The sequence below is a fragment of the Lactococcus petauri genome, from assembly GCF_002154895.1.
Taxonomy (GTDB): domain Bacteria; phylum Bacillota; class Bacilli; order Lactobacillales; family Streptococcaceae; genus Lactococcus; species Lactococcus petauri.
This window is the reverse complement of the sequence record NZ_MUIZ01000006.1, coordinates 57672-173014: the sequence shown is the minus strand read 5'-3', so window position 1 is coordinate 173014 and position 115343 is coordinate 57672. Positions and strand designations below refer to the sequence as shown.

114 protein-coding genes and 1 other annotated feature (2 of these 115 cut by a window edge) are annotated in these 115343 nt (G+C 36.3%); of the genes, 15 read left to right on the top strand and 99 right to left on the bottom strand.

What is annotated here, in order from left to right; genetic code table 11:
* Nucleotides 1-1183: the 5' portion of a fructose-1,6-bisphosphatase gene (locus BZZ03_RS09735; RefSeq protein WP_086583159.1), read on the bottom strand. The gene continues 740 nt to the left of window position 1, outside the view; only the first 1183 of its 1923 coding nucleotides appear in the window; it begins with the start codon at nt 1181-1183; its stop codon lies beyond the left edge, outside the window.
* A 155-nt stretch (nt 1184-1338) separates the two neighbouring features.
* Nucleotides 1339-4158 (bottom strand): excinuclease ABC subunit UvrA, encoded by a 2820-nt coding sequence (gene uvrA / locus BZZ03_RS09730; RefSeq protein WP_019291602.1) that lies wholly within the window; start codon nt 4156-4158, stop codon nt 1339-1341.
* 104 nt (nt 4159-4262) lie between these two features.
* On the opposite strand from uvrA, the gene BZZ03_RS09725 reads away from it, so the two are divergent.
* Nucleotides 4263-4562, top strand: coding sequence for a GIY-YIG nuclease family protein (locus tag BZZ03_RS09725; RefSeq protein WP_019294312.1), 300 nt, complete (start codon nt 4263-4265; stop codon nt 4560-4562).
* Between the two features lie 50 nt (nt 4563-4612).
* Here BZZ03_RS09725 and BZZ03_RS09720 read toward each other — a convergent pair whose 3' ends face one another.
* From BZZ03_RS09720 to BZZ03_RS09680, 9 genes are all read right to left on the bottom strand, one after another.
* Nucleotides 4613-4939, bottom strand: a complete 327-nt coding sequence (locus BZZ03_RS09720) for a heavy metal-binding domain-containing protein (protein ID WP_019294313.1) — start codon at nt 4937-4939, stop codon at nt 4613-4615.
* Between the two features lie 19 nt (nt 4940-4958).
* Nucleotides 4959-5879, bottom strand: a complete 921-nt coding sequence (locus tag BZZ03_RS09715; protein ID WP_086583158.1) for a Gfo/Idh/MocA family protein — start codon at nt 5877-5879, stop codon at nt 4959-4961.
* Between the two features lie 9 nt (nt 5880-5888).
* On the bottom strand, nt 5889-6506 hold the full coding sequence (locus tag BZZ03_RS09710) for a thiamine diphosphokinase (protein ID WP_086583157.1): 618 nt from the start codon (nt 6504-6506) through the stop codon (nt 5889-5891).
* A complete protein-coding gene (locus BZZ03_RS09705; RefSeq protein WP_086583156.1) occupies nt 6503-6850 on the bottom strand; it encodes a nucleoside triphosphate pyrophosphohydrolase family protein in 348 nt (115 codons plus the stop codon). The genes BZZ03_RS09710 and BZZ03_RS09705 overlap by 4 nt, the downstream gene beginning before the upstream one ends.
* 123 nt (nt 6851-6973) lie before the next feature.
* Nucleotides 6974-8311 (bottom strand): asparagine--tRNA ligase, encoded by a 1338-nt coding sequence (gene asnS / locus BZZ03_RS09700; protein ID WP_019294316.1) that lies wholly within the window; start codon nt 8309-8311, stop codon nt 6974-6976.
* Between the two features lie 20 nt (nt 8312-8331).
* The gene (locus BZZ03_RS09695; RefSeq protein ID WP_003133012.1) at nt 8332-8661 is read right to left on the bottom strand and encodes a GIY-YIG nuclease family protein; all 330 of its coding nucleotides are present in this window, start codon (nt 8659-8661) and stop codon (nt 8332-8334) included.
* Entirely contained in the window at nt 8651-9844 is a 1194-nt protein-coding gene (locus tag BZZ03_RS09690; protein WP_019294317.1) for a pyridoxal phosphate-dependent aminotransferase, read from the bottom strand. The genes BZZ03_RS09695 and BZZ03_RS09690 overlap by 11 nt, the downstream gene beginning before the upstream one ends.
* Nucleotides 9845-9847: 3 nt before the next feature.
* Complete coding sequence (locus BZZ03_RS09685; protein WP_086583155.1) at nt 9848-10291, bottom strand: cell wall elongation regulator TseB-like domain-containing protein; 444 nt, start codon at nt 10289-10291, stop codon at nt 9848-9850.
* A 182-nt stretch (nt 10292-10473) separates the two neighbouring features.
* Nucleotides 10474-12828, bottom strand: coding sequence for a helicase C-terminal domain-containing protein (locus BZZ03_RS09680; protein WP_086583154.1), 2355 nt, complete (start codon nt 12826-12828; stop codon nt 10474-10476).
* Between the two features lie 353 nt (nt 12829-13181).
* Here BZZ03_RS09680 and BZZ03_RS09675 point away from each other — a divergent pair, with 353 nt between their 5' ends.
* On the top strand, nt 13182-13619 hold the full coding sequence (locus tag BZZ03_RS09675) for a universal stress protein (RefSeq protein WP_003133021.1): 438 nt from the start codon (nt 13182-13184) through the stop codon (nt 13617-13619).
* Between the two features lie 69 nt (nt 13620-13688).
* On the opposite strand, the gene BZZ03_RS09670 is transcribed toward BZZ03_RS09675, so the two are convergent.
* Both BZZ03_RS09670 and BZZ03_RS09665 read right to left on the bottom strand, forming a co-directional pair.
* Nucleotides 13689-15380 (bottom strand): bifunctional lysylphosphatidylglycerol flippase/synthetase MprF, encoded by a 1692-nt coding sequence (locus BZZ03_RS09670; protein ID WP_086583153.1) that lies wholly within the window; start codon nt 15378-15380, stop codon nt 13689-13691.
* 41 nt (nt 15381-15421) lie between these two features.
* Nucleotides 15422-16339: a magnesium transporter CorA family protein gene (locus BZZ03_RS09665; RefSeq protein WP_003133025.1), complete on the bottom strand. Its 918-nt coding sequence runs from the start codon at nt 16337-16339 to the stop codon at nt 15422-15424.
* 185 nt (nt 16340-16524) lie between these two features.
* Between BZZ03_RS09665 and BZZ03_RS09660 the strand changes: the two genes are divergently transcribed.
* Nucleotides 16525-16923, top strand: a complete 399-nt coding sequence (locus tag BZZ03_RS09660) for a VOC family protein (RefSeq protein ID WP_086583152.1) — start codon at nt 16525-16527, stop codon at nt 16921-16923.
* A 220-nt stretch (nt 16924-17143) separates the two neighbouring features.
* On the opposite strand, the gene BZZ03_RS09655 is transcribed toward BZZ03_RS09660, so the two are convergent.
* The 5 genes from BZZ03_RS09655 to BZZ03_RS09635 all read right to left on the bottom strand — a co-directional run bounded on the left by BZZ03_RS09655 (nt 17144) and on the right by BZZ03_RS09635 (nt 26575).
* Entirely contained in the window at nt 17144-18826 is a 1683-nt protein-coding gene (locus BZZ03_RS09655) for an LTA synthase family protein (protein WP_086583151.1), read from the bottom strand.
* 148 nt (nt 18827-18974) lie between these two features.
* Complete coding sequence (gene wecB / locus BZZ03_RS09650; RefSeq protein ID WP_086583150.1) at nt 18975-20093, bottom strand: non-hydrolyzing UDP-N-acetylglucosamine 2-epimerase; 1119 nt, start codon at nt 20091-20093, stop codon at nt 18975-18977.
* Nucleotides 20094-20301: 208 nt separating this feature from the next.
* Nucleotides 20302-21489, bottom strand: a complete 1188-nt coding sequence (locus BZZ03_RS09645) for a glycosyltransferase family 2 protein (protein WP_225210286.1) — start codon at nt 21487-21489, stop codon at nt 20302-20304.
* Nucleotides 21490-21668: 179 nt separating this feature from the next.
* The gene (locus BZZ03_RS09640) at nt 21669-25412 is read right to left on the bottom strand and encodes a hypothetical protein (RefSeq protein WP_086583148.1); all 3744 of its coding nucleotides are present in this window, start codon (nt 25410-25412) and stop codon (nt 21669-21671) included.
* Between the two features lie 632 nt (nt 25413-26044).
* Nucleotides 26045-26575 carry a hypothetical protein gene (locus tag BZZ03_RS09635; protein WP_086583147.1) on the bottom strand — a complete coding sequence of 177 codons (531 nt, stop codon included), beginning with the start codon at nt 26573-26575 and terminating at the stop codon, nt 26045-26047.
* A gap of 224 nt (nt 26576-26799) precedes the next feature.
* On the opposite strand from BZZ03_RS09635, the gene BZZ03_RS09630 reads away from it, so the two are divergent.
* Complete coding sequence (locus BZZ03_RS09630) at nt 26800-27780, top strand: aromatic acid exporter family protein (RefSeq protein WP_086583146.1); 981 nt, start codon at nt 26800-26802, stop codon at nt 27778-27780.
* Between the two features lie 49 nt (nt 27781-27829).
* Here the strand turns inward: BZZ03_RS09630 and BZZ03_RS09625 are convergent, their stop codons facing one another.
* From BZZ03_RS09625 to BZZ03_RS09405, 46 genes are all read right to left on the bottom strand, one after another.
* Entirely contained in the window at nt 27830-28666 is an 837-nt protein-coding gene (locus tag BZZ03_RS09625; protein WP_086583145.1) for a VOC family protein, read from the bottom strand.
* Between the two features lie 122 nt (nt 28667-28788).
* Entirely contained in the window at nt 28789-29520 is a 732-nt protein-coding gene (locus tag BZZ03_RS09620) for a demethylmenaquinone methyltransferase (RefSeq protein WP_086583144.1), read from the bottom strand.
* A 139-nt stretch (nt 29521-29659) separates the two neighbouring features.
* Nucleotides 29660-30961, bottom strand: a complete 1302-nt coding sequence (gene eno, locus BZZ03_RS09615) for a surface-displayed alpha-enolase (RefSeq protein ID WP_003133057.1) — start codon at nt 30959-30961, stop codon at nt 29660-29662.
* 128 nt (nt 30962-31089) lie between these two features.
* Nucleotides 31090-31575, bottom strand: a complete 486-nt coding sequence (locus BZZ03_RS09610) for a GNAT family N-acetyltransferase (RefSeq protein WP_086583184.1) — start codon at nt 31573-31575, stop codon at nt 31090-31092.
* A 61-nt stretch (nt 31576-31636) separates the two neighbouring features.
* On the bottom strand, nt 31637-31996 hold the full coding sequence (gene rplT / locus BZZ03_RS09605; protein ID WP_003133061.1) for a 50S ribosomal protein L20: 360 nt from the start codon (nt 31994-31996) through the stop codon (nt 31637-31639).
* Between the two features lie 177 nt (nt 31997-32173).
* The gene (gene rpmI / locus BZZ03_RS09600) at nt 32174-32374 is read right to left on the bottom strand and encodes a 50S ribosomal protein L35 (protein ID WP_003133063.1); all 201 of its coding nucleotides are present in this window, start codon (nt 32372-32374) and stop codon (nt 32174-32176) included.
* Nucleotides 32375-32403: 29 nt separating this feature from the next.
* Nucleotides 32404-32901 carry a translation initiation factor IF-3 gene (gene infC, locus BZZ03_RS09595; RefSeq protein WP_003133065.1) on the bottom strand — a complete coding sequence of 166 codons (498 nt, stop codon included), beginning with the start codon at nt 32899-32901 and terminating at the stop codon, nt 32404-32406.
* A gap of 52 nt (nt 32902-32953) precedes the next feature.
* Nucleotides 32954-33080 (bottom strand) — a sequence feature (ribosomal protein L20 leader region).
* A 365-nt stretch (nt 33081-33445) separates the two neighbouring features.
* Nucleotides 33446-34759 carry an ISLre2 family transposase gene (locus tag BZZ03_RS09590; protein WP_086583143.1) on the bottom strand — a complete coding sequence of 438 codons (1314 nt, stop codon included), beginning with the start codon at nt 34757-34759 and terminating at the stop codon, nt 33446-33448.
* A 386-nt stretch (nt 34760-35145) separates the two neighbouring features.
* Complete coding sequence (locus BZZ03_RS09585) at nt 35146-35454, bottom strand: hypothetical protein (RefSeq protein WP_086583142.1); 309 nt, start codon at nt 35452-35454, stop codon at nt 35146-35148.
* Complete coding sequence (locus BZZ03_RS09580) at nt 35445-36290, bottom strand: ParA family protein (protein WP_086583141.1); 846 nt, start codon at nt 36288-36290, stop codon at nt 35445-35447. The genes BZZ03_RS09585 and BZZ03_RS09580 overlap by 10 nt, the downstream gene beginning before the upstream one ends.
* A gap of 224 nt (nt 36291-36514) precedes the next feature.
* Complete coding sequence (locus tag BZZ03_RS09575) at nt 36515-40063, bottom strand: mucin-binding protein (RefSeq protein ID WP_086583140.1); 3549 nt, start codon at nt 40061-40063, stop codon at nt 36515-36517.
* Entirely contained in the window at nt 40063-40683 is a 621-nt protein-coding gene (locus BZZ03_RS09570; protein ID WP_143466338.1) for a hypothetical protein, read from the bottom strand. The genes BZZ03_RS09575 and BZZ03_RS09570 overlap by 1 nt, the downstream gene beginning before the upstream one ends.
* Nucleotides 40684-40701: 18 nt before the next feature.
* Nucleotides 40702-41565, bottom strand: a complete 864-nt coding sequence (locus BZZ03_RS09565; RefSeq protein WP_086583138.1) for a hypothetical protein — start codon at nt 41563-41565, stop codon at nt 40702-40704.
* A gap of 10 nt (nt 41566-41575) precedes the next feature.
* Nucleotides 41576-42799, bottom strand: a complete 1224-nt coding sequence (locus BZZ03_RS09560) for a phage tail tip lysozyme (protein WP_158092878.1) — start codon at nt 42797-42799, stop codon at nt 41576-41578.
* Nucleotides 42799-44730 (bottom strand): hypothetical protein, encoded by a 1932-nt coding sequence (locus BZZ03_RS09555; RefSeq protein ID WP_086583136.1) that lies wholly within the window; start codon nt 44728-44730, stop codon nt 42799-42801. Before BZZ03_RS09555 ends, BZZ03_RS09560 begins: the two co-directional genes overlap by 1 nt.
* A gap of 66 nt (nt 44731-44796) precedes the next feature.
* Complete coding sequence (locus BZZ03_RS09550; RefSeq protein WP_086583135.1) at nt 44797-45408, bottom strand: hypothetical protein; 612 nt, start codon at nt 45406-45408, stop codon at nt 44797-44799.
* Complete coding sequence (locus BZZ03_RS09545) at nt 45395-45754, bottom strand: hypothetical protein (protein WP_086583134.1); 360 nt, start codon at nt 45752-45754, stop codon at nt 45395-45397. The genes BZZ03_RS09550 and BZZ03_RS09545 overlap by 14 nt, the downstream gene beginning before the upstream one ends.
* Nucleotides 45755-45859: 105 nt before the next feature.
* Nucleotides 45860-46492 (bottom strand): hypothetical protein, encoded by a 633-nt coding sequence (locus BZZ03_RS09540; RefSeq protein WP_086583133.1) that lies wholly within the window; start codon nt 46490-46492, stop codon nt 45860-45862.
* Nucleotides 46493-46674: 182 nt separating this feature from the next.
* Nucleotides 46675-47310 (bottom strand): HNH endonuclease, encoded by a 636-nt coding sequence (locus BZZ03_RS09535; RefSeq protein WP_086583132.1) that lies wholly within the window; start codon nt 47308-47310, stop codon nt 46675-46677.
* A gap of 2 nt (nt 47311-47312) precedes the next feature.
* Nucleotides 47313-47924: a hypothetical protein gene (locus tag BZZ03_RS09530; RefSeq protein ID WP_086583131.1), complete on the bottom strand. Its 612-nt coding sequence runs from the start codon at nt 47922-47924 to the stop codon at nt 47313-47315.
* 16 nt (nt 47925-47940) lie between these two features.
* Nucleotides 47941-50163 (bottom strand): sensor histidine kinase, encoded by a 2223-nt coding sequence (locus tag BZZ03_RS09525; protein ID WP_086583130.1) that lies wholly within the window; start codon nt 50161-50163, stop codon nt 47941-47943.
* Between the two features lie 31 nt (nt 50164-50194).
* The gene (locus BZZ03_RS09520; RefSeq protein WP_086583129.1) at nt 50195-51667 is read right to left on the bottom strand and encodes an Eco57I restriction-modification methylase domain-containing protein; all 1473 of its coding nucleotides are present in this window, start codon (nt 51665-51667) and stop codon (nt 50195-50197) included.
* Nucleotides 51668-52094: 427 nt separating this feature from the next.
* Nucleotides 52095-54338: a pLS20_p028 family conjugation system transmembrane protein gene (locus BZZ03_RS09515; protein WP_086583128.1), complete on the bottom strand. Its 2244-nt coding sequence runs from the start codon at nt 54336-54338 to the stop codon at nt 52095-52097.
* Nucleotides 54335-57106, bottom strand: a complete 2772-nt coding sequence (locus BZZ03_RS09510; protein ID WP_158092877.1) for a VirD4-like conjugal transfer protein, CD1115 family — start codon at nt 57104-57106, stop codon at nt 54335-54337. Before BZZ03_RS09510 ends, BZZ03_RS09515 begins: the two co-directional genes overlap by 4 nt.
* A complete protein-coding gene (locus tag BZZ03_RS09505; protein WP_086583126.1) occupies nt 57099-57509 on the bottom strand; it encodes a single-stranded DNA-binding protein in 411 nt (136 codons plus the stop codon). Before BZZ03_RS09505 ends, BZZ03_RS09510 begins: the two co-directional genes overlap by 8 nt.
* A gap of 34 nt (nt 57510-57543) precedes the next feature.
* Nucleotides 57544-59337 carry an MICOS complex subunit MIC60 gene (locus tag BZZ03_RS09500; protein WP_086583125.1) on the bottom strand — a complete coding sequence of 598 codons (1794 nt, stop codon included), beginning with the start codon at nt 59335-59337 and terminating at the stop codon, nt 57544-57546.
* A 118-nt stretch (nt 59338-59455) separates the two neighbouring features.
* Nucleotides 59456-59797: a TrbC/VirB2 family protein gene (locus BZZ03_RS09495; RefSeq protein WP_086583124.1), complete on the bottom strand. Its 342-nt coding sequence runs from the start codon at nt 59795-59797 to the stop codon at nt 59456-59458.
* Nucleotides 59798-59853: 56 nt separating this feature from the next.
* Complete coding sequence (locus BZZ03_RS09490) at nt 59854-60114, bottom strand: hypothetical protein (protein WP_086583123.1); 261 nt, start codon at nt 60112-60114, stop codon at nt 59854-59856.
* A gap of 10 nt (nt 60115-60124) precedes the next feature.
* Entirely contained in the window at nt 60125-60739 is a 615-nt protein-coding gene (locus BZZ03_RS09485; RefSeq protein WP_086583122.1) for a hypothetical protein, read from the bottom strand.
* A 49-nt stretch (nt 60740-60788) separates the two neighbouring features.
* Entirely contained in the window at nt 60789-64646 is a 3858-nt protein-coding gene (locus BZZ03_RS09480; RefSeq protein WP_086583121.1) for an MSCRAMM family protein, read from the bottom strand.
* A 194-nt stretch (nt 64647-64840) separates the two neighbouring features.
* Entirely contained in the window at nt 64841-65716 is an 876-nt protein-coding gene (locus BZZ03_RS09475) for a serine protease (RefSeq protein ID WP_233128975.1), read from the bottom strand.
* 28 nt (nt 65717-65744) lie between these two features.
* A complete protein-coding gene (locus BZZ03_RS09470; RefSeq protein ID WP_086583120.1) occupies nt 65745-66098 on the bottom strand; it encodes a hypothetical protein in 354 nt (117 codons plus the stop codon).
* A gap of 128 nt (nt 66099-66226) precedes the next feature.
* Nucleotides 66227-68032 carry an AAA family ATPase gene (locus tag BZZ03_RS09465; RefSeq protein WP_086583119.1) on the bottom strand — a complete coding sequence of 602 codons (1806 nt, stop codon included), beginning with the start codon at nt 68030-68032 and terminating at the stop codon, nt 66227-66229.
* A complete protein-coding gene (locus BZZ03_RS09460) occupies nt 68025-68714 on the bottom strand; it encodes a hypothetical protein (protein ID WP_086583118.1) in 690 nt (229 codons plus the stop codon). The genes BZZ03_RS09465 and BZZ03_RS09460 overlap by 8 nt, the downstream gene beginning before the upstream one ends.
* Nucleotides 68714-70510 carry a type IA DNA topoisomerase gene (locus BZZ03_RS09455; protein WP_086583117.1) on the bottom strand — a complete coding sequence of 599 codons (1797 nt, stop codon included), beginning with the start codon at nt 70508-70510 and terminating at the stop codon, nt 68714-68716. Before BZZ03_RS09455 ends, BZZ03_RS09460 begins: the two co-directional genes overlap by 1 nt.
* Nucleotides 70503-70697 (bottom strand): hypothetical protein, encoded by a 195-nt coding sequence (locus tag BZZ03_RS09450; protein WP_158092876.1) that lies wholly within the window; start codon nt 70695-70697, stop codon nt 70503-70505. Before BZZ03_RS09450 ends, BZZ03_RS09455 begins: the two co-directional genes overlap by 8 nt.
* A 107-nt stretch (nt 70698-70804) precedes the next feature.
* Nucleotides 70805-72544 (bottom strand): toprim domain-containing protein, encoded by a 1740-nt coding sequence (locus BZZ03_RS09445; RefSeq protein ID WP_086583115.1) that lies wholly within the window; start codon nt 72542-72544, stop codon nt 70805-70807.
* 210 nt (nt 72545-72754) lie between these two features.
* Entirely contained in the window at nt 72755-74728 is a 1974-nt protein-coding gene (locus BZZ03_RS09440; protein ID WP_086583114.1) for a hypothetical protein, read from the bottom strand.
* A gap of 3 nt (nt 74729-74731) precedes the next feature.
* Nucleotides 74732-77116, bottom strand: a complete 2385-nt coding sequence (locus BZZ03_RS09435) for a zincin-like metallopeptidase domain-containing protein (RefSeq protein WP_086583113.1) — start codon at nt 77114-77116, stop codon at nt 74732-74734.
* A 145-nt stretch (nt 77117-77261) separates the two neighbouring features.
* Complete coding sequence (locus tag BZZ03_RS09430; protein WP_086583112.1) at nt 77262-77606, bottom strand: hypothetical protein; 345 nt, start codon at nt 77604-77606, stop codon at nt 77262-77264.
* Nucleotides 77607-77647: 41 nt separating this feature from the next.
* Nucleotides 77648-77977, bottom strand: coding sequence for a hypothetical protein (locus BZZ03_RS09425; RefSeq protein ID WP_086583111.1), 330 nt, complete (start codon nt 77975-77977; stop codon nt 77648-77650).
* A gap of 2 nt (nt 77978-77979) precedes the next feature.
* Nucleotides 77980-78150, bottom strand: a complete 171-nt coding sequence (locus BZZ03_RS12010; protein ID WP_158092875.1) for a hypothetical protein — start codon at nt 78148-78150, stop codon at nt 77980-77982.
* Nucleotides 78151-78290: 140 nt separating this feature from the next.
* Nucleotides 78291-80402, bottom strand: a complete 2112-nt coding sequence (mobL, locus tag BZZ03_RS09420; RefSeq protein WP_086583110.1) for a relaxase MobL — start codon at nt 80400-80402, stop codon at nt 78291-78293.
* Complete coding sequence (locus tag BZZ03_RS09415) at nt 80392-80805, bottom strand: hypothetical protein (protein ID WP_021722611.1); 414 nt, start codon at nt 80803-80805, stop codon at nt 80392-80394. The genes mobL and BZZ03_RS09415 overlap by 11 nt, the downstream gene beginning before the upstream one ends.
* Nucleotides 80806-80826: 21 nt before the next feature.
* Nucleotides 80827-81069: a hypothetical protein gene (locus tag BZZ03_RS09410; RefSeq protein WP_086583109.1), complete on the bottom strand. Its 243-nt coding sequence runs from the start codon at nt 81067-81069 to the stop codon at nt 80827-80829.
* A 58-nt stretch (nt 81070-81127) separates the two neighbouring features.
* On the bottom strand, nt 81128-81694 hold the full coding sequence (locus BZZ03_RS09405; protein ID WP_086583108.1) for a hypothetical protein: 567 nt from the start codon (nt 81692-81694) through the stop codon (nt 81128-81130).
* Between the two features lie 299 nt (nt 81695-81993).
* Here BZZ03_RS09405 and BZZ03_RS09400 point away from each other — a divergent pair, with 299 nt between their 5' ends.
* Complete coding sequence (locus BZZ03_RS09400) at nt 81994-82662, top strand: hypothetical protein (protein ID WP_086583107.1); 669 nt, start codon at nt 81994-81996, stop codon at nt 82660-82662.
* Here BZZ03_RS09400 and BZZ03_RS09395 read toward each other — a convergent pair.
* From BZZ03_RS09395 to BZZ03_RS09335, 13 genes are all read right to left on the bottom strand, one after another.
* Entirely contained in the window at nt 82637-82954 is a 318-nt protein-coding gene (locus BZZ03_RS09395; RefSeq protein ID WP_086583106.1) for a hypothetical protein, read from the bottom strand. The two genes, BZZ03_RS09400 and BZZ03_RS09395, sit on opposite strands and share 26 nt — an antisense overlap.
* 18 nt (nt 82955-82972) lie before the next feature.
* Nucleotides 82973-83689, bottom strand: coding sequence for a DUF2786 domain-containing protein (locus tag BZZ03_RS09390; RefSeq protein WP_158092874.1), 717 nt, complete (start codon nt 83687-83689; stop codon nt 82973-82975).
* Between the two features lie 108 nt (nt 83690-83797).
* The gene (locus BZZ03_RS09385) at nt 83798-84733 is read right to left on the bottom strand and encodes a hypothetical protein (RefSeq protein WP_143466337.1); all 936 of its coding nucleotides are present in this window, start codon (nt 84731-84733) and stop codon (nt 83798-83800) included.
* A 24-nt stretch (nt 84734-84757) separates the two neighbouring features.
* Nucleotides 84758-85354: a hypothetical protein gene (locus tag BZZ03_RS09380; RefSeq protein WP_086583103.1), complete on the bottom strand. Its 597-nt coding sequence runs from the start codon at nt 85352-85354 to the stop codon at nt 84758-84760.
* Nucleotides 85355-85416: 62 nt separating this feature from the next.
* Complete coding sequence (locus BZZ03_RS09375; protein WP_086583102.1) at nt 85417-85911, bottom strand: glutaredoxin family protein; 495 nt, start codon at nt 85909-85911, stop codon at nt 85417-85419.
* Nucleotides 85912-85915: 4 nt separating this feature from the next.
* Nucleotides 85916-86239: a hypothetical protein gene (locus BZZ03_RS09370; RefSeq protein WP_086583101.1), complete on the bottom strand. Its 324-nt coding sequence runs from the start codon at nt 86237-86239 to the stop codon at nt 85916-85918.
* Nucleotides 86236-86457 (bottom strand): hypothetical protein, encoded by a 222-nt coding sequence (locus BZZ03_RS09365; RefSeq protein WP_086583100.1) that lies wholly within the window; start codon nt 86455-86457, stop codon nt 86236-86238. Before BZZ03_RS09365 ends, BZZ03_RS09370 begins: the two co-directional genes overlap by 4 nt.
* Nucleotides 86458-86475: 18 nt before the next feature.
* Nucleotides 86476-87411 (bottom strand): hypothetical protein, encoded by a 936-nt coding sequence (locus BZZ03_RS09360; protein WP_086583099.1) that lies wholly within the window; start codon nt 87409-87411, stop codon nt 86476-86478.
* 323 nt (nt 87412-87734) lie between these two features.
* Entirely contained in the window at nt 87735-88895 is a 1161-nt protein-coding gene (locus BZZ03_RS09355) for a family 20 glycosylhydrolase (protein WP_086583098.1), read from the bottom strand.
* Between the two features lie 94 nt (nt 88896-88989).
* Complete coding sequence (locus tag BZZ03_RS09350; protein ID WP_017368540.1) at nt 88990-89883, bottom strand: SPFH domain-containing protein; 894 nt, start codon at nt 89881-89883, stop codon at nt 88990-88992.
* Nucleotides 89884-89931: 48 nt separating this feature from the next.
* Nucleotides 89932-90600, bottom strand: a complete 669-nt coding sequence (locus BZZ03_RS09345) for a hypothetical protein (RefSeq protein ID WP_086583097.1) — start codon at nt 90598-90600, stop codon at nt 89932-89934.
* A complete protein-coding gene (miaA, locus tag BZZ03_RS09340) occupies nt 90590-91483 on the bottom strand; it encodes a tRNA (adenosine(37)-N6)-dimethylallyltransferase MiaA (protein WP_086583096.1) in 894 nt (297 codons plus the stop codon). Before miaA ends, BZZ03_RS09345 begins: the two co-directional genes overlap by 11 nt.
* Before the next feature lie 123 nt (nt 91484-91606).
* Nucleotides 91607-93028, bottom strand: a complete 1422-nt coding sequence (locus BZZ03_RS09335) for a polysaccharide deacetylase family protein (RefSeq protein ID WP_086583095.1) — start codon at nt 93026-93028, stop codon at nt 91607-91609.
* 187 nt (nt 93029-93215) lie between these two features.
* Between BZZ03_RS09335 and BZZ03_RS09330 the strand changes: the two genes are divergently transcribed.
* The gene (locus BZZ03_RS09330; protein WP_029345891.1) at nt 93216-93395 is read left to right on the top strand and encodes a DUF3042 family protein; all 180 of its coding nucleotides are present in this window, start codon (nt 93216-93218) and stop codon (nt 93393-93395) included.
* 32 nt (nt 93396-93427) lie between these two features.
* Nucleotides 93428-93598, top strand: coding sequence for a DUF3042 family protein (locus BZZ03_RS09325; RefSeq protein WP_014025228.1), 171 nt, complete (start codon nt 93428-93430; stop codon nt 93596-93598).
* 40 nt (nt 93599-93638) lie between these two features.
* Here the strand turns inward: BZZ03_RS09325 and BZZ03_RS09320 are convergent, their stop codons facing one another.
* From BZZ03_RS09320 to BZZ03_RS09310, 3 genes are read right to left on the bottom strand one after another with little or no spacing between them, the layout of a single operon-like run.
* Complete coding sequence (locus tag BZZ03_RS09320; RefSeq protein ID WP_019294245.1) at nt 93639-93911, bottom strand: DUF1048 domain-containing protein; 273 nt, start codon at nt 93909-93911, stop codon at nt 93639-93641.
* Nucleotide 93912: 1 nt separating this feature from the next.
* Complete coding sequence (locus tag BZZ03_RS09315; protein ID WP_086583094.1) at nt 93913-94272, bottom strand: DUF1048 domain-containing protein; 360 nt, start codon at nt 94270-94272, stop codon at nt 93913-93915.
* Nucleotides 94272-94598 (bottom strand): PadR family transcriptional regulator, encoded by a 327-nt coding sequence (locus BZZ03_RS09310; RefSeq protein ID WP_086583093.1) that lies wholly within the window; start codon nt 94596-94598, stop codon nt 94272-94274. The genes BZZ03_RS09315 and BZZ03_RS09310 overlap by 1 nt, the downstream gene beginning before the upstream one ends.
* Before the next feature lie 159 nt (nt 94599-94757).
* On the opposite strand from BZZ03_RS09310, the gene BZZ03_RS09305 reads away from it, so the two are divergent.
* The 4 genes from BZZ03_RS09305 (at nt 94758) to BZZ03_RS09290 (ending at nt 98568) form a co-directional block, all read left to right on the top strand.
* Nucleotides 94758-95690 carry a dihydroorotate oxidase gene (locus BZZ03_RS09305; RefSeq protein ID WP_086583092.1) on the top strand — a complete coding sequence of 311 codons (933 nt, stop codon included), beginning with the start codon at nt 94758-94760 and terminating at the stop codon, nt 95688-95690.
* Nucleotides 95691-96046: 356 nt separating this feature from the next.
* Nucleotides 96047-96781, top strand: coding sequence for a metal ABC transporter ATP-binding protein (locus tag BZZ03_RS09300; RefSeq protein ID WP_086583091.1), 735 nt, complete (start codon nt 96047-96049; stop codon nt 96779-96781).
* Between the two features lie 6 nt (nt 96782-96787).
* Nucleotides 96788-97642, top strand: a complete 855-nt coding sequence (locus BZZ03_RS09295) for a metal ABC transporter permease (RefSeq protein ID WP_061414644.1) — start codon at nt 96788-96790, stop codon at nt 97640-97642.
* Nucleotides 97639-98568 (top strand): metal ABC transporter substrate-binding protein, encoded by a 930-nt coding sequence (locus tag BZZ03_RS09290; RefSeq protein ID WP_086583090.1) that lies wholly within the window; start codon nt 97639-97641, stop codon nt 98566-98568. Before BZZ03_RS09295 ends, BZZ03_RS09290 begins: the two co-directional genes overlap by 4 nt.
* A 100-nt stretch (nt 98569-98668) precedes the next feature.
* Here the strand turns inward: BZZ03_RS09290 and gndA are convergent, their stop codons facing one another.
* From gndA to BZZ03_RS09255, 7 genes are all read right to left on the bottom strand, one after another.
* A complete protein-coding gene (gndA, locus tag BZZ03_RS09285; RefSeq protein WP_061414650.1) occupies nt 98669-100090 on the bottom strand; it encodes an NADP-dependent phosphogluconate dehydrogenase in 1422 nt (473 codons plus the stop codon).
* Nucleotides 100091-100211: 121 nt separating this feature from the next.
* On the bottom strand, nt 100212-100811 hold the full coding sequence (locus BZZ03_RS09280; RefSeq protein WP_086583089.1) for a YtxH domain-containing protein: 600 nt from the start codon (nt 100809-100811) through the stop codon (nt 100212-100214).
* 1 nt (nt 100812) lies between these two features.
* A complete protein-coding gene (locus tag BZZ03_RS09275) occupies nt 100813-101238 on the bottom strand; it encodes a DUF948 domain-containing protein (protein ID WP_003134326.1) in 426 nt (141 codons plus the stop codon).
* 184 nt (nt 101239-101422) lie between these two features.
* Nucleotides 101423-101776, bottom strand: a complete 354-nt coding sequence (locus BZZ03_RS09270) for a hypothetical protein (protein WP_086583088.1) — start codon at nt 101774-101776, stop codon at nt 101423-101425.
* A gap of 132 nt (nt 101777-101908) precedes the next feature.
* The gene (gene lgt, locus BZZ03_RS09265) at nt 101909-102670 is read right to left on the bottom strand and encodes a prolipoprotein diacylglyceryl transferase (RefSeq protein ID WP_207781790.1); all 762 of its coding nucleotides are present in this window, start codon (nt 102668-102670) and stop codon (nt 101909-101911) included.
* 33 nt (nt 102671-102703) lie between these two features.
* Nucleotides 102704-103627: an HPr(Ser) kinase/phosphatase gene (gene hprK / locus BZZ03_RS09260; RefSeq protein WP_019293392.1), complete on the bottom strand. Its 924-nt coding sequence runs from the start codon at nt 103625-103627 to the stop codon at nt 102704-102706.
* Nucleotides 103628-103802: 175 nt separating this feature from the next.
* Nucleotides 103803-103982, bottom strand: coding sequence for a hypothetical protein (locus BZZ03_RS09255; RefSeq protein ID WP_014025241.1), 180 nt, complete (start codon nt 103980-103982; stop codon nt 103803-103805).
* Between the two features lie 190 nt (nt 103983-104172).
* Between BZZ03_RS09255 and arr the strand changes: the two genes are divergently transcribed.
* A complete protein-coding gene (gene arr / locus BZZ03_RS09250) occupies nt 104173-104586 on the top strand; it encodes an NAD(+)--rifampin ADP-ribosyltransferase (RefSeq protein ID WP_086583087.1) in 414 nt (137 codons plus the stop codon).
* Between the two features lie 293 nt (nt 104587-104879).
* On the top strand, nt 104880-105335 hold the full coding sequence (locus BZZ03_RS09245; RefSeq protein ID WP_003134318.1) for a GtrA family protein: 456 nt from the start codon (nt 104880-104882) through the stop codon (nt 105333-105335).
* Nucleotides 105336-105376: 41 nt separating this feature from the next.
* Here BZZ03_RS09245 and BZZ03_RS09240 read toward each other — a convergent pair whose 3' ends face one another.
* Nucleotides 105377-106279, bottom strand: a complete 903-nt coding sequence (locus BZZ03_RS09240) for a YihY/virulence factor BrkB family protein (protein ID WP_086583086.1) — start codon at nt 106277-106279, stop codon at nt 105377-105379.
* A gap of 51 nt (nt 106280-106330) precedes the next feature.
* Entirely contained in the window at nt 106331-107188 is an 858-nt protein-coding gene (locus BZZ03_RS09235; RefSeq protein ID WP_019293395.1) for a methionyl aminopeptidase, read from the bottom strand.
* Nucleotides 107189-107346: 158 nt separating this feature from the next.
* Here BZZ03_RS09235 and BZZ03_RS09230 point away from each other — a divergent pair, with 158 nt between their 5' ends.
* Nucleotides 107347-107790, top strand: coding sequence for a flavodoxin (locus BZZ03_RS09230; protein ID WP_019293396.1), 444 nt, complete (start codon nt 107347-107349; stop codon nt 107788-107790).
* Nucleotides 107791-107818: 28 nt separating this feature from the next.
* On the opposite strand, the gene BZZ03_RS09225 is transcribed toward BZZ03_RS09230, so the two are convergent.
* Nucleotides 107819-108547: a TrmH family RNA methyltransferase gene (locus tag BZZ03_RS09225; RefSeq protein WP_061414663.1), complete on the bottom strand. Its 729-nt coding sequence runs from the start codon at nt 108545-108547 to the stop codon at nt 107819-107821.
* Nucleotides 108548-108608: 61 nt separating this feature from the next.
* Here BZZ03_RS09225 and BZZ03_RS09220 point away from each other — a divergent pair, with 61 nt between their 5' ends.
* Complete coding sequence (locus BZZ03_RS09220; protein ID WP_061414666.1) at nt 108609-108884, top strand: acylphosphatase; 276 nt, start codon at nt 108609-108611, stop codon at nt 108882-108884.
* 44 nt (nt 108885-108928) lie between these two features.
* Here BZZ03_RS09220 and BZZ03_RS09215 read toward each other — a convergent pair whose 3' ends face one another.
* The 9 genes from BZZ03_RS09215 to BZZ03_RS09175 all read right to left on the bottom strand — a co-directional run.
* A complete protein-coding gene (locus tag BZZ03_RS09215; protein ID WP_061414669.1) occupies nt 108929-109540 on the bottom strand; it encodes a lysozyme family protein in 612 nt (203 codons plus the stop codon).
* Between the two features lie 165 nt (nt 109541-109705).
* On the bottom strand, nt 109706-110947 hold the full coding sequence (gene glyA, locus BZZ03_RS09210; protein ID WP_019293400.1) for a serine hydroxymethyltransferase: 1242 nt from the start codon (nt 110945-110947) through the stop codon (nt 109706-109708).
* A 112-nt stretch (nt 110948-111059) separates the two neighbouring features.
* The gene (locus BZZ03_RS09205) at nt 111060-111662 is read right to left on the bottom strand and encodes an L-threonylcarbamoyladenylate synthase (RefSeq protein ID WP_019293401.1); all 603 of its coding nucleotides are present in this window, start codon (nt 111660-111662) and stop codon (nt 111060-111062) included.
* Between the two features lies 1 nt (nt 111663).
* A complete protein-coding gene (locus tag BZZ03_RS09200; RefSeq protein WP_086583085.1) occupies nt 111664-112092 on the bottom strand; it encodes a GNAT family N-acetyltransferase in 429 nt (142 codons plus the stop codon).
* On the bottom strand, nt 112093-112905 hold the full coding sequence (gene prmC / locus BZZ03_RS09195; protein WP_086583084.1) for a peptide chain release factor N(5)-glutamine methyltransferase: 813 nt from the start codon (nt 112903-112905) through the stop codon (nt 112093-112095).
* 27 nt (nt 112906-112932) lie between these two features.
* Nucleotides 112933-113469 (bottom strand): hypothetical protein, encoded by a 537-nt coding sequence (locus BZZ03_RS09190; RefSeq protein ID WP_086583083.1) that lies wholly within the window; start codon nt 113467-113469, stop codon nt 112933-112935.
* Nucleotides 113469-114548 carry a peptide chain release factor 1 gene (gene prfA / locus BZZ03_RS09185; protein WP_198943951.1) on the bottom strand — a complete coding sequence of 360 codons (1080 nt, stop codon included), beginning with the start codon at nt 114546-114548 and terminating at the stop codon, nt 113469-113471. Before prfA ends, BZZ03_RS09190 begins: the two co-directional genes overlap by 1 nt.
* A gap of 17 nt (nt 114549-114565) precedes the next feature.
* Complete coding sequence (locus BZZ03_RS09180; RefSeq protein ID WP_019335300.1) at nt 114566-115168, bottom strand: thymidine kinase; 603 nt, start codon at nt 115166-115168, stop codon at nt 114566-114568.
* A 146-nt stretch (nt 115169-115314) separates the two neighbouring features.
* A protein-coding gene (locus BZZ03_RS09175; protein WP_086583082.1) for a tyrosine-type recombinase/integrase crosses the window boundary here: on the bottom strand, nt 115315-115343 show its final stretch. It continues 1171 nt past the right edge of the window; the window shows 29 of its 1200 coding nt (coding positions 1172-1200); the start codon falls outside the window, past its right edge — the gene reads right to left on this strand; its stop codon occupies nt 115315-115317.

The following is a 115343-nucleotide window of genomic DNA, read 5'->3' as shown; positions in this document are numbered from 1 at the left end:
AAAGAAAATCAATATGTTTTTTGAGTTTTTGGGAAGCCTGAAAATTTTTCAGCAGTTTTTTCAGTAAGATTTCTTCCTCGTCTGTTAACTGCTCTGGTTGAACTGGATCAACCGTGGGTGCCTGAAATTCCTGTAAATCGTACTGTTTGCCTTTGAGCGTGATACATTCTTCATCATAATTAATAAAACGCAAGATATCCCGCTCTTCCAGATGAAAATCTGGGCGTCGTGCAATTAATTGACTTTCTAACTTGAACTGTAAGATTGCCGTAGCTTGTTGGAGTTTATTGAGCAAGTCACACTCCTCCTGTGACAGATATTCTCCTTCCGTCAAACGAGGGGCAAAGGCTGGACTGGGCTCATAATACCGCTCCGCGTATTCAATCAGCGGACGTAAGTTAATCCCATATGAATCTTCAAGAATATCCAAGTTCCCATAACGCGAGCTAATCCGAATAACATTCATCATCGCAAGCGGTGAACCTGCGATGGCTGCCATCCAGATAATATCATGGTTGCCCCATTGAACATCAACCGAAGGCATACTGATCAGGCGATCGATAATTTTATCCGGAAAAGGGCCACGATCATAAATATCGCCCACCACATGTAAATGGTCAACGGTCAAACGTCTCACACTATCCGCAAGTGCAATAATTAAGTTCGGAAGTTCACCCAGATGTTGAAGTTTTTCAATAATGGAGTCAAAATAAGCACGTTTTTCTGAACTCGACTCAACCTCATGTTTTAATTCCTCCAGAATATAGCGGAATTTTTCTGGAAAAGCTTTACGTACTTTCGACCGTGTATATTTTTTCCCTGCAAATCGAGCGAGTTTCAATAAGGAAATCAGGTTCTCACGGCAATAATATGCAAATGCATCTTGCGAAAGCTGACTTTCTTTGGAAACCAGCTTTTCTTCTGGGTAATAAATTAAAGTTGCAAGCTCTGAAATCTCGGTAGGATCTAAGTCAGGAAAGCATTCGCGGAGCTTTTCTTTAATCGAACCTGAGCCATTACGCAAGACATGATTAAAAGCATCGTATTCCCCATGTATGTCACTCACAAAATGTTCTGTACCTTTAGGAAGTTCACAAATTGCGCTGAGGTTTATGATTTCGGTTAAGACTGCTTCTTTGGATACAAACTGTTCTTTTAGCAGCTTATAGTACTTTTCATCCATGATCTGTTTTCTCCTCTAATTCTTGCTTCTTGATAAAAGCAACATGCCTACATTATAGTATTTTTAACATTTATAGTAAAGCGCTTTCTTCTAAATGTGTTTTTTCCATACAAAAAAGAGCAAAGATCAGACTTTACTCTTTTTTAATCAGACAATTATAATTTTTGTTTTAAATATTGTCCGGTGTAAGATTGCTCAACCTCAGCAACTTCTTCTGGTGTGCCTGTAGCTAGGATTGTTCCGCCGCCAGCACCGCCTTCTGGTCCGAGATCAATAATATAGTCAGCGGTCTTGATCACATCAAGATTATGTTCAATAACCACGATGGTATTGCCTTGATCCACAAGGCGATCCAAAACTTTAATTAATGTGGCGATATCTTCGCTGTGCAAGCCTGTTGTGGGCTCATCCAAGATATAAAAGCTCTTGCCTGTACTGCGTTTTTGCAATTCGGAAGCAAGCTTCATCCTTTGGGCTTCACCACCAGATAAGGTTGTAGCTGGTTGTCCCAAAGTAACATAGCCTAAGCCGACATCAACGATAGTTTGCAATTTTCTCTCGATTTTGGGAATATGACGGAAGAATTCTAAAGCATCCGACACGCGCATATCAAGAATTTCCGAAATATTTTTTCCTTTGTAATGTACTTCCAAAGTCTCTGAGTTATAGCGTTTGCCATGACAGATTTCACATGGGACATACACATCTGGAAGAAAATGCATTTCAATCTTGATAATCCCGTCACCCGAACAAGCTTCACAACGTCCGCCTTTCACGTTAAATGAAAAACGTCCTTTTTTGTAGCCACGTATTTTGGCTTCATTGGTTTCAGCAAAGAGTCCACGGATATCATCAAATACAGAGGTATAGGTTGCTGGATTTGACCGTGGTGTACGTCCAATCGGCGATTGGTCAATATCAATCAAACGTTCAATTTCTTCATAACCGGTAACTTTTTTATGTTTACCTGGTTTTTCTGAATTATGATTGAGTTTTTGCGCCAAGGTTTTCTTCAGAATCGAATTAACCAAGGTTGATTTACCCGACCCTGAAACACCAGTTACAGCTGTCATAATCCCTAAAGGAAATTGGGCGTCGATATTTTGTAAATTGTTTTCTGAAGCCCCAGTGACCTTCACCATACGTTTTTTATCGATTTTACGGCGTTTGGCAGGTACAGGGATGGAACGTTTTCCTGATAAATATTGTCCTGTCAAAGATTTTTTATTTTTCGCTACTTGTTTCGGCGTACCAGCAGCAATGATTTCACCACCTAAATCTCCAGCGCCTGGTCCGACATCAATCAGCCAATCTGCTGCTTTCATCGTATCTTCATCGTGCTCAACCACGATAAGTGTATTTCCTAAATCACGCATTTTTTGGAGGGATTCAATCAAGCGGTCATTGTCTCTTTGATGTAGACCAATTGATGGCTCATCAAGGATATAAAGGACACCTGAAAGGTTAGAACCAATCTGGGTTGCTAAACGAATACGTTGCGATTCTCCGCCTGATAAAGTACCTGAAGCCCGTGAAAGTGTCAGATAATCTAGACCCACATTTTTTAAGAAAGATAAGCGATCTTTGATTTCCTTTACAATAGGTTGCGCAATCATTTCATCGTTTGTAGATAAAGTAAGAGTAGCTAAAAACTCTAACTCGTCACCGATAGCTAAGTTAGAAAGTTCTCCGATATGTTTCCCATCAACCTTAACCGAAAGGGCTTGATCGTTCAAACGATAGCCATGACAAGTCGTACATGTTAACTCCGTCATGTAACCACGAAGGTATTCACGTGTGTAATCACTTGAGGTTTCGCGGAATCGACGGTTGATATTATTGATTATACCAGGGAAAACCATGTCTTTATCAGACACATTTCCAAAATCACCGACATAGTAAAAATGAAATTTACGCTCACCAGAACCATTAAGAATAATATCTTTGTGTTCTTCCGGCAAGTCAGCCCACGGTGTATCCATATCAATTCCAAAATCACGGCTAGCACATTCCAACATGGTTGGATAGTAATTTGAAGAGATAGGATTCCAGGCAGCAACAGCACCTTCACGTAAGGTCTTACTGTCGTCAGGAATAACCAAGTCAGGATCGACTTCATTTTTCATCCCTAGACCATCACAGTCTGGACAAGAGCCAAAAGGCGCATTAAATGAAAAGAGACGTGGTTCTAACTCGGGAACTGTAAAACCACAGACAGGACAGGCATAAAACTCACTGAAAAGGAGTTCCTCCCCATCCATCTTGTCCACAATAACATAGCCTTCAGCAATACGAAGTGCTGCTTCAACAGAGTCAAACAAACGTGAACGAATACCTTCTTTTACAACGATACGGTCAATAACGACTTCGATATTGTGCTTTTTATTTTTATCAAGCTCTGGTGCTTCTGTCACATCGTAAACTTCACCATCAGCGCGGACACGCACATAGCCCTCTTTTTGCACACGCTCAAAAACTTTAACGTGCTGTCCTTTTTTACCACGCACAATTGGTGCCAAAATCTGTAGGCGTGTTTTTTCAGGCAATTCGAGGATTTGGTCCACAATTTCTTCAACCGATTGTGCTGAAATTTCTCCGTGTCCATTGATACAGAAAGGTTTTCCGACACGCGCAAAAAGTAAACGGAGGTAATCGTTAATCTCCGTTACTGTTCCAACAGTAGAGCGTGGATTTTTGCTAGTTGTTTTCTGGTCAATAGAGATAGCTGGCGACAATCCGTCAATACTGTCCACATCTGGTTTATCCATATTACCTAAAAACTGACGGGCATAAGCAGATAATGATTCGACATAACGTCGTTGTCCTTCAGCATATAAAGTCTCAAAAGCCAGAGAAGATTTCCCTGAACCCGAAACACCTGTAACAACGACCAACTTATCACGTGGAATGGTAACATCTATATTTTTTAAATTGTGCTCTCGAGCACCATGTATAACAATTTTATCTTGGGGCATACTCTTCCCTTCTCACTTCTATCCCATATTTACTGAGACTGAATTTCTTATTTTCGATAAAGATACTTCAATTATACTACATTTTAAGGTACAATAGCCTTATCATGAAATCTTATTTTGTCTATGTTTTGCGTTGTGCTGACGATACGCTTTATTGTGGCTATACAGACGATGTTACGAAACGACTGGAAACCCATAACTCTGGTAAAGGTGCTAAATATACTAAAGCACGTCGTCCCCTTCAACTTCTGACTTCCGTTGAATTTTCAGATAAGAAACACGCCTTAAAATGCGAATGGTGGTTTAAGCATAAACTCAACCGTTCACAAAAATTAAAATTAATTAAAGAAAGAGCAATCAAAGAAACTTTTGAAAAAGAACTTCTAGCTAAAGAAAAGGGATAAAACATCCCTTTTTTCAGTTTAATTATAAAAAGCAAACTCAAGTTTGCTTTTTATAGTTTTTCCAGTTTAACAGCTGTACCGTAAGCAGCAACTGAGTCCACATTACCAAATGTCGAAGAGTCAAAACGCATAGCGAGAATTGCATTAGCACCTTTATCTCGTGCTTCTTCTGCAAGACGTTCAATAGCACTCTCACGCGTTTCATGCTGGAGTTTCGTATAGCCGGCAATTTCTCCTCCGACAATCGTTTTTAATTGTTGTCCAGTACTTGAGAAGACGTTACGTGAACGAGTTGTTAAACCAAAAACCTCACCGTAGACCTCAACAACACGATAGCCAGGTGCATCATTTGTAGTTAAAATTAGCATATCTTTCATTTACTTACTCCTTTATAAGTTACATTTTGTCCAAAATTTCATGGATGATCTCATGCGAATCTAGAACATTTGTTTGTTTCATCTGTTTCATAAGTTTATCTCTATTATGACCATCAAAATGAGTTACTGCTTCAACCATGTCAAAAACCAAACTTTCAAAACCACGATTATATGTGGCACTTTGCCAACCATTAATTCCGATTGTTTGCTTGTCTAATCCAGTAAGGATTTCTAACTCCGTAAGTTCTGATAGACGATAGGTTCCACTGCTTGCTTCGACCGTAAATTCCTCAGAAAAAGCGCCTGAAGTCAAGTTCATGCTGGCGATGCCCATACAAGATTGCGTTCTCAGTGTGACTATCACACGTGAAAGTTTTTTGTCCGGCGTCATCGCTAATTGATAACTGTAACGTTCAATCTCGTCATCAAGCAAGTAAATCAACGTATCCAAAGGATGGATAAAAATATCATACAAACTAAATTGTACTTCGTCGGCATTATTTGCTAAATTTTTACTTATCTTGATAAAGTTTTTTTGATTGACCTCTTTAAGTTTGTCTGTCATTGGGGCAAAACGGCGGTTAAAACCGATAACAAAGAGGACATTATTCTCCTCAGCCAAGCGATGAAGTTCTTGGACCTCATCAAAGTTTTCGGAAATTGGCTTATCCATCATGACATGTGTGCCTGCACTCAAATAGCGTTTTGCAAGCTCAAAATGTTGAGCCGTGGCTGCATGGATGACGACCATATCACAAGTTTCCAACGCTCCTAAATCCGTTGTCGCATATTCAAACTTGTATTTTTTTCGAATCTCTTCAGCTTTTTCCCAAGTTCGCGAATGCAAAATAAAACGATGCTCGGCTTGCATTTTTGCATAAACGGGCAGATAGGCCTTACCTGCGATATTTGATGTTGCACCAATTATTCCAATAATCATATAGTCTCTCTAACTGTCTTTTGAATAAATGACGATAAGCTTGCCTTGAGCAATTTTTAACTCCATCGTCTCACTGATAAAAGCATTACTTGCGTAGATGTCCGCAAAGTTATCCTCAGCTTTAAGTGGATATTTTGCGTTTTTAATCTCTAAACTTCTTTTTGTGCCGACCTGAACAATGCCCAAATATGGATAGCCTTCAATCTTGCGAATGGTATGCTGCCCTTGAGTCAGATATTTTACAAAATTTTGCTTATCCTTCAAAGAAATCCTTTCAGGATAGTCAAAATTCAGAGGCAGGTACACATTGGTCAAATGATGGTCAAGCCTTCCACCAAGGGCACCAATAATCATGATTTCTGCATCTGGAAAACGCGAAAGCACCTGATCTAAACCAGCTTCTAAATCCGTCTGGTCCTTCTCTGCTGGAAGTTTAACAAGTTCATGAGCAGCTTCTGATATTTTGTCGAATTCTTCCATACTTACAGAGTCAAAATCACCAACCGCTAAGTCTATATTTTGATGGTCTTCAAGTAAAAATACAGCTCCACGATCAATACCGACATAATAATCATAGCTTTCTTCAGGTAAGCTTGCTGGCCGTCCTGCGTGAATAAGTACTCTCATCGCTCATCCCCGCTGCCCGCTATTTTGCCTCTCAGCTGACGACTTTCCAGTTTATTTAAGTTGGCTTGAGCGACTTGTTCCAAATCAAGCCCCAGATAGCGCGCACAGGTTGCTACATGCCATAAGACATCACCTAATTCTTTTCCCAAAGCATTTTTATCATCATCTTTAATAATGCCATCCTGATCACGGATGATTTTTTTTATCTTATCCGCAACTTCTCCTGATTCCCCTGCTAAACCGAGTACCTTATCTAAAAAAGCAAAATTTACCCGCTCAATATCCGCTAGAGGACCATTGACATCAAATTTTATTATTTCCTTTTGATAATCCTTAAGTTCCATAGATAAGGTTCCTCCTTTAATTCTCCCTCTTATTATATCAAAAACTCCACTGAAAAAGGATGTTTCACCCCTTGGTTTTATACAAAAAAGCCCTCAAGTAACTTGAGAACTTTTATTTAAGCTTTAAGGGCGAATACGTCCAAGCATACGTGGGAATGGAATAGCTTCACGGATATGTTGGTTACCTGTAATAAAGGTTACCGCACGTTCCAAGCCAAGTCCAAAACCAGAATGTGGCACAGAACCGAATTTACGTAAGTCAAGGTACCAGCTGTACTCTTCTTCTGAAAGCCCGAATTCTTTTACTTTTTCAACCAAGTAATCATAATCTGTCGCACGTTCTGAACCACCAATGATTTCACCATATCCTTCTGGCGCGATAAGATCGGCACAAATCACAACATCTTCACGTGTTGGATGTGGTTTCATGTAGAAAGCTTTAATCGCTTTAGGGTAGTTGATGATAAATGTTGGCACACCATAGTAGTTAGAAACAAATGTTTCATGTGGTGAACCAAAGTCATCACCCCACTCGATATGATCATAATCATTATTTGCTTCTTCTTTTTGAAGAAGTTCAATCGCATCATCGTAAGTGACACGTTTGAATGGTTCATTGACATATTTTTCCAATAAATCAATGTCACGTTCCAAACTTTCTAAAGCATAACGTTGATTTTCCAAGACTGATTTGATCAAATGTTTGACATAAGCTTCTTGAATATCCAAAGATTCTTCATGAGTTGTGAAGGCCATTTCTGGCTCAATCATCCAGAATTCTGTCAAATGACGACGCGTTTTTGATTTTTCAGCACGGAAAGTTGGACCAAAGGTAAAGACTTTGCCAAATGCCATCGCACCCGCTTCTGCATAGAGCTGACCAGTTTGTGACAAGTAAGCAGGCTGTCCAAAGTAATCTGTCTCAAAGAGTTCTGTTGTTCCTTCAGGAGCTGAACCTGTCAAGATTGGACTATCAATTTTAACAAAGCCATTGGCATTGTAAAACTCATATGTTGCACGAATAATTTCGTTACGTACAAGCATGATAGCATGTTGCTTGCGGCTACGTAGCCACAAGTGACGGTTATCCATCAAGAAATCTGTACCATGCTCTTTTGGTGTGATAGGATAATCCACAGATCCACCAACGACTTCAAGGTCTGTGACATCAAGCTCGTAGCCAAATTTTGAACGTGAATCTTCTTTTACAATCCCTGTTACGATTACTGATGTTTCTTGAGCCAAGTGTTTGATTTCAGTGAATTTTTCTAGTCCTGCTTCTTCACCAAATTTTTCAATCATGTTTGGTTTGAAAACGACAGCTTGGAAATAAGCTGTACCATCACGGAGTTGGAGAAATTGCAATTTTCCTTTTCCTGATTTGTCTGCAACCCAAGCGCCAATTTTGATTTCTTCTCCGACGTGGTCTTTCACATCGATGATTGATACTAAGTCTTTCATAAATAATTCCTTCTCTTTTATTAATATAAATCTTTGTCTATAAATTTCTCTAACCAGATTTCTTTCAAAGTTTTCAAATCTTCTTTAAAAGCTTTTGGTGTCTGTAATTCATCTTTTTTAAGCTCTTCCAACACCAGGAGCTCAAAGTCATCAGACTTCCAATCTTTGTCAATGGCTAGGGGAACACCAATACCTGTTTTTCGTGAAAATTCAAAGCGATTTTTCAAACCAGGTAAATCTGGTGCTATATCAAGATAAAACTTGTTTTTTGAAATATTTTTATAAGCTACAACAGCACCAAGCTTTTCTTGGAGCTTATAAGCTGATTTTGCTTCTTTTTTATCTATCATGCGACTCTTCCATCCAAATCCGAAGACGTTTTACTGCTTCTGTCAAACTCTCAAGGTCAGTGGCATAACTCAACCTCACATGTACGGGTGACCCAAATCCTTCCCCCGTCACCAGAGCCACTCCAGTTTCTTCAAGAATTGCTGTCGCAAAATCCGTAACATTGTCATACCCTTTCAGTGCCATTGCTTTCTCAACTTTAGGAAAGAGATAGAATGCACCATTAGGCTTAATAGCCTCAAAGCCAGGAATTTGATTGATCATAGGATGTATCAAGTTTAGCCTTGATTCAAATGCTGTACGCATTTTTTCGACTGCCGCTTCATCAGAATTAAAGGCTTCGATGGCTGCATATTGAGCAACTGTACTTGGGTTTGAGGTCGTTTGACCTGCAATCTTCGTCATTGCTGCAATAATTTCGCTATCACCAACTGCAAGTCCAATACGCCAACCGGTCATCGCAAAGGTTTTCGATACACCATTAATGACAATCGTGCGTTGACGAATCTTCTCTGATAAGGATGAAATAGCTGTAAACTCGCTTTTATTATAAACCAGTCGGTGATAAATATCGTCTGCTAAAATTAACAAATCATTAGCCACAGCCCAATTTCCCAAGGCCAGTAATTCTTCTTTTGAATAAATCATTCCTGTTGGATTGGATGGACTATTTAATAAAAGCACCTTCGTCTTTTCGGTTTTTACTGCCTCAAGTTGTTCAACTGTGATTTTAAAGTCATTTTCTTGCAAAGTCGAAACGACAACAGGTTGACCTCCTGACATTTTGACTTGATCCACATAGCTCACCCAATACGGGGCTGGGATGATGACTTCATCTCCTTTATCTAAAACACTTTGGAAGAAGGCATAAAGCGCAAATTTAGCACCCGTGGTAACTAAAATTTCCTTATCTTCAATGGCGTAACCATAATATTTATCCCAATAATTACGCACAGCACTTTTCAACTCAGGTAAGCCAGAAGCTTGTGTATAGAAACTTGCCTTGCCTGAATGAATAGAATCAATAGCTGCTTCACCGATTAATTCTGGGGTGGAAAAATCTGGCTGCCCTAAAGTTAAATCAATAATATTTTTTCCTTGGCTTGCGAGATCTTTAGCACGCTTCGCAGCAGCTAGGGTCACAGACTCTTCAATATTTGAAACAAAATCAGATAGTTTTTTCATAAATTACAACAGCTCCTTACCCGTCTTGAAATCATAAAGTTTAAAACCTTCACGACTATTTACCTGCCATACTGGCTGATTTTTATAAAGGGCCAAGACAATCGATGTCGTATTATCCGTCTGAAGCGTTTCGGGCTTAACACCTGTTGCCATGTCAATAACTGTTAAATTTCCCCCTTTTTCAGGGATTAAAACACCTATCTCTTTGCCTTTTTCAGTTTTGCCAAGTAAAGAATAATCTGTGCTATCTGTAGTTGCAATGTCAAAAGCTGTTGGAGTTTTCAGCTCAGTTTTATCCTTTGCTATAGCAATTGCAGCGCTTCTTGCTGTATTATAAGGGCTGATTGCTCTCCAGATAAAGAGGCTTATCGCAATAAAACCTGCCAGAATTACCGTTAAAATACCGATAATAATCTGTGTATGCAGAGTCATTCGTCTTCTTCTCATAGCCTACCTTTCTGTCCTTTAGATAATCTATTTAATTATAGCAAAAAAGCAGCGAAATTGCTTCTCTACAAAGGTCTTCTGCCGGAAAAAGTTAAATCCATAATTTTCCGTAGTCTTGTCACTGAAGAATTTCGGTGTCTTTTCTTAACTTCTTCTTGGACTTATCTGTATCGAGTATCACTTCACATCAGGAATTCAAGAATTTTTTCCACTAATTCACTATTTTCAAGTGTTTTAAGCGGCGCAGTTTGCGCAAGATTTTTACGCATTCTTTTCGCATAAGATTTTCCTGCTAATCGATTGTCAAGAATCACAACTTTGGAATACTGATTATGGCGCCGATTGACACGTCCAAGAGCTTGCTGCAACTTCAAAGTTGCCATAGGGACATTAAAATCGTAAAAAGGATTATTAAAACGTTTTGCATACTTTTTCGTTAAAATATCATCTGGCGTAGCAAAGGGCAGACGGGGAATCATCAAAACAAGATGATCTTGCTTCTCAAAATCCACACCCTCCCAGAAGGAAGATAAGCCCAGAAGAATCTGCCCTTCTCCTTTATCAAATTTTTTCTTGATTTGTGCAGCAGTCCCATTAATATCTTGAGCCAATACATCCCAACCTTCAGCGGACAGTTGTTCTGCTACAAAAGTTAAAGACACTTTTGCTGTAAAGAGAACGACAACTTGAGCACCCAGCTCAGCAACCTCGGAAACTCTATCCGCAACATAATGCGCGTAAGCCATAACACCTGTATTTTTGATATGCGGCCCATCAGACACGATAAATATTTCTTGGTTATCGGCGGGATGGCTGTCAAATTTGAAGAAACGATAGTCCTTAAAGCCCAAAAGTTCTGGGAAAATAGGTTTGTCTTCTGTCAGAGATAAGGTTGCTCCCAGCATATATACTTTAGTTCCTGAAGGTACCAGTTTTTCAAAATTATAAAAATCCGTACTTGAAGCGTGAACCATATCTCCCTCGCGCCAAATAAAGTTCTGCTCTGGATGTTCAAAAATTTCAGCCAGTTCTTTTAAACCAAGCTCTCTCGCATCAAGAGCGATTTTCTCACTGTCCAACTTTTTATTTTTGAGCTGAAATGTCAAACTTTCCACAAGGCGTTTATTTAAATGCGAATTTTCTATATCGACGGTTTCCAATTGCTCCGAGATTTTAACTGTTTTCTGATTGGCTCTTTCCAGTGTTGTGAAGAGTTGCTGTGCTTCATCCACAACCAAAATACGTTCCTGTAAGAAAGTCTCAGGATAATCTGCAAGACGTTCAATTAGGTAAGCATGATTGACGACTTTGACTTGCGAAATTTCAGCTCGGCGTTGTGCTTTCAGCCAGAAGTCCTGTTCATAATGCAGTTGTTTATTGTTAACATAGCCATCATGCGCAATCTGAGCAAAGTACTCCTCATTGGTCATCACTTTGGAGAGCTCGTCTAGCTCCCCTGTAAGCGTCTCCGTCAACCAAACCAAGATTTTCATCTTAAAAATTTCGAAGTTTTTTCCTTCAGTATTTGCCAGCAAAAGCCGTGAAAATTTTTCTAAAGAAATATAATTCTTCGTTCCTAAAAGCTTAGAGAAATTCACACCAAATTTTTCTTTAAGAATAGGTGCTACACCATGAATCATCTGATTTTGTAGAACTTTAGTCGGCGTTGATACAACAATTTCCCGTCCTTCTGCAAGCAAAGGTAAAAGATAAGCATATGTCTTCCCGATGCCAGTGGGGGCTTCAATGAAAGAAGGGCGACTTTGTGTAAGTTCTTCTTTTATTTTTTCGGCAATCTTTTCTTGATTTTTCCGGACTTTAAGACCCAAACGAGAGATATTTTTAGCAAAAGAATTGGCAAGGGGCTGTCTGTTTTCTTTAACTTTTTCTCTACGGATAGCAATATTATGAACCACATAAAGATGCTCAACGTTGAGTGATGTATAGGGCAGTTGCTCTTTTAAGAATTCTTTCGTCTCATAGAGTAAGCTGTCCGAATGGCGAATAATCTCCTCTAAAACAGCACGCGGAAGCTCTCGAATCTTATCTTGCATCTTAAGCAGTAACTCTGCTGTAGCTAAAGCATCTGATAAAGCAGCGTGAGGCTGATCGTGACGTAAGTCTAGTCGCTCACTAAGAGCTTCCATTCCATACTTTTCAAAGCTAGGAAAAAGAACTCGTGCCAGCTCAACGGTATCTACGCGCGGTAACTCCAAATCCAAGCCTAAAGGAAAAAGACTTTTCATTAATAAAGAGTAATCAAAACGTGCATTGTGAGCTACAAAGATGGTACCTTCCAATTTTTGGCGCACTTCTTCTGCAACTTCTGAAAAGTCTGGTGCTTTTGACAAGCGACGGTCAGACAAGCCTGTAAGGTTAGCAATTCTCGGCAAAAGCGACTCATGTGGGTTGACATCTGTCGTATAAGTGTCTACCACTTCTCCACCCTCGACTAGCACAATACCTATTTGGATAATTTTATTCTGCGAGCTGTGCGCATCGGTGGCTTCTAAGTCCACCACAGCATATCGAGTCATTTTTTTACCTTTCAACTTCTATTTATTTTTATAAGGCTTTGCTTTACTTGGCCGTTTAAAAATAGATCTTTATAATTATACCAAATTAGATGCAATGAGGACAGCACATAGTTGCGCTTCTCAACATACAGCAACTTTGCCCCGCCACTTGATTCGTCAAAAACATGATTTTGCAGTAAGAAGACTGTGAAAATATCGCAAAGTACACTGGTATATGCATTTGCCTTGACACCTCGTGTTTGATTAAGCGCCTCCTGCGCTAAAACTAGACTCCAAAAATAGTTTTTCTTTTACAAATGCTTCAAATTAGAGTAAAATTAGAGTATAGTAAAAAAAAGAAAAGGAGTCCCACTATGCTCGATAATTACAAAAAAATCCTCGTTGGTCTTGACGGTTCTGTAGAATCAACAAAAGCCTTTGATAAAGCTGTTGCCACTGCTCTTCGTAACGATGCCGAATTAGTCATCGCTAACGTCATTGACTTGCGTGCATTTCAGTCTATCTCTGCTTATGATTCTGTCGTAGCTGATGATACACATAAAGGTGCTGAAAACCTCATTAATGACTTTGCAACTGAAGCGAAAAACGCTGGTGTAAAAACAGTAACTACTCGTGTCGAATTCGGCTCACCAAAAGTTATGTTGGGACAAACACTTCCAAAAGAAGAAAACATTGATCTTATCGTTCTTGGTGCAACTGGTTTGAGCTACATTGAACGTATCTTTATCGGTTCTGTTGCTGACTATATCATTAAAAATGCGCCATGTGATACCCTTGTCGTCCGTAAATAATTGTTATATTTCGTCCTCTCGTTGAGAGGTTTTTTATTAAGAAAAAGCACCGCAAAAGCTGCGGTGCTTTTATTTTTCAATCTTTGTCCGGAGTTTCTCAAGGATTAGTTTGTTTATCCCTTTAGGATTTTGAGCCTTCAACATAGCGTATGCATAGCTGAAACTGAAAGGTTTGGGCGCATAAGCGATATAACGCGCTTGCCAATCACTTGGATTCCATTTTTTCTTGGCTTGATAAAGCCCTTTGAAGCCATAGACACCATTCATATTTTCATAAATAAACTGGAAGAGCTGCGTTGTAACTTTGCTACTGTCCTCGTCATCTTGAATATTTGCCAAAGGGCAGAGACCGAGATTTCCCCAAGTTACTCCCTCCTCGCGCATTGTTTCAAAGGCTTGGAGAAGACACACTTCCATAGAACCATTAGGTACTTGCGCTCGGCGGCGCGTAACATCAGCCATATAACCTCTTTCCTCGCCTTCAGCATAAGGAACAAAAATTACAAAAGCCAACATTTTTCCCGCTTCATCACGACTGTAAAAATAACGGCGACCGAGAGGATTTTCTAAAGCCAATCCTCCTAACATAAAGCCAAGCTCGGGGCCTTTGGAGCCAAACCATTCATCTGAGATTTCTTGAAGTTCATTTTCAATTTTTATATCTCGTTTTGCGTTTGGCTTGTATTCTTCAACAGTAATGCCTATGCGGCGCGCGTGATTGATATTGGCACGAACCTTTGCTGTTTTCTTTCCTTTAAGGTTAAAGTCTTCTAAACGTAAACAGGCATCTTCACCAATCTTAATCATCGAAAAACCATACGATTCATAAGCAGGGCGCATCGTTTCTGTAATGTCCATAAACAAGATTTTCCATCCATTACGACGAGAAAAGTGAACCAGTTCTCCCATAAAACGAGCAGCATCTTTAGGGTCACAAACGATATCGCCACAACCAACGAGTACATTGTTTACGACGGTATACGCCAACATCCCCTCGACAGTAACACTGAAGAAATAAGATTTTTGACCATCAATAGTCATATAAGCCATCGGATTTTGACCATATTTTTCAACAAGTGCGATTGCTTTTTCTTTTTCACGCCCGCTCAATATCGGGTAATAAACCAATGGTTTTAAGATATAATAGAGTGCCAACATCACACAAATCCAAGTGATGATAATCAGGCCAACCATATAAAAACCATGTACATGAGAATTAAAATGCGCTTGGCGGATGTCCATTGTAAAAAGAAAATGCAAGGATTGCTTAAAGATAGAATAGACATCTGGATTTCCTAAATAATCGTGTTTCAAAAAACTTAAACTCAGTAAGGTGTTAAAGAAAGCCAAAACAAGGGGGATGAAACCAAGAAACACTGCCTTTTTTGCATAATTACGGTCCATTGTTCGACTAAAATCACGATAAGTAAGTCCGAGAACAACCAGAATGATAAGTGAAAGGAGTGAACCAATACTAAAAAACCTTTGAGTAGAAATAAAGTTCAAGCGCAGAATGACAAATTGAACGACGATCGTAATAATCCAAGCTGACCTTACCCGTCGGTAGAGATTGAGAGAGACCAAAAGGCCCAAAAGCCCTAAAGCAAAGCCTAAAATATAATGCGGCATGAAACTATAGGAAGGAAAATACTCTCTCAAAACAGGTGATCGATGCAAATAAAAAGCTAAAATTGCTCCAATATCAATCACTACGGACAGGAAGATTGCTAAATTTTGTGCAAAAATACGTAATCTATACATGAATAACTGTTCCTTTATGATAACTTGTAATTGTTAAACGATCACAGCATGTCCTTTTTGCGTAAAGCCCAAACGACAATGCCACAAAATATAAGCGTTAACCCTAAGATGGCCCACATGACCCAACTGATTTCCTGGCCAGGTATGGGGACATTCATTCCATAAAAACCGACAACAACACCTGGAATACCCAAAACAAAGGTTGCTGAAGTCATGATTTTCATGACAATATTCAAGTTGTTGGACACAATATTTGAGAATAAATCACGTAGATTTTGTAACAGTTTAAGCTGAATACGTGTTTCCGTGTAGGCCTGATCCGTTTCAATATAAATATCGTAAATTTTATCAGCAAAACCATCTTCATCTTCTTCACGCAGATAATCAATAAATTTCTTCAACACTTCGAGATTATTGTTCAAAGCATCTTCAAAATAAATAAGGCTGGCTTGAATACCAATCATATCAACAATTTGATCATTTTTTGTTGAGTTCTTGATTCCTACCTCAAGCCGACGACGACGGAGACGAAATTCCCGCAGATAATCATGGAAGTCATGTGTCATTTGATACATAACCTGATAAATAATTTCATGCTTATAGCGTGTAGAGCTATATTCTCTACCGAATATATGTTCTCCCTTAATGTCATGATTTAAAGCTAAAATGACCGCTTCATTTTTTGTCCAAATCAAAGAATAAGGAAATGTCCCTACCTCGCCATAGCTTGATGAGGCTGGATATTGTAAAAGTATCAGATTATTATCGATATCATCCGTTTCAAAACGGGCGTTTTCATAATCATCGAGAATGCCGCTAAGGTAGTCAAAGGGCAGTTGAAAGTACTCCGAGACACTACCAATTTCTTCGCGCGTCGGATTAAGTACGTATGTAAAATTCCTCATCTCTGCCGTAGAGACTAGCCGATGTTCAGCTGACAATTCATAGTTTTTAATCATAGTTATATTTTAACAGAAAATCTCTTAAATAAACGTCTCAAACGCTGTTTTCTCCCATGATTTTCACCTTACTTTTTTGAAAGCATTTTCTAAACCAATCAAGCCATGAAAAATATGATTTATGCTACAATTAGCTTAAAGTTAAGAATGTTCTGACATAAAATTTATTTTAAGGAGGATTTCATATGTCGACAATGGTTTTCGTCAACTTTCCGGTCTCAGATATTCAGTTTTCCACAGTCTTTTATGAAAAGCTTGGGTTCAAAAAGAATCCTGATTTTTCAGACGACTTAGTAAGCTGTATGGTCTGGGATGAAAATTTCTATATCATGTTACTTTCGCATGAGCGCTACCAAACATTCATTGGTGATAAAACAATCGCTGATACACACAAAGTGAGTGATGCCCTTGCTGCCTTTACTCTTCCAAGTGCGGATGCTGTCAAAGCATTCGGCAAACTTGCCAGTCAAAATGGCGGACAATCCCTTCATTTAGAAAATGGCATTCCTGAGGACGTCATGTATGGTCTTGAAGTTCAAGATCCAGACGGTAACTGCTTAGAGCCTGTATGGATGGCTATGTGAGTTAATACTTTTCCTACAAAAAAGACAGGATGTAAATCCTGTCTTTTTAATTCAATTGACTTAAGTAATCATCTGTAGCTTTAAAGAAAAACAACTTTATTATCCATTCGAACGGTGCCTAACTCGTTTGCTTGAGCATCATTTGCCCAAAAGGAAAGATAGCTTTCTTTCCGGAGATATCTACCAGATTCGGCAGTTTTGTAGAAATTTTGCTGAGAAACTATTTTTCAAATAAAACCTTGCTATACTGTTCCCCCTCAAGCATATCATATTGAATCAGCTCATAATCTTCTAACATTTCTTGATGAATACTTGTTTCCTTGTCCACTTTTTCAAGTTTATCCACAAACTGATAGAATACAGGAACTTTCGTATTTCCTTCTTTCATTGCTAATACAGCTAACCCTTCTGGTGTAACAGATTTGCTAACATTTTCACTCTTACGATTATGGTTTTTCCATACAAAATAAGGTGTTGAATGGTCATTAATGAGTTTATTTTCATCACTTTTGACAGGATACTTCATATAAACTGAATTATCAAGAGCAGGGTAGTGGTCGCCATACATGATAACAGTCACATTCCTATCCAAAGCTTCCAAAGACTGAATAAATGTTCCGAGCGCTTCATCTGTTTTCTTCACTCCTCTCGCATATAACGCTAACTGTTTTTGTTCGGCATTCAAATTATTACCAGAAATTAAGACATCCTTATTTTCTAGTTTTCCTTTTAAATCTTCTGTATAAGGGTAATGGTTTTGCATACTCAATCCGTGAACAAGAAGGTTCTTTTCAGTAGAAGAACTCACTTCATTTAGTATCTGATCAAATAAAGTATAGTCGCTTAAATACCCTTCAGCATAATAGACAGCTGAACTCGTTTCCTCCATTTTCAAGAGGTCTTCTCTGCCAGTAAACTTAGAAAATCCTAGGTTGGGTAGAACGTCAGCACGGTGATAACCTGTTTTCATATGCGTATGTATGGCGATATTATCACCTTTATATTGAGCAATACTCTGGTTTCTATCTGGATTTTGATTCATATAATCAAAGGCATTTATTTGTTGATTAAAAAATGAATAACTAAAACCAGTTAAGACACTGAACTCAACATTTGTTGTTCCACCACCAAACATAGTAGATTGTAAATAACCACCTGATGCATTTTGTAGTTTTCGAAAATTAGGCATGGGATCTTCTTTCCATGATATACCAGAAAAGCTTTTAGGATCTGCTAAAGATTCACTCAATACAGTAATAACGGTCTCATCGTCTTTACCAAAATTTTTCTTTGTAGAAAACTCTTCTTCATATTTTTTTACAATTTTCTCCATCTTCTCTTGAGAATACTGATTCAAAATTCCACTAGAAGACATTGCATCTACTTCTCTACTACTAATAAAATACACTAAACTTCCCTGTTCCTCAAAGCTTCTGGAATGAACTGTGGTCACAAAAACTTTTCCCACCAATACTAAAATAGTTACTAATCCTATCCCACCTATAAGTATCTGTCTCATCCGTGTTTGAAAGGTCAATATAGATATTTTCTTCGGGTGCATAAAGTAAAACAGTAACACCACAATAACAAAGGATAAAATAATATAGGGATAGTTTTGTTTCAAGTACATGTTCCATACAACATCCCAAAAAAGTCCACTGTTAAAGTCGGCCCACATGACAGGTACACCAGTCGTATTCATTTTAATTGAAGAGCCAATATAAATTAACGCATTTATAAGGGAGAATAGCAGTAAGCCGAACTGGTATTCGAATATTCCTACTAACACAATAGATAAACTCGTTAAAAGTAAAGCTGTAATCAGCATAAAAACTATGCTTTCCATTGTTATGCTATCTGCCAAACCAGAGTGCATGTAACAAATGGAAAAAAATAAAATCATAGTACCTTCATTTATTATGCGTATCCTGCTTGAATGAAATAATTTATAAAAGGAAAGTAAATAAATTGTCTCCAGTACTATTATAAGTATACTTAAAAGTATAAACAAAGGTTATTCCTCATTTGTATCAAGTAATTTTTAGTATAAACTACTTGATAAATTCTTTCTCTAAAATTTCCATAATCCTTTCTGATGAAAGTCCATCGCCATATGGATTTTGTGCTTTAGACATCTTCATATATTCACTTGTACTTTCTAAAAGAATTTTTATTTGTTTCTCAACCTGTTCTGTTTCTGTTCCGACCAGCTTCAGAGTTCCTGCTTTTACTCCTTCTGGACGCTCTGTTTCATTTCGTAAAACCAGAACTGGCACACCTAGTGAAGGGGCTTCCTCCTGAATTCCTCCTGAATCTGTTAGAATGAGAAAACTACGAGCGGCTATATTATGAAAATCATAAACTTCTAATGGTTCAATTAAATGTACATTTTCCACATCATCAAACGCTTCTTTCGCTGCATGACGTACGATGGGGTTAAGATGGACTGGAAAGACCACCTCCACTTCATCTTGGTAATCCTTTGCAATATTTTTGACAGCGTCAAAGACATCCAACATGGGTTGTCCTTGATTTTCCCGACGATGCATTGTTAACAAAATTATTTTTTTGTCCGTTTTCCCGATTTTCTCAAGAAGTGGATGATAATAGTTTGTTTTTAGAGTGTATTGCAATGCATCGATAACTGTATTACCTGTAATAAATATTTTTGATTCCTCATGGTTTTCCAAAAGGAGATTTGCTTTACTTTTTTCAGTAGGAACAAAGTATAAATCAGAAAGTACATCTGTTATCTGTCGATTCATTTCTTCTGGAAAAGGACTGTATTTATCCCAAGTTCTTAATCCTGCTTCGACATGCCCGATTGGGATTTGATGATAGAAGGCAGCTAAACTAACAGCAGCTGTCGTTGTGGTATCTCCATGAACTAAAACAATATCGGGTTTTTCTTTTGTTAATACCTCCTCCATTTCTTCTAATATCCGTGACGTTATTTGGGACAACGTCTGCTCTTTACGCATGATATTCAAATCATAATCAGGTCGAACTTCGAAATATCCTAGCACTTGATCCAGCATTTCTCTGTGTTGAGCTGTAACAACTGTAACCGGTGTGAAAGCTGAATTATACTTCATTTTTTTGACAATAGGTAACATCTTTATCGCTTCTGGTCTTGTCCCAAAAGCAATCATAACTTTTATTTTCTTCATAACTGTAAATCCTTATCTATAATGAATAAGAAACAGCCTAACCACTCTATTGATTGTAGAGTAACTTAGGCTGATTCAATAAATATTAATAATTTTTTTTAATTAAATACTCAAGAAAAAGAAGACGAGCATTGCGACTAAAAAACCAGTGAAAGCTACATTTAATTTTAGTTTTTGTTTATTTTGTTTTCTCATTTTTTATCCTTTTTTATTTCTCAAATGATGCACTATGTGCTGTTTTTTTCCAGTTGTTTTGCGGCTTAAACCATGTAAAGAATCCCACAATTTGCGCAAGCATATAAGTTAATGAATTCCATATGAATGCAACGATCAAGCGAAAGTAGAATAGAATACGTGCTACAATCCCATCTTTCTTTTCAAAATATGGCTCTGCCTCTTGAACAAAGTAAATCGTCGGCAAAATTAGGAAGTTCAAGATTTCAATAACCACCCAGAATCGGAGCAGTGAGAAAAGATCAGGGAAATAAGCAAACAGCCTACTATCTAAAGCTGAAAAAATCAAAATCATCAAAAATGCTATTGGACGAACCATCGAATAAGAATAGAACAAAGTCTCTAATTTGCTAAGAAACTCACCAAAAGAACGAGATTTGAACATAGTTTTAATTTGCTTAAGAGTTGTAGAAAAAGCTACAAACCAATGTCCCTGAGCCCAGCGTGTGCGCTGATTATGACTCGCAATGAATGAGTTAGGCTTTTCATCATGTACTATCGCAAAATGATTCCAGCCACTTTTCTTCCCAGCCATCGAAAGTTCCACTTGGAGTTCAAAATCTTCAGTATAGCTCCGTGGATTCCACCCTCTCTCGGCTAAATATTCCGTATCAAGAACAAAGCCAGTTCCGCCAATCGCAGCATTCCAACCTAAACGATAGTTTGCATATTGTACTGCACGGTTAGTGATAAAATATACAGCCGCATAGCCAGAAGCAGTTATTGATGAGGCGACATTTTTCATTCCTAAATATCCCTGAACTGCAGTAAATTCTGGATGAGCAATCAACTGCGAATTCATTTCTTTTAAATAGTTAGAATCGACAATATTATCTGCATCAATAAAAGCAATATAATCATAATTTTTCCAATGATTCGATGCAACGTATCTTGCAATGGCATGTGGTTTCCCACGCGGTTCATCAGGTTTCGAAATATTTTCAAATAGTGTAACCTGATCAAAAAGATTTAAAATATCTACAGTTTTGTCTGTACAGTTATCCGCAATGACTACAATATCATAAAGAGCATTGTCATAGTTTTGAGCAATCAAACTTTCAACTGTTTTAGCAATAACTGCTTCTTCATTATGAGCTGGCACGACAAAAACAAACTTCTTTTTGTCAGCAACAATCCTATAATCTCTTTTAGGTTTTTTCAATCCAAAAATTGAAAGAGATGTGAAATAGACAAGATTAGCAAATACGATAATTACTAAGATTATACTTATCCATTTCAAGGGTAGAAATAAATAATTAGGTAGGGTAAACATTTTTCTCCTTACTTCCATAAAAAAGTGTATCATTTCTGAAAATGATACACTTGTGATTAACAAAGTTTTTATTTAAGAACTTCTGTCAATAGTGTTTTTCCGTCAGCATCAGTATAAACTAATTCATAGGTATATTTGGCTTGATCTGAGTATGCATTTGGCACAATCGCTTGGAAAGATTGTGATTCATCTACATCTACAGGAATTCCCCATGAGCTTGCGAAGTTTTGAATGTTACGTGTGTCGACTGTTTCTCCTGATGCATCTTTGATGATTAATTTCTTAGTCACATCTGTGAGTTGAGCTGATGTATTCACATAACCTTCAAAGACCAATTGATCAGAAGTGTTCCAGTATTTATTAAAGACTTGAACTGAAGCTTCTGTATCTTTAGTGATAGTGAAACCTGGTTTGTTATCAATAACTTTTGGTGTTACAGTATTACGTTCAATAACAACTTCCTCAAGATCTGCATAGTTGTCATGCATAGGACCCATGAAAGAAACTACCTGATCCAAAGCTAAATCAATTGTTTCTTTAGTTTCTCCGTCAATGGCAACCGTTAATTGAAGTGTATACTCACCCGCATCAAGTTTACTCAAAACATCATTGCTAATAATAATTTGGTAACCGTTATAGCGTGATGAATCATACCAGTTTGTATTTGCAGCTTGGATTCCCTCTGTTACAACTTCACCAGTGGTGTGATTTACGAGTTGTGCTGTTTTTGTTACACGTGATCCATCTGACATATCCCAACCTTGATTGTCAATTTGACCTTCATAGACTAAGCCATAATTTTGCCAATAACCGTTTTTGAAGTTAGAAGCAGTTGTAAAGACTTGTTCTTGAACTTTCACAGAAGTTTCTGAACTGAGTTTATCTTCTTTACCTTCTTGATGCCCTACAACTTGCACAGAAACAGTTTGTCCTTCTTTAAGATCTACTGTTTCAGGTAAGGCAATAGTATAGCCAGCTTGGTTAGCCTCTACTTTATTGCGTGCTACTTCTTCTCCATCAACCTTAGCGATGATTTCATAATTTCGGCCATAAGAACTGTCTTCCTTTGGAAGTTCTCCTGTAATGCCATCAGCATGAGCGAAGATTTCATCTAGGGAAGCCGGAGCTACAGTCCATTCATCATAGTGAGACGAATCGCTGACAATTACTTCATCTGATGTTGCAGTTTTATCTGCCTTACCGCTTTGGTGACCAGTTACTGTAGCTGTAACTTTATCACCTTCTTTTAGTGAAATTTCTTTTGTTGCAAAAGTGCCATCAGCAGCAACTGTTGCAGCTCCTTGTGTCTCACCATTTACAAAGACTTCTACATCATAGGTGCGGCCAAATTCTTTATTTTGTTCACCGATAGTACCAGTAACAGCTACTTTACCATCTTCCAGTGCGTTAACAGTTGGTTTGTTCACTTTCCAACCTGCATAGTTTGAAGCATCACTAACGATTACTTCAGCTGATGTCGCTGTTTTATCTGCTTTACCATCTTGGTGACCAGTTACTGTAGCTGTAACTTTATCATCTTCATTGAGGACAATTTTATCAGCTTTAAAACTTCCATCGGATGCAACTTCTGCTTTACCTTTAGAAATGTTATTTACAAAGACTTCGACGTCATAAGTGCGACCAAATTCTTTGTTTTGTTCACCAATATTACCTGTGATTTCTGTGTCAGTATCTTTCAGTTGATTTACAGTTGGTTTGTTCACTTCCCAACCCTCATAGTTTGTGGCATCTGTAACAGTTTCAACTGTCGCTCCACTTTCTTTATCTTCACGATTATCTTGCGACCCAATCACTGTGGCAGAAACTTGTGAACCTTCTTTTAAGGCCACTTCTTTAAGTTCAAAAGAACCATCCGCTTTTGGTTTAACATAAATTGGTTCTCCACCGTCAATTGAAAGTGCGGCCTTATATGTCCGTCCTGCTTCAATATTTTGCTCACCAATATTACCTGTAATTACAGTATCTGTATCTACCATTTTATTAAGCTGAGGTTTATTTACTTCCCAAGAAGCATAACCTGTATTATCACTTACAGTTAATTCAGATTCAACGGTCTTATCATCATAGACGACATTATTTTCACCATTAGGTTGATGTCCTGTAACAACTGCTTTAATCTTATCACCATAATTCAATGTTCCCTCTTTAAGATCTTTTAAATCTGTAAGAGAGTAGCTGTAGTTATATGATTTTAAAGCAACATCAATATCTTTGTCATCAATGACAAGCTCATCACCAATGTAAACTTTAAGATCATAAGTGCGTCCAGCTGCACGGTTTTGAATCGGAACATAACCACTAATAACAGTTGCACCCTCATACAGTGGGCCATTAATTACTGCTTTTTGTACCTCCCAATCATCGTAACCTTCATTATCTTGACTCGTTACGACTGTGGTAATTTCAGAACTTTCTTTATCTGGCTCACCTGGTTGAGATCCAACAATTTTTGCTTTCACCACATCGCCTTCTACTAAACCACTAAGATATGGAACATTTGTGTCTGTTTCATCCTTAACAGCTTTATTATAAACTTCTTGATCGTTTACTGTAACAATCAGTTTATAAGAGCGGTTAAGTTGTTGATTTTGTACTGGTGCATGGAAAGGAATGATCAAGTCATCTTCATAAAGTATTGGAACAGATGGCTCCGCTACTTTCCAATCTTCCCAAGAAACAATGTTTGTTGCATCACTTGCATGTGTGGTAGCTGAATATTTTGTAGGTCGTACACCATTAATATTTTCATATTTTTCTTTACCACGTACACGTGCAGTAACCACATCACCAGGATTTAAATAACTTCCAAAGTCAAAATCCCAATCTCCTTTTTTAATAGTTTCACCACGAGAATTAGTTCCACCGTCTTCTGATGCCATCTGGATGTATTTAAACGGTGTGCCATTAACCATCAATTCAATGTCATAATCTGTAGGATGTTCATTAATTTCATCTTGAAGACCATTTCCATAGAAGTATGAATTCTTTTCAGTTAGATAATAAAGTGTCGTATCTTCTACCGGATTCTCAATCCATGAATCTAAAATGTCATCACTTGAGACACTACCAACAATTTTATTTGTGAAACCAATAGCCATCGAGTTAGCATCTGTTTTAGCTGTGATGCTATAGTTAGGTTTACGTTCTACCAGACGTCCTGTATCTTTAGCCCATTGTCCCAAATCAATATTCATATCTACTTCGATGTCAATACCAGAGGCAATTTGGACTGTATATTGTGCTGTTTTATAATAAATAACCTTATGTTTACTATCATAATTCATTGTTTCGGAACTAAACAATGAGCTTTTATCCCATAGATCTTTTTGTATATCAAAGGTTTTTGTTCCACCAAAGGCACTGTCTTTGGATCTTTTCACCGTACCACTGATATATTTTTGAAAATCTTTTGTATTAAAGAACTCATCTGCAATGTCTGAATCAATAGAAATCTCTTGACGATAAGCTTGTAATGCTGCTGTACCATTACCATGAGATTTTGTATGAATATGTAAAGTATCCGCATCTGCTTCTAATTCTTTGTACGTATCTTTGAAAGTTGTAAGACCGATTGCTGGTGAAATACCAGAGTAATTATTTGTTGTTGAATCTGCATTTAAAGCTGTAATATTTGCTCCAGATACTTGAGTAACTGGTGTGCTAATAATTTGTTCTTGTTTCACACCTGCCTTTTTATCTTCTGTACCATAAGTTGAGCTATATGCCACAACTCCTAATATACCTGGGATAAGCAAAACTCCTGCAACGTAATATTTACCATTTTTTTTCAATCTTGAATCTCCTTTTTATTTCTTGTGATTATTTAAGAAGCGGTTTTATGTGTTTTTCAATATAATTCGGATTTTTCTGACAATTAAGTGTTGAGAAGCTAGATTAAACCTGTTTTTTTGATAAATAACGAATATGGATAATTTTTAAACATTGACTCCTAATTCTATTTAATATAAACTAAAGAAGTGATTTTTAAGGATCAACACAGCCGTTACATTTTATGAGTATCAATTAAATCCGAATTATACTGACACACCTATCATCCCTGTTATACTGGGATTTTCTAAACATTGTTACTTAAATATTAAGATTTTTTTCTAATATTTCTTAAAAAAAAGAAAAAAAATTACCACGTATCAATTCATGGCAACCTCCGTTTTTTATCTTTTTTCACCCATAAAATTGAGTACCAAAGACCAATTTTTTTAGAGTTATTGGTAAAATTTTTTTATTTCAAAGAAGTTTGATATGAAAAAATAGATGAATTCTTTAATAAAATAATCTCAGATATAATATTTTAAACAAGTATTTATATCAAGTGACCTACTACAAATAATAATAATTAAACATTGATTTACTTAACATTTTTTTGCTTCCTACAAAAAAAGACAGGATTTACATCCTGTCTTTTTTAATTCAAACGACTTAAGTATTCATCTGTAGCTTTAAAGAAAACAACTTTATTATCCATTCGAACAGCGCCTAGCTCGTTTGCTTGCGCATCATTTGCCCAAAAATAAAGATAACTTTCTTTCCCGGAGGTATCAACCGGATTCGGCAGTTCTGTAGATGCTTCGCTGATGAGTGTCTTTTCATTCAAGTCCTTATTCGTTTTACTGATAAGATTGTAACCATTGGTTTGGATATAAGCTTCTGCTTCCGCTGTCTTAGCTACAATTAAATTCTTATAGGCGCTTTGAGGTGGGACAAGATGATAGAGAGAAGAGATAGACTGTTCACTACTACTTGTTGAAGTGGAAGATGGAGTTGTTTTAACTTCAGAGGAACTACTTGAAGAGCTCCTCTCCGTTTTGGACGTCGAGGAACTAGAACTTTCCTTTGCCATCGGTGTAGCAGGTGATTGAGTAATATTAGATATCCCTAAGGCTACTATTGCTCCAAGTAAGAACGAAAACATCCCTACAATAATATACTTTTTCATCTGTTTTTTCTCCTTTATTCTATTATACACAGTTTTTTCATTCCACTCGTCTCATTTGCTCTGAAACACAAAAGAAACTCTTCTTAGCTAAAATTTTGAAAGTGTTGCCTCTGTTTCTATCCTATTTTTTGGTATAATTACTCTAGTTAAGAAAGCTCTCAAAACACATTATGTCTTTGAGAAATGTCTTTCACTACTTATATACTATCACAAGGAGACAAAATGTGAACTACAGCCATATCAAAATAGGGCAAAGAACAATCAAAACAGCAATTTGTGCAACATTAGCCATTATTATTGCACAATTTTTCCACTTAGAATCTGCGACCAGTGCAGGAATCATTGCCATTCTCTCCATTACGAACACGCAGAAAAGTACCTTACGTTTAGGCTTTATGCGTGTTTTAGGACTTATCATCGCTACTTTACTCGCCTTCATCGTTTTAAATTTATTTAATTTTACACCTTTATCTTTTGGTATTTTCTTACTTTTATTTATTCCCATCTCTGTCGCCACAAATACTAGTGAAGGTATTGTCGTAAACTCCGTTCTTTTTTCCCACTACCTTCTAGCTCAAGAAATAACTTTTCCTCTCGTAGGAAACGAGTTTTCATTAATGTTTATTGGGGTAGGTTTAGCACTTTTGGCAAACATATATATGCCAAGTAATGAAAGATTATTAGAAAACAATCTCAATATTTTAGAAAAGGAATTCAAAAATATTTCAGCACATCTCGTGATCTGTTTAAATCAAAAGCAAGATCTCCAAGATCTTGTTGCTCAGTGTGACAACCTGTTGGAACTTATCGATGCCAGCAGTAAGATTGCTACTGAAAAATCAGAGAATAATCTTTTAAGAAATAATACATTTTATCAACGTTATTTCGACATGCGCCATATCCAAATTACACTGCTCAAAGATATTATTATGAAACTAGAAGAAATAGATGTGGACAGCACACATATCGCCGAAATTTCTAACATTTTTGAAACTTTGTCACTCACCTATGCTGCACATAATGACGGCAGTGAGCTCTTAAAGAAAATAGAAAATGCTTATTCTCATTATCGTCAGATGGACTTGCCTCAAACACGTGAAGAGTTTGAAAATCGCGCAGGTCTTTTCCAAGTGCTCCAGTTGCTTGAACTACTGATTCAAGAAAAAAATACTTTTGCATTGAATCAGACCAACAATGCTTCCTAAACTGAGAATATAAAAAAACCTTGTTACTCATATGAGCTAGCAAGGTTTTTTATATCTGCGTTATCACAAGTTGCGCTCCGACATGATCCTCTAAGATAATGCTCTTACTTCTTGTTTCATAAGTCCTTTCTGCTGCCTCCAGTCTTTCCAAAAGTGCTTCATAATATTCTTTTCCAACTTCAATCTCCCAAGCTAAAATACCATTTTTTTGTAGGTTTCGTTTTTCCAAGCTTGTTCCTTCCCAGAGATTTGTCGCAAAGTGATGATGGTAATGATTTTGCGAGTAAAAATGAGCTGTATTACCCACTCGCGCAACTAAATCCGTCTGAAGTATATTAATAAAGAGTGTATCAGCCTGTGCGAGAGAATTTCCTGTGAAATGGAGATGTCCAATACTCATTTTTGCCGGATAACCAAATGTTCCTTCTTTTTTTGTTGCTAAAACAGCCTCAACATCAACAGCAAAGGTCCCCATTTCCACCTGCCCCTCATCATCCCACTTCCAATTTTTCGGATCGCGGTCATGATAGAGCTCTATTCCATTTCCTTCAGGATCACTAAGATAGAAAGACTCACTTACGAGATGATCCCCCGCTCCTAGCGGGTATTTTGCCTTAATGAGTCGTTCAATAAGTCCAGCTTTTGAGGCACGATCGGGAAAAAGAATAGCATAATGAAAAAGTCCGGTTGTTTTTTCTGTACTAGAAATTCCCCCAAACTCAAGTTTCAAAAAAGGAACTTCTTTTTCTCTGAATGAGTAAGAAAGTGTATCTTCTGTTTCTTCTGCAAGATAAAAGCCTAATAATTCCTCATAAAAATAACGCATAACTTGTCGATTGGAAGCTTTCAAAGTAATAGTTTTAATATTAAAGGGTTGGGTGTACATAATTATTCTCATTTCTTTTGAATTTTACTTCGTTCTTTATATGTTGTTAGTATATCACTTAAAATTCAGAAAGCAAAAGACTTTGTTTACAAATGTAAACAAAGTCTTTTGTCGCTCTAAATTTATTTTGAGTCTTCTTTTGCTACAGGAAAGTCTTTGGTCCCAAAGTGCGTAGCAATGGCTCCACCACCATATTTTTGATAGCTTACAGTAGAAAATCCAGCCTTACTAAATAACAAAGCCAAAGCTTTTGCATCAGGAAAATTCTCCGCAGATTTTTGAAGCCATTGGTATTCTCTCAAAGACTTGGCAAAGACCTTACCCAGAAAAGGCATCACTTTTTTAAAGTAAAATTCAAATGCTTGCTTGTAAATAGGCAAAGTCGGATGAGAAGTTTCAATACACACTACTTTTCCTCCGGGTTTTAAGACACGGAAAATTTCTCGTAGTACTGTGAGATAGTCAGGAGTATTTCTCAAGCCGTAACCAATCGTAACTACATCAAACATTTCCTTTTCAAAAGGAATAGCCATAGCATTTCCTTGAATAAATTCAATGTTGTTGTTGTCTTTTTTATCAAGTTTAGCTTGGGCAACTTTCAGCATATTTTCAGAAAAGTCTAAGCCCACGACCTTACCCTTCTGACCCACAGCTTTTGAAAGGTCGAATGTCCAATCCCCAGTACCACAACACAAATCCAAAATAGTCATGCCGGACAAATTCCCCATTTTTTTCATGGTTTTATCCCGCCATAAGTCATGCTGTTTGAAACTTATGATTGCATTCATTTTGTCATAATCAGTGGATATATTATTAAATATTTCGTGTACACGTTCTTCGTTAACCTTATTCATGTACTCATTATAGCATAAGCTAACCTTTAGACCATTGCCTCTTGTCTCTCAATTTGCAAACAAAAAAAAACATTCCTCCTATGTTTAAAAATTAAGCATAGAAAGAATATTTCTTAAAGCATTAGTTGCTCTCTAAACCTTATTTTTTAAGGTTGTAGAATGCGTTAAGACCTTTGTAAACGGCAACTTCACCCAATTGGTCTTCGATACGAAGCAATTGGTTGTATTTAGCCATACGGTCTGTACGTGAAAGTGAACCAGTTTTGATTTGGCCAGCATTTGTAGCAACGGCGATATCTGAGATTGTTGAATCTTCAGTTTCACCTGAACGGTGAGAAACGATAGCTGTGTAACCAGCTTCTTTAGCCATTTCGATTGCTTCAAATGTTTCAGTCAAAGTACCGATTTGGTTAACTTTGATCAAGATAGCGTTCGCAGCTTCTTCTTTGATACCACGTGCCAAGTAAGAAGTGTTTGTAACGAAGAAGTCGTCACCAACGAGTTGAACTTTGTTACCCAAACGTTCTGTGAGGGCTTTCCAACCATCCCAGTCGTTTTCGTCCATACCATCTTCGATAGTGATGATTGGGTATTTGTTAACCAATTCTTCAAGGTAATCGATTTGTTCTGCAGCAGTACGTTTAGCACCACCTTCACCTTCGAATTTAGCGTAGTTGTAAACGCCGTCTTCGTAGAATTCTGAAGAAGCACAGTCGAAACCGATCATAACGCCGTTTTCACCAGCTTCGTAGCCAGCAGCTTCGATAGCTTTAAGGATAGTTTCTACACCATCTTCAGTACCTTCGAAACGTGGAGCAAATCCACCTTCGTCACCAACTGAAGTTTCAAGACCACGAGCTTTAAGGATTTTCTTCAATGCGTGGAAGATTTCAGCACCCCAACGAAGCGCTTCTTTGAATGTAGGTGCACCAACTGGTACGATCATGAATTCTTGGAAAGCGATTGGAGCATCTGAGTGAGAACCACCATTGATGATGTTCATCATTGGAGTTGGCAATACTTTAGCGTTGAATCCGCCAAGGTAGTTGTAAAGTGGAACACCGAGTTCATCAGCAGCTGCACGAGCAACAGCGATAGAAACACCAAGGATAGCGTTAGCGCCCAATTTACCTTTGTTTTCTGTACCGTCAAGAGCGATCATTGCACGGTCGATAGCTTGTTGTTCAGTAACTTCGTAGCCGATGATAGCTTCAGCGATTACGTTGTTTACGTTGTCAACAGCTTTTTGAGTACCAAGACCGAGGTAACGAGATTTGTCACCGTCACGGAGTTCAACAGCTTCGTGTTCACCAGTTGAAGCACCTGAAGGTACCATACCGCGTCCGAATGCACCGTCTTCAGTGTAAACTTCAACTTCGATTGTTGGGTTACCGCGTGAGTCAAGGACTTCGCGAGCATAAACATCAGTAATAATTGACATTTTTATCTCCTTATTGTTTTAAGTGCTTTCTGCACTTTTTAATACACTATGATTTTACTATTTTTCCGCCCTTATTTCAAGTGAAAAACAAGCTAAAAGGCTTTTTATACAAGGTATGCGGTTACATTTCAACTTTTTATTTCTGTGATATTTTTTTTATAAAATATCGTGTCTACCTCCATTCTTGGCATGTGTTCAGGCAGTATTTTTTCATTGATAGATAGAAAGCCATTTTTTTCATAAAAACGATGTGCCGCTTTGAATTGTTCAACAGTTCCAAGATAAATTTCTTTGATATTCTCTATGCGACAGTATTCAAACAAATTATCCAAAAGAAGCTGTGCAACAGACTTCCCTCTGTATTCAACATTGACAAACATCTTTTTCAGAACAGCTTGTCGTTCATTAAATTTGACGATACCAAGTGTCCCAACAACTCCCTTCTCTTCATCAACAGCAAGCCAAAATTGGCTGTAATGTGCATGAATATCTTGCAAGTCGGGTTGATCTGCCAAATCAACAGCAACTCCAAATTCTTCCTTCTGAATAGAAAGTATCAAATCAATAACTGCTTGTTTGTAGGTATCATTGTAAGCGATTAACTTCATAGCCATAGTATAACAGATTACTTTCAATTTTATAAACAAAAAAACTTCCAAAAGGAAGTTTTTAAAATTATTTAGCCAATGCTTTTTTAGCTTCTTCAGCAAGAGCTGTGAAAGCAGCTGCGTCAGCAATAGCGATATCAGCAAGCATTTTACGGTTGATTTCGATTTCAGCCAATTTCAAACCGTGCATCATTTTGCTGTATGAAAGTCCGTTCATACGAGCAGCTGCATTGATACGTGCAATCCACAATTTACGGAAGTCGCGTTTCTTTTGACGACGATCGCGGAATGCGTAGTAGTATGAGTTCATTACTTGTTCTTTAGCTGTCTTGAAAAGACGGTGTTTAGAACCGTAGTAACCTTTAGCGAGTTTTAAAATACGTTTACGGCGTTTGCGAGTTGCAACGCTATTTTTAACACGTGCCATGTGTGTTCTCCTTGTTTCTTAGAAAATTTTTATCCTGTCATCGACAGTTAATTTAAATGGTTGATTGATTTCGAGTGAAATCCTATAAGTCTTATGTAATGCTTATGAGTTAATCAGTCGTGAAATGTTACTGGGGAGAGCAATTGCTCTCATGCATAACAGTCCACAGGACTGTTATTAACGCATGTTCGCAACCATACGACGGATACGTTTGAAGTCACCTGCTGAAACCATACGGCCTTTACGGAGTTGACGACGTTGTTTTACAGTTTTACCGTGCATACGGTGTGAAGTGTAAGCGCGGAAGCGTTTAAGACCGCCATTACCAGTACGTTTGAAACGTTTAGCTGATGCGCGGTGAGTTTTTTGTTTTGGCATTTTAATTCTCCTTGGTTAATAATAAGAACTTAGTTCTTTTTGATTGGTGCCAATTGTAAGAACATTTGACGACCATCCATTTTGGCTTTTTGCTCTACTACAGCGATGTCTTTCACTGCTTCAGCAAATTCATCCATTACTTGACGACCCACATCTTGGTGAGTAATCATACGACCTTTAAAGCGAATCGAAACTTTAACTTTGTCTCCTTTTTCAAGGAACTTAGTTGCTTGACGAAGTTTTGTATTGAAGTCATTTTTATCAATGACTGGACTCAAACGAACTTCTTTCAAAGTAACAGTTGCCTGTTTCTTCTTAGCTTCTTTTTGCTTTTTCTTTTGCTCAAACATGAATTTAGTGTAATCCATGATTTTGGCAACTGGTGGTTCTTGATTTGAAATCAAAACCAAATCCATGTTAAGGTCCTCGGCCTGAGTAAGTGCAACAGCTGTAGGTGTAACACCAAGCTGCTCGCCTTCAGCACCGATAAGACGTACTTCGCGTGAACGGATTTGACCGTTCATCAAAGGTTTTCTGTTGTCTTGCTTTGCTATGTCTATTCTCCTTCTAAAAAATTTTTTAGAAAAACAAAAGCGGAACGCATAATGCGCCCCGCTAATGAAAACATTCGTTTTGTGAATAATTCCATTTTGTTGCCCAGGGCTATTACCACTCAGGCGAGAAGCGGGTGCTTCTGCTTTTCAACTTCTCTATTATACCACAAATATTTCTTATGTCAACAATAATTTTGTTTTTGTATGTGTCCGTGTTTTAGTTAGAGCCTGTAATTACTCGTATACCAAACTAAAAAGAATAGAAAACATTGAGTAAAATGCAAAAATATTGCTTGCTCAACCTTGACTATTCTTTATTTCTTTGTTAGAATATTCTAAGTTGAGTAAATCAAGTCCTATTTGCTTTACTCATGGAGGTTGTTGTCGCAACCTCTTTTTATTTCGTTTTTAACTGGCTTAATTTTATCATATTGTCAAATAATATACAAGCAACGAGAAATTTTTGTATCACAAAATACCACACTAAGTGTGGTTTTTTTACTTCTCTACTATAGTTCTATAGTTCCTGATCTCTTATAATTTTTAGACTTGCACCTACAGGATGATTCAAATCTTTAATCGGAGAAGAATAGCCTTTTTGTAAAAATTCACCTATAGGTATATCAATGGACTGATAATAAGCATATTCTTGCCTCCAAGTGCCAAAGAATAAATCTCGTAGGCTTTGATCATAAACTGCAAGTATCATTTTACTCATTGTATCCGCACCGCTCTCTGACCAATACATTCCTCGCTTTTTCATCCTATACGTTATCTTACGATGCTGAGTCTCCATCACCCCGATACCTCTGTGAGAAAATCCTCGTAGTTCTGCAGGTTTAGTATATTGAAAGTTTGCTAAAAGCCTGCTCCTGAATTTCACCAGCTCATCTAACTCTTTACCTTCGTCTAACAAGGACTCTGCTGTATCTAATATCGTTTTTGTTTGTCTCTTGCTATGCAATTGAATAGCTGTAAATAGACGATCTTGGAGATCATAAGGTAAATTTTTGAAAATTTGATTGATTTTCATATTGAGATGTTTCATATCCCAAAAATGTTCATGCTTGCAATTAAAAATACTGGCAATTTCTTTGAAGATATAAGGTGTATAGCCTTTTCCCATATCTGAGTTTGTGATTAAAAGGGTATCTGGAGTAATCTCATAATGATTAGATAATAAGTCCTCTAGCTTCTCTTTAGCTGCAGCATGACTCGTCGCAATGACCTCAGATTTATTTTCTAGTCTCCAACGTGTTTTAGACATTCTTTTACTTCCTGTATGAACCAAAAAGTGTGCCATATCAATTCCTCTTTCCTTGTCTTGTGCTTTGACCATTACCCCATCTCCTTCAAGGTAAACGGCTGGAGCTTTAATTCGTTCAATTACTTCATGTTCTTCCCAATACCTATAATCTTCCCGTTCATCAAGCAACTTTGCTACTTTTTTCGTAGTGGAATGTATTGTAGATTTGCTGATATAGAGTTGTGAAGATACTTCAAACTTATCTGACACTTGTCTCATTGGCATTGATGTTGCATAATTGGCAATTTGATACAACATTTCTGGAGAATACCTCCCTGATTTTACAATACCCAGTTCTTCATCGACAGGATAGCGCCAAATACCATCTTTGAAATAAGCACGCCTCCTATACCTTGCCACACCAATTGTAAATGTGACTGTTTTCTCTGCTGTTTTTTTATACTTCCAACCTTCAAGTTCCATTTGAGGACGTAGTTTATCATCTAAAGCTTTAATCCTAGTCAAAAATCTTTCAATATTTTTTTCCTGTAATTCCTTAAAGTACTGTCGTTCATCAAAAGTCATAACTACTCCTAGTTTCTCTTTAAAATAATTATAAGAAATGCTCTAGAATATGACAAATAGATTTTTGTTTCAAAATAAAAAGTGCGATTATACTTTTTCAATAAATTCATCTAAAAATTTTTTTATTTATTCTTTTTTTCATATTTAGTAAATAAAGTGTTTCGTTAATAGAGTATTTCGTATATGCTACTTTGGAACATTCCTATTTAGTTTGTTCCATTTGAACTGTTTCATTTGTATTGTTCAAATTCAACAATACGACAAAGCCCATGGTTAAGCAATTGTTGTTTTTTAGCAATACCAAATACACAAAAAAACCGACTGTTTTCCACAGTCGGTTTTTTTCTATATAATATCTCAAGACAATAATCCTATTACTCTACCTTTCATAAAAAATCAAAGATATCTGTTTGTTGTGAATTAAATTCTGGATCACTTGCAGCTTTATAGGCACGCATTATCAATTTGCCTAGAACTTCCGAATCACTCTTATCACCAAGTAAATCTGTTAAATCAGCTAATGCCTTACGTTCATTAGTCCGTAAAGAAAAATTATAGCGTTTTTTTTGAGGACGTGCTTTCTGCTTCCTTTGAGACGCATAAGTAATTACTGTTCGTTTAATCGTTTCTTGTGTGCCAGCCTCCTGTCGAGTTGCTCGGATAGCTTCTGCTCGACGTTTATCTCCTAATGCCATATCAATTCCTCAACTTTCTTATCCATACCATACATCACTTCTTCCAATTGATACTTAAAAGTCTGATTAGATTTTTCTCTCATAACACTTTCTTTTTCAAGTTGTGTCCAAATGGAGTGCTTTTTATCCGAAAAAGCCTGTGCAAATAATTCCTTATGAGGGATATAACCCACAAATCGATTGTCGTCCGAAATAAGAGAAAGCAATTGCCTTGACAACTTTGTATAATGCTTTCCAATTTTTTCAATATCTGTCCCCATTAAAAGCAATTCACAAGTTACTCGATCTTCCTTATGGCGTTTATCATAAGTATCTGCTTTTAAGTCTAAAAGTGCCTGTTCAGCTTTTGGAATCGCATTAGTTGATTTTTCTGTAGGCATGACTACACCAACTTGAGCAGTAGAAACTGCCAAAGCATTCTTTGTCAGCGTATCTGTATCAGGATGCGTATCAATAAGTAAATAATCAAATGTTTTGATTAATGCTTCATGCTCATACAACCAATCTTCAAGCAAAAAGTAAATATTTTGAGTTCCTTCTGCTCGAAGACGAGCAGGTTCATACTGTAAATTAGGGTGAGCAGGTAACAGCCAGATATTTTCTTCAACTGGAATAAAATTAACCTCCCCACCTTTAAAGAGATTTAATGAAGTATTCTTCGTTTCATAAACATCGTAAAGTTCTGTCAAAGAGCACTGATGATCCAAATCAATCAAAGCTACTTTATAACCTTGTTTAGCTTTCCATTCGCCATAAACCCGAATAAATGGTGTTTTACCTGTGCCTCCTGCAGGAAGTGCAGCAGTTAAAACAATTGGGAATTTTTCTTCTTCCATGTGAATTTCTCCTTCAAATAATTGATGGAAAATACACAAGTTTTTGCGCAATAACTTACATACTTTCGTGTGTAACTTTATATAACTATTATACCAAAAGAAAAGAGGCAAAAGTGCCTCAAATCCATATATATCAACTTTGTTAGTTCGCAACCATCCTGTAATATGCCTACTTCAAAGAAGGAATTTAGGACTATCAGATTTTATTCTTCTCTTCAAATTCTTCAGTCTTTATGCTTTCTACTCTCGTTTCTCAATTTTGCTTTAACATAGAGTGCGCCTGCAATAAGTACTAATGCAGCACCTGTTAACACAAGCCCCATCTCAGCTTCAGTACCAGTTTGAGGGAGAATGTTTTTAACAGCTTTCTTGACTTCTTTGACCACTGGTGGAACTTCTTTGTAAGACACAGTAATTGTTTTATCTTTAGCTTCATGATCGTAGTCGTAAGATTTTACAGTGGCCATATCTGAAGAATAACCGTCAATCTCAGGAGTTTTAACAGCTTTTGAGTGTTGATTGTCCGACCAAGTTGGCCCTGAAGTAGAAACTACATCTCCTGTCACATCATCTATGGTCTGAGTAAGTGTTGAGGTAAAGACAAACTTTTGAATATCCTCTTCAGGAGTTTTAGCACCTGCACCTTTGTACTGTATTTTTTGAGTCACAGTTTTTGACTCGCCATCCATGACTTTTTCGCTTGTACCATGTGTGAGATGAAGAATGACATCATATCCCTTTGTCTCCTCTGGTACAGGTAGCTCTTCGTTTTCAATGTTCCCTAAGACATACCCCTTATCTGTATAGGATTTTACAATGCTTTTGAGTTTATCTTGGTTATCTGAAGTATTGATTGGCTCAAGTACATGACTCAAGATAAAATCTTTTTTATCTTCTAAGGTTTTTTCTGCAGTATCGTCAATAACAGAGTAAGTAATAGGGGCTATCGTGCTAGAATAGTTCACTTCAAGTACAACATCGTCACTGTCATAGTTATAGTTCATAGAAGGAACACTTTCTTTATCTGCAGCGTAATCTTTCAAAGTTGGACTCTCAACGGCACGTGTAGATTGTTGTTCTGGCCAAACAGGTTTTGCTTCAGCCAAAACACGATGGGGCACATTATCAATGGTTTGCGTGATTTTAGAGGTGAAGGTCAGTACTTGAACATCATCTTGAGGTGTTTCGTTCCCTGCGCCCTGGTAATGAACAGTTTGTGTCACCTTTTTAGTTTCGCCATCCACCACTTGCTCGTAGGTAGCGTGAGTAAAATGAAGCGTAATGGTATAACCTGTGTTGTCTTTTGGTGTCGGAAGGTCTGCATTCTCAGAATTGCCTAACAGATAACCTTTATCCGTGTAAGATTTTATTAATTGCTTCAGCTTTTCTTGATTACCTGAAGTATTCACTTCTTCTCCAACAGTACCCATCGCAAAATCAACTTCCTTTTCTAAAGTCTTACCTGTCGTATCGTCAACGATGGTATAAGTAAGAGGGGCTAAGGTACTTTTATATGTTACAGTTACCTTTTTGTCGCTGCTGCTATGTGTGAACGATGAACCCTCGACCACTGCTTGGTCTGCTTCATAGTCTTTGATTTGAGGAGTCGTCACTTTAGCTGTTGTTTGTTGTTCAGACCAAACAGGCGCTTCTTCTGAGAGGACAGCTTGAGTGACACTATCAATAGTTTGTGTGATTTTTGAAGTGAAGGTCAGAGTTTGAACATTATCTTCAGGTGTTTCATTTTCTGCGCCCTGGTAGTGAACGGTTTGAGTAATCGTCTTTGATTTCCCATCAATAACAGCTTTATGTGAGTCGTGAGAAAGATGAAGCGTGACATTATAGCCCTTCTCATCCGTTGGAACAGGAAGATTACCATTCTCAATATTTTCTAAAAGATAACCTTTACTCTTATAGCTTTCTTGAAGTGCTTTAAGTTTGTCCTGGTTCTCCTTGATATTGGCTTCTTGGTTGAGTGCACCAGTCGCAAGGTCTTGATGTTCCTCTAAAGTTTCTCCAGTTGTATCATCAATAACAGAGTAGGTGAGGGGGACTTCTTTCACGTACTCATAAACCACATTATAAATGTTCCCTATATTACTACTGTCAAATTTTCCTTGTTGATCCACAACATTTGTAATACCGAGCTTATCGATAAGTGATTTGGGATTGACATTGAGCAGTCGATAGCCTTTAATCACAGGTGGGGTCACGGTATAAGCATCGCCACTTCCGTAATAAGAAGGTGTTTGAAGTTCTCCAATCGGATTGCCTTCTGAATCCATGAGCTGAAGTTGAACGGCAGCCTTTGTCGTATCCCCATTTCCTGCTTTTACAGGGTCAACGATGATATGATTGGTGGTTTTCGCTTTGCTCAAAGAATTCGTCACTGTAACATCCACTTTTAAAGAGAAGTTATTGTTCACAGGAACGAATGAGACAGAATTGACAGGATAATAGGAGCTAAAAGTCGTATTTTGATCTACATTTCTATTGGCCATAGCCTTTAAGTAATCTGTAATCCAAGAGGCTCTTTCTTTGCCGTTAGATGAACCGTAGGCTTCATTTTTGAGTAAACCTGCACCAAGTGCTTGCCAATCTGTTTTCTTATTGGATAAATCGAAAGAAAAGATTTGTTTTTCTTTATCATAAGAAGCATTTTTTATGACACTTTTAAATTCTGGGAATTTATCGACTGTTGCATTTTGTGCAATTGCTGTAATTGGTGCACCACTTGAACTTGAACCAATAGGGATATAAGTTTCAATGGAGAGCCCTTTAAAAATATCCGCTTCATTTTTAAACTTCGCATTCGAGACGACCTTTACTTCATAATGGTTCATGCTTTCATCGAGTAAGTTTTTTGTTTTTCCTTTTTTAAGTTGATTAATTAAAGGAAAGTTGGCCAAGAAATTTGTGGACGAGGAAGCTGTTTTCTGTGTGGTGTACTCTGCACCTTTGCCAAAAATGTCATTATTGTAGGCTTGTAAAGTTGTAGTGAAATCTATATCTGCAGTATTCGTTAACGTTTCACTTGTTTCTTTACCGCCAACTTTTACTTTAACGGTAGCGCCTGAACCTTTAGCACCATAATTTCCTGCGACACCGCCTTTAAGGGGCATAGGATTTTCTCTCAAAGGAACAGGTATCCAGTTATTATTGAGAAACAGTGTTAAACCAGAATAGTCTGTCAACCCTCGATCATCTAATGCCTTCACCTTTAAATTTCCAGTTTTATTGGCATAGTTGTAGCTGAAGCTCCCATCTTGAGAGGTGTAGTTCGTGCCGTTGTTTTGAGTAATATTTCCTTCATACGTATAACTACTTGAAGTGTTAAATATTGTTCCTGTAATGTTTAAAGGAATAAGAAGTTCTTCTCCTTTAGCCAAAGGTTGTTTTATTTTGAAAGAAAATTCGATAGGGGTATTCACATAAAAAGCGTTTGAAACAGTCAACTTAATTTTTGAGGTATCCGTGATCCAATTTGCAGTAAAACTTTCTACATTTTCTTTTGGATTTTGAACCGTAAATCCACTTGAAGTTCGTGAAACGCTCACTTTACTCCCTGCGACCGTTCCATTTCTTAACCCATAACTTCTTAGAAAATTTGAAGCTTCAGTATGATCCATACTGTCCATTTGTTGGGTAAAATTTTGTAAGGGCTCTGTTTCGTCCGCGAGAGCATTTACAGTAGTCATACTCATAATTACTGCACCACAAATTAATACACCATTCAGTATTTTTTTGTAACGTTGTATATATTGGTATGACATTATTTCCCTACCTTTCCAAGCTCTGTCACAGCTGTAATTTTCTTTGCACTTGTATCATAGGTCACTTGAAAAATATAATGGGGTACATTCGATTTTAAATCTCCAGCACTTGCAGTATAGTCACAATCTATGAATGCTGTAAGAGTTGTCCCCGTCTGTGGTTGAGCATAGACCTGTAAATTATTTAATTGACTTTGAATTGTTCCATAATCTGAAGTCATTTTGTCCGCAGACAAAGGGAAAAGTTTTTGTGCTACATCTGGTGTTACCCAGTCTGAAACTTCTTTGTGGCGGTCACTATTGGTAATTTTGCTTTGATCATAGTTGTAGTAAACCTTAAAAAGAGAGTCAGCTAAAGTTTCTAAATCTGCTACATTCTGATTATCTTTTCCCGTTTTTGCATTTTTAAGAGCCTCTTCAGCTTCCTGCAGTTGTGACTTCAAGCTCGATATTTCATCCTTACTTTCTGATACAACATGAGCCACACTTTGTCCTTGTTTTAATCCTACATTTCTCCCAATAGGGAATATAAAAGCAATGAGCAAAGCAACGATAAGCCCACATAGAAACCCTGTTCCTAAAATAATACTTTTTTGTTTAATCTCCATTTGTTTGACCATTTTCACCTTCATTTTTACTTATTTCTTGTGTGTAGTATCTAATATAAATTTATCTTCTAAAATTAAAGGATAATCTGAGAAATCCAGCGGTTCTGGTTTTTTCGTAGGAATATCCACTTTAGACAAATAAGTCGCTCGTCCTTCTTGATAAGTTGTCCGTTTCATCTCGATTTTTGAATACTTTAACTTGAATCGGATCGTTTTGAACTTCGAACTTTTAAAACCTGTCTGAAACTCTTTCCCTTCACCTAAAGCATTACAGGCATCTTGTCTGGTTCTTTTTTCCACCTCATACCAACGAAACATAGGAATCCACTTTTCAAAAACATCGGGTTGATCAATCTTTCTGAATACTACAAATCGTACGATTTGACGAACTACAAAGAAAGAAAAACCAAGTAAGAAAGTGATCGTAGTTATTTGAAAAGATTGTGATATATCTCGAACAGTACCTTCTACACTTTCATTTCTTAAGCCCATCAAAATAAGCCAGAAACTCCAAATAATAAAGGCACGCTTTACAAAACGCCAACCATACCTAAAATCCGATTCCTCCATCCCCTTGTATGCATAATAAGTGATTAGAAAGGCAATAATTAAGAAAATAACACTAGAAATACCCGATAATACTTGTTCTCGACCTTCTACATTGTGTAAACTTGGCCATGCTTTTTGAACGAAGAATAAAGCCACAAAACTTCTAAAGGCAAATAGCCCACTTATCCAAAAGCTCAAAGTCATCATGATTTTCAAAATATTTAGGAGTTGAACTTGCCAGAAGTGTCTGTTTTTCATCATTTGTTTGAATTCAAGTTTTGCAAGCAACACCACTTCTTGAAATACTTGAATTTCTTTTTTTAATTCTTTTAATAGTTCTCGCATATTAATCCTTCTATTTTCCTGTTGGATAGACGTAAGTCAATGTTTTGGCTTCTTTTGCAGAAATTGTGCCATAAGTTTCTTCTGTTTGAGTTGCTGTTGCACGATCAAAACCGTTTTGTCCTGCCACAACATTACACTCTGATATAATCAAAGATCCATCTGGATTCACATATTCGACGAAAGCGACGTGACCTGGATCTGAATTCCCACGGTAGGGATCTTGCCCTGCCATAAAATTGACAGCACTATGAGGTTTGGGTTTTCCCACTTCAACTGTCAAACCAGGAGTATTATGTCCCCAAACTCCTCCATTTCCCATTCCTGTCACTCCCCAACCCATTTCTTTAGTACAAAATGTGACATACCATACGCATTGATGTCCATATGGAGCATTGACTTCATCATCTGGATAAGAAGAAAAATTAGCTCGCTTACCAATGGCTTTTTTTACCTCAGGACTCAGTTGCTTATAATACGTCCCCATAGGAATATCACCCTTAACTTGTTCTCCTGTTCCAGATCCTGCATCACAACCACTATTCGCTTCTTGATAAGTATCGTCCGTGTTATTATCTGCACCGTCATTGATTGCATCTTTAATACTTGATGGAATATTTTTTCCATCAAATGTTGTGTACCACTTAAGTGCATTGGCTTTAATTTCAGCTTCCTTCGTTTGTCCGTCCGCAAGCGAAACACCCTCATAGAGCACAGACCAGTCAAGAGCAGCTTTTTGCGGATCAGTTGCTTTACCAACAATAATTCTTGTTGAATTTTTAGAACCTTTTAACTCATAATCCAACAACTTAAACTGATTGGCTGACGTTAAAGTAGACAAATCACCTGATTTAATTGATCCTTCTGAGCTAATTCTGCTCCCATTGATAGTGTTGCCCCAGCCCGACCATTGAAACCAACCTGCAACGCCTCCGCCAGGATTGACAGCTTGTGGATCAAATCCAGACTCTCTCTCGGCAACCGCAACTGCTCCAGCACCTCCTGCTCCCGAAAAACCAATACTTTTAGTCAAATGTTCAAAAATAGCTTTGGCATTATTATTCGTGGTATTTTTATCATCTGAAGGTTTAGCACTTTCATTTTGAACATCACTACAACTCTGTGCTGAAGCAGCAGCCTCTCCTGCTCCTAAAGAGGCCGTCATCATTAGAAGTCCACCAAAAGAACCACCAATTAACAGAAAAAGAATCGCAAGACCAGCTAACCATTTCTTCATCAGTGCCATCCTCCGTATTCTGCTAGATCTGACGTTTCATAATCTTGTGAAAAAATAATGCTTTGTCTACCTGCGATATTCAAATAAAGCTGACCTTGCTCTAAAGTAGTAATGGCATCTAATTCATAGGGACTGATCTCTTCTTGTAAAATATCTGCCAATAATTGTTTATCTGCACTTGATGTTTGACCAAAGACACGATAATTCATCATTCCAAAAATAGCTTTCATAGCCGCTTGGTAACGCTCTGCCTTGAAACCAGATCCTCCAGAGTTCAAAATTGTTTGAAAGCTTCCTGCTTGGACAATAATCCCCGCATAGTTTTGAGACAAAGCATCAATCATCTGAAGCGTAAGTTCACTTGATGATGGCGTACGGGGATTAAGCATCTTACCAATATCTGTGATATTAACAATATAATGTTCCACCTCAGATTCTGATAGACGAGGATTATTTTTTAAACGCTCCCTCTGCATCTTTCCATTACGAATAACGTCATAAGAAATCAGTGCCATAACTGAAAAAAGCTGGACATTGAGATAATCTGGTGTTCCAATCAACCCAGATAAATCAAAGGTTACCAAGTGTTCTTCAGATAAATCTGTAAAATTCGTTGTTCCTTCAAAAACATCAGGTTTTGTATTCAATAGTTTTACAAAAGTAGAAAGAATGCGACGGTAAGAACGTTCCATTTCAGTAGTTTTGGCTAAAACGAGTTGCCCTTCAACATACCCCACAAAATCCTTAAGCGTTGGATATTCGCTTGCAGGTACTTTTGTTGCTTTTAATTCATTCAAGTGAAGTAGAGGATTACGATACCACAAAGGGTTATTTTCAGAAGGATATTGACAATAAAAAGCAGTGGCTAAATCTTCAAAAATATCACAATCATCTGCAGTTGCATCAGGTTTTAGTACTTCAAACATGTTTTTCAACTTTGCAATGTGAAGACTAAACGATTTTACTTCATCTGTTTCTCCTCTTTCATTGGTTGCGCCTTGAAAGACTTGAAAAATATTGATTTTATTTCGACTACCTGCCATATCTATTAAGATACCTAAATTATTTTCTGTATAATTGTTCAAAAAAGGAGATTGATCCAGATTAATGTTTCTAATAAAGTGATTTTGAGCAAAGTTATCATCAATCAAGGCAATGGAGAATGTTCCTTGCCCCATATTAGGTGTCCCCGAAATCAACATAAAAGGACGTGTACGAAATTTATTTCTCAAGAGCCAATCTAATTGAACAACACCATCAGTTTTCGTTTTTCCAAAATAGCTGCCTGTTTTATCTTCCAATTTTGTATGATCCAAGAAATAACCTCCTGCTAAATCTCGGCTTTTAATGGGACGATGAATCGGAGCATTCAATAATTCATAGTGAGACTCAGGACTTGTAAAAAGTGCTTCTTGTTCGAAGTATAACTCATCTAGCATCACTGTACTTTTGAATTGACTGGCTTCATCTCGGATTTTCTTAACTCGTGTCAACAACTTTTCTTCTGTTAAATCATAAACACCTAAACGAATTGAAATACCTTTCATTTTTTCGTGCTTTCGAGTCATATCATCAATCAAATCTAACAAATCGCCAACTTCTTGAGCTTCACGATTGTTATCTGTTGTTTTTGCATTAATATCAATCCGACTTTCTTTTTCATTGATTGATTTTGCGGCTTTTTCTTCAACTTTTTTACTATCCAAGGATTCTACAGCTAAAAAAGAAACTACATGATCTTGTTGGAGCAGTTCTTTCAACCACATTCTCCCCAAACCCTCTCTGGGATAATCGTAAATGCGCAAATAAGTTACACATCCATCCCCATACTGAATATAGTTTGAGAAATATTTAGATCCTCCTTGAGGCTGAACACGCATTAAAAAGTCAATGTCATAGCCTTTTTTCTCGTATTTTTTTAAATTTACCATTCGCTCTCCTTAGTATTCATTTTCTTGTGTTATCATTGGCTAATAAGTCGATTATATTAACCCCATTCATAATTTTGTATTCAAGTTATTAAGTTGGAAAAGTACCAGCTCTTTTTCCTTAGGTGTGAGCATAGAAAGATTAAAACGATAGGAGCGTGCTAAACCAACAAGTTGCTCACTCTTTTTATGTAAGTCTCGTGAAGTCTCTGCATAAAGGAATAACAAATATTCAATATTACTTAAGCGATCTTCCAGCTCCTTTTGTTTATCAATTTTCGCTCGAATCATATTCCTTTTTATTTCCAACTGTAAGTTCCCACGTTCACTTGTTGGTTTTGAAGTGGCAAGAACTTGAAGCTTCTGGCGTAAGTGAGTCACTTGAGAAGCTGTAGAAACAGGAAGTTTTGTTGTTTCAATGGTAAAGTGTTCATTTGTTTTAGATAAAAAAGTATAAAAATATGATAAAATCATGCGTTGCTCTTCGTAACTAACACTAGATGCTCCTGTACCTTCGATACGAAAAATCTGAAGCACCGTGTCATCCACTAAAACCAATTCAGCTTCTTTGGTCTTATTCAATCGCTTGTAAAATGTTTGTTCTAAAAAACTGGTCAGATTTTCCTTTTTTTCTTTTTGAACAGCCTGATCCTCTTTTTGTGATAATTTAGAAATTGGCATCTGTCTCTATTTCCTTTCCTTGAGCTTTCTTCAGGGGCTTGAATTGTCGTTTGATCCGACCTGTCTTAGTTCTTAAGAACAACAGTAAAATTGTATAATTACGTTTTCCTCCATTGGTGTGTATGATAAGAAAAATAACAATGATTGCGGTGATAACATCAAAAATAAGCATATTCAGCCATTGACTGATAGGAAAGAAACGATTAAGCCACCAATCAAATCCTCCACCTATAGCCATAACTCCAAAGTCCACACCATAAAAGATTCCCATCTTGAACTTTGCAAAAATATCCCGTGGCACACCATAATTGTCACTCCCTTGATTCATTGAATTACCTACTTTCATTTTTCTTTCCTTGATTTTATCCTGGATTCAAAATTTTTGCTCCATGCCCCCACTTCACTTCCAAAAAAGAGCAAAAAAAAAGAAGTCATCAATTGACTTCATTTCTTATCTTTTCTTAAAATAGATTTTCATATATGCTAGGTGCGGAGAATATATAAAAGTTTTATAATTCATTTCATGAATTTTTTCGCCCAATAGCTTTTTCTCTTTCAATTTTATTATGTTCTCTTTTATTTTGTCTTTTTGAAAATCAGAACGCTGTGAAATTTCCAGAGTATCAATCAGTAAATCAATTTCAGAAACAAACTCTTTCGACTTGATATTCACATAAAATGGGTACATAGATTTTATTTTTTTCAAGCTCAGAATTACCTCACCTAGTTGCCTATTCCATTCGCTTTGCATCGCAATATCTACGAGTGGTTCTGCGAGCGGAGAATAGTTTGTTCTGATTTCTTCTCTTCTTTGCTTTCCTACATTCTGAACCAGGCCAATTTGTCTCGTAAATTCATTTGCATTCCAAGCGTAATAGCGTACTAACAGATTAGGTGCGGCAAAATCATCCTGTGCCATATCTTCGTCAGTATTTTTGCTCTTAAGTATCTCTTCAAGTCTATAAATTGAAGGAATATACTCTTCTTTCATTAAAATTCTTTCACGCATAAAAATTTGAATAAGAGACACCAACAAAGTAATTATTGCAATTGCCAACGTAATCAGGGATATTAAAATGGTCATTATTATTTCTTTCTTAAAACATCAAATTCTGAGGAGACTCTAAAAAAACTCCATTCTTCTTAATACATATACAACTTTATTTCCATATTTTAATCCTCGATATTGTAAGAACTATTAACTATTTGTCATAATTTGTTAGCACTCAGAGAAACTTACAAGATAATACAATTTAACCTTCTCATTTATATTACTCTATTTCTCATTTCTAATAAATCAGCATATAAACGCAATATTAGGTGGTTCAAATCATCGGCAGCCTCTAATCTAGACATCGCTTTCAAATTCATAAGTAAATAATCTAACTTTCGAAAACTACTATCTAAATGTAACTTTTTATAAAAGTTGACTATTACCGGATTGCTCTGATATTCTTCACTTACAGATATGCCATATGTAGCCCCCCTCACAAAAATGCTTGTTACCGACTCGTGATCTGGATGGAGCAAATCGTACACTTCCGAAGTATCATAATCATGTTTTGCTTGGTTACAACCTCTACACGAAAAAACTAAATTTTCAACATTGTTAACAGAATTACCAGTAGGTAAAATCATTTGTGTTTTATTAATAAAGTGATCTATTTCAAATAAAGTTGTTGGAATTATATCAGTATTAATTCCACAATAGGCACATTTTGAATTATAAGCATTCACAAATAATTTATAATATCCTTTATTTTTTACACATATTTTTCCGTAGTGTTCCCCTCTTTTAGTCGTAACACGTACGCGCCTGTCAATCAAGTTTGATATATGTATCTTAGAATTATATAAAGACATAAAATTAAAGCTGTCATAACTCGTTAAACGATAATCCATTCCTATTTCTCTAGCTTCGGTTTAATCGTATCTTCTATCAATAAAATTAGCTCATCAATTTTATCATCGGTTAAATCCTTATAACTAGAACTCCCTTCCATCAATTCATCAATCTTATCCACTACTAGTGAATCCTTATAGAATTCCGAATTTCCCTTTAATTGTTCTAATATGCGCCGTTTCTGTAAGATTTCGTCACTAGCTATTTTAATTTTCTCACCTAAAACTTCATCATAATATTCAGTTGATGTCTTTGAGTCGGACAAACGTGTGTCGTATTTTTTTATGGTTCCAAATTTCTCTAAACCTTCATTTTGGGTTATTACAAATATTTTTGAGTAAGGATGTGCAGTAGTATATATAAGTTTAAATTCTTCTCCTGAAAATTTTTCTGTGACATCACCATCTTCAAATAATTTTGAGTCTATAATGACTATATCAGAAGTTTTCAGCGCTTCCTCTTCTAATAATAATTCAAAATTAGTATATTTATCAGTAAAGTGGATCTCCGTAGAAATAAATTCAAATTCACCATCTGAAAACGTAGCAATATATCTTGATAAGATATTATCTCTCTTATCATCAATGTATACTATTGAAATTGTATTTTTCATATATTTATCCTAAAATCTAAACTTCGCACATGAAGTAGCCTGAAATATAGAATCCTCCCTCTCCCTTGATTTCTAAAATTTCACCATCTAATTTATCAAGCGTATTATTTAAAATCCACATACCTAATCCATGTCCATTAGGCCTTGAACTTTCATGAACTTCTAATATACTCATTGGATTGGATTGATATTTTTTATCCAGTCCCTTCCCATCATCTTCATATGTAAATTCGAATCGGTCTGTTAGTAAAATTTTAATCGAAATTTTTAAATTTTGCTTCTGCTTATTTTGCTGTATACTATTTAATATTAAATTATCAAAAATTACCATCAAATAATCAGAAGAAATATAGCACTCTGCTGATCTATCAGTATCTATATATATATTTACCCACTTATACTGATACTCCCATTTATCTATAATCTTATGAGCAATCTCATCCATGGTATATAATTCTTTTTTGAACTTATCTTTTTCTGTTTCTTCCAAAATAGCATCTGCTAGATTTAAAATTTTATTAGTATTATCTTTTAAACTATTAAATAATTCTGGAATATTTCTATAAAATGGAACATCCTGACTGATTAATTCATCCCAATCTAGCTCAGTTCTTATTGCCTCCTCCAAATCAGAGGGGGTTTGAAATATAATATTTCTATCATTTTTCACCTCATGTCCAACTGAACTTATTTTCAACTGAGAGGTCGCTAAAACATTTAAAAGCTGTGACTCATAGCGGAATTTCTCCTCAAGCTCTTTCTTCTCTTGTTCTCTTTCAGTACTTTCTTGTTCTTTTCTTTCATATTCATTGATAACTTTACTTATTTCACCTTCAGTCAAACTCTTAATAGCTTCTGGATTATTACGAAGATTATTAAAAATATTCCTTACTTCTTGTTTTTCACTTGGTACAGTTTTTTTGGATTTAAGTTCTTTTATTTTATAATCATTGATTTCTCGAATAATTGATTGTCTAAAAGTTTCAAATGATTTTATACCCTCTATTATTATTAATTTCAGTAAACTAAAATAAATATTTTGTACTATCCCTTGTCTATTTGAAAGATCTTCAATATATTTATTTTTGTTTTTATCAATTTCTACATATCCAGATAAATTTCTAGGCCTCACTCTCCAACTACCAGTACGGTGAGTTGCTGCTGCTGGGGAAGATACAGCCCTATCATTTAACCCTAACCAATCTTTAGTACCTTCAAAAGAATCAATACTAAAAGCATTCCTATATAAAACTATGCCACTATTGTAAGGATTTTCCAATCTACTACGCTTATATTCAAAATAATCACTATTTTTCTGAGTGGTAGGAGCCATTCCGAAATAAAAGACTGCTGTAAAATCTCCTAATTTCGTCAATAGTTCTTTAGCCTCATTATCAAAATCTGTTTCATCAAGAACATCATCCTCATGATCTTCATCACTTTCAATAAGAAGCTTAATATCTTTTCGTAATACGTCAAACATATTTTTATTAATTTTATTGCTAAAAATTGACTCCTTGCTACTAATTTTGCTGACACTATCTTTAAATTCATCGGAAGTTATTACACCCGTTAAGCAATTGGTATCTGAAGCATAAGATAAAGTGATTTCACTTACATAGTTAATCCCAATCTTGGGTTCTTGCCATAGACGTGGGACTTTTTCTGATATAGTATTACCATACTTAATCTCCACAACCATTCTATCATCATTATAGATTATTGATAAATAATTTTTCAATGGCTCAATAGATCGACTAGTCCACCGATCTCTCAACCCTTTGATGATAAACTGAGTACCTTTAGTAGTAAGTGAGTGGTTTAATCTCAAAAATGCTTTCTCCCAATCAGTCTGCCAAGTTACACCAACGCTCCCCTCTTTTTTACTGTACATCTCTACGTCTTCTCCCAAGCGAGAAAGAGCAAATCTCCCAACCCCCTTAGATCCAGCATAAACCCGTTTTGTTTTATTGTCAAAGTATCCTCTCGTACTTTTTCCAACATGCATCCATGAATTTCTTATACTCTCAGTATCTAGCCCCTCACCGTTATCTGTAATGATTAAGATTAAACCAGCTACTGAGTTTTTAAATTCTAAAGTAACCTTAGTTGAGCCTGCATCATATGCATTTTTTACTAACTCTAGTATAGCAGCTTCTTTATTTGAAAAATTTTGTTTACCCAAAAGCTCCGCTAGTATCTTATCCTCAGTGATATAATGCAATTGTTCAGCATCCATATATTTGTATCTCCTAAAAAATTTACTTCATTTATATCAAATCATTTGGTATTTTAATTAACTTTAGTTCAGTAGAACTAATACTTTTATAACCTGCACTATAGTCCTTTGAGGAAGTTTCTAAATAGTTACTTACAATTTCCGAATTCAGATATGAGCAAATCTTTTTTAAGTCTATATTTTTAAACTTACTTTTTAAAACTATAGATAATCCAGATAACAGAAAACCCTCCTCAACTACTTTAAATGCCTCTTTTTTTAAATATGCTACTTTTGGGATGATTATTTTTTCCTTTTCATAACCATTGAACCCTTGAGTTCTACCAAAGTAGATGCCATATTTCTTTTGGTATTTTGGGCTAAGTTCACTGCTTAAATATTTATATGCCTCGGGAAATTTTTCTTTAAATTCCATATATTGTTTAAAAACCTTGCCATTTGTTATCCCAGTTCCCATATAAGGAAAAATTACATATTTCTCTTCTTTTGGCCTAGATACTCTTATTACTTTTTTTAAAAGTATCTTTTCCACCTTATGCTTTTTTCTATTTTTTTCAAAAATTAAATATTTTTTCGAATTTTCAATAACTTCATCTTGATTTATTATAAAAACCTTATCCTGTAATGTAGCTAAGCCATTTTTTATTTCTGCAATATCTCCGAGGTTTGTATAATTCTCTAAAGTAGGGGACAGAAACTCATGATTATATATTCTATATGAGTGCTTATTAAGTAAATCATTATATGAAACTTTTATCGTCTTATTACCTAAACTATCTTCAACAGTTAATTCATTATTATTTTTTGAAAACACTGTTATGGCACTATAAGTGGTTGCGTCTTCGAATAACATCTCATCTTTAAAGTCTATTATTCTTTCTATATAATAATTATCAATTATATGTTTTAGCATCACTTCAGCACTTCTAGCTTTAGTATAGCTATTTGGAGTAATATAAACCATCTTTCCAACTTTGTTCCATAATTTTAAACCGATTTCAATGAAATAGTAATACAAATCAAAATTGTATTTAGTACAAAAAATACTCTGATTCTTCAATGCCTTGATTGTTTGTTCATTCATGTTATGACGTGATACATACGGGGGATTACTTATTAAATAATCATACTCGCCTAAACTTTCTATTTCTTCACTATTCAAAGCATTATAATTTTTTAAATTCCATTGAATTTTTTCAGATATATACTTCTTAGAGACCATATCTAATTTTTTTCGACAAACTTCTAATGCGTCATATCGTATATCAAATCCTACTATATTATTTTCCAAGAACTTCTTCTTTTCCTCAGATGTTTTACTTATATTATTCTTAAAAAATTCTTCAACAACAACTGACAAAATGTGTCCTTCTCCAACAGCTGGCTCAATTAAAGAAAAATTTTTTTTATAATCAATTTCGAGGAGATTTACCATTTGAAAGGCTAATTTTTCTCCTGTATAAAATATCCCATTTTTTTTTAAAAACTGATATTGTTTTTCCATAAATATTAATTCCTATTTTTTTACACTTGTGGATTTAAGGACAATCCAAAAAATCACTTTATAAGCTTTTGGCTGTAATTATACCATATTTTAGACAATGCGACCTAGTTAGCCAGAAGTTACAGTCCGTGCCTTGTCTGTATAATCCCCTAGAATCTCTTTAAAGATATAGCCGTCAACATTTTACTACTCAGCTTCATAAGGGTTACCAATTATTTACCAAAATAGTCAAGCTTAAAGATTTGGTTTAATCAAATGATATAGCTCCACAAGAAATTCATCTTTTTAATAATCAGAGAGTTTTAGTACTTTCGTAAAATAATCAACATCCACATGCGTATTTGCTTTCAATTTTTCATCCATAAATAAATTGTAGCATATTTTATAAATAAAAAACTTGTCAAATTTGACAAGTTTCATGAAATTTTTATTCTTCACTTTCAATTGAGTTAATATGTGGTTCAAATTGTTGCATAGTTTGCCCCGCTTGACTGAGATTCTGAGAAGCTTTTTGAAGACGGGTAGATTGTTTTTGCTTACGAGCCTGCTTTGCTTGTAGTTTATCTCCTTTTTGTTTTTGTTCATCAGCTTGATTCATGCGATTTTCAAGATGATCAAGACGACTTGGAGAGGCTGGGGTATCTTCAAGTGACTCCTGTCCACCAGTCTGACTTGATGGCTTAGGTGCTTCTTGTGTCAAATCGTCTTGAGCCTGAGTAGAATCATTATAATTTGTGTTTGAACCTGACTTCTGCCCTGCTTTATTTTGTTGCATTTTTTCTCGAGCCTTTTCTCGACGTGATTTTTCAGGTTGAATAGGATTACTGTTAGCATTTCCAGTTGGCTCAAAAGGTTGGGCTTGTTGAGGTTTTTGCTCCTCATTTTGTGTATTTTTGTGTGTATCATCGTGTGTAGGTTGTTGTGCTTCTTTTTGTTGACCTGCCATCTGTTGTTCTTTTTTAAGAGCTTCCTGAGCTTCTTTTTGTCGCTGGCTCTCACTTTGACCACCTGTTGCATTTTGAGCTGTATTCTCTTTTGGAGGAATACCACTTGCTTGTCCTAGGGTTTCATTTGATGTTTTATCATTTTTCCCCGAAGTTCCAGGCATCATAGTTAATCCACGCATCCAACTTGCCATTCCTCTTATTTCTCCAGGTGTATTCTTAGTGGATGTCCAGCCAGCTTTGGCTGCTCCTATTCCTACTGGCGCAAGCATCCCTCCCATAAATTGTCCACCAGAGAATGCTGCACGTGCAACCATTGCTCCTGCCATAACTTGTTTCAAAGCATTACCATGTCCTGAAGAAACGCCTAAGAAGCTTTCCACAGCACCTATCCCTGCAAATACACCAAAGAAGACAACAGCATAGAGCACTGCTTTAAGAATTGCTACAACTAAAGCTGGTAAACCTGCATCAAAGAAAACTGTAGTGGAAGTTATCCAGTAGATTATTCCAACTGCAATAGCTACAATCAAGAAATCAAAGTATATCCCTAAAACTCCATGGAAGATATTGGCAATCAATTCTTTTACTTTCTTCGTATGGCTTGCCTTTATCGCAGCTAACACTGGGCCAGATATAGTAGTAATCGTAATTTGTGTGACTGAAAGTCCAACTTTAATAGTCATAGTTAAAAAGAGCAGGCAGATCGCTGCCAATGAGATAATTAAAGCCAGCCAATTCACTTTATATCGTAAATAATTGTCACCAAACCAAGCTTGTAAATCAAGGGTACCTTTATCAATCCCCGCAACTGTTTGCTTTCCCTGTAATTTTTTGCCATCTGACATAGTTTGATCAATTAATTTATGCTCAAAAATAACTGTTGCATTCGTTGCGCCTCCATTATTTTTATCCCCCATGCTCATCAATGTTTTATCTGTTACTATCCCTGCCAGTTCAGAAGGATCCCATCCATCAATAGATTTTATAACGTTGTAATCTGCAGGTTTTGCAACAGTACCATCTGACTGTAGAGGGACTTGCCAATTTAATGCATCAAAGGCATACTTATCAACAACATTGTTTTGAATTAAAGAAAGAGCAATAGATTTTTCACCAGAGGCTGTAGCTGTTTCTGTCACCGCATCTTCCGTGATGTTTAAAGTTTGTCCTACTGCCCAAGGGATAAAACTAAACACTAAGGTTGTTAAAAAGATAGTTTGCAAAATATTTTTAAAAATCTTGCTTTTCCCATTGAAAATAACAAAAACAGCGTAAATCACGATGCTTAGTCCAAAGACAATAATACCCAACTTTTGCATGAGCGAATAAAGCTTACCAATAGTTGTATTTTGATTCCCCAAATCATTAAGAATTGTCATAAATTTGATAGAAGCATAGAAGACTTGTTGTAAAATATCCGCTAAATGTGCTAATCCTTTAATAATAAATCCACCCAAAATAGCGATTGGCTTTGCAACAATTCCCCAAAATGGTTGTAAATAGACAGAAAAGTGTTGATAAAAAGCCGTTGCTTCAGGTTGATTGGAAATAGCATTTCCACCATTACCAAGTCCCGCAGATCCTTGGGGTATTGCCCAATTTTGTGTATTGTCTGCACTAACTACTAAAGGAAGGATCAACAAAAATAGAAAAGCCATCATCATTACTCTTTGTGGTGTTAATACTTTCTTGAATTTTACTAATCTTTTTTTTATTGAAATCATGCGACTACCTTTCTTGATAAAATTTGAGGATTCGGATTATTTCCCGCCATTAATTGTTGTTCATATGTCTTCAATTGCTCCACTTGTTCTGACCAGTCAATGGCAATACTTGATAATTTTAAATTGCGATGCTTGGTCTTGATAGGGATATCTGCCAGTGTTTTTTTCTGATCAAATTCTTCAAACAAAAACATATACCGTGAAGGAAACTCAAATTTCCCTGTAACTAAAATTGGATAGTTTGATGTCTTTTGACCTGCTTTTGTCTCTGCTTTTACCCCAATAGAGATGAATGCTTCGCCTGATTGCAATTTCTGAAGCTGATTCTTCGTAACGACAGGTTGTTTGATGGAATCATATGAAACAGAGACATGATCTCCTTTTTCTCCTGAAACAGATTTTTTACGTGCCATCACCGTTTTTTCTCCTGATAGTTCTTCAAATTTTTTCATGGTTTGTGTAGACACGGATTTGATATATTCATTGATAGAACAGTTCGATAGAATTGTTTCTGCTACCTTTTCACCATATACAGCACCAATTTGTTCTAAATTTTGAACAACTAGGTCAAAAAGAAGTCCAAACCCAGCACCAATAGACAATTTTGTATCAAGTGCAGGAATCATAGGTAAATTCCCAAATTCATCCAATAAGAAGTGGATACGAGTATATAGTTTCCTATCATTATCTAATCCCATATCATAATTTGCATTAAAAACTTGATCCACAAAGAGACTTACCATTGCACCAAATGCTTTTTTGTTAGGTGGCATTACCAGAAAAACTGCCGTTGGTTGTTCTGAATATTTGATTTCTACATCTTTTTCATCAATAGTAATCCCTTCAGTTGTCTGAGCTTTTCTTTTCTTAACCGTTCCTGCTTTTGTACGTGCTAATACCTCCGCGCTTCGTCGATCAATTTCAATAGATTTTATCTTTTTGAACTGCTTCTTGACGTTAATGGTTACTTTTTCATCAAATTTTTCTAATTTAATTTGAATCACAAAGTCATTCGGAAGTGTTGGCTCAATGGCAAAATTCAAGTATCCTGCCACATCCACAATGACTTTTTTCTGATTGATAATCGCTTTACCCTTTTTATCTAATATTGAGAGGTGTGCTATTTGATTGGCATACGGATTATCTTCTTCTAAATTCGTACTTTTTCTTAGTTTGACAGAGAGTTGACGTGGAAAGCCAAGTGTTGTAATATCCAAATTATTTTCACTTGTCATTCTCGCAATGGAATCATTCGCAAACAGTTTCAAGCCTTGCAACATACTTGAGAATATAGAACCTTTTGTTTCTTCGCCTGCAAAGTTAGACTGCCTAAAAGAATTATCTGCCATTGTTAAAAATGGTGACGGTTTCAATTTATTTGTTCGTCTTAAATCATCAAAATAAACCGTAATCTTACTCTTCTTCTCTAAGCTACCATCTTCTAATTGACTCTCATAAATTGCTCCTTCACTATCCACCCAGACAAATTCTGACCCTAGTTGATTCAAAAGGCTCATCATATTGGGAACAGTGACAGTTTCCCATTCTTTAGTCATTTTCGCCCGCCAAATCATTGCCATAAATAAAGCTGAAAAGAGAAACATTGATGAATCTTCCCAAAACTTCGCATTTCCCCCTGCTTCTGCTTTAGCTTGTCTATAAAGTGATTCTGCGACCACATCAACTTCTGTTTGTACTTTTTCGTAGTAACCTTTTTGAGCATAAGCTTTTGCCAGCTGTAAAGGATTATTACTCATAGAAAAGTCCACATTTTGATAGTTAAGTACCTGTACATTATAGCCTCGTTTTCTGAGCGTTCCTGAAGACATTTGAAAGAGTTCACCTTTAGGATCTCCGATAACCATTGAAGCTTGAAGTTGCGCTCTAGATAAAATATCTACCATGACATTGACAAACGTCTCTCCTTTTCCTGAACGTGTCATCCCCGTCAATAAAGTATTAACCGTTGATTGGTCAATGTAATAGAACCCGCTAGGATTTTTCACAAGGCGTAAAACTTGCTCACACTGTGAAATTCTTTTTCCTATCTTTGCAAGTTTTTTAATATGCCATTTATCATTGTCATTAACAAATTCGTCCGCATTCTCCTTTGTTTTGTTTTCAAAGTCAACCCGTGGAAAATGACAAATCATTTTACTTTTAAGCGCAAATTTACTTAAATCAAAGCCTGGTTTCAACTCATGAGCAATAGGAACACCCCCATAGCCCGCAAAGCGTTTTCCACGGTTAGGTATTTTCGTATAGGTTTTCTTCAATTCACGTTCTGTAATAAGCCGATCGTCTCCCTGCTCCTGACCATTATAATCACGATGCACATCGTAATATTTTTTAGCTTGCCTGTGAAAGATAAAACTGAAAGTCATCAAAAGAGGAACAACCAAAAGAGGGGATTGAAAAATCAAGGTAAAGTCAAGAGTATTTGTCAGACTGACCATTTGCCAATCCAATGTTGGCATCCCGCTTGTAGCTGAACTTGTCACAAATCCGATGATATAACGTATAAATGTTACAAGCCAGTTGGTAACAAGCCCAGCCATAACAATACTTCCGAAAGACAAAATAGGTAACATGGCACGGTTACGAATTTGAAAGAGAGGTCTGATTTCCTTCTTAAAACGTTTATCTGAAGTAAGCCGACTATAAACACTCCAAAAAAGAATAAAGAGAGGCGTCATTACTCCTAAATAAAATATCGCTTGAATTCGATCAAGTATTGAATTGTTTTTTAATTCCTTAGGATTAATCATTGAGTTCATCCATATCCCGACCAACAGGAGGATAATCCTGTGTTTGGTCTTCTGCTTTTTGATTACGATTTTTTCTTGAAAGTGCCATTTCAAGACTTTCACCATAATCATATTTATCTACTTGAAGGAAGGTATAATATCTCTTTTCACCATTTTCATCCGCATAGATTCGTGTGCCTAAATCTCCAGATAACGTCAAAGGACTTCCTTTAGACAACGTATCATAAAGTGTTTCCGCAGGTTTGCCATATATAATCACTGGAACAGCAAAGGTCAAATACTCGTCTCCTTCTTTGATTCGACTTTTTGCAATAAATGTGAAGGTCAGTTTAGGCTTTTGATTCTGTGTCTTTCCGAATACAGGCTCATTTGCGACACGACCAGTTGCAATATAATTATTCATCGTATTTTCCTCATTTTCTTTTTATTGATTATTTTTATTTTGCTAAATTGCTAAACAGCACCCAACCACCTGAGAAACTCAATAAGCAAATAGCAAGTATCGCAATGCAAGTCATTGCTGTTAAAATTGGATTTTGCTTATATCGAAGGCGTAATGTGGAGAAAATTGATTCTTTAGTTGCTGATTGCTCGTACATTTCATCAAGTTTTTCTTGAATCTGTGGTTCATCATCTTTATGGATATTTTCTTGTGTATTATCGTGCGTAAAAACTTGTGTAAGTTCTTCCAAGCGTTCCTGAGTGGCCTCTTGCTCACTCTCTTTTGAGACAGAAGGAGTATCATCAATTACGCTTTCTTGTTTGTTTTTTTCTATTTCTGGATAATTAAAGTCCCGAAATGTGCCAAACTCCTGAGCTTGTCCTACATTTTTAATAACTTCTTTTGGTTTCACCAGAGTATGAAGTTCAACATTTAGTGGTAACGCTAAACTCTGCTTGTAATAAGTTTCAATTGTTTTTTGTTGAGATTCAGACAAGCGATGCAGCTCTTGTTGTACTCTTTCTGCCTCTTTCTTCTTTTCAATCTGTAAATCTAACAATGACTCATCCAAAAACTCTTTTAGCTTTGCTGTTTCATCAGCAAGTAAATTTGAAATTTCATTGTGTACTTGGTTTTTAGATTCATTTTTCACTTGTTTAATTTTTTCTTCTAAAGCAAATGAACTTTCATGCTGGATGGTTGCCACACGTTGTTCGTATGCTTTTTTTTCTTCAAGTAAATCTAACTCTTCTTTATTTTTAGCACGCTTTGTTTCAAAAACTAGTGTCTCTTCTAATCTCCTTGAAGCATTATGGATCAATTCATTTTTTAATTGCACACGTTTATCTAAATTTTTTAGGTGGATGGCCAGTTGATTTTTCTTTTCTACTTCAAACTTTGCCATTTTTTTCTCAAAAATTGATTTTTGTAACGCATTACTCTCTCGATTCAATTGGTCAACTTCTTTGTTTATTGCTTCAATTTTTTCTGTAATTGATAATGGAACAAAAACATCAGGTGAAGTAGTTTTCATCCCAAAATAAGTAAAAGAACATGGCTTAAAGTCTATTTTTTCTTCCAACAGAATAATGGAAAGTGGATTTTTTGTTACCTCCTCTTCTTGTATTGATTTTTCAGAGGTTTTATCTTTCTCAAGCACCTCTTCAGAAGACTCCATAGAAATTTCAGAGATTTCTTTTTCTTCTAATTCGTGAGTTTCGGAAGTTGGTTTTTCTATAGGTTCATTCTTTTCAAACTCTTCGACTTGATCTTCAGCTTTGTCTCGATTTTGATAAAAGGGAACAATAAATTCTACATAATCTTCATCATCCCACTCAAAATCTGGTAACAATGGCAAATACTCTTCTCCCAATTGGGTACTTTCCTGCCAGGCTTCAAAAACCTCTTTGAGATAATTTAGTTTATCTTCAAAAGGAACTGCCGAAAAAGGCATCAAGTTAAACATGGCTTCAGAGAGGGGTTTTAGAATATTTTCATAGTCACACGTGATTTCGAAATCTGTCAAAAACAGTTCATCTTCTGTAGAGGTTACCCCTTCCTGATTTAAAACCAATTCTATTTTAGAAATAAAAAATGATTCTTCATCTGTCAACTGATTTGATAATTCATCAAAAATTCTCTCTACATTTTCAAAAGTAATCTGTGGGAAAAACCTTTTTTCCTCATCATTCACCATAAATGATTGTATTTTCTGCTTATTCGCTTTTGAAAGCGATAATTTTAGAAAATAGTCATCTTTAAGGGTAGTTTTCTTTTTAAATAATTGCATAGTTTTCCTTTCGTTTTCCTCTTTTCTTGATTTTATCTTGCATTACAATTTTTTGCTCCATGCCCCCACTTCACTTCCAAATCAAAAAAGAACCACTTTTCAGTGATTCTTTTTCAACTTATTTAAGATTCAAGTAGTTCATGTACCAGGCAATGAATTGTGAAGCACCAAAGATAATTACAATAGCAATGAGAATGCCCCACCAGTAACTTCGTACCCATTTCTTGACTGCTTTACCACCTAAAGCATAAGCAACTGCCGTTGCAACAACGACCAAGACAATGATGATTACAGACCATGTTTGAATTTTAGTTGTCAAATTTGCTGCATCTGTTTGTGTTTTCGCAAAGGGGTCTGTCGCACTTGCTGCAAGAGCAACATTTGCATTCAAGATAAAACCTGCAAGTAGTGTACTAAGTGTTGTCCAAAGTGTAAATGTCTTGCGTTTCAATAACGTCATTAAAAAATATCCTCCATTCTTGATATTCAGTTTACCGTATTTCAATTTTTTCAGCTTTATTGTGCCACTTCACTTCCATTATTTGAATGAGAACCTTGTTTGTCTTGCTGTTGGCGCTCAGCCATTTTTTTACGCTTTTCTGCAATCATTTCATCAAAAAATTGTTTTTGCTTTTCAGCAATATAACGTGCTTGGTAGTGTGCCATGACTTCTTTTGGATCTTCATCAAAAGCTTCCGCTACTTCTTTAAAGCGACGAGAAAGCTCTGTAATTTCCGCCGCTTTGTATTTTTTTCGATTAGGGCTTGGTAATGCCATTAGTACTCCTTTATTTAATAATATTGATTTTAGTATTTGGATCTTGTGCCTGAATACTCGCAATCGTTTTTTCTAATTCTTGTTGTACCCTTTCTTGTGTATCAACATGTGTATTTCCTTGTGTATGTTGTTGTATAACTTCTTGCATTTTTTCTGTTATCGGTTTCTGATTTTCTGATAAACTCCTCGCAATGGCTAGAGCTTCATCATAAGAAACAGTGGAGTACCCTGTAAAGCCGTTGTATGTTGCAGTATAAGTGACAGGTGATGTGACATGACCTTCCTGTGCTGTGGTGGTAACGGTTTGGGTTCCCTGTTTGGAATCCTCTACTTTTCCTGATTGTTCAAAAGAGCTTGAGGCACTTGTTAAAACCTCTGTTTTTTTCAAACTTGCTTTCTTTTCTGAAGCTTCAGATTTAGAAGTCTTAGAATCTCCTGTTGAAACTTGTTCCACAGATGAGGTATGAGTTGATTTAAAATTACCTTGTGCTGTTGAGTACTGCGATTTAGTACCTATTCCAGATAAATAAACAATTCCAGCGCCTAGGCTGCCCAAAAGTAGAAAAACTCCAACTATCAACACTAACAATACAACATTTTTTCGATTATAGAGGTCTCTTTTCATTTTTCCTCAACTTTCAACGTAAAGAATGAGATATACTCGTCTCTACTGATTATTTATTTTCAGTATTTCCCTCTGACTTCTTTGAGAAGTAACGGCGTTTAATGATATCTGCTCCACCCACAAAGAGTGAAAGTCCAAGCAATGTCATACCTAAGCGGGACAAATAATGTTCTGTCGCTTCACCTGTCTTTGGTAAAAAAATATTTGCTATGTTTGAAGTAACTGTCGCCATTTTTCCATACCATTTATCACTATCACCAACCTTCTTACCAGACTCCTCACCAATAGCTGTCACAGTGGCTTTGTCTCCATGAAGTTGTCCATTTGGCAATTTAGGGAGATCTCCTTTTCCAAGAATCACTTCACCAGGTTTCAGTATCAAAGACTTGCCATCTGTTGTTTCAAGAGAACCATCAGAGGCCACTTTAAGAGTCTTCCCATTAAATGTCCACACGATATTTTCCACCTTAACATTTCCTTCAATAGTTTGGTCTCCAGGCGTCACTTTATTTAAGTTTTCTGAACCATTATTGGTTACTTTGAAGAAGATTGGGATTTTCGTATTCCCAATAGTCGCAAAAGTTCCCTTAGTATCATGGTCATTTGGTCCAGCATTATTATCTTTATCAGTATTATTCCCTTTCCCTGCCTCAGGATAAGCTACATTGGATTTTTCAATATCAATACTTGGTTCTGGACTTGGTGTTTTACCATACCATTTGTCTTTATCTCCCACGGTTTCGTTAGAAGTCACTCCTACTCCAGTGACTGTAAATTCATCCCCATGTGTTTCTCCTGCTGGAAGGACAGGAAGGAGTCCATGAATTTCTAAGGTTTCTTTAGGTTGCAGAACTAAGAGTTTACCGTCCAGTAAGAACTCGCCTTTGTCATTAACAGTAAGCGTTTTTCCTTTGTAAGTGACTTTGATCTCTCCTACATTGACTTTACCCACCAGTGTTTTATCTCCAAAGATAATATGGCTGAGCGCTTCTTTTCCGTTGTTGGTAATCAAGCCAGAAATATCCGTTGTTTTATCTTTTTGAACGATTAATGCGGTTTTTTCCGTATCGTGATCATTCTCTCCAACGTTGTTATCCTTGTCAGAATAGTTCCCGTTTCCTGCTTGTGGCACTTCTTTCCCATTTGTTTTTTCGATATCAATACTTGGTTTTGGTACTTCTGGTGGAGTTTCTGGCTTGTTCGTTAAACTCATCTTAGATAAGGCCACAAAGGGATTATCTTCTGTGGTATCTCCCACCACGATATTCCCTTCATCATTGGGATTCTTGTCACTTGAATTATCAGTCACATTATAGGTACGAGTAGAGAAAGGTTTTGAGCCATCCTCATTGGTAGAAGCCGTGATCGTAAGCAAGTCAGATTTCGTATCATGACTCATATGGATATAAATATCTGGAATTTTATCATACCCATCAATTCCTTTGGTTTCAGACATTTTCCAATCGCCATAAACCAACTGTGTTGCTCCATAGCCGTCTTCATCAGTCGCTGGATTTACACCAGTTGTTACTTTAATTGGATCTGCAATAGTCCCTTCTTCTGGCGTGAATGTAAATTCAACCCCATTGTAACCTGAACCATTAGAGGCAGCTCCAGCCGTTTCCGCCAGTTTTTGGAAGGAAATCTTCGCTTTAATCGCTTGTTCTTTTGAAGTTAAACCAGGAACAACGATATTTGCGGTGTGGTCATCTTTTTTAGTGATTTCAAACTCATGTTTTGTAGAATCAGCGGTATAACCTTCCCCAGCATCCGGTTCTAGGAGATAATATTTTCCTTCAGCTAAATTACCAGCACCAATTTGAAGTGTATCGTCTTCCATATCAATCACAACGTTGTCCCCTGTTTTGACCACGTTCCCATTAATAACCATCTCAGTAACTTTGTCCCCTATTTGGAGTTGGGCTTTAGGAGTGTCGCTCCATTTCACTGGATCACCTTTTTTATGAGGACTAGAGCCTGTGGAATCATCATTATAGAAAAGTTGATATTTGGCATCTTTCATCACAGATTTACCATTTTGATTTTTGCCTGTTTCTTTATCTTCTTTGCTTAAGCTGAACTGACCTTTCACTTCCTGATTGGTTCCGTTCGCTTCATCAAAGACGAGTTGCGTCTTATTGTCTTTATAGGTCAACTCTACATCCACTGGTTTAAAGGTCAAGACAAATCCATTAGATGCTTTAATTTCTTCTACATGGTATTTTCCTAGCGGAATTTTATCCGTTTTAGCTTTTCCATCCTTATCAGTGGTCACAGTATAAGTGGTTCCTTTATCTGCACCATCCAATTTAGTAATCTTGAATTGATTACCTGCAAGAGAATAATTACCATTCCACAAATTTGTGCCAGATTCTACACCTTTTTTAATTATAGAGATTTGCCCTTGCACGGCATCATTGGTTAAATCCTTTCCAGAAACTGTTGTGGTTTTCCCGCCTGAGACATGAACTTTCACATCTGAACGTTGAGTTTGCCCCGTTAAAGACCACTTATCTGAAATTTCATGAAGTGTGTAATCACCTGGTGGCAATGGTTTTGATTTTTGAGATTTACCTGATCCATCTAAAGTCAATGTATCAACAACTTTACCATCTTTATTAATAACTTGGAATTTCAACCCCGTGAAGCCATAATTGTTATTTGGGAGATTGTCCCCGTACTGTGCGGTTGTTTTGTCAAGTTGTAAATAACCAGACGGGTTCAAAGTTGGGCCTTGGGTTCCAAATAAAGATTGGATGATTGATCCTTGAGTTTGATTGCCTAATGTATCATCAAAAACAAGGTTGACCATATTACTTGGTTGTACGGTGATATATGAATTCATAGATAAAGTAGATTTATCTTGTGAAACCGTATCATTTGTGGAAGCAGTTAAGACATTATCTTTTAATGTCAAATTTGTTGGATCAGAAATAAAATAACCCAAACTATTATCAGAAACTTTTGCAGACTGTCCCGCATCAATATCGGCAACTTTAACTACAGACAATGAGTTTGCAGGTAATGCTTGCCCTGTATTTTCATTAACGTAAGTGATCACAGCACTAACTTTTCTTGGAATACCAAGCGTACAACCACCATAGGTTGTTCCAGAGCCATTACCATCGCCTCCACCCTCGGAGCCACCACCATTGTCAACCGCTTGAACACCTGTCATGGCAACGACATAGCCTAGTGTAATATTTCCATTCCCATCGTTACGTGCTGCAACCATAAGCTTATAGCCGTCCCCAAAAACATCACGTGGCGTAGTTGCATCCTTTGAATCATAGTACGTCGCATCATTGATGGTCACTTTAACTCCAATTGGAACGTATTTCCCAGACGAAACTTCAAAAGCTTGACCAACATTATGAATGCCTACATATTGTCCTGCACCATCTACATAGTTGAAATTATCAGTATCTTGAAAACCGTCACTCGACATGATGGCGTTCTTAACAAAGTTATAGTTTGGAATGGACAAATCCGCAGGATTTGCGGAGGCAAGCGATCCTAAGCTTGATCCTGCATAAGAGGTTTGTCCGTTGTACCACCCAACCTTTTGTCCATTGCCATCAGAATCTACTGCCCCCACATAATAATCGGGCGATAGACCTTCTGTTAAAGCGTCAACACCTTTCTGTACATTTGACCATGCCGTATTCGAAGTTTTATATACAGGACTTGAGCCAATAGACCCTGCCTGTGTGAAATCAGACGGTAATGTTGCAGCATGGGCAATGGTTTGAATGAGTGAAGGATTCATAAGCCCTGTCATTACCACACCACCGACTAATACTGTTAAAACAGAAGCTCCATAGAGCCACCGTTTCCCTGACTTCCATTGACGAAATTGTGTCATTTTGGATTGAGGGAATTCTTTTCTCCATTTATTTTTCTTCATACAGAAAAATCTCCTTTATTATTTTAAGCTAGGAGATTCACTCTCGAGTGGTGAATCTCTAAACTCATTGTCATTTTATCTAGGATTTAAAAATCTTGCTCTATGCCCCCACTTCACTTCCAAAAAAAAGAGAAATAAAAAAAACGGATAAATAATAATCCGTTTTAATCATCTTATTCTATTTAGCTTGCTTTTTACCATTTGTCCCCTGGTTGTTTATTGTTTGCATTTCCTGTTCCTGCATTCAGCGCTGCTTCCCCTTGGGCAGACAAACCAGATGCTGAATCATCTTTCTGCGCCGCTGTTGGGCCATTTCCACCACCATTATTAGAAGGCGCTACTGCTCCACCGCCATTTCCGCCAGGTGTTGGGGGATTGTAGCTTGGTGCATTTTGTGCAGGAGCTTGAGCATATTGACTATAGTCACCTGCGCCTCCTGATGCTGCAGGTGCTTCTGCTTGTGGAGCAACTGAATTATTTACATCTGCAGCTTGAGCTTGGGTATCATTTTGGGGTTGCGCTTGTTCTTGAGTAGCTTGTGCTTTTTGTTGTTCCGCACTTGCTTTAGATTTTGCTTCCTCTGCAGCTTTTGCACGTTCTTTATTATTTTTTACTGCAGTTTTAACTTTATCCAAACGTTTTTGCAAGTCAGCTTTTTTAGACTTCGCAATATTATCTTTTATTTTATCAATAGCTGTTTGTGCTGTTTTCACATTGGCATCTTTTTGAACTTTTTCTGCATTGGCAACAGCTTTATCTGCTTTGTTCACTAAATCCCAGTTTTGACGAACTTTTTCAACACGTGCAACGAAAGCAGTTTTATCTTTTTCATCAAGTTTTTTGATAGCATCTTGTGCAGATTTTACATCAGCTTCAGCTTTAAAAGTTTCTGCTTTTTCAGTTGCATCTTTTGCAGCTTTAATCAAGTTGTCGCGAGCTGTTTTAGCTTCTTGAGCTGTTTTTTCTGCTTGGGCCTGTGCTTGGTTATTTGCTACAATCCCTGCGCTACCTCCAGCCAACACCAGGACTATGACTCCACCAATAATCCATTGTTTTTTTGTAAATTTCATCCTTTTCTCCCTAATATTAGTATAAAAATTATTTTGTTAAAGTTTCTTCTGGATCGTTGGATTTGTCCACTTTGACGATAATAGAATTTTTTGTTTCTTTAAAATCCAGAATCATAGTATTGTCTTTAGCCTCATCACTCACTTTTTCACCATTCCGTTCAGTGACAGCATATTCAATTTTATCACCTTTAATTTCATAAGTTCCAACAAACTTCCCAGCTCCCGCATCCATTCTCAGTTCATTTCCAGAAAAAGTCATGTCATAGATATGAGAAGAATTTACATCTGTATTTTTGTAAGTCCCTTCAAGCTTCTTATCTCCACAAGCAGTTAAACCTACTAAAGCTAAACCAGTCATTCCTAAAACTAATAATTTTTCCATAATCTCATTCCTTTTTCTTATATTCTTTTCTGTCACTATTATCTCTTAATCTTAAGTGATTTTCAAGCAACATAATGGACAATTCTCATTTATTTCATTTTTGTTGTGTTGCATCCATATTGTAACATTCATTGTTCTTTAAGCGGTTCGCTGTCCACAGAAAAGACTAACGTTCGTCGCTCCAGTGCTTCAGTTAGAGTAGGAGACTCTCCATTGACTTGAGCTGTGATAAAAAGCGCTTCTTCTTTTCCTCGATGCTCTAAAAGAATCTTTGATACTTCAGATGTCAACTTTTTAGTAATGAATCGTTCAATCGGACGTGCACCATTGCTTTTATCTGAGCCATTGTCCACGAGATAGTCCAACAACTTATCATCATACAATAAATAAGCTTTTTGCTTTTTCATTCGTTCTTGAAGAATTTCGATATTTTTTACGGCAATTTCACGTATCGTTTCTTTATCCAGCATATTAAAAATAATTTTATCGCCAATACGATTCAAAAATTCAGGACGAAAATCTGTCATCAAAGCATTTGTGATGCGTTGTAAAAATTGCATTTGATCACGTTCAGATAGCTCTGTTCCCATAATTTCCGCATTGTTTTTTATCATTTCAGCGCCAGAATTTGTTGTCATGATAACAATGGTATTCTTAAATGAAATCAATCGTCCTCGGCCATCTGTTAAACGTCCATCATCCAAAATTTGAAGCAGTAAATCATGGACTTCACGGTTACCTTTTTCAATCTCATCAAAAAGAACAATAGAATAAGGTTTCATTTTAACTGCTTCTGTCAAGAAACCTCTGTTTTTGCGAGTACCAATCAACTTTTCAGAAGAACCTTCTTGAGAATATTCGCTCATATCCAATCGGATCATCGCATTTTCATTATCAAACATCACTTCCGCAAGCGCCTTCGCTAATTCTGTTTTACCAACACCTGTCGTCCCAAGAAAAAGAAACGAAGCCAATGGTCGATTCTCATTTTGCATCCCTGCTCTTGCAATTTGTATGGCATGAGTTACGTCATTTACAGCTCTACTTTGTCCTTTAACACGTTTTTCTAGAATCTCTTGAACATGATCCAATCGCTCATTGTCGTCTTTTAAAATAACAGATAAGGAAATTCCTTTTTTACGTTGAATCACCCCTGCAATTTCACGTTCTGTGATTGCCTTTTTACCATCAATCACTGCCTCTGCACCTGCTATATCAATCAAATCAAGTGCTTTGTCAGGTAAATAAAGCTCTGGAATATAACGCACAGAGAGAGTAACAGCTGATCGGATGGCAGAAGGTTTAATCTTCACACCATGTATCTTTTCATCATACTTAGCCACAGCCCCTACAATTTCAATAGATTGAGCAACAGTTGGTTCATTAACAATAATCTGCTGAAATCGACGCTCCATTGCTTCATCTTCTTCAATATAATCATGAAATTCATCTGCTGTAGTTGCACCGATCAATTGAATTTCCCCACGTGCCAATGCTGGCTTGATGATATTAGCGGCATCAATTGCGCCTTGAGAACGCCCAGCTCCCATAATTGTATGGATTTCATCAATAAAAAGAAGATTTTTTTGCTTATACTCTTTTAACTCTTTAATGATGTTTTTGAATTTAAGAACGAATCCTCCATCTTCTTCACTCAAAAGTGATGAGAGTTCCAAATTTCTAACTACAACATCTTTCAAAAAAGAGGGGACTTCTTGTTTGAGAATAAGTGCAGCTAATCCCTCTACAATAGCTGTTTTACCTACACCTGCATCTCCAACAAGAATTGGACTGTTTTTGCGAATTCGTGTTAAAGCATTAAGTACTTCTTTAATTTCTAAATCACGTCCTATTACTTCAAAAGATTCCAATTTTTTTGAAATTTTCTCAGTTAGATTTTCTGTGTATTTGTCTAAGAATGGTGTCTCACTCATCGTCATCCTCTTCCAGTTCTTCAGCTTCAGCCAAGGCTTGTGCCCTTGCTTCGGCTAAAAGTTGTGCCTTTTTAAGTTTTTCTTGTTCCTCTGAATCCACCGTAACGTCAACTTCCTGTGCTTCCTCTATAACAGATCGAGATTCAGCAGTAAACTCTGCCTCAATGATATTGGGAATCGAACCAGATGCTTCCTGTGCTTTTTCAAAAGTAAAATTTTCTTTTATAATCTCTTCAGTTTTACTAGCCGCTTCTGACTCTTCTGTGCCTTGTGGTTCTGACCAGCCTTTGAATGTAGGACGTTCATTGATTGAAGGAGTTTTTTCATTACTCTTAGAATTAAACATTAATTCTTCATCAGAAATAGTGCTAGAAATACCTGGTATCTCCAAGTCAACACTTTCTGGAATCGGAGTATCTATCAATTCTTGAGCCAATCGTTTTAGTTCAGAAAAATCAGGTGGAAGTATTGAAGAGGACGCTCGCTCTTTTTCTTCAAAAGTTTCCACTTTATCTTTTTGTGTATTTTCTTGTGTAAGTTCTTGTATAGAATTCTCTAACACAATGAATTCTTCCATTTCATCCAACAGGTCTAGCGCATCATTCACACCTGCCTGATAAGTAAAATCATTTTTAGATTTTAGTTTTTTCAAAGCTGCTTTTAATTCTTGTTTATAGTACATTATTTTACTTGCCCTTTCACCGTTTCTCTAATTTCTTCTCGAATACCTTCTAAAAATTCGTGAGCTTCAAGTTTGCCTTCACCAATGAGCTTTAAAGTCATTTCCCACTCCGATGTTTTTTCTGGATTGGCAAACTGACTGCCTAGCTCTTCTAAGGCACGAATTGTTTTTCTTGCTTTTTCCAAGGGTTTATATTTCCCCGTTTTCTTATCCAGCTCCACAAACCCATCTCGCACCAACCCAGCAAGTATAGAAGCACGTGTGGCACTCGTACCAATACCATATTTGACAAGCACTGTCTTTAACATCGTGCTTTCTGTTAGTCTTGCAGGTGGTTGTGTTTTTCCTGCTTTAATTCGGTTCTCTACCTTAAGAATTTGTCCTTTCTCATAATTAGGGAGTGGCTCTTTTTCTTTTTTAGATTTTAAAGCCATGCTGTGCCATCCTTCTTCTAAGATAACCGTTCCAGACACAGAAAATTCTTTTCCATTGTCAATAGTAACTTTTGTAACAGCTAATTTTTGATCTTTTTCAAACATCATAAGCATACGAGTGGTCACTGTTTCATAAACCAAACGTTCATCGTGTGTTAACTCTGCTAAAACAGGAAGTGTTTCTGTTGGAATCAAAGCATAGTGCTCTTTTACTTTATCTGTATTCACATATTTTTTTCGTGCTTCTGTGTAAGCTGGAGGGAATTTTCTCCCTAGAAGTTCCTGGTACTTTTTAAGATTTACTTTCAAATAGGCAAACTCATATTCTGTAATAAGCTTGCTGTCTGTTCTTGGATAACTCATCACTTTCTTTTGATACAAACTTTCTGCCACCGAGAGTGTTTGTGCTGAAGAAAAATGATGATGTTGACTCATATAAGCTTGAAGTTGTGTTAAATTAAAAAGAAAAGGAGCTTTTTTATCTTCAACTTCTTTGATAACATCTATCACTTTTGCATTTTTAGATAGACTTACTAACACTTGTTTTGCATCCGATTCAGACAGAGAATTTTTATCTCCACCAAATACTTGTTCATTGGTAAAAATAACACCATTTTCATCTTGAACTTCTATTTTCCAAAAATCTTTCGGTACATGCGCTGCAATTTTATTATCATTTTCAATGATTAAATTCATTATTGGTGCCTTCACACGTCCCACTGATAATTTTTCATAGCCCTTTTTATTAGCTGTTTTCTTGATTTTTTGAAGTTGTCCTTTGGTTTTCAAAACACTTCTGACAAGTGGTGTGAGATTAGCCACACCTACTAACCAATCCGCAGTACGTCTCGCATCAGCTTCTACAAAAAAGTTATAAGTTTCATGTGCGGGTCGAAGATGATTATAAGCTTTTTGAATTCCATCTTTTGTCAATGAGTTCGCCCATAGGCGATATTTAACCTTTTTTCGATACTCTGGAAATTGATTAAGCAATGTATAAAAAATGCTTTCCCCTTCACGATCTGGATCTGTTCCAATAATAATTTCATCCGCCCACGCTATTTCTTTTTTTAGGTTGTTGTATAAAAATTTAATAGTCTTCAAATGATTATCACGGTCTGACTTTTTTGCGCCTTGTGGCTTAAAACCATACAATATTTCTTCTGGGAAATAGGGTAAGGGTTCTTTGTAAGCTGGTTCAATATCATTCACAATATCAAGGAGGTGGCCTGCAGCTGGTGCAATATGTAAGTTAAGCTTTGAAACAATATAACTTGCTCCAGATTTTCTGAATTTTCCTAAAGCTTGAGCATAGCTACTTGCCTGAGAATTTTTCTCTGCCACAATTAAACGTTTAATCATACTCGCCACCTATTTCCATTTCTAAAACAGGTTCATCTGTTTTTTGAATACGTCCCAAATGAAGGATGATTTGTACCTGTCTCGCCCATGCTTCATAAGTTTCTAATCGATCCACACAATTCACACTACCATCAACGCTTTCATAAAAGATAGCTAAATCAATTTGTGAAATAGATTTTACAATCACTTTTGTCATATCGTCTTCCTTTATTTTATTTTTGATGATTGTAGCATGTTAATGAAAATTTTCGCTTCACACCCCCACTTCACTTCCAAATTTAAATCAAAAAGCACTCAAAGTTGAGTACTTCTTTGAACTTCTTTATTTTGCTGGTGCCCTCGACTCTCAGACTTTACGTACTGTATTTGCTCATTCCAATCTTTTCCAATACTTGGCTTGTCTCGTTTAACCTTACCACCTTTTTCTTGATACTCTTTGATTCGCTTATCTGACATTACTTTTTTAACAAATAATTCTCCTGCTTCATCGTTATCGACTGACAAAATAATCTCTTCAGGCATTCTGCCATACCGCTTTTCATATCTCTCCATACTTTTATGAAGAATATTATCCTTTAATCCTTCCAGAGATTGATATTGAACTCTGGTATCTTTGTTAAATTGGTGTCCCTTTAGTTCAAAATAAGAAAGTGCGTCAATTGCGGCTTCAGTAAAAACCATTTTCCCTTGAACTTCCGAGTTTGTTGGCCCACTTCTAAAATTAAAACCGTGGCCTGTTGTTGAGTTTCTCCAAATTTGCTTTTTATATAGTCGTTGCTCTTTGATAAACTTTTGAGCAGCCTCTTCAGCTAAGACTTTGGTTTCTGTTTTTCCTGTTTCAAGTGGCTGTTCTAATCCTCTAGTACCAATTCCTACTTTCCACGTGAACTCTTTGATAAAATCACCCAAACCTGTTTCTTTTATATCTGAACGGTAATCTAGTGGTTTTGTGCCTTGAAGAGTTATTCCAACATCTTCAGAGCCATCCGCCCAAATAAAAGCAACCTCTTTGTTTTTAGTTTGCTTAATTAAACCACTCTTAGCAACCTTCTTAACTGTGGAAGATTCAAGTTTTCGTTCATTAACCAGATAAACCATAACCTCATTTAAACGGCTCCCTTCTTCAAAGATTTGTGGCATTACAAAAGGTTGAGATTGAACACTAGAAAAGTCAAATGATCTACTGCCATCTACCGTCACAATTTTTTGAATAGCTTGAGGAAAATTAACGCCATCAATATATTTTGCGAAATCAATTATATCTCCACCAGCGTCACTTGAAGGGTTATAGTCTTTGAAAAGGTTTTTTCTGATATCAAATTTCACATTTTTTTGATTTACCAGCTCATATTCTGAACCCGATGTTTTTCTTACTGGGATGCCATAATATTTTACATAATCCAGAATACTTGTATTCTTGGCTTGTTGCTTCATTTTATCTGTAATTTGAACAGACTGATTTGCATGTTTTTTACTTATTTGTTGTGTAGGTTTGTGTGTAAACTCTTGTGTATTTTTTAACTGTTGGCTCGCCTCTATTCCAAGTTCTTTATGAAAATATTGTAACGTAGAATAAGTATATATTTTGGGATTAAACCCTAGATTCTCTTTTGTTTTATCTTTTAACGGTGTAGAAATATATTTTTCATAATCTCTAACATATTTTGAAAACTTATTAACGATTTCTGTTTCTTTATTTTTAACAAAAAATTTTTGATCTGGAAATACAGACTGGTTTGCTAAAATAAACCCCGCTTCAGTGTCAGACTGTACAATTGGAATAGCATGTTGAAAGTCTAAACCAGCAGTACTATACCCCAATTGTTCACTAGGAACTTGGTAGCTTGCATCCTTTAAAAACGGAAAGCGATTAATTCTCAAATCGTGAGTGAAAGGGACATAAAAATCAATTTTCCCAACTTCCATAATCAATCCATAGGGTCTTTTTTCATTTTTATTCCACAAAATTTCTCCATTTGTCTTTTTTTGTAAATATTTGAAGTATTCTTCTGTTAATGTAAAATAGTTAATCATTTGATTTTTTCTCCAAGTCTTGATAAAATAAGAATTAAGGAAATTAAAAGAATTGGGTATTCTTCTAATTTTACAGTGTTGTGATGTTTGAAGAAGCAATATTCCTCACGCTAATTTATTAAATAATTGCTTCAACCACCTACGAACCTACGGGTTCGTTTTTTATATTTCTTCAAAATGTGTGTAATTTATACACACATTTTTATGTATTCATCTACCAATTTCCTGTGCAGTTTTGTGCACATTATTGTTTTTAGATATTGGATGTTCCGTATGATACCCTTTGATAAATTCACCTAAATTTTCTTTTTGTCTCAAACCAAATTCCTTAATATTTGCTTTTTGGAAATCATCAGGCTTAGGATTAATAAAAAATTTTTTAGGGAGAACTGCTTTATCTCCTGACTTAGTGTAATCAACCATAATCTCAAGTTCTTTCTCAAGAGGATCTTTACTGATTGATTTTTCTTCATTCAGTTCAATCATTCCATCTGAACCAGCCTCTGAAATCATATTTTGAAGTTCCTTTATTCTGTCACCTACGTTTCCAGCATGCCAAGGTTTCGTCCAAGGCACACCTTCTTCAGTGTCTTTTGGATCATAAATCCAAACTTCATCTTTTTCTCGAATTACTTCTTCGCTTAAACTTTTACCGTCTATTTTCTCAATATAAGATTCAAGTTCAAGATAATCTTCAACAAAATAGTCCATGAAAGCATCTAAATCTTCACCAGGAATATAAGGCCCATCTGTTTTAAAATAAGATTCCTCTGCGGCAAATTGGAGTAAGCTAGGGTTAATTCCTTCAGCTTCCTGCAAATCAATCATTGCTGCAAATTGTTTGCCTTGAGTGTATTCTGGATTTTCATACTCTTGATAATTAAAACCTTCAAAAGTAATCTCCAGCTCTCCCAGAGCACCTTCAACGTAAGTAATTTTATCCGAGGCTTCATAGATATTTTCAGCACCTTGAGACAAAACTTCTGCTTTGAATCTTTCTTGGGCTTGAGCAATTGCATTTTCTACCTGTGCTTTAGATACTTCAAATTTAGCTTCAGACGATTCTGGTGCTTGAAATTTTTTATTTTCTTTAACTACATCACGACACTCCTCTTGTAAAGGCCGCAACATCTTATCCAACTGCAAAAGTTCTGATTCATCACGACCTGTAATGAAAGGAATTGTCGGTGTAAGCACATTACGATTGAGAAGTTCTTTGGATAGTTCAGAGAAAGAAAAACTTCCAGCTTCAAAATCAGCTTTCCATGTAAAATAATCGCTTTCCTCTTCGTCACGACTTGAATAATAACTTTTTACCTCTTCTGCCGAACTTTTCAGCTGGTTTAACTGATTATAGGTTAGTGCTGCAAGCTCCTGATCACTCAAGATTGACAAGTCAAATCCCTTAATCCACTTGTCGTGAGAATATTCCACATCGTCGCCAATATCAAACCCTTGAATGGCTCCCGTTATTTGATTGGTTTGTTGATTAAATCTTAATTCCTTGTCAGTCACATACTCTCTTTCAGCTATTAATTGAGCCATTTTTTCAATAACTTCACCCTTGGTTATATTTGTCATCCTCTCAATATCATATGGATAATGAATCTCATTTCCAACCATTTCAATGGCTGTGATAGGCTTATTTTCTGTACCCATAAACCGATTTAACCGAACACCCAATCCTTTTTCACTATCTTGAAAACTTTGAACTTCAAAGAGATCATACAGTCCTAACTCTTCTTGGATTTTTTGTAAAATTTCTTGATTTTCTTCCATCGTACGTTCTAATTTTTGAGTATCAATAAAATCAATTTGTACTTCGTTTTCCATATTCCTTGTCGCTTCCTTTTCTAAAAATTTTTCTTGATGATTTTCAATCCACTCGCTAAGACTATTATCTGGAAGATATTCTTCAAAATAATCTTCAAAGGCGGGATGATTTCCCAAAGTCTCTAAAAATTTTTCTGGATTCTTGCCTAGATATAAAGTTTGTTCGGCATTGCTATCCATGAGTTTGAACTGCAAATCAGAAATCTCAACGTATAGTTCCATAGGTTCAAGTGCCGACTCCAAATTGACACCATTTGGAAGTTTGAGATTATTTAACTTTTCAAGTGTTTCCTTTGCTCTAATTTCATAATTGTTCGCTTGCTCTTTGTATAGCGGTTGATTTTCTTTCATTTTCTATCTTCCAATCTCTTGTTTTTCAGGCTTAGATTTCTGAACCGTATTTTCTGACTTGTTTTGAGCACGTTGATGGGCTTGCTCCATCTTCTGAGTTTTTTTCAACTCAGGATCGAGGCTTGCATCAATTGTTTTAATCATTTTTCCAGCTGTTCGTTGAATTTTTCCTAGACTTTGACTCATTTCCTTATCATCAAAAATCTTGGCGTTTTTTGTCCATTGTGCGATGTAAGGAACGGAACGTTCTTGAGTATCTATACCATAGTGCTTAGAAACCACAAATGCGGTCATTTCAGCTTCTAACTCTTGTTTGGCATACTCTTCTGATTTTTTTTGAGTTGAGCCTTTCTGGTGAAGTGTTGCGTGGGTCAGCTCGTGTATTAAAGTTGCAACATTTTCTCCTGGAGTATTCAAATGATTCATAATAATCTTATTAGCTTCAGGATAAAATGCTCCACCTGCATTCCCTAATCGGTTAACTTCTCCAGCCTTTGTCCATTCAATAGGTACAGGTTGTTCCAGTGACTTTGCATAAACCTCAAGGCCAGTTTTTATTCTATTGGCTAACTTTTCATCATGCTCAAAGTTAATATGACGATTAGGCATTACTTTGGGCATTGCTTCAGGTTTTAAGTTGGTTTGAGATATTTCAAAAACTTTATATCCATAAAACTTGTTATAAGTAGAAACCTGAATCTCATGATTGTCTACTTTCCGCTTTTCTTCTTCGGTCCAATATTTCTCATAATGATGTTGGAGTTTTCCATTACGTTCTTTCTCAAAATAACGCTGCTGATTGATTCCAATAAGTGTTATTTGAGATTTTTCACCTGATCGAACAGATAAAGTATCCATTTTAAGAGTTTTTGATTCTCCTGTTTTTTTATCCGTAATGGTGCGGGTAATTCCCTCTACATCATTTGATTTAATTCCCAAAACTTTTGCCATATTTTTTCGACTATCTGTTGTTTTTCCATTCCATTGGTCAAATGTTGCGACTGCATTTGCTCCACGCCACTGTGAGTGGATGAGAGCTACGTTTCTTGGGCTCAAATCAGGAAACTTACTCATAAACTCTAAATATTCAGCCATGGATTTAGGGTCTTTTGACCAGTTTTTAACAAGATTAAGGGCATGTTGAGAAAGCTCCATAGGATCTTTAGGTAATTCTTGTGTAGTTTCTTGCGTAACTTCTTGTGTATGCTTTTCCATGTTGTTTTTTTCTCTCCTATAATTTTCTGGATTTTCAAATAACGGTGTTATTTCAAAACTCCCATTTGAAAAAATACTAGCGACTTTGAGATATTCACCTTTTCCTGTTGCAGAGCGGACTATCTGTCCTGTCGAAGCATTATAAAAAACATCAAAAGTATTGTCTTTGAAATTAGCTCTTGCATAGCTCCGTGCATCATTCGCAATCATTTCAAGTTCATCCGCAGATGCTTGTGTTATTAGATAGTTTTTCCTATCTTCTGGATACATAGGTACCACATTGATATTTTTTTCTGGAAATAGCTCCCCTCGCAGTCTCTTCTCAATATAATTATTTCCACCCCGAATAGATTTATAAAATTCCTTCTTTTCTCCTTCACTCAACGCATCATAATCTGTCTTTGAATGCTTAATATTTAAAATGAGCCACGCTAACCGATTTGCCTCTATGTTGACACGATATTTTTCGGGATTAGTTCTTTTTAAAGTGGGACTATCATTGAATTTAGCTTCACTATATTTGACGTAATCTTCACGAAAACGAGGTGTTAATTCTGGAATCTCAGTTTGTGTTCTTTTTTCTACCATTTTTTCTCTTTCACTTTCTTTTGAAATATTTTTAATAGCTTGAATCTCCAAATTGTTTAACGCTATTTCATAATCTTTTTGAGCTTGTTTTCGCTTTTCTTGCTCTATTTCTAAACGTTTTTGATTTTCAAGTTGGAGTCTCTCTTCTTTTTCTGAAACAATGGCTTGGATTTGTTTATTTTCTTGTTGAGCTACATACAGAATTTCTTCTAAAGTGTCAAAATTTTCAATGAGATATTTTCCAAAATCATACTCCGTTTTCATCACAGTTCTACCGTTGATGATATACTCAGCTTTAGGCTTGGTTAGAGGTTCACCCGTTTTCAAGCTATAATCTCGTTGACTTACGGCAAACCTTGGATCAGAAATGGATTCAGAATTATATTCATCTGTAAATAACATACGAACCACATGTTCTTTTACCTTAAAAATTGCTTGAGAAGGTTCTGTTTTTTCTTCAAACCAAGAGTAGTAATCCTTAATATCTTCAAGTGTACTTGCCTGCCGCTGTTCCACCACTTTACGTTTCTCAGTTAAATTGGGAAGATAACCCAACAAACTGTCTCCAAGTTCAATTTTTTGCATAAAAAAATCCTTTCTTAATGTCTAAGAAAAGGATATTATGAATCTGATTTTCTTGCCCTATGCCCCCATTTCACTTCTGTTTTCGTGTGTAAATAATTGTGTATATTCGTGTGTATAAAATAAAAAACAAGCCGTTTTTAATGACTTATTTTTCTTTATATGCAGTAACTGAAATATTTACGGCTGCTTCTAACCAATTATCTTCTTGTTTGATATCTGCCAGTAATTGATGGTTTTCTAGTATTAGTTCTGTTAAATTCATTGTCCCTAAAATCTCTGCCATCGACAATGTTTCAAATCCATCTTCTTCACTTGTTTCTTTTATCCATAAAAAGAAATCGTGCGGTGTACTCCAAGCTGAATCTCCCTGTTTCCATCCATATGATTCTATTTCTGTTCTGAAAAATGAACTTTCAAACTCTTCAGGAATACTTTTACTTATTTTACCATTAACAATGTTGCAGATTTTAACTTTATATTTTTCTTTCATTTATCCTTTTATTCCTTATACCTTGTTATGTATTTATCTGTTTACTCCTCTACTTCGCCTGTTACCGTATGAACTGCCGCTTTTTTACTAGGATAGATTTTAATTGCCATATCTTTTTTTAGTCCGTCTTTTTTAACATCTCGAAATGCCACATTCTCATAAGGAATTGTATGAGGTGTTTCTGAGGTCATCCATACTTGAGTATATTTTCTAAAATCGACACTCAACTTATAAAATTCTCTCTGGGCATTTCGTTTAGTATAGGCTGAGAGAATAACTTTAGGATCAATTAAAGTAACTGTAAAATAATCTCCAATATGGTGATCCACCTTAGCAACCTCGGAGTACCCCTCTAATTGAAATCTTTTCACTGCTAGATTCTCTGCTTTTTTGTTGCTTGCTGGTCAATGTATTGTTGTCTTTTTTGCTGCTTAATCTCAGAAGATGTCTGAAAATAAAGCAACACTACTCCTCCTAAAATAAACCCAAGTATTATTCCCAGGTATGGAGCAAAAATAATCAAAATTTTCTTCAATTTGTTCATTCTAATCCTTTCTTTTCATGTATAATTGGTCATTCAACCTTCTGAAATAACATCAGAATGGCAATCTCCACATTACTTTTTCCTCTACTGAGTAAAAGTGAACAGTCTCTCTGTTCTTCCACGATTAGCCACATATAAATTTATCGTCCTCTTTCTTCCTCATCATCAGATTGTCGTTTCTTTTGTTGAGCACGCTTAAGTTCATTATTATTGAGTGATATCATATTTTGAAAAGCTTCATGACCATTTTCCAATACCTTTTTAAATGAACGCTTCGTCTTAAATACAGGTAACTGGTGCTTTTTTATATACTTTTTATTTTTTCTATAAAATCGTCGATGCTGCTGTGGACGTTTTAATTTGAATTTTTTCTTTGAGTTCTGCTTAATTTTATTTTTGAAACGATTCCTACTTTCCTCTTCTCCATAAATTTTCTTCAGTTCTTTCAATAAAGGAATGTTGTCTTTTTTATTTTTTTCAAGATTATTATGATAAATTTTATTTTTTATTTGTAAAATTTTCTTTTCTTTTTCTATAGAAGCAAGAACTTGTTTTCTATCTGTATCATAAATAAATTGAATTAAAGTTTTATCTCTGGTATTTTTTACTAGATGCTCCTCCACTTCTAATTTTTGGAACTTCTTCTCAACTTGTTGATCAGTGGATTGATCAATAGAAACTTGTCGTGCTGTTTCAACTTCTGATTTTAAATGTCTCTTCTTTTCTTTTTCAAAATCTGATAAATCCTTACTCGAAATTTGTTTGAGTTGTGCCAGCTGAATATGTTGTTCAAATTTTCTTTTAGAGAATTTTTTTAAGCCAACATTGCTTTGCATGTCCTCAAATTGATCCAATCCCCGAATTTGTTTCCTGAAATATTGCTCTTCTGCTTCCGCATAAGATTTTTCTACTAATCCTTTGTACCTACCAAGTTCTTTTGATGAAATTTTAGTTTTCTTTAAATCTTCAACCACTTGTTCTAATTCTTTAGAATTTAAGAAGTCTGAAGTCATAGCTTCTGAATGATTCAAGGAATGTTTTTTTAGTTCTTTTAGAATACGATTTGCCAATGCTATTTTCAAAGTTTTCTGACGTTTTTCAACTTGTTTTTCTAAATCAATTTGTTCCGCCTTAGAATAAACTTTATGATAATCTTTCAATTGTTCACGAGTAGCTCGTGTAAAAGCTTCATATTCTGATTTGCCAACCGTTCGAATATACTCTTCTATAAATGCCGTCAAATACGCTTTGGATTCTCGAAATTCCTTTCTATTGGAAGAGTAATTCAATTTTCCTTCTTTGGGAAAATGTCTTACTGTTTCTTCTAAATAGAAGTTCAACAGTGTAGAATCATAACTATCTGTAACTTGATCCAAAATCAAATGGCGATGTTTCCCTACTTCAACTTCTTTTAGAATTTTTAACTCTTTTTCTTCATCAATTTCAAGAAAATGGAAAAGGTTACTTTTAAACCGTGCAATATTTTTTTCTTTGAGCTTGCCCCGAGGTTCTTTGATTGTAATAGTTTTTCCATTAATTTCTTTTTGAACTTCCAAAATTTTACGGCTAGTTTTTGTTTCAGAAAACGAAAGATGTACATGAATATGCTTTGTATTAAGATGTACACTTCCCCACCAAAATGTATTTTCATCAAAACCTTCAGATTTTAAAAATTTACCCATATTTTCTTGCATGGCTGCTTTTAGTTTATCTTGATTCACGACACGTTTTTTTGCCTCAAGTTCCAAAGCTTTTTTTGCCTGATATATTTTCTTCGGATTTTTTGGTTTCTCTTTTTCAGCTGCCTTGAAAACTTTGTCTAGTCGGTCAATCTTTTGTTCAAGTTCGGGATTATATTCCAAAATACCAACTCTAATCATATAAGCCACATCAAAAGAAACCACAGGATTCCATAAGTTGTTACCAAGAATTTGTGCTTCATTCAATTTTTCTTTTAACTCTTCCATTTCATTCACAGAAATATTATTGCTCATTTCAGTAAATAGGCCTGTACGACGATCGTCTTTATTTACAACTGCAGTGTCCCTCTTCATATAGCTAACCATTTTCTCAAAGTCACTTGAAACTTCCAAATGATTTTCAAAAGCTTCTTCCACATGATCAATTAAAACTGCGGACTCTCGATCACTATAATCTACGTAGCGTGCGAATTTTTCAACTGATGTTGCTGTTTCAAATTTGAAAGTCACAATAATATCGGGAGAATCTGAACCAACTTTTTTATTTCTCATCTCTTATCTTTCCCACTTTCTGCCACTCGGAATAGCCATGCCTCCTGATTGTTCCTCTATCAATATGCATTATTTTTTCTATTTCACGCATCGAAAAACCAAGTGCAGCTAGCTTTCTTTCTTGCTCCAGATGTTTTTCATCTAATCCTCGATTCCGCTCACGAGTGATTCCTTCATTATAGAATGCACTAAGCTTACGAAATTGTTTGAAATACATCCTAGCAACAACTATCATTTCTATTTCATTGGAAGTATAAAAAGTTTTTGTTCTAGGATTTTTCAAATTTGTAGCTGCTTCTAACCACCGTTGTGTCCGATCGTCGTATTCTCCTAAATCATCTAAATCTAATCCAATGCCTAGCAATACTGATTCTGCTTGATGAAAATAATCTAATGATTTCATTTGCACGTCCTCTCTTCTTGATTATTTTTCCTGTGAATTTTTAAGACTATCCAAAATATGCTCCACTTCTTTTTGGATTTTTTCAAAGAAATTTATCGACTCATGTTTAACTTTTTTCTGAGTCCCTTGCTTCACTCCAGCTTGTGTTGCAACATCATTTTTAGTGAAAAAATGATACACACTCATCCGTACAGGAGTCTGTAAAGCCAGAATAAGGATTATCACAATTCCAAAAATTAATTTGCCATTTTTCTTTTCTTTCATTTGAGTACCTACTCTTTTCCAATTTGCTTTTTAAAATTCTAAGCTACTTATTTTGAAATCAAAAATGTCTTCTTCTATTATTTTTATCCAACCAAGACTCATAATCTAATTCCGTTTCGCCTGTATAATAAAGTTTTTCCCATTCCTCATGCTCCTCTCTTTCAAACAATTTAATTTGATCATCACGATTTTCTTGAATATTTTCCGTATTTTTTAGAGCTTGACCTGTATATTTTTTATAGTACTCCGCAAATTTTAAAGACTCTTCAGGAGAATAACCAAACATCATTTGCTGCATCCCTCTTAGAATTTCAACTTCTTCTTTTAATTCAATCACTTGTTTTGTTAGAGTAGAAAAAGATTTTCCAAAAGCTTTCGTGTTTTCTATTTGCACCTCTGCTAAAATTTTTTGAGCATTGGTACTTGCGTTATAACTATCGATCACTTGTTGCCAACGGTTATCAAAATAATTTTTATTTTGTCCAAGTTCTAAATCAAAAAGATAATCATTTAGAATCTCAGCCACTTTTTCATTAGCATTAATTTTTTCTTTTTTTGCTTGTTCTTGAATTCTTTTTTTTGTTTCTTTTGGAAAATTTTTCAACTGCCATAGTTCTTTTTCCATTTTTATTTCTCTTTTCTATGCTGATTTATTCAGCTTTATTAATAGTGCTTTGCACGAGAAAGTTCAGATATACCGAAATTATCGGTATATCCAAGAAACCCTTGCACTGCAAGGTATAGACGCCTGCGGATATACTGTTTCTCTTATGCTCCTTGGACTAAAAACATAGAAATCTATGATTTCGTGAGGTTTGTTGTCCTAGTGGGTCTGGGCAAAGCCCAGCCGCTTTTTTCTCTTTTCTTTTGTACTTCCCATGTGATATAATTTTATTAATAACTCTTTTGTATTGGAGGCTTCCCTTGGACTTTACTCATTCAAAAAATAATTTAGACCAGCTTAGAAATAATGTTGGCGTACCATTTCGTTACGACTATCAATATAATAATATTCCCAATTTGACAGATGGTGAAGTGGGGAATATTTCTATTTTCTTCAATTACGAGAATAGTTCCTGGAAAATTATTATGATTATCGAAAATGAACATAATCAAAGTGCTGCAAAACCCATCTATATTCTGGAAAAGAATGATGAAACTTTTTCTTTTCATGGTTTTTGGGAATCTATTTCTTATAAAGAAGTTAGTAAAATTATCTGCCAAGATCCAAAATGGTTTTTAACAAGATTTTGGGAAGACTTTGTTGATCGAATGGATGCTTTAACAGATAGCATGGTTCAACAAATCTCTAAAGAAAATTTCGATAATTTCACTAATTCTGTTGCTTCTGAACAATTAAATCGTCATAAAAAACGAGTCTCAAAATCTAAAAGTGATGAATTAAATATCTATCCTTGGTATTTAAAACAGATGAGGAATCCAATTGATAATAAGCGATTCAATAAGTTGAAAAGTTTGTTTGGTTGGGATGTTGCCAATTGGTTGAGAAATGAAAAACTTAATTTAATTCTCACGTCTGATATAACCCGTTACCATAAAATTATTATCAATGATCTCGAAAAATCTCTCTAATTTTGCCCATAATAATTTTATCCACTTGAATTTTTTTGTATTTATTTTTATGAGAAGCTAGCCACCAATACTCTTGGCTTCCAACTATTTTTTTGCATAGATATATTTTTTGATTATTCATGAGTTCCTGAATCTTTGCTTCATTGAGAAAATCTTGATGCAAGCTGATTCTCTCAATCTTCCCTGATAATCGCTCTATCTTCACCACAATATATCGCCCTCTCTTCATACCAAAGAATGGGTGTTTTTTATTTTGGATAAACAAATTCTTTTTCTTTTGGCGCTTATTCATTAAAAATTTTTTCCTTTCTTACGCAATTCTATGAAGAGTTAAATCTGTTTTGGACGCTTGATTACGGCCTTCTTCAAAAGCAACAACCACTTCTATAGGAGGAAGGTCTGTAGAGACCTCACCCATCTCTTGAGAATATTCCTTCCATGCTTCGACAACCACTTGAGGGATCTCAGTTAGAATCATCAATTCATTGCTCATTTGTTTAAATTGAGCTTTTTGTTTTTCAAACGCTTGATTAAGCCCAAAGATAAAACCTTGTAAATAACTATTTTTCACATCAGCAATTTTATATGTTCCATATTCTTTTTTATATAATTCAATAAAATCTTTATAAAAAAACATCATGGCATCATCCGCAAGAATGAACATTTCCTTGGCAAGTTCCATATCAGATTCCAGCCCATAGAACTTAATACAACTCTTTCTTTGTCCATCCTCTTTATTCACATACTTAGAAGAATAAAAATGCTTTACGCGAAAATTTCTTGAGATTACTCCAGCGAGTTCTTTTTCCCACCAAAACAGTTTTTTATATACAGTAACTGCTCGATGTGAAATAGAGTCAGACATCTCGTCTGTGATTTCTGACTGATCAATATGATATTGAATCATCAACTTTTGTGCCAATAAGAATGCAGACTGACATTCTTCATCATCTGCTTCATCTTTTGCTATGGCGAGCAAGCCTTTTACTTTTTTTATGATTTTAGCTTTTACACTTTTTTCACCCATTTTCATTTCTCCGATGCTATTTTAATAATTAATTTTATTGGTTTAATTTTTCCGTCAATCTTGTTCAGTTCACCACCAGCCTATGAAAAATTTTTTTGATTATTCACTTTACTTCATTTTTTTTGATTTTACATCATCCGTAAATTTGAATTTTCCTAATTGAATATCTGAAATTTGTTTTTTCATTTTAGTGATAGCTTGTGTAATTGATTTTTTATTTTGTTGTGCTTCTTGAATTTGTTGAGCATATCCTGCTATGTCCGCCTGTAAGCTTGAAATTTTCGATTGGTTGTTACTTAAATTATTTCCTGTTAGATATTGATTTTTTACCTGAAGCTCTTCTATTTTTTGAGAAGTTGTTTTCTGATTCTTCTTCAAATCATCAATAGCCACATCCATTTTTTTCTTTTGAGAATTTTGAAAATCAATTTCTGATTGGATTGCTTCAACTGCATAAGCTGCTTGTGATTCAATTTTTATTGGTCTTTTTGCTTGCTTTAGATATGGACTATTACTTGAAATAAAGAAATAAACTAAGTCAGATGGTTCTACCTCTGAAGACTCTGTTTGAGCACTATTTGCAATCTGAGCTTCTTGTGAATTATCATAGATTGTCGTATCTATCGATTGATTAGATAAATCATTATTTTGGAAACTCAATGATAAAGCTTCAAATTCATTTGAAATATTCTTGATGAAAATTTCAGCTTTATTGTCAACAGTCGGGATATACTGCATACTACCTGTCCCATTTTTTACAAAAAGTTTGGGTGTTAATTGACTCATAGATATATCTTCCGTTGCCTGCAAATCTAATCTCATGATTTTATTTTTAGAATCATATTCTTGATGAGTGATTTCAATTGTTCCTGAGCCATCAGAGAAGGTCTGAGAGGTGACTAACTGACTTGGGGGTACAATTTGTTTATCATGAGCAAAAAACGTCCCCAGGAGCAGTATTCCCTGTAAAGTAATCAAACCAATGAAAATCCAAAATTTTGTGGCTGCAACATTTTCTTTCATCTTCCGTCTTATTTGTTTCATTTGAGTTCAACTTTCTTCAATTGATTATTCATGATATTTAATCACTGCTTCTGTAAGACTTTGCATGAATTGTTTGAAATATTCCACATCTGACCGTGTACTTTTCTGGGGCTTTGTCATCAAAGAAACAGCAAAAGTTGTTTCACCTAGCATAGTCATCATTTTTTCAACATCACTTGGGCCATCGCTTTTCAATTTTGCTTTGATAGATACACCAGCTTCAGGTAATTTGTTGATCAATATAAATTCTTCTTCAAATTCATCTTTTTTCTCAGTTCCATCTTCAATGGATAAAACTTTAACATCTAATTCTTTGACCTCACCAGAATCCGTAATTCCTGTAACAGAAAAATTTTTGTGATTTTCAGTTTGTTTATTCATTAGTTCTCCCTCATTATTTTGATTAATTATGATATCGTTCCTTATGTTTAAATTTGTTATTTTCCCCAGTAACTGTTGATATTGCTTTTCAGTGTTCAAAAAGAACTTTATTTCTTTTCCCCTTCGACGTATTCCCATATTATTATCTAGCGCCCATTTTACAAGAAAATTACCCTTATCTACTTCTAAAGTCGCAATATATTTAGCAGTTTTTTCATTTGCAATTATTATTGAACTCATAATTTTTATCTTCTTTCTTGAATTTTCTTCTCTTTTTTCAACTAAAAAATTTCATTATATTCTTATTCATAAATTACTTGTCCAAATGCTTTTTTGATATTTCCTGTCAAAGGAATATACTGTCCTCTATCGTTCTTATCCGCATAAGCAACTACAGCTTCTGTGGTAATGTCATTATTTTGTTTTTGTATAATCACTAAAGAACTGGCATATTGAAGTTCATATCTCCGCTTCAATTGCTGCCCATTTTTGCTCTCTGTATTAACATAAAATACTGGAAAATTAGCTTGTTTTTTAGCTTCTTCAATCTCAGTTTTTGCGACTTCACAGTAAGGACAATTCTCCTTAAAAAATACTAAGATAACTTTTTGATTCGTCTTTTCACTTTCATTGAGCTTTTCCAGCACATTTGAGGTCTCTAGGAGGTCTCTAGGAGCGTTTGGAACCCTATCATAGTAAATTATCCTACTTATACCCAAAAGTAGGATAATGGCTAAAACAAGCCCTAAAAATCCCCTCTGAAAAAATTTTTTCTTATTCTTAATGTAAATCTTCATAGTTTCAACTTATCTCCATCCCCTCTAACAAATCCAATATCTCTTCCTCTGTTAACTGAAAAATTTTCATAGCTTGAGGAATTTTTTTCTTTTGACTTGCAATTGACTTGATCTGTTTGGCGTTACAAATCACACCTACAATTCTTCCAAAAGTAGCAAAATTATTTTTAAGATTCGACGAGAGCAAAACAAACTGTCCTGCTTCCACATGATAGAAATCTGGCTGATGAGGTTCAATCTTAAAGAAATGTTCTTCTTGATCAATACCGTTAGATAAGACAAATTTAACTCGAAGCAGCTTATACCTTGGAATATTGATGGTTGTCATATTTCATCCCCTCCTTCTGCAATCTTGTCCCAATCCCCCCTTTCTCTAAGAAAATATCTTCGATTAGCAATCGCACTTACTGAGCGATCTATCATCAAGGATATTTCAGAATCAGAGAAACCCTTGGTAGAAAGTTCATACAGTTTCTTTTCTTCGGATTCATCCCAATTTCTATATGTCATGCCAGCTTCAGTTTTACGTCGTGTTCTGCTTGCCATTTATCTTACATTCCTTTCTTAAATTAGTTTTTTAGGTAATAAGTAATCCTTTAATCGTACTTCTATTCCTTTTTTGAAATAGCCTACCCAGTCATATTGACAATAAAGCTCGTTTGCCAAAAATTGGTCGTCAAAAATCCTTTCAAAAGTAGAAATCCTTTCTCGATTATCATCGAACCGTAGGTCAATATCCACACCTACGTTATAAAGCGTTTCGACAATATCTTCAATATCAGTTTCTTTCAGCTTCTTATCTTCTAGTCGTTTTAAAGATGACAAATACTCTGGGAAGTCTCGAACAAAATTCTCAACATTGTTTGATGCTTTTTTAAATGTTGCTTTACTTTCTTTCTCTTCATGATTACTTTCTTCTTTTTCAAAGGCTTGTTCTTCAAAGGTTTGACTTGGATAATCTTCTTTTAATTCTGATTTTTCATTTGGTAATCGATCAAAGACAAATTGTGCTAATGTTTTTCTCAACTTATCTAAACGCTCTTTTTCCTCTGTATCTGAATCTTCACTAGGAAAGAGAAATTGTGGCAAAGCTGCTTCAATATTTTCCATGGTACGATTGGCAACCTGATAGAGTGTTTTATCATAAAAGAGATAACCTGCCGACCATTTTTCTTCAAAGTAAGCCATTAAGTCAAAATCGAAAAATTTGAATTCATCAAATGTGTAATTATATGAATCTTGAGTACTGTTTGTGGAGTAATTTTTGAACGCAATGATATAACCTGCTTTAGTCGCTTTTTTCCATGCTTTTTCAACAGTTGCACGTCCCCACTCTCTATGCAAGACAGATTTATATACTTCAAAAGTCTTTGAATAATGTAAAAGATGGCTCATTAGTCCAATACCTTCAAGCCCTAAACTTTTATCAGTCAATAATTTATTGTCAATTTGTGTAAAACCTGGTGTCCGTTCAACACGTTCCACTTTTCCAGATGGCATAATTCTTTCTTCCTTTTCCTTTTATATTTAAATCGATTAAACAATCCAACTCTAAAAAAATTAAATCTTAGAGTTCAAAATCTATATCTTCCAAGTCATAAGGAAAAAATGGACTTTTAATTTCTTCTTTTATTCTTCTGATTATATTTTTTAGTAACTGCATAATAATTCCTTCCTAAAATTTGTATCAAAAAAGAGAATAGAAATTTTTCTATTCTCTTCATTCATTGATATTACTGAGTTTTCAGATTTTAACTAAATTTAGGACACTTACTTTGTTTTTTCACTTAATCTTCAAAATTACTTATTTTTTGCATCTTTGTTCATTCTTTTTTTAAATAAGCTTGCACAAAACTTTGCATTTTTTGTTGGATTTGACTATCTGTATAATCTCCAGCTTCTTCACCCCAAAAAGTAAGTGCTGAACCTATAACGTTTTCTGTTGAATTTACTTGTTTTCCACTGTTCAGCTCAAATTTTGAAAGATCCCAATTTGCAACCAAATCGTTAATCGTATAGGCATAACTTTCTGGCTGCCACATCCGCTGACCCGGCAAGAAGTAGGTATAATAAGCATTGTAATTTAAAAGCTGGAAACCTGCATCTAAAAGTTCTTGAGCGCTTGCCGTATATTGTCGGCCGGAGCTTGCGCGCTCATCAGTGCTATTAATATCCCAACCACCAATTTGTGACCAATAGGTAATCTGGATATCTTTATTATAGTTCGCAAGATCTGCCTTAGCCACTCGATCATTCCACATCCTTGTAGTATAACCTTGATGTTTTAAAAAATTATCCAAAGTATTCACATAGTTCACTAAGTTCCTATTTGATTCTACGGGCAACCAGTCAATTTCATCAACGCCGATATGAAAATAAGCTTTCGCTTGCCCAGCAAAAAGTGGTGTGTATTCTGCTAACATCTCTTGGACAAAATCAATAGCTTCTACTTTTGTGTAATCAATTAGATTAAACTGTTCTGGCGCTCCATCAGGTAATTTAATAGCCTCATACCGCTTAGGATCATTGATCTTTAAAAGTTCGAGGATAGCTTGCATATGTGCCGGAGCTTCTATCTCTGGAATTAAAACAACGTTCTTTGATCGGGCATAGGAGACCAAATCCATCAGATCATTTTTCGAAAGAAATGGCCGTTTGGTTTGTGTATTCAACCATTGTCCGTCTTGATAAACCGCATTTTTATCTGTTGTTTGACCGACCGTAGCCATCTCCACAGCTAAATTTTGATTATCAGACATGTGTAACTGGAGAAAACTATTAGGATAGTTGCTTAAATTGTCTATGAATTGTTTGATAACTTCTGCTTTATAAAACTTACGGGAAATATCTAAAGCAATTCCTTTTTCTGGTAGTATTTGAGTTAAATTTTTTTCCGCTTTTACTTCTGTTTGATTTATCATCGTCATTAAAAATACAACTATCCCTACTACCGCACATACACTGAAGACTTTTCTATTATTCATAGACACCTTTTCCTTATCCAACTATATAAAAATTATAACAAAATGAAAATAGAACAACAAAAACCCCAATAAAAAAGCGTCCGAAGACGACTTTTTATTTTGCTTTCAATGCGCTCAAAATTTGTGTACGCATGTCTTCTATACCATCTGCACTGGCTGGAAGGAAGATTGTAGAATTTCCGGCATCAGCAAATTGATTAAGCGTATCAAGGTATTGGTTGGTTAAAAGAATCGACATAATCTGGTCCTCTGTTAAACTTGCCCCGGTATTTTTAATTTCAATAATTTGTTGAGCGAGTCCATCAACAATAGCTTTACGTTGTTCAGCAATACCCACACCACGTAAGCGATCTTTCTCCGCTTCGGCTTCGGCCGAAGTAACGATTTTTATTTTTTCTGCATTCGCAAGCATTTGCGATGCATCTTGTTTACGTTGCGCGGCATTAATTTCATTCATCGATTGCTTAACTTCGGCATCAGGTTCTACACGTGTAATCAATGTTTTAACAATAATATAACCGTATGTTGTCATTTCCTCTGCAACTTGATGCTGTACTTCCAGAGCGATTTCATCTTTTTTCTCGAAAACTTCATCCAAAGTCAACTTAGGCACAGCAGATCGAAGCGCATCCTCAATGTAGGCTTGAATTTGCTCAGAAGGGTTCATCAGTTTATAGTAAGCATCTTTAATATTTTCTTCATTGACACGGTATTGTGTTGCGATATTCATGGTCACAAAAACATTATCTTTTGTTTTTGTTTCAACGGTCATTTCGTTTTGCAAAAGACGAAGTTGAATCCGTGCCGCAACACGATCAATTCCCCAAGGTAATTTCACATGGAAGCCAGCCGAAGAGGTCGTTTGATACTTCCCAAACCGTTCGATGATTGCAACCGTTTGTTGTTTAATAACATAAAACAATGTTCCTGCACTCGCCAAAATGATAATAATAACGAGCACGGTAATAATAAGTGAAACTGTTAACATAAAACTCTCCTTTCTTTTAATTATACTTTAATCTTTAGAATATTCCAATCAAAGTCCTTTAGAAATGTACATGTAGCACTTATTTTGCTCTGCTTGATACAAGAGAGGGTGAATATAACGAATTTTTTCAGCTTGAAGCACCAAATCCTCAAAATTATAGCCCGTCAAACGAATATAGTCCTCATTTTCATCAGCCGTTGTCAAATCTGATAGTTCTTGTGCATCAGTGAATTGACCTTCAAAATTCGCTTTTCTCATAATGATATAATCGCCTTCTTGTTTCAAAACATAATGTGGAAAAATTTGTGCGACTTCATAAATGATTTGAGCCGTCATCTTCAGGGGAAACTCACTAAAGACAACTGCTTCTTCCTGGGCATTGCGGTAGCAAAAACCAAAAGATTTACCTGATAGATTTAAGCGCATAAAGCGGAAATTTTCTGTGCCTTCTTTTCCTTCAAGATGAAAATTTGGCTGGTCCTGAAACATCTCCAGATCACGTGACAACTCAAAGAAATAGTCTGTAGCATCTTGTGGAGAACGTTTTTGATAAAGCTCTGCAAAATAAGCATTGATTACACTTGATGGCGGAGTAACCAACAGCATTTTCTCCTTTTCATCGTCTAAATTTGCTAAACGATTTTCCAAAAAAACACGATCTTGAGCCATGTAGCCTCCGTATTTCAAACCTAAATCAATATATTCCTTATTTTTCACTTTTTTCCTCCATATTTAAAAATTCTCTTGCACATATTATAGCATTTTCTGGATAATCTTCAGCAAAGACATCATAAAAATTGACATTCATCCGGTTGCGGAACCAAGTCAATTGACGTTTAGCATATCTTCGTGAATTTCTTTTTACAAGTTCCACTGATTCTTCAAGTGAAATTTCTCCTGAGAAATAAGGGAAAAACTCCTTATAGCCAATTCCTTTTGCAGCTTGAACCTCTGGGTGTTTTTCAAATAAAGCTTGTGCTTCTTCAAGCAAGCCTTGCTCTAACATACCGTCTACCCGATGATTGATTCGATCATAGAGTGTTGCTCTTTCAGCATTCAGACCGAGGAGACAAAACTCATAGTTAGACATTCGATTTTCACCTGTACCAAAAGCTTCTAGCTCAAGAAAACGCATTGCTCTTCTCCGATTTAGCTCAGGAATATTTTGGGGAACACGCGCAAATAACTCTTCATCAGAAAGTTCCTCTAAGCTTCGCCGCAGCTCCATCATTTCCTCATGATTTTCTTGCCCTCCCAGGTGATAGCCCTCAACAAGACTCTGAATATAAAGTCCCGTTCCACCAACAATAATTGGAAGCTTACCGCGAGAAATAATTTGTTCTATACAAACGGTAGCTTCTTGAACAAAGTCAAAGGCAGAATAATTCTCATTTACATCTCGTACATCAATTAAGTGATGCACTGCTGCGGCCTGTTCTTCCAAGCTTGCCTTGGCTGTACCAATATCGAGGCCACGATATACTTGTTGCGAGTCACCTGAAATAATCTCACCATCAAAAACTTGGGCCAGCTGAATTCCCAAAGCTGTTTTACCTACAGCTGTTGGTCCGACCACGACAATTACTTTATTTTTTTTCATATATTATTTTTTTCTTATTTCTTTTGTCCTGTGTATGAAGATACATTCTTTTATTATAACATTTTTCCGTTTAGTGACTCTTTTACCATATAAAAACCCTCATATTACACATGAGGATTTCATTTATCGTGTTGCATTATAATAAACATGAGAATTTTCAAGTTGGCCACGTGCTTGTATGAGTTGATTGACTGTGACGAATGTGTAGCCTTGATTTTTTAACTTTTGAATAACTCTTGCTGCTCCATCGACAGATGTATCATAAATATCATGCATGAGGATAATGGAGCCATCATAAACTTCATTCATGACAACTTGTTCAATCTGATCCACATTTTTACTTTCCCAATCTAAAGAATCCACACTCCACTGAATAATCGGAGTTTGTGCTATTTTATTAATTTGAGGTGTTGTGGCACCGTAAGGAGGACGTAAACCTTGAGGACGAATCCCCACTGTCTTCTGCATCAAATCTGAAGTTTTTTTGATTTCATCTTGGGCTTGTTTTGCTGAAAGCTGTGGCAGATTCTCGTGATTATAAGTATGCGATCCCACTTGATTTCCTAAAGCATGTTCCTTTTTAACTAATTCTGGATACAGTTCAAGACGATTTCCGAGTACGAAAAATGTCGCAGGGACATTTGCCTTCTTTAAAATGGAAAGCAAGCGTGGTGTCGTCTGTGGATCTGGTCCATCATCAAAAGTTAAAGCCACTAATTTCTTATGAGCCAGCGCTTTACTTTGCACTTGTTGGGCAGAAGGAATTTTTATTTTCGAGTGTTGCGCTTCTTCTTTTAAATTTCCCACTAGAATCTGCGGTTTGACTATCTCTCCTAACTCACTCAGGGGCACTGAAACTTTCGTATATAAGTTTGTGCTACTGTTGACTTGACCAGGTCTCAAAAAGAAATCCAGGCATTTATTATCCAAGATAAAGGCATTAAAATTTTCCTCAATCGGCTGTAAGCCCTCGCTTAACACCTGCTTAGTTCTCTGGTTTGAATTCTCTTTGAGCTTCACCATTTTCTCATAAATATTTTGTGCGACACTGCTGAGATCTGCCTTGTCCTTAAATAAATCAGCAAGCTGTAATTCCTTATTTTCTTTCAAATTATAAGTTTTAGTGATGACTTGGTTTTCGGCTTGGACACGCGCATTGCTTCTGCGCATCACATTAAATTTGAAACTTACGATATCTGGGGAAAACTCATAAGCTTCAAAAGATTGAAACAACGAACCCTTCTCAGCTGTATCCTTTTCTGGTGTACAGTTTTTAAAAGAAGATAGTTCTTTATTGGAAAATTCTTCCAACTTTTGATTAATCACTTTATTTTTTGTCTTGGGATAATTCATCAAGATATGATAGCCTTGATCTTCCTCCTTCGTTTCAATACCTACTCCTTTAGACGCTGTACTTCGAATATAAGTATTTTCGGAAGTTTTCTTGTTTTCTTTTTCTGTTATTTTTACCAGTAGGCTGGCTGCTCCAAAAACGATCGTAAGCGCGAGTAAGACACTGCCTGCTTTCAGCCATTTCTTCTTCATAATTGCCTCTTTTTCTCCTCTATTATCTCTACTGTTAAGATAACAATAATTTTTGACACTTTCAAATATTTAGTATACTTTCTAGGAAAAGAAGCTTAAAATATTGGGGATAGAGCCTTACAAATGTTATAATAACTTTATAAGTTTATCAAAGTGTAAGATTATTGTAGACTATAAGGAGGAAAGCATGAATAAATATCTTAAAGGCTACCTAATAGGTAAAGCCATTGAAATAACAGTTGCCGGTACTGCGGTAATGGTTGCTAAACATAAAGGATTAATTGATGCGGAAATGCGTCCTACCTTTAAAGAAGACGCTTTTGCTGAAAATCAAAAACGCGCAAAACGCAAACGACTTGCGCGCTAAAACTTACTAAAATTACTTTTGGAGGTCTACCTATGAATAAAAATCTCATCACTGGTTTCGTTGCCGGTAACATTGTCACTCTTGCTGCTTTGTTCACTGCAGGCGCAATCTACAAAAAACGTGTTGTTGACCCGATTGAACACAAATGGGAGTTTGCACAAGAAAGTCGTAAAAAAGCAAATCGTAAACGTATTGCTCATTAATTAAAAAAATGCGTACTACTTAGAGGTAGAACGCATTTTTTTATTTGTCAAAATTCTCTTCTTGATCAAGCAAGCTATCACTAAATGCGGCAACGTCTTTTCCTGTAACATCAAGCACAACTTGATTGCGCTTCACACCGTCTTCAAAAATTGTAAGCAATTCTTCAAAAACCTGAAGATCAGATACACCAATCTTAAAATAGTATCTCTGAATCTCCTTATAAACAATACTATAATCTTTCGGCAGTTTTTTCACTGCATTTTGCAGAGTGTACCACTCTTTTTTTCCTTCGATGATTTCCTTGAGCTTCATTTTATTGCCTCCCTAATTTTTTTGCTACATTTTGATTAAGTTGCTCTCGGCATTTGTCTCGGTAGGATTTATTGGGGATAGGTCGCCGTTGGTCGAACAGTTCCGCAACAAAAGCTTCCTTATCTTCACCAATCACAGCCGATACATCTTCATGGTCAAATGCTGTTTCTTCAAAAAAATCAAGTAAGCTACTCATGATGGGGATCAGATTTCGACCTGTCAAATCACTATATCTTTGGATTTCTCCATCAAGCTCTGCCCATATGCGTTGGTAACTCTCCGGCAGACGTTTCACTCTTTCTGAAAAATCTGTCCTTGCCACAGTCATATCTTTTCCTGTTATTCGCTCCCAAAAATTCATCATTTCTCCTTACTTCTTATCTCAGAAAGTTTTTCTGAGATGAAATCCCAACGTAACCAAAAAGCTACTAGTTCCTCTTTTCCTGCAGTATTCAATTTAAAAAACTTACGTGATGGACCTTTCTCTGAGGCTTTTTTTTCCGTTTCCAGTAAGTTTTGTCGTTCAAGGCGAGAAGTTATCGTGTAAACTGTGCCTTCTGCTACATTTGTAAATCCTAATTCTTTTAATTGCTGTGTGATGGCGTAACCATATGTTTCACCTTGGCTGATGATTTGCAAGACACAACCTTCTAAAACACCTTTGAGCATTTCCGTATTATTTTTCATTACAACTCCTAATATGTATTACTTAGTACATCTATATAGTAACACATATTAGTGGTATAACAAAGTAAAATACTTTTTTTATGCTATTTAAGCTTTATCATTTGATTTCTCATCTAATCATGGTAGAATAGTAAAAATTATGAAAGAGGTTTTAGAGACTTGAAACAAGAAACAACTTTTGCTCACACTAAATTTGCCAATCCTTTTATGAATGCATCTGGTGTACATTGTATGACTATCGAGGATCTGCAAGAATTAGAAAAATCTGATGCTGGAGCTTATATCACTAAAAGCTGTACCTTGGAAAAGAGAGAAGGAAATCCTTCTCCTCGTTATGTAGACTTAGCTTTAGGAAGCATTAACTCTATGGGTCTTCCTAATCTAGGTTTCGACTATTACTTAGATTATGTTTTGGAAGTACAACAAAATCAAGATAAGCCAACCTTTTTCTCCATTGCTGGTATGAGCCCAGAAGAGAACCTTGAAATGCTGGATCGTATACAAAAGAGTGCATTTTCAGGTATAACTGAACTTAACCTCTCATGTCCAAATGTACCCGGTAAACCTCAATTAGCCTATGATTTCCAAGCAACAGAGCAACTGTTAGAAAAAGTATTTGCTTTCTTCAAGAAACCTTTGGGTGTGAAGCTTCCTCCATATTTTGACTTGGCACATTTCGATCAAATGGCTGATATTCTTAACAAGTTTCCCCTCACTTACGTCAACTCTGTCAATAGTGTCGGAAATGCCCTCTATATCGATACGGAAGAGGAATCTGTTGTAATTAAACCTAAAAATGGCTTTGGTGGTCTTGGTGGCCAATACATCAAACCAACAGCTTTAGCCAACGTACGTGCCTTCTACACGCGTCTTAAACCAGAAATACAAATCATCGGAACAGGCGGTATCGAAACAGGACAAGATGCATTTGAACATCTTCTCTGTGGTGCAAGCATGCTCCAAATTGGGACCGCCCTCCACAAAGAAGGGCCAGAGATTTTCCCAAGAATCATTAGAGAACTTCAAGAAATCATGGACAAAAAAGGCTACCAATCTATTGATGAATTCCGTGGTAAACTCAAAAGTCTTTAATATAAAAAATTAAACTAAGGTAAAGCCTTAGTTTTTCTTTTTCAAGTTATTTATAGGGCACCCTATAAATAACTTGACTTTATTTAGTATGTGCTGTAAAATAGTATTTAACACTTCATACAAGAAATTCTTTTTACTTTTTAGAATTTATGCCCTTCCATTTTATGCTAAGACAGAGCAGGAAGAAAACAAAATTTATAGAAAGAAATGTTAAGCTACATACCTTTCACACTACCTCAGTATGAAGTTTATTTTTATATACCCAAATTTTCAAAACTCAAATCACGCTATCGACACCAAACTAAATCTTGGGCGCCAACAGTAGCTCACTGTGAACTTTAAAAACAAGGGAAATAATGTTAAAAATTTCAAATTTATCCGTCGAGTATAAAGGCAACCTTGCCTTAGAAAATATTTCACTGCACATACCTGAAGGCTCCTGTACAGGAGTTATTGGACCTAACGGTGCGGGCAAATCAACTTTGATGAAAAGTATCTTAGAGATGATTCCAACCAAATCCGGTTCTGTTACTATCAATGAAACTCCACTCAAGAATTTCAAGAGAAAGATTGCCTATGTTGCACAACGTAGTGAGATTGATCTCAGTTTTCCAATCACGGTCTTTGATACGGTTTTGACAGGTACATATCCAAACTTAAAGCTCTTTCAAAAGCCCCGTAAAAAAGAAAGACAAAAAGCCGAACATGCACTTCATAAACTTGGGTTGGATGATTTTAAAGATCGCCAGCTAAGCGCTTTGTCAGGTGGACAATTGCAACGTGTTTTCATCGCTCGTGCGTTGGCGCAAGAAGCTGACTATTACTTTTTAGATGAACCTTTCGTTGGTATCGATATGATGAGCGAAAAAATCATTATTAACATACTTGAAGAGTTACGACAGAACGGTAAAACGATTATCATCGTACACCACAATCTCCATAATGTTAAAGCGTATTTTGATTATCTGATTATTCTTAATAAAAAACTGATTGGCGCTGATTATACAGCCCAATGTTTCACTAATGAAAATCTTCAAAAAGCTTACGGTGAAGCCCTAGGCAATATCATCATCAAGGAAAGCGAGGGCTAAGTCACAGTGGATATTTTATTTTTTCTTTCAGATATAACCGGCCTTACTGTAACCATGCTGAGTGCTTTTATCGCTTCCATTTTGTTAGGGATTATCTCCGGAATTTTAGGGAGCTTTATCGTTTTGAGACGTCTTTCTCTTATGGGCGATGCTTTATCTCATGCGGTCTTACCAGGTGTTGCAATCTCTTATATGCTAGGGATAAATGTTTTGATTGGCGCAACAGTATCTGGGATTTTAGGTGCAATTCTGATTCAATTTATCATCAAACATAGTAGTTTGAAGACAGATGCTTCGATTGGTATTATCCTGAGTAGCTTCTTTGCTCTAGGAATCATATTAATTACAAAAGCTGAAAGTGGTGCGGATCTTAATCATATACTTTTTGGAAATATCCTTGCTGTTACACCGCACGAACTTGTTCAGTCTTTCGCTTTATTGGTTGCTGTTGTTCTGGTAGTCAAACTCTTCTTCAAGGAGCTGCTGATTACTTCCTTTGATCCAACTATGTCTAAAGCCTATGGTTTAAACAATACTTTTTATCACTATTTACTGATGATTTTGCTGACGCTTTTTACTATTTCTGCTTTGTCACAAGTCGGGATTGTACTTGTAGTTGCGATGCTTATTATACCTGCATCAATCTCTTATCTGTGGGTCAATAAATTGCCACATATGATTGCGATGTCTTCTATTTTAGGTGTATTATTTGGTGTTTTGGGCGTTATTATCAGTTTCCAATATGATTTGCCAACAAGCGCAACTATTGTAATCGTTGGAGCACTCACCTTTGCCCTCTCCTTTTTCCTCAGCCCTCGCAACGGATTTATCCGCTATCCTAAGAAAGGATCTCAATCATGAACCGCAAACAACTCTCTTTAATTACCATTTTAGCATCACTTCTTTTATTTCTTACAGCATGCTCGCCCAAAAAAGAAGAAAGTAAGGCATCAGACACACTTAAGGTTGTAACCACCTACTCCATCATTGCCGATATTGCTGAAAATATCGGAAAAGACCATGTTGATGTTTATAGTATGGTTCCACGTGGTATTGATCCCCATCAGTACGATCCCAAACCCAATGATACTCAAGCAGTTGAAAAAGCCGACCTTGTCTTTTACAATGGCCTCAATTTGGAAACTGGAAAAGGTTGGTTTGATAAACTGATTAAAAATAGTCGTAAAGAAGATTCAACCTTTATGGTCAGTCATGGTGTTACTCCCATTCACTTAAGTGAAAAAGGCAAAGAAAGCGAAGAAGATCCGCATGCTTGGCTTAATATTCAAAATGGCATTATCTATGCCCAAAATATCGAAAAAGAGCTTTCAAAGAAAGATCCCCAGAATAAAGAAGATTATCAAAAAAATCTCAAAGTATACACGGATAAATTGCAACAATTGGACACAGAAGCAAAAGCTAAGATTGCAACCATCCCGCAGGAAGACCGCATCTTAGTTACCAGCGAAGGTGCATTTAAGTATTTCTCAAAACAATATGGTCTGACAGCTGAATATGTCTGGGAAATCAATACAGATAACCAAGGTACACCAGCCCAACTCAACCGCATTAACACGATTGTCAAAGACAAAAATGTCAAAGCACTCTTTGTGGAAACCAGTGTTTCACCAAAAACGATGGAATCGGTCTCTAGACAAACTGGTGTAAAAATCTACTCAAAAATCTTTACTGACTCTCTTGCTGACGAAGGTCAGAAAGGTGATACCTATTACGATATGCTCCAATGGAATATTGAGCATATTACCGATGGGTTGAGTGGTAAGTAATCGTCATTTTCTTAAGAATATCAAAAAACTACCAATGTCTTGGTAGTTTTTTGATTCGTTTTTTCAAAACATGAGCTTTAGCTCAGCAAGGTTTTCCCTCTTAGTCTTCCGTATACCAGTCATAGTGGAAAATTCCATCCATGTCTGTACGTTCATATGTGTGCGCACCGAAGTAGTCACGTTGTGCTTGGATAAGGTTTGCTGGCAAGTTTGCTGAGCGGTAGCTATCATAGTAGCTGATTGCACTTGTGAATGTTGGTACTGGGATACCGGCTTGAACAGCAAGGCTTACAACATCACGTACTGCTGCTTGGTAACGTTTTGTAATATCGATGAAGTATTCATCCAAGAGAAGATTTTCAAGGTCGGCATCTTTGTCAAAAGCATCTGTAATGTTTTGCAAGAATTCCGCACGAATGATACATCCCGCACGCCAGATTTGAGCGATTGTACCGTAAGGAAGATCCCAATCGTATTCCTTAGAAGCTTGACGAAGTTGGGCAAAACCTTGAGCATAGCTCATAATTTTTGAGAAATAGAGCGCTTGACGGATTTTTTCGACAATTTCAGCTTTGTCGCCTGTAAATTTCACTTCTGGACCTGATAAGATAGAGCTTGCTTTCACACGTTCATCTTTATAAGTTGAGATGAAACGGGCAAACACGGATTCAGTAATCAATGGCAATGGAACTCCCAAGTCAAGTGAACTTTGTGACGTCCATTTACCTGTACCTTTATTACCGGCTTTATCAAGGATTTTATCCACGATATAACCGTTTGTACCTTGATCATCTTTACGTTTAAGTACTTCTTTTGTGATTTCGATAAGGTAGCTGTCTAACTCACCTTCATTCCATTCTTCAAAGATCGATTGGATTTCAGCATTATCAAGACCAAGTACACGTTTCAAAAGATCATAAGATTCAGCAATGAGTTGCATATCGCCATACTCGATACCATTGTGGACCATTTTTACATAGTGACCTGCACCATTAGGACCCATATAAGCCACACATGGTTTACCATCTTGAGGTGCTTTACCTGCGATTTGTTCAAAGATTGGTGCAATCAAATCGTAAGCTTCTTTTTGTCCGCCAGGCATGATTGAAGGACCTTCAAGAGCACCCTTTTCACCACCTGAAACACCTGTACCGATAAAGTTAATGCCTGAGTCTGCAAGCTCTGCATTACGACGCATTGTATCTGGGAAATGTGTATTTCCACCATCAATCAAGATGTCACCTTTATCCAAATGTGGTAAAAGTGCTTGAATTGTCGCATCAGTTGCTGGACCAGCTTGTACCATAAGCATGATACGACGTGGTTTTTCAATCGCAGCTACGAATTCTTCGATTGTTTTTGTCAAGACAAAATTTTTATCTGGATGTTCAGCTACAACTTCTTCTGTTTTTGCAGTCGTACGATTAAATAAGGCAACCGTATATCCACGTGATTCAACATTGAGGGCTAAGTTTTTACCCATTACGGCCATACCGACTACGCCAAAGTTAGCTTGAGTCATTGTAAATCCTCCGATTTTTTATTTTTGATAAAACCATTATAACGCAATTTCTTTACAAAAGCTCAAATAAACACTGTAACATTTTTACAAAAAGAAAAACTGCCCGTAGACAGTATCTCTTTTACCACTCTGTACCTGAGAGGTCTTTAGCTTTTTTTTCAAGCTCTTCAGCTTCTTCAGAAATCTTACCAAAGTCAACATTATCTTCTACTACTTCTGCAGCATCTTCTTTAACATCTTCAACCTTATCTGCTACAGCATCCGCACTGTCATCCAACTTTTCTTTAAACTCAGCAGTTTTTTCCACTACTTCGTCAGTAATTTCTGATTCGTTTTCATCGAAAAGTTCTTCGGTGCCTTCTTTGGCTTGATTGATTTTATCAACAATCGCATCACGTGTACTATTGAAAAATTCGATAACAGAGTCTTTTGAAAGTTCACCTGAGTCAACTTTTTCTTTAATCAGATCACGTTTGCTTGTCAAATAATCTTTTGCTGAGTCTGCAGAAATTTCTCCTGATTCAAAACGTTCTTTAATATCATTGAATTTTTCTGTCGAAAAATCGCGTAAGTTGTTCAATGCGGCTTCTGGATTATCTTTAAAGTCGTCGTACATCTTGCTCGCATCTTCACGCATTTCGCTTCCTTTTTTAGGGGCGAAAAACAAAGCTGCAGCGGCACCAATCAAAGCTCCTGCTAAAAATCCTGATTTTTTAGACATATTATTTATCCTCCACTTTCTTTTTCTTGTTCTTCTTCATAAATTTATTTGCTGTTTTAGCCAATACTAAGGTTGAAGCTGAACGACCGACGGTTCCCGATTTTCTTGAGAAACGTTCAACCATGTCGCGACTGCTCTTATTCACCGCAGTAACGCTCTCTGAAAGCTCTGCTACTGCAACGAAGAGAGGGTCAATTGTTGCAACTTTTCCATTAACATCGTCTAAAAGAACATTGGCTTTTGCCATCAAGCCATCCGCTTGGTGAAGCAAAACATCGACATCACTAGAGACGAGTTTCACCGTACGATTGGCTTCCTCAACAACTTTTGAAACTTTAACTAAAAGTACAATTAAGAAGATAACCAAAGCTGCAAAAGCAATTGCAATGATCAGCCAGGCTATATTTTGTACACTAATTTCTCCCATACTTCACCTCCGAAACCGCTTAAATTCAAACGGTAATTTTACTTTATTATAGCAAAATTAATATTTTTTATAAACTAATTTGGCACATAAATTTCTCCTCGGTATTTAGGGCACTCGTACCAGCGTTTTGGGGGATTTTTAGCTTTATTCCTTTTTTATTCTTTCCTCAGAAAAAAGCTCGTCCTTACCTTAAAAGTTTATGTGAGAGATTGCCAGCTTCTTTGACAAGCTCGGTGATGAAAGTGTAGCTTTTGCTGTAAAATTTTTCGGAATTCTTGGCTTCTTGTATAGGTGCTTCTTTTGGTCCTCTTTCGTCAAGCAATTTATCTTTATCTAGTGAAACGCTTCGTTTTGTTATATTTTGGGTATAAATGTTAAGCGCATCTTTATTTGTCTTTTTCAGTGGGACAGTTGTTTTGTGGATGTTGAGAGTATCTGAGGGAATGGTACGGACGGTCCTCGTTTGCTGATGGAGTATATTAAAAATACCAAATGTGATGAGTCCAACAGTTGTCACAAGTGCAAGTGTACGTTTCATTTTTCGCTCCTCTTCTCCTCTTAATACCTCTATTTTACGCTTACTATCCTGAAGTTGAACTTACTTTTTTGTAATATAAAAAAAAGTGTATCTTTTGCCTTGCTACAAAAGATACACTTTTACATTCTTTTCTTAATCAATTTTTTTCAAACGTCTGATAAGCACAAACGCTATCCCGGCAATAATCATTAAAGCTGAGAAGACCTGTGATACGCGGAATGCTCCCCACATCAGACTGTCTGTCCGCATGCCTTCCACAATAAAGCGTACTGCCCCATACCAGATAAGGTAGAAAGCAAAGATTTCCCCACGCTTGAGCCCTGGAATACGATGACGGAAAATCATAATGAGGAGGAAACCTGAAAAGGTTCCGATACTTTCATAGAGGAAAGTGGGTATTCGATAAGCTCCATCAATAAACATCTGCTCCCGAATAAAGGTCGGCAGATAATTTAAGTTGTTTACCGCATCGCCATAGGCTTCCTGATTAACAAAATTTCCCCAACGTCCAAAAGCTTGGCCAATAAGTACACCCGGAATACTCACATCCAGTAAATCCAGAGGATTAATCATCCGATAATAAGAAAAGACAAACAGGACAATTGCTCCTGCAATCAGTCCGCCATAAATGGCACCACCGCCGTCCCAAAGAGCGATAATTTCACTTGGATGTTGGCTATAATAATCCCATTGAAAAGCAACATAGTAGGCCCGGACACCGATAAGTCCGACGGGGAAAGCCCACAAGATAAAGTCAATCACATCATCTGAGGTCAAACCTCGCCGCGGTGCTTCCTTACACGCTAGCCAGACACCGAGAGCAGCCCCTGTCACAATAAAAATCGCATACCAATGAATGGAAAAAGGGCCCAACTCTAAAGCAATCTTATTCATTGCTAAATATGGAAAATTGTTCACTTTAACTCCTTAGCTATTGTTTTCGATTAAATGTGTCAAACGATCTTCAAAAAGCGCTGTTGCATCATAGCCCATGTCTTTGGCACGGTAGTTCATCACAGCAGCTTCAATGATAGTCGAAACATTACGCCCTGTTTTGACAGGAATCTTAATCTGTGGCACTTCAACATCGGCGAGGATAATATTTTTCACACCATTACCCAAACGGTCAAATTCGCCCCCAACTTCGTAAGGCTCAAGATAGATTGTTAAATCAATATCCGTCTGATCTTTGACTGCACGCGCACCGTACAAGCTCATCACATCAATAATCCCGACACCGCGAAGTTCCAAGAAATTTTGCAAGACTGGCGCAGGTTCTCCTGCTAAAGTAAAGGCATCTCTTTGGAAAACATCAACACGATCATCAGCTACAAGTCGGTGATTACGCGCCACCAAGTCCAAAGCCGTTTCTGATTTCCCGATTCCGCTTGCTCCCTGAATCAAAACCCCAACACCATAAATATCCATCAGCACACCGTGTACACTGACACGCTCTGCCAACTCTTCATCTAAGTAAGAGGTCAGAATACTGTTCAGACGGCTAGTTGTCTCACGTGATTGCAATAAGACAATATCATGCTTACGTGCAGCATTCACCATCTCTTCCGGAATTTCAAGATTACGTGCCACGATAACGACAGGAGTTATCTCTGTCATTACTTTTTTGAGTATATCATAACGCGCATCGCCTACCTCGTTCATCATGTAGGACCATTCCTTCATCCCGAAAAGTTGTATCCGTTCAGGGGTAAAGTATTCAAAATAACCAGACATTTCCAAACCGGGGCGTAAAATATCTGAGGTGGTAATTTCTTTTTGAAGTGCTGTTTCTGTCGAGTAGATAACATTAAACTTGATTTTTTTGATGAGATCTTGCACTGTGACTGTCATATCTGTCTCCTCTTGTCTTTTTCTCCCCTTATTATATCAAAATATAGATAATAATCCTTTTTGCTTAGGCTAGAAAAGTGTAATATTTGATTCCAATTTGATAGCTAAAGTATAACTTAGCATACTGGTTCATCTTAGAGCTAAAAATAGTAAAAAAAATAATGGATGTTATCCATTATTTGATTTTGCTGAGTTTTACAAACTTGTCTACTTTATAAGCCACGTAAATTCTGCGACCTAAAAGGAAGCTTGCGATAAAGAACCAAAACCATTGGGCCTGGAAAAAGGCGATGGAAAAAATCCATGCTTCAATGATTGTTCCAAGTATAAAAGAGTAAAATCGTGATTTTAACATAGATTAACTATATCATACCCAAGAACTGAGGTCAAATATGCTAAACGAAATTTCCATCACAACGTAACTTTCTTTACAATAGTTTTTTCCTTCGCTTCCTGATAGAAAAAAGTTTGGGGATACTGTATAATACATTATGATCATAGCACATCAGCAGCTTTGAGATTAACTTTAGAAAGAAGATTACTTAATGGAAAAAGTACATGATGAAGGTCCTTTCTACCATGGGACGAAAGCCAAACTTAAAATAGTGGATTATTTAAGGGCGGGTTTTGCCTCTAATTATGACTCACGTGTGACTATGAATCATATCTATTTTACAGCATTAAAAGATGGCGCTGGCTTTGCTGCACAAATCGCTGCTGGAAAAGCTGAGGTAGCGCATGTCTACCTGGTGGAACCAACAGGCCCTTATGAAAATGATCCCAACGTGACCGATAAAAAATTCCCTGGTAACCCAACTCGTTCTTATCGATCTACTGCACCCCTAAAAATAATTGCTGAGGTGACCGATTGGGTGGAGCAACCTCAAGATAAGATTGATAGTTTACGTGAAAAAATAGCTGCACGTACTACAAACAATAAATCAACTATCATTAATTAAATCCCACTTACATCCAACTAAATTTTAAAGCGGGTTAAAGCAAAAAGATAGCTCTCGGTTTGAAATAGATATTTCATTTGTAGCTATTGATTTTCTTATTGAACTCAATACACAGCGTATCATTAAAGGGAACGATATAACACGTGATGCCTTCAAGCAACGCTGGTCTTTTACCACAAACGGAGATAAACTAAAAGTTAATAAGATTAAAGCCTTAAAAATCTAAGGCAACTGAATCTTATTCTCCTATATCATCTAGCAAAAAAACTACAAATTTGGTAAAATGAGGTGCTATGGAAAAAATTAAAAACTTTGCTAAGACTGAAGCTTTCACTTATCTCGTCTTCGGTGTCTTGACGACCCTTGTCTATTACGTCTTTATGCAGTCAAGCTTTTACCTGCTTAATCACCCTGGAATAAACGCTGGGGCGATTTCAGAGGCTATCGGACAAATTGTTAGTATTATCTTCGCTTTCTTTACCAATAAAATTTGGGTTTTCAAGCATAAATCTACGCACATTTTCCGTGATTTCCTTAACTTTGCTGCCGGACGTTTATTCTTCATGCTTTTGGCCATCGTTCTGAAGTGGTGGTTTATTGATAGTCATCCAGAAATTTTGATGGATCTCTTGCACTTGAAAAAACCAGTAGTCGTTCTTGCCCTTTCACTGGCAATCCAAGTATTGAATATTGTCTTGAACTACTTCTATTCTAAATTTATTGTTTTCCGTAAAAAAGCGAAAGTATAAATGCATAATAAAAAAACGTCTGCCAAAACAGAGCGTTTTTTTTATTTTCTAATTTCTTTAATAAATGCAACAATCTCACCACGTCGGGTTTCGATTTGACCAAAGGACTTTTTCTGATAAGTAGCATTGAATACTGCTCCGATGATAATAACTTTAGCAATAAAAATAAACCAAATCATTAAACCAAAAATAAGCAAGGAACCAACCAGTTTAAAGTCACGCATTTGCCCTAAAGCTCGACTTAAATAGGCCCCAAAAAAATGAGGCAGTGCCACAAGGACCAAGGTAGAGAAAATGGTCCCCGGCATAATATAGCGGAGTTTATGTATTTTGACATTGGGTAAGACAAAGTACAGTAAAATCAAAGAAATAAGCACCACAATGATGACAACTGGTAAGGTAGCTGTTTGCAAAGTCCGGTACAGTCGATCATCAAAGGCAAAGAGGTTCTCATGCACATAGGTCAAAATCACCTGACCAAATGTTGAAATTAAAATAGTTAAAGAGAGCATAACCATGAGCCCCAAGCCAACAACTAAACCAATAATTCGGCTGAGAATGAAGTCTCGATGTTCTGAAACCTCATAAGCTTTATTCATAGCCATCTGTAAGGTCGCAAGTGCACGGGAAAATGTCCAGAAGCCAGCCAAAACGGAAATCGAAAGTAATCCTGTATTGGGATTTTCCAAGACATTTCGGATAAATCCAACACTCATATCATAAATCTGCTCCGGAATCTGATCATGAAGCACATCCAAAATCATATCAATATCAAGATTTAAGAAGGGGAGAATGTTGGCAAAAATCAAAAGTAGCGGGAAAATGGATAAAAGCAAGTAATAAGCCACAGCAATACTTGATAAGGACATCTCTGAACTTTTATAAAAGTTCATAAAGTCCTTCAAAGTTTGCCAAGACGACACACGTTGAAAAAGAGCTTTCATCTGGTCTTCTCCTCCTTTCATTTTTACGTCTTAATAAATAGGAGAAACTTATTAGTAAGTGCCTTCTTCTCCTTGGCTTGTCAAAATTACTGGGCCATCTTTGGTAATGACAAACTGATGTTCATATTGACATGATAAACCACCATCCAATGTCTTATGCATCCAGCCTGTTTCCATATCCGTATCAATTTCCCAAGTTCCTGTCGAAATCATTGGTTCAACGGTCAAAACCATACCCTCACGCAAACGTAAACCACGTCCAGCTTTTCCGTAATGAGGCACAAGTGGATCTTCGTGGAAGGTTGGGCCCATACCATGTCCGACAAGGTCACGAACTACGCCATAACCACGACTTTCTGCATGTTCTTGAATAGCTGCTCCAATGTCCCCGATACGGTTACCAACGACAGCTTGTTCGATTCCAAGATAGAGACACTCACGTGTCACATCCATAAGATTTTTAACTTCTTCTGATGGTGTGCCTACAGCATAAGCCCAGCAGCTATCTGCAATAGCTCCGCTGAAACCTTCGGTATATTTCTTCATCTCAGGAACATTATCAAAATCAAGTTTTGAAACATCGACAGAACCATCTTCAACCATGCCCAAAACCATGTCTACTTTGATAAGGTCGCCATCTTTTAATTTCATGTGACGAGGGAAACTATGCGCAACCTCATCGTTCAATGAACAGCATGTGGCATAAGGATAATCCATAATTGAACCATCTACACCGATTTGGAGAGGAAGAGTATTATTTTCTTTACATACTTTTCGTACATACTCTTCGATTTCCCACATGTCGATACCTGGTTTTATCAAATCACGCAAACCGATGTGGATACTTGCCAACAAAGAGCCGGCACGATCCATTTGATCTATTTCACGTTGAGATTTTAATGTAATCACTATTTTTACCTTCTTCTAAATATTTCTTTAATCGCAATGATAATCCTATTTTATCATAAAAATACTGTGGTAGAAAGCCCCGAAAAATGCACAGGAGCTGATTTTTCTGGAATTTCTTGATATAATTTTGTTATATAAATTTCACAAGGGAGCAAAAAATGGCTTTAGCAAAAGTAGTTTATGCAAGTATGACCGGCAATACGCAAGAAATCGCGGAAATTGTCGCTGATAAATTGGAAGATTTAGGTCTTGATGTAGATTTGGACGAATGTACTTCAGTTGATGCTGACGAATTCGAAGATGCGGATCTTTGTATCGTTGCCACTTATACTTATGGTGATGGTGAATTGCCAGATGAAATCGTTGATTTCTATGAAGACTTGCAAGATGTTGATCTTTCTGGAAAAACTTTCGGTGTCTGTGGTTCAGGGGATACTTTCTATGATGATTTCTGTATTTGTGTCGACATGTTTGAGGAACAATTTGCACTTACTGGAGCTGAAAAAGGGGCAGAATCTGTCAAAGTTGACTTGAATGCTGAAGATGAAGATATTACAAATCTTGAGGCTTTTGCGGAAACATTAGCGTCCAAAGTTCAATAAAAGAAAAAACTGCTCTTGAGCAGTTTTTTTATAGACTAAACATCAAAATTCCCGCCGCAACGGCGACATTCAAAGACTCTGCACGTCCAGGCATCTCTATATGGACAAGCTGATCGGCCACCGCGACTGCCTGAGCAGAGACACCTGCGCCTTCATTCCCCATAACTAAGGCAAAATCCTTTTCAGCTACAAGTTCTTTATGACTGATGGACTGGTTAGATAAAGTGGTAACATAAAGAGGAATGTGCGCTTTTTGCAATTCCGTAAAATCTGCCACAGACAAAATAGGAATGTGAAAGTTACTCCCTTGCATACTTCGCATCACTTTTGGAGCATAAATATCTGCCGTATCTCCGAGACAAAGTACTGCTGAAAATCCTGCAGCATCAGCTGTCCGAATCATCGTCCCGACATTGCCAGGATCTTGGACATTTTCAAGTACTAAGTACTTACCGTTCTTCAACTCAACTTTCACTTCTTCGAAAGCTACCTCAGCGACAACACCTTGCGGTGTTCCAGCATCCGATAGGCTTTTAAGAACTTCTGAACTCACTGCGATAACTTCTTCCAGATGTGCAACTTGGTGATATTTGTTTTCTTCGACAAAGATTTGTAAAATTTTCGCTCCCGAATTGACAGCTTCTTCTAGCAAATGAAAGCCCTCAATAAGATAAGAATTTTTGCGATATTTTTTCTTTGTCAGCAGCTTACGTGCTTCTTTTATTTTTTTATTGTCTTTTGCTGTAATAATTTCCATTTGCTATAATTATAACATAGAATACATGAAGATTTTTATTTTCCTATAAGGAGGTGTAAGTATGTATAAGGTTAAAATGATTGCTCACGGACAGGTACAAGGTGTTGGTTTCCGTTATGGTACAGTCCAAATCGCACGGCAACTCAAACTCAAAGGGCGCGTATGGAATAATTCTGATGGCACTGTGGGGCTTTATGTCCAGTCTGATAGTCAGAAAGCTTTGTCAGACTTCGAAGATAAACTTCGGAAAGGCCCCACTCCTTTTGCTTCAGTCACAAAACTCGAAACCTATCCAGACGAATTCCCGGACTTTAAAAATTTTGATATTAAATATTAATGAACAACCAAAAAAAGACTGTCTTAAACAGGCCTTTTTTTGTTTTACCAGTTAAAAAGATTAAGAAGCATCAAATGCCATTTGACTTCATTGGCATAGTACATATTTCCCCCGTTAACGTAGAGTTTCCCTCCGCTATTCATTAAAGAATCGACCGTTACATGGTAATAGGTTGCACTCGTGGTGTTTCCCAAGCTAGGTGCTACAACTGTACGTGAATACTTTTCAGCCAGTTCTAAATTATTTTTTCCACCGTTTTTCGCAACATAATCTATATATGCTTGACCAAAGTTATATGCTTGAACTCCTGTCCAAATATCAACTTTTTTATCTTCAGCGTACTCTAAAACTTTACAAAGATTGGAAACACCTTGCGCAATACTTTTATCTTCATCTGAAATACTATTTTGATTGCCATTCAAACTCTCGCTTGACTGCATAACATCCGCAGCATTTCCTTTTGTCTCTGTATAAATAATAGCCAATGCAAGCTTTGTATCGCCCTCTAAGCCTTGAGCTTTCAAGGTTGCATCAACCGATTTTTCATATTGCATCACATTTTTTACGTTTCTATAAGTTCTGTGCACGTAAAAACCTGCTCCGACCACTGCTGCCAGTAGCGCAAGCTTGATGAATAGCTTCAAAATTTTCAACATTTATCTATTCCTAATCATTTTTTCGACGGCTCATGTCTCAATTCCAGTTGTTATTATATGCCATCTCATGTTAAAAACTTCTCTAGCATTTCCACCTTTATTTACTTATCACTGTTCATTTTTATTCGGTGGTGGAAATTTTGTTAAAAAAGTCGTACTTATATTCTAGACTAAAGGAAACCCTTTTGTCAAATCTAATGCAAATTGGCGAACCTCTTGAAGGGCAAATTCATCATCTTTATTTGATAATGCTTTAATAATTGCTTGTGCAATCTTACGACTTTCTTCTTCTTTCATACCGCGGCTAGTGATTGCCGCTGCACCTATACGCACACCACTTGTTTTAAAAGGACTAAGCTCCTCACCAGGAACAGAGTTTTTATTGAGGGTGATGTTAACAGTATCAAGGAGATTTTGTGCTTCTTTACCGTTAATGCCAAGCTCTGTTACTTTGACGAGGAATAGATGGTTGTCTGTACCATCTGAGATAACGTGTAAACCGGCTCTGCTAAATTCATCAGCCATAGCTGCTGTATTTTTCACTACTTGATCAATATAGATTGAAAAATCTGGTGACAAGGCTTCTTTAAAAGCAACTGCTTTAGCAGCAATGACATGCTCTAAAGGACCGCCTTGTAAACCTGGGAAGATAGCGCTGTTGATTTTTTTAGCTAGCTCCGCATCATTTGTCAAAATGAGACCACCACGTGGACCACGTAATGTTTTATGTGTTGTAGAAGTTACTACATCTGCATAAGGGAAAGGACTTGGATGGTGACCTGTAGCCACAAGACCAGCAATATGAGCCATGTCTACCATCAATTTTGCACCAACACGGTCTGCAATCTCACGGAATTTTGAAAAATCAATAATACGCGAATAAGCTGATGCTCCAGCAACAATAAGTGCTGGGCGATGCTTTTCAGCTTGTTCTGCAATTTCGTCAAAATCAAGCAACTCTGTTTCTGGATTAAGACCGTAAGAAACAAAATTATACATCTTGCCTGAGAAGTTGACTTGAGAACCATGAGTCAAATGACCACCAGAATTCAAGTCCATACCTAGTACAGTATCTCCGGGCTCAATCAGTGCCATGTAAGCTGCTGCATTGGCTTGTGAGCCAGAATGTGGCTGCACATTAGCAAAGTCTGCATGGAAGAGTTCTTTGGCGCGCTCGATGGCCAAGTTTTCCACCACATCTACAGCTTCTGTCCCGCCGTAATAACGCTTTTCCGGATAACCTTCTGCGTATTTATTTGTTAAGACAGATCCCTGAGCTGCACGTACCGCTGGGGATACGATATTTTCTGAGGCAATTAACTCAATTGTTTCTTGTTGTCGAACTTCTTCGGCATGAATAGCAGCCCAAAGTTCTGGATCAAACGCTTCAAAATTATAAATTTCCATGTATGTCTCCTTTGCCTTATACGATGCTTACCTCAAGTTTTTTTGATTGCGTGGGTAGCTTTTGTACATCTTCCATTATATCTAAAGCAAAGTGCCGAACCAAATTATTTGTTCAGACAATTTCAGATAATTCTGGAACCGCATCAAGAAGTTCTTGCGCTGTAATTGCCCCTTGACGTAAAATTTTGGGCTTTTCACCAGAGAGATCCAAAATCGTTGTATCTAAACCATAAATACTGTCATCTTGAAGTGCAACAGCTGCTTTATCAAGGATAGCAGATGTTAAATCCTCATAGAAACGTGGACTTGGTGAGCCCGTAAGATTAGCAGATGGACCAACTAAAACCCCTAAAGCTTTAATTACTTCTTGTGTGGCTGGAATTGAAGGCATTCGGAATCCAACAGTAGTTTTCCCCACATGTATCCACTCGGGAACTTCCGGACTTGCTTCTAAGATAATTGTCAAGGGTCCAGGTAGAAAAGTTTTCACGAGTTTTTCAAGGTAAGCAGGTTGATGTACTGAAAATTTTAAAATTGTGTCGTAATCTGCTACGTTCATATTCAACGCTTTTTCAACAGGACGTCCTTTTACAGCATAAAGTTTTTGCACCGCTGCTTCGTTGGTTGCATCCGCAAAAATGCCGTAAACTGTTTCTGTCGGTAGTACTGCCAATTCTCCTGCTTTTAAAGCTGCTATTGCTTTTTCAACTGTCATTTTATAGCTCCTTTCTTAAGTAGCATTTATCTTTAAGTCGTTTTCCATCTTCGTAAATCGGAAAACTATAATGGTCAATAAAATAATTTTTTATCTTATGGGTGTATGTAAAACCACAAGCTTCATAGAAAAGAACATTTCCAGATTCCTCGTCGGTTCCAACGGTCATAACGCCTTGGCCTTTGTACTTTTTAAAAAGGTAATCTAAAAGTGCTCTCCCATAGCCTTGTCCTTGTGCTTCTGTAGCTACAGCTAGATTTTCAATTTCGAGAGTCGGGCTAACTACACATACTGCCCTGACTTCGGACTGATCCATCAGCACAAAAAGTTCACCTTTTGCAAGATAGCTCATAATATGCTCGTGATCATCAGCTAAAAGAAGTAAAGGGAGATAGCTCTCTTTCTTTACTTCTATACGTTTTATTTCCATCTATGTCACACTTATCATACGATCTTTTTCAAAAATATCACGGTGCACACATACTTTTTTAGCAGGAAAAGCCTTCTCAAACAAGTCTTTCACTGCTTGACCTTGTTTATATCCAATTTCTAAATATATTCTTCCTTGTGGCTTTAAAAATTGGTGAGCTGCTTCAGCAATTTTCTGATAAATTGCCAGCCCTTGCTTTTCAGCAAAGAGTGCACTATCCGGTTCAAAGCGAATGACGGATTGATCCATTTCATATGTTTCATCAAAGGCAATATAGGGAGGATTGGACACAATAATATCGTACTGACCTGGGATATTTTCAAAGACATCAGAGAGAATGAAATTAAGAGAAAGTTGATGTGTTTTTGCGTTCAATTGAGCAAGTTCAAGTGCTTTTTCTGAAAGATCAGATGCAGTAATATCCCACTGTTTTCTTTTCTGAGCGAGCGCTAGAGCAATAGCACCCGATCCTGTACCAATATCTAAAACCGCGCGTTTATCTTGCTCATTTTCAGCGAGAATCATCTGCACCAGCTCTTCTGTTTCTGGACGTGGAATCAGAACACGCTCATCCACAGCAAGTTTTAAATCACAGAATTCAGCCCATCCCACAATATATTGTGGCGGTTCATTATTTTTTAAACGTTGCGCGACAGATGTAAGTGCAGCTAAATCCGTATCTGAAATCGTTTCTCTTTGTAAATTTAACCACTGTAATTTTGTAATCTCGTGTAAATTTCTCCAGACGAATTCCAGAGCAAAAGGCTCTTCCAAACCTTGGGATAATTGGTGCACAGCCTCAATCCATAACATTTTTTCTTTCCTCACTTTCCTCTCATTTTAAAGGAGAGGGAAAACACGCCCCAATAAATAAATGATGATGGGGATTTTCAGATTATCTTTTGCAAAAAGGACACCATTTTCATTCCGTGTCCTATTTTTCTCATTGACAATATTTTCCAATCTTCCTAGAGCCAGTGCATCAAAGCTTTTCATAATTTCCGTCACTGATTGACTGCTGTATTCGCCAAATTCTGTAAGAGAAAGAACCTTTTTACGTTTGCTCCAATTGTCTCCTTCTTTGAGCTCTTGCCAAAGACGACAATAAGCATTGTCCTTATAAAAGTCAATGCTCATCCGTACACGTCTATCCAATCTCTGAAGATGCTTTGAAGGACTCTCAACATTTTCAATGGTGATCCAATAATCTTGGTTAATTGCTTGGCAATAGAGCAAATCAAAGTGCGTTTCTTGGTTACTAACTTCAAAGATAAGGACTTTTGTCTCAATGTCCTTCACTCTCTTTGCCGTTTCCATACATCTTTGCTCTTCTGCGCGCAGCCGAATATTAAATCCTTCAAATTGAAATTTGGTCATTACTTGTTAAGCTCCGCCAATTTTTCCGTTTGATCATAAACCACAAGTGCATCAATGACTTCATCCATTTTACCTGAAAGGATGGTATCCAATTTTTGTAAAGTTAGTCCGATACGGTGATCTGTCACACGGTTTTGGGGGAAATTGTAAGTACGGATACGTTCTGAGCGATCACCTGTTCCGACAGTGGACTTACGTTCGGCATTTTGCTTATCCAACTCGATTTGTTGATAGTAGTCAAATACTTTCGTATTAAGCAATTTGATGGCTTTATCACGGTTTTTTTGTTGTGTACGTTCTTCTTGCATTTCAACTTTGATACCTGTAGGTAAGTGAACCATACGTACAGCTGTCGCAACTTTGTTGACATTCTGTCCACCAGCACCTGAGGCATGGTAGATATCAACACGGAGATCTTTTTGCTCAATTTTCATCTCGAATTCTTCAACTTCAGGCATGACAAGAACTGTTGCTGTTGAAGTATGTACACGACCTTGTGTTTCTGTTGATGGCACGCGCTGGACGCGGTGAGCGCCAGATTCATATTTTAGTTTGCTGTAAACAGAAGTTCCCGAAACAAGAGCTGAAACTTCTTTATAACCCCCAATGCTTGTCACACTGGCTTCCATGATTTCAAATTTCCAACCTTGTGACTCTGCATAATGTTGGTACATATTTAGCAAATCGCCAGCGAAAAGAGCTGCTTCATCACCACCTGCTGCGCCGCGAATTTCTAAGATGATATTTTTATCATCATTTGGGTCTTTAGGAAGCAAGAGAATTTTAATCTTTTCTTCCAGTTCTTCTTTAGCTGCTTTTGCTTCTGAAAGCTCCTCTTTGAGCATTTCTTTCATGTCCTCATCAAGGCCACCTTCACCAAGCATTTCTTCACTGTCAGAAATAGTTTCAAGCACTTTTTTATATTCATTATAAGTAGCTACAGTATCTCGCAGATTCGCTTCTTCACGTGAAAGTTCCATAAAGCGCTTTGTATCATTGACAACCTGTGGATCACTGAGTAATTCGCCCAGCTCCTCGTATCGTCCTACCATCGTTTCAAGTTGATCAAACATTTTTATTTTTCCTTACTTCTTTTTTATATCTCTTCTTTTATACGATTACTATCCATCTTTTTCAAAGGGTGAAAATAGTGCTTACGGCACACTGGAATGTAACTCTCATTACCACCAATCTGAAGTTGCTCGCCTTCATAGACAGGTTCGCCTTCAACCATGCGTAAAACCATCGTTGCTTTTTTACTGCAATACCAGCAAATCGTTTTAATTTCTTCGATTTTATCAGCCAGAAGCAATAAGTATTTTGAGCCTTCAAAAAGTTCATTTCTGAAATCATTTTTTAAGCCAAAAGCCATCACAGGGACATTTAAATCATCAACCACACGTGCCAAATCATAAATATTTTGTTTATTAAGAAATTGAGCTTCATCAATCAACACACAAAAAGGCCTTATTGGCAAGCTTTCGATATATTCATAGACATTCATGGTCTCGTCAATCGCTACAGCTTCGCTACTCATACCAATACGACTGGCGACTATACCAACACCGGCACGTGTATCTAAACTAGAAGTCATAATCAAAACAGGTTTTCCCTGTTCTTCATAATTATGAGCAACTTTCAAGATTTCGATACTTTTGCCTGAATTCATACTGCCGTATTTGAAGTACAATTGTGCCAATTTTCTTTCCCCTTTATAAAAATGGCTTAAAAGCCCTATTTAATAGCATTTTCCAGTGACATTATTATTTTATTTTCGATAATAATATCATTAATTATCACTATTTTTCATTCATTTCTGCCCACTTTTTTGCCCACCAAATTTGCTTAAGAAATTTTGTTAATTCTATTCATTT

Coding starts and splice junctions, on each gene's coding strand:
- BZZ03_RS09725 (WP_019294312.1), top strand. CDS start 4,263: ATGAAATCTTATTTTGTCTATGTTTTGCGTTGTGCTGACGATACGCTT.
- BZZ03_RS09300 (WP_086583091.1), top strand. CDS start 96,047: ATGTTAAAAATTTCAAATTTATCCGTCGAGTATAAAGGCAACCTTGCC.
- BZZ03_RS09325 (WP_014025228.1), top strand. CDS start 93,428: ATGAATAAAAATCTCATCACTGGTTTCGTTGCCGGTAACATTGTCACT.
- BZZ03_RS09535 (WP_086583132.1), bottom strand. CDS start 47,310: ATGGATTATCGTTTAACGAGTTATGACAGCTTTAATTTTATGTCTTTA.
- BZZ03_RS09510 (WP_158092877.1), bottom strand. CDS start 57,106: ATGATTAATCCTAAGGAATTAAAAAACAATTCAATACTTGATCGAATT.
- BZZ03_RS09200 (WP_086583085.1), bottom strand. CDS start 112,092: ATGGAAATAAAACGTATAGAAGTAAAGAAAGAGAGCTATCTCCCTTTA.
- BZZ03_RS09360 (WP_086583099.1), bottom strand. CDS start 87,411: ATGCCATCTGGAAAAGTGGAACGTGTTGAACGGACACCAGGTTTTACA.
- BZZ03_RS09705 (WP_086583156.1), bottom strand. CDS start 6,850: ATGGAACTTAAGGATTATCAAAAGGAAATAATAAAATTTGATGTCAAT.
- BZZ03_RS09385 (WP_143466337.1), bottom strand. CDS start 84,733: ATGAAACAAATAAGACGGAAGATGAAAGAAAATGTTGCAGCCACAAAA.
- arr (WP_086583087.1), top strand. CDS start 104,173: ATGGAAAAAGTACATGATGAAGGTCCTTTCTACCATGGGACGAAAGCC.
- BZZ03_RS09655 (WP_086583151.1), bottom strand. CDS start 18,826: ATGATTTTATTTTTTTCCATTTGTTACATGCACTCTGGTTTGGCAGAT.
- BZZ03_RS09445 (WP_086583115.1), bottom strand. CDS start 72,544: ATGATTAACTATTTTACATTAACAGAAGAATACTTCAAATATTTACAA.
- BZZ03_RS09585 (WP_086583142.1), bottom strand. CDS start 35,454: ATGGCATTAGGAGATAAACGTCGAGCAGAAGCTATCCGAGCAACTCGA.
- BZZ03_RS09410 (WP_086583109.1), bottom strand. CDS start 81,069: ATGAAAGAAAAGAAAAATGGCAAATTAATTTTTGGAATTGTGATAATC.
- lgt (WP_207781790.1), bottom strand. CDS start 102,670: ATGAATAAGATTGCTTTAGAGTTGGGCCCTTTTTCCATTCATTGGTAT.
- BZZ03_RS09580 (WP_086583141.1), bottom strand. CDS start 36,290: ATGGAAGAAGAAAAATTCCCAATTGTTTTAACTGCTGCACTTCCTGCA.
- BZZ03_RS09635 (WP_086583147.1), bottom strand. CDS start 26,575: ATGAAAAAGTATATTATTGTAGGGATGTTTTCGTTCTTACTTGGAGCA.
- BZZ03_RS09505 (WP_086583126.1), bottom strand. CDS start 57,509: ATGAATAATTATATTGCAACTGGTCGTGTCGCAAATGAGCCTGTATTC.
- BZZ03_RS09275 (WP_003134326.1), bottom strand. CDS start 101,238: ATGGGAGAAATTAGTGTACAAAATATAGCCTGGCTGATCATTGCAATT.
- BZZ03_RS09495 (WP_086583124.1), bottom strand. CDS start 59,797: ATGACGTTATTGAAACGCAAGACATTTACACTTTGGACAACACTTAGT.
- BZZ03_RS09720 (WP_019294313.1), bottom strand. CDS start 4,939: ATGAAAGATATGCTAATTTTAACTACAAATGATGCACCTGGCTATCGT.
- BZZ03_RS09710 (WP_086583157.1), bottom strand. CDS start 6,506: ATGAGAGTACTTATTCACGCAGGACGGCCAGCAAGCTTACCTGAAGAA.
- BZZ03_RS09665 (WP_003133025.1), bottom strand. CDS start 16,339: ATGATTAAAAACTATGAATTGTCAGCTGAACATCGGCTAGTCTCTACG.
- BZZ03_RS09530 (WP_086583131.1), bottom strand. CDS start 47,924: ATGAAAAATACAATTTCAATAGTATACATTGATGATAAGAGAGATAAT.
- BZZ03_RS09565 (WP_086583138.1), bottom strand. CDS start 41,565: ATGCGAGAACTATTAAAAGAATTAAAAAAAGAAATTCAAGTATTTCAA.
- BZZ03_RS09525 (WP_086583130.1), bottom strand. CDS start 50,163: ATGGATGCTGAACAATTGCATTATATCACTGAGGATAAGATACTAGCG.
- BZZ03_RS09550 (WP_086583135.1), bottom strand. CDS start 45,408: ATGCCAATTTCTAAATTATCACAAAAAGAGGATCAGGCTGTTCAAAAA.
- BZZ03_RS09620 (WP_086583144.1), bottom strand. CDS start 29,520: ATGAATAAGGTTAACGAAGAACGTGTACACGAAATATTTAATAATATA.
- BZZ03_RS09465 (WP_086583119.1), bottom strand. CDS start 68,032: ATGAGTGAGACACCATTCTTAGACAAATACACAGAAAATCTAACTGAG.
- BZZ03_RS09470 (WP_086583120.1), bottom strand. CDS start 66,098: ATGGAAAAATTATTAGTTTTAGGAATGACTGGTTTAGCTTTAGTAGGT.
- BZZ03_RS09375 (WP_086583102.1), bottom strand. CDS start 85,911: ATGAAGATTTACATTAAGAATAAGAAAAAATTTTTTCAGAGGGGATTT.
- BZZ03_RS09555 (WP_086583136.1), bottom strand. CDS start 44,730: ATGGTAAATTTAAAAAAATACGAGAAAAAAGGCTATGACATTGACTTT.
- mobL (WP_086583110.1), bottom strand. CDS start 80,402: ATGAGAAATAAAAAAGTTGGTTCAGATTCTCCCGATATTATTGTGACT.
- BZZ03_RS09415 (WP_021722611.1), bottom strand. CDS start 80,805: ATGAAATCATTAGATTATTTTCATCAAGCAGAATCAGTATTGCTAGGC.
- BZZ03_RS09490 (WP_086583123.1), bottom strand. CDS start 60,114: ATGGCATTACCAAGCCCTAATCGAAAAAAATACAAAGCGGCGGAAATT.
- BZZ03_RS09625 (WP_086583145.1), bottom strand. CDS start 28,666: ATGTACACCCAACCCTTTAATATTAAAACTATTACTTTGAAAGCTTCC.
- BZZ03_RS09590 (WP_086583143.1), bottom strand. CDS start 34,759: ATGACTTTTGATGAACGACAGTACTTTAAGGAATTACAGGAAAAAAAT.
- BZZ03_RS09540 (WP_086583133.1), bottom strand. CDS start 46,492: ATGACCATTTTAATATCCCTGATTACGTTGGCAATTGCAATAATTACT.
- gndA (WP_061414650.1), bottom strand. CDS start 100,090: ATGACTCAAGCTAACTTTGGCGTAGTCGGTATGGCCGTAATGGGTAAA.
- rplT (WP_003133061.1), bottom strand. CDS start 31,996: ATGGCACGTGTTAAAAATAGCGTTGCAACTCGCAAACGCCGTAAACGT.
- BZZ03_RS09380 (WP_086583103.1), bottom strand. CDS start 85,354: ATGAGTTCAATAATAATTGCAAATGAAAAAACTGCTAAATATATTGCG.
- wecB (WP_086583150.1), bottom strand. CDS start 20,093: ATGAAGAAAATAAAAGTTATGATTGCTTTTGGGACAAGACCAGAAGCG.
- BZZ03_RS09225 (WP_061414663.1), bottom strand. CDS start 108,547: ATGGAAATTATTACAGCAAAAGACAATAAAAAAATAAAAGAAGCACGT.
- BZZ03_RS09515 (WP_086583128.1), bottom strand. CDS start 54,338: ATGATTTCAATAAAAAAAAGATTAGTAAAATTCAAGAAAGTATTAACA.
- BZZ03_RS09290 (WP_086583090.1), top strand. CDS start 97,639: ATGAACCGCAAACAACTCTCTTTAATTACCATTTTAGCATCACTTCTT.
- BZZ03_RS09560 (WP_158092878.1), bottom strand. CDS start 42,799: ATGAAGAAATGGTTAGCTGGTCTTGCGATTCTTTTTCTGTTAATTGGT.
- BZZ03_RS09440 (WP_086583114.1), bottom strand. CDS start 74,728: ATGAAAGAAAATCAACCGCTATACAAAGAGCAAGCGAACAATTATGAA.
- hprK (WP_019293392.1), bottom strand. CDS start 103,627: ATGACAGTCACAGTGCAAGATCTCATCAAAAAAATCAAGTTTAATGTT.
- prmC (WP_086583084.1), bottom strand. CDS start 112,905: ATGTTATGGATTGAGGCTGTGCACCAATTATCCCAAGGTTTGGAAGAG.
- glyA (WP_019293400.1), bottom strand. CDS start 110,947: ATGGAAATTTATAATTTTGAAGCGTTTGATCCAGAACTTTGGGCTGCT.
- BZZ03_RS09320 (WP_019294245.1), bottom strand. CDS start 93,911: ATGAAGCTCAAGGAAATCATCGAAGGAAAAAAAGAGTGGTACACTCTG.
- BZZ03_RS09355 (WP_086583098.1), bottom strand. CDS start 88,895: ATGAATAATAGAAAAGTCTTCAGTGTATGTGCGGTAGTAGGGATAGTT.
- BZZ03_RS09460 (WP_086583118.1), bottom strand. CDS start 68,714: ATGTACTATAAACAAGAATTAAAAGCAGCTTTGAAAAAACTAAAATCT.
- BZZ03_RS09480 (WP_086583121.1), bottom strand. CDS start 64,646: ATGAAGAAAAATAAATGGAGAAAAGAATTCCCTCAATCCAAAATGACA.
- asnS (WP_019294316.1), bottom strand. CDS start 8,311: ATGAAAGACTTAGTATCAATCATCGATGTGAAAGACCACGTCGGAGAA.
- BZZ03_RS09390 (WP_158092874.1), bottom strand. CDS start 83,689: ATGGGTGAAAAAAGTGTAAAAGCTAAAATCATAAAAAAAGTAAAAGGC.
- BZZ03_RS09670 (WP_086583153.1), bottom strand. CDS start 15,380: ATGTATAGATTACGTATTTTTGCACAAAATTTAGCAATCTTCCTGTCC.
- BZZ03_RS12010 (WP_158092875.1), bottom strand. CDS start 78,150: ATGAACAAATTGAAGAAAATTTTGATTATTTTTGCTCCATACCTGGGA.
- BZZ03_RS09680 (WP_086583154.1), bottom strand. CDS start 12,828: ATGACTCGATATGCTGTGGTGGACTTAGAAGCCACCGATGCGCACAGC.
- BZZ03_RS09660 (WP_086583152.1), top strand. CDS start 16,525: ATGTCGACAATGGTTTTCGTCAACTTTCCGGTCTCAGATATTCAGTTT.
- BZZ03_RS09430 (WP_086583112.1), bottom strand. CDS start 77,606: ATGAAAGAAAAATATAAAGTTAAAATCTGCAACATTGTTAATGGTAAA.
- BZZ03_RS09500 (WP_086583125.1), bottom strand. CDS start 59,337: ATGCAATTATTTAAAAAGAAAACTACCCTTAAAGATGACTATTTTCTA.
- BZZ03_RS09270 (WP_086583088.1), bottom strand. CDS start 101,776: ATGAAACGTACACTTGCACTTGTGACAACTGTTGGACTCATCACATTT.
- BZZ03_RS09610 (WP_086583184.1), bottom strand. CDS start 31,575: ATGGCTATGAAGTTAATCGCTTACAATGATACCTACAAACAAGCAGTT.
- BZZ03_RS09435 (WP_086583113.1), bottom strand. CDS start 77,116: ATGCAAAAAATTGAACTTGGAGACAGTTTGTTGGGTTATCTTCCCAAT.
- BZZ03_RS09395 (WP_086583106.1), bottom strand. CDS start 82,954: ATGAATAAGCGCCAAAAGAAAAAGAATTTGTTTATCCAAAATAAAAAA.
- BZZ03_RS09280 (WP_086583089.1), bottom strand. CDS start 100,811: ATGTCTAAAAAATCAGGATTTTTAGCAGGAGCTTTGATTGGTGCCGCT.
- BZZ03_RS09675 (WP_003133021.1), top strand. CDS start 13,182: ATGCTCGATAATTACAAAAAAATCCTCGTTGGTCTTGACGGTTCTGTA.
- BZZ03_RS09365 (WP_086583100.1), bottom strand. CDS start 86,457: ATGGCAAGCAGAACACGACGTAAAACTGAAGCTGGCATGACATATAGA.
- rpmI (WP_003133063.1), bottom strand. CDS start 32,374: ATGCCAAAACAAAAAACTCACCGCGCATCAGCTAAACGTTTCAAACGT.
- BZZ03_RS09240 (WP_086583086.1), bottom strand. CDS start 106,279: ATGAAAGCTCTTTTTCAACGTGTGTCGTCTTGGCAAACTTTGAAGGAC.
- miaA (WP_086583096.1), bottom strand. CDS start 91,483: ATGAAAAAAAATAAAGTAATTGTCGTGGTCGGACCAACAGCTGTAGGT.
- BZZ03_RS09230 (WP_019293396.1), top strand. CDS start 107,347: ATGGCTTTAGCAAAAGTAGTTTATGCAAGTATGACCGGCAATACGCAA.
- BZZ03_RS09335 (WP_086583095.1), bottom strand. CDS start 93,028: ATGAAGAAGAAATGGCTGAAAGCAGGCAGTGTCTTACTCGCGCTTACG.
- BZZ03_RS09190 (WP_086583083.1), bottom strand. CDS start 113,469: ATGACCAAATTTCAATTTGAAGGATTTAATATTCGGCTGCGCGCAGAA.
- BZZ03_RS09520 (WP_086583129.1), bottom strand. CDS start 51,667: ATGGAAAAACAATATCAGTTTTTAAAAAAAAATGGGATATTTTATACA.
- BZZ03_RS09690 (WP_019294317.1), bottom strand. CDS start 9,844: ATGAAAAAACTATCTGATTTTGTTTCAAATATTGAAGAGTCTGTGACC.
- BZZ03_RS09205 (WP_019293401.1), bottom strand. CDS start 111,662: ATGACAGTTGAAAAAGCAATAGCAGCTTTAAAAGCAGGAGAATTGGCA.
- BZZ03_RS09575 (WP_086583140.1), bottom strand. CDS start 40,063: ATGTCATACCAATATATACAACGTTACAAAAAAATACTGAATGGTGTA.
- BZZ03_RS09545 (WP_086583134.1), bottom strand. CDS start 45,754: ATGAAAGTAGGTAATTCAATGAATCAAGGGAGTGACAATTATGGTGTG.
- BZZ03_RS09405 (WP_086583108.1), bottom strand. CDS start 81,694: ATGGAAAAAGAACTATGGCAGTTGAAAAATTTTCCAAAAGAAACAAAA.
- uvrA (WP_019291602.1), bottom strand. CDS start 4,158: ATGCCCCAAGATAAAATTGTTATACATGGTGCTCGAGAGCACAATTTA.
- BZZ03_RS09475 (WP_233128975.1), bottom strand. CDS start 65,716: ATGAAATTTACAAAAAAACAATGGATTATTGGTGGAGTCATAGTCCTG.
- BZZ03_RS09255 (WP_014025241.1), bottom strand. CDS start 103,982: ATGTTAAAATCACGATTTTACTCTTTTATACTTGGAACAATCATTGAA.
- BZZ03_RS09455 (WP_086583117.1), bottom strand. CDS start 70,510: ATGATTAAACGTTTAATTGTGGCAGAGAAAAATTCTCAGGCAAGTAGC.
- BZZ03_RS09220 (WP_061414666.1), top strand. CDS start 108,609: ATGTATAAGGTTAAAATGATTGCTCACGGACAGGTACAAGGTGTTGGT.
- BZZ03_RS09350 (WP_017368540.1), bottom strand. CDS start 89,883: ATGTTAACAGTTTCACTTATTATTACCGTGCTCGTTATTATTATCATT.
- BZZ03_RS09315 (WP_086583094.1), bottom strand. CDS start 94,272: ATGAATTTTTGGGAGCGAATAACAGGAAAAGATATGACTGTGGCAAGG.
- BZZ03_RS09215 (WP_061414669.1), bottom strand. CDS start 109,540: ATGTTGAAAATTTTGAAGCTATTCATCAAGCTTGCGCTACTGGCAGCA.
- BZZ03_RS09245 (WP_003134318.1), top strand. CDS start 104,880: ATGGAAAAAATTAAAAACTTTGCTAAGACTGAAGCTTTCACTTATCTC.
- BZZ03_RS09370 (WP_086583101.1), bottom strand. CDS start 86,239: ATGACAACCATCAATATTCCAAGGTATAAGCTGCTTCGAGTTAAATTT.
- BZZ03_RS09685 (WP_086583155.1), bottom strand. CDS start 10,291: ATGAGAAGAAGACGAATGACTCTGCATACACAGATTATTATCGGTATT.
- eno (WP_003133057.1), bottom strand. CDS start 30,961: ATGTCAATTATTACTGATGTTTATGCTCGCGAAGTCCTTGACTCACGC.
- BZZ03_RS09330 (WP_029345891.1), top strand. CDS start 93,216: ATGAATAAATATCTTAAAGGCTACCTAATAGGTAAAGCCATTGAAATA.
- BZZ03_RS09715 (WP_086583158.1), bottom strand. CDS start 5,879: ATGATTATTGGAATAATTGGTGCAACATCAAATATCGCAGGTAAGGCC.
- BZZ03_RS09485 (WP_086583122.1), bottom strand. CDS start 60,739: ATGAAAAGAGACCTCTATAATCGAAAAAATGTTGTATTGTTAGTGTTG.
- BZZ03_RS09695 (WP_003133012.1), bottom strand. CDS start 8,661: ATGATAGATAAAAAAGAAGCAAAATCAGCTTATAAGCTCCAAGAAAAG.
- BZZ03_RS09570 (WP_143466338.1), bottom strand. CDS start 40,683: ATGGTCAAACAAATGGAGATTAAACAAAAAAGTATTATTTTAGGAACA.
- BZZ03_RS09310 (WP_086583093.1), bottom strand. CDS start 94,598: ATGAAAAATAATACGGAAATGCTCAAAGGTGTTTTAGAAGGTTGTGTC.